A 115,343-nucleotide genomic window follows, 5' to 3' on the forward strand; every position below is an offset into this window, starting at 1 on the left:
GGGCAGCAGCGCACGGTGTTCACTTACAAGTTTATCACCCAGAACACGGTAGAAGAAAAGATTCTGGCCCTGCAGAACAAGAAAATCCAGCTGGTTACGGACCTGACTACCACCAACGAGGCCATCATCAAGAGCCTGACCAAGGAGGATATCAAGGAGCTGTTGGGGTAGGCAGCAGAAGAGCCGTGCATTATTACAGAATGAAACAACCGCTACTGTACGCCGCCACCGTTTTGCTGACCTGCTGCGCTTCCCCCGACTCCGATGAAGTAGTGGGCAAGTATCGGTGGTCCAGCAGTACGCTTCGAACCATGCAAAACGTGGGAGCCGAAGAAATTGAGCAACTGGGCCGCTTCGAGCTGACTCCCACCGAAGTGGTAGCTCCCGGGGTGCACGGCGACGTCAGGATAGCATACGAAATTCGGAACGGCTACATCATCACCAAGCCAAGCGAGAATGATCCGCTGGAGATGCGCCTGAAAATACTCAGCTCCGACTCCCTACTAAGCGTTGGGGAGTTAGGCCTGCCCGGCATATACGTGCGGGTTAAAAACTGACGCGTTTCTGCATTTCTTACAAGCCCGCTTATCTTTCTGCATTCCCCTCTGGTTGTTTCTTTACTCTAGCATATGGGTTTATCCGATGCGCCAAAGCCCGTGAGGGTAGAAATAAAAGGCCAGGAGCTGCACTGCGTCATCTGCCGGCACAACGGTTTCCACCGCCACCACGCCAAGCTGGAGCGCGCCGGGCTGTTTACCTCCGACTGGACCGACCCCTCGGTGGTCTGCTACGAGTGCGACAACTGCGGCTATCTGCACTGGTTTATGCCGAAATAGCCCGGGCCGCTCACGAGGACCTTGGTGAAGATAGGCCCCAAACAACTCACGCAAATAACCAGTGTTGTATGAGCCATAACGCCAGTTATTTTTGTGATAATTTTTACATTTTTTATAAACTATTTAATCCTTTAGTATCTTCCGTCAGCATACACGAACCAACTTCCTGCTATGATGACGACACTTACTCCCTGGCTACGCGCCGGTCTTTTAACGCTGGGCCTGGCTGCACCGGCCGCCTTACACGCCCAAACCTGGCAGTGGGCTTCGGCTCACGCGGCGGGCAGCACCGGCTCCTCGGTAATACACGCGGCGGCGGTAGATGCAGCCGGCAACACGGTGGTAGCGGGCCGCTTCTCGGGCACCTCCACTTTCGGCAGCACTACCCTCACCAGCGCCGGCGGCTTCGATGTGTTTGTGGGCCGGCTTAGTCCTGCCGGCGCGTGGCTGCAAGTCGCCCGGGCGGGGGGCAGCGCCGATGACGTGGCCCTGGGCGTGGGCGTAGATGCGACGGGCAATGTGGTAGCCGCCGGCTCCTTTGGGGGCGCTACGGCCGCCTTTGGCAGCACTACCCTCACCAACGCCGACAACACCGGCAACACCACCGACGCCTTCGTGGCCCGCCTGGGTAGTGCCGGCACCTGGAGCCAAGCCGTGCGCATGGGCGGCTCTGATAACGATGCGGTTATGGCCCTGGCCCTGGGCAGCGACGGCACGGCGGTAGTGGCCGGCAACTTCTCCAGCAATACGGCCGCTTTTGGAGGCACTACCCTCACCAACGGCAACACCGACCGTAGCAACGACGTGTTTGTGGCCCGCCTGGCCGCCGATGGCACCTGGAGCCAAGTGGTGCGGGGCGGCGGCTCCGGCGACGATTTTGTGCAGGCCGTGGCCGTGGATGGCAGCGGCAACGCCACCATTGCCGGCCATTTTGCCCGCGCTACGGTTACGTTTGGCACCATTGTGCTCAACAACGCTAACCCCGGCCAGTACAGCAGCGACGTGTACGTGGCGCGCCTGAGCAGCGCCGGCACCTGGACCCAGGCCCTGCAGGCCGGCGGCCCCGGCAACGACTACGCCAAGGGAGCGGGCATTGACGCCAGCGGCAACGCTTACGTGGCCGGCAACTTTGCCAGCCCCACGGTTAGCTTCGGTACCACAGCACTTACCAACGCCGATGCCAGTGGCAACACCTCCGATATTTTTGTGGCCCGCCTCAGCAGCGCCAATGCCTGGACGCTGGCGGCCCGGGCCGGCGGCCCCAGCAACGACTACGCCAATACCATGGCCGTGGATGGCAACGGCAGCGTGAGCGTGGGCGGCTTGTTTCAGGGCGTTACCTCCACGTTTGGCAACATCCCCCTGACGAATGCTGACCCGACAGGTGCTACCTCCGACATCCTGGTGGCGCGCCTGAGCAGCGCCGGCATCTGGAACCTGGCCCTGCGCGCCGGCGGCGTCGGCGACGACTATACCAACGCCCTGGCCCTGGATGCCAGCGGCAACGCGGCCGTGGGCGGCAACCTCAGCAGCTCGCCGGCCACGTTCGGCACCATCAGCCTCAGCAGCTCGGGCTCGGCTTTTATTGCCAAGCTCATGGGCCTGAACACCAAAACCAAAGCGGCGCGCCTGTCGGCGGCGCTGGGCGTGGCTCCGAACCCAGCCCGCGGCCAGGTAGAGCTTACCTGGGTGAAGCCGGAAGCCCGGGCCCTACCCGTGGTACTTCTTGATGGCCTGGGCCGCGAAGTGCGGCGGCACGTGCTGCCGGCCCAGGCCACCCGCACCAGCCTGAACCTGAGCGGCCTGACCTCTGGGCTGTACGTAGTCCGGGTTGGGGAAGCCGCCCAGCGCCTGGTAGTGGAGTAGCCACCCTATCCCGTACTCTACCCCGCCGTGGCCTGGCTACGGCGGGGTAGTTGCGTTAATAGAACAGCGCCCAGGGCCCTTGCTTACTTAGTAAGCGTGTTTCCGTCGCAGTTATAGGGGCATTTCTCGTAGCTCTCCATCAGCCGGTACGCCATTCCCTGCTGTTTGCCGGGAAGCAGGTCGTAGCCCTGTTCATTCACTCCTACCAGTACAATGCCGTGCCGGTCATCGTCGGGGTTCAGGCTGCGGTATATCCGGATGCCCACGCAGCCAGGCTGGTTGAGAAGCTGGCGGATGGGACCCTGGGCGCAGTAGTTCGAGCTGGTATTGTCCTTATACTTCTTCTTGTACTTTTTGGCGCACTCGGCGGCCTGCGCTTCCGATACGGGGTTGCCGGCTTGGGGGTCGAAGGGCTTTTTCAGGCCTTTGTTCCGATCAGCATCCCCTCGTCTGCGGGGTGGCAGGGCCAGAAAGGCAGCCCCCACCGCCAGGCATCCGAGGGCAACAGTTAGCGCGAGGTTTTTCATGGGGTAGGGCAGGTAGAGGTAAAGGCCGCGCCGAGGCGTCGGCCAGAAGCACACATTACATTAATATAATTAAATATTTGTTATTCAAAACATTAACGGAGCATCTAACGCCCAGGCTCTCACTCCTAGCACGGCCGTTTGGGTGGGCCCGGCGGCTGCTTTCGGGTAGGCTTCTGAACAAAAGCCCGGCGGCTCAGGTAGTGCCTGCATGCACCTCTACCTTCGTACCCACGTAGCGGCTGGCCCCGGGCAGGTGTGGGCTGGCTTTACGCGCGAGCTGTTTCTGGCCCTGGCACCTCCTTTCCCGCCTTTCAAGCTGCTACGCTTTGATGGCTGCCGCCGCGGCGACGAAGTGCACATTGAGCTGGGCGCCGGCCCCGTGCGCTTTCCCTGGACCGCCCTCATCACCGACCACGGCACCCTGCCCGACGGCACGTACTATTTCGTGGATGAGGGCCGCCGCCTGCCGCCGCCGTTGCGGTTCTGGCGCCACCGCCACCTGCTGCAGCCTGCGCCCGGGGGCGGCACCTGCATTGTGGAGGATCTGGAATACCGCACGGGCCTGCGCGCCCTGGATGCGCTGCTCTACCCGGCTATGTGGGCACAATTTGCCTGGCGCCGCCCTATTTACCGCCGCTGGTTTGGTGCCCCCGGCCGCGTGGCCGGGGCGCATTAGCCCGGTGCGGGCAGCGCCGAAGCGCCTCCTACCGTATAGGGCTGTAGCAAGCCGTGTATCTTGCCACTCTCTTCGTCGTCCTTGCCCATGCCAGCAGTCTTACCCTCCGGCCGCCTACCTCTTCGCCTGCCCTTACTTGCCGTTTGCCTGCTGCTGCTGGCCGCGGGCTGCCGCAGCAGCCAGAGTGCTTACCGTTTCCGGCCCGGCAGCCCGGTAGCAGCCCAGCCGGCAATACCAACCGGTGCTGACCCGGCAGATGATTCCGGTTTCAGGGCGGTGCTGCCTGCCCAACCGAGGTCTGCGGCGCCCCTACCTTCCCGCAACGCCAGGCCAGCTTCCCACCTTCGTCAGCGTCGGCAGGTGCGCCAGATGCGGCCGGTGCTGGCACAGGCTATGGCGCGCGTGCAGAAGGGGCCGGTGCAGACCCGGCCCGCTGCCCAGGCCGCCCGGAAAGCGGCCGGCCCCGGGCACCGCGCGGAGGTAGGGCTGGGTACTACGGTGCTGGGCGTACTGGGACTGGTGGTGCTGCCCGTCGCGCTGCTGGGTTTGCTGATCTGGGGCGGGCCGGTGTGGGCCATTCTGGGCGGACTGGCAGCCCTGGCCGTGCTCGTTGCCTACCTCGACCCGTTTGCCTAAGGCCGGCGGGGGTAGCAGGCAGAATTTCGGACCAGCCGGGTGGGCCGGTGTGCGGGGTATCCCCGGCAGTTAGGCTACCTTTGCGGTGCATTTCCTGATTTCGTTGCTTATGAACCCCGCTACCGTCACGCTCAAGCCTGGCAAAGACCAGTCCCTCCGCCGCCTGCATCCGTGGGTATTTTCCGGCGCCATCGGCCGCCTGCAGGGCGAAGTAGTGGAAGGGGAGGTAGTGGCAGTGCAGGCCGCCAGCGGCGAGCTGCTGGGGGTAGGCCACTACGCCCCGGGCTCCATTGCCGTGCGCATGCTGGCATTCGGGCCCGATGCCCAACTGCCCGATGCCGCTTTCTGGGAAGAGAAAATCCGGAATGCCTACCAGCTTCGGCAGGGCCTGGGCCTGACCGGCCAGGGCAACACCAACGTGTACCGCCTGGCCCATGCCGAGGGCGACGGGCTGCCGGGCCTGATCATTGATGTGTACGGGGATGTGGCCGTAGTGCAGGCCCACAGCGCCGGCATGTACAAGGCGCGGCCTCTCATTGCCCAGGCCCTGCAGACGGTGATTCCCGGCCTGCGTGCCATCTACGACAAGAGCTCTGAGACGGTGCCCGCCAAGGCTGCCCCGGATGCCCGCAATGGCTACCTGCTGGGCGAAAGCACCGGTGCTGAGCACATTGTGCAGGAAAACGGCCACCCCTTCGCCGTAGATTGGGAAACGGGTCAGAAAACCGGCTTCTTTATTGATCAGCGCGACAACCGCAGCCTACTGGCCCGCTACGCCCCCGGCCGCCGCGTGCTCAACACCTTCTGCTACACCGGCGGCTTCAGCTCCTATGCCCTCATGGCCGGGGCCGAGCTGGTGCACTCCGTCGATTCCAGCAAGAAAGCCATTGAGCTAACCAACCGCAACGCCGAGCTGACCGGCCACGCCGGCCGCCACGAGGCCTACGCCCAGGACGTGTTTACCTTCCTGAAAGACCGCCACAACCACTACGACCTGATTGTGCTGGACCCCCCGGCCTTCGCCAAGCACCTCTCGGCCCGCCACAACGCCCTGATGGGCTACAAGCGCCTGAACGCGGCCGGCATCCGGCAAATTGCCCCCGGCGGGCTGCTGTTCACCTTCAGCTGCTCGCAGGTGGTGAGCATGGAGCTGTTTGAGGGCGCCGTGCTGGCCGCCGCCATTGAGGCCGGCCGGCCGGCCCGCATCCTGCACCGCCTCACCCAGCCCGCCGACCACCCCGTGAGCCTGTTCCACCCCGAAGGCGAGTACCTGAAGGGCCTGGTGCTGGCGGTTGAGTAGCCTGCCCTACTACCCCCTGCTGGCATGCAAAAGCCCGAGGTTCCGGCAGGAGCCTCGGGCTTTTGCGTGGGCGTTATCCAGAAAACCGAAGGCCGGCCCGCACCCCTAACATGGCGGACCGGCCCCGGAAAGCCCCCTGCGGCCAACGAAACCGACGGAGGTAACCAATGGAAAGTACGGCGGGTACCTTCCGGTTTTTCGGGGGTGGCGACGCGCAGAAAACCACAACTGCGCATCGCCCCCACCCGGGCCAGCCAGGAACATTTCCCGGAAATTGCAGCCGCTGCTGGTTCGTTTCCCACCCCCAAAGGCGGGCTGCTGTACTGGCTTGTGCCTGATGCTTATTTGTACTGGTAGTAGCGCACGTAATCCACCTGCATCTGCTGGGGGAAGGTGGTGCTGCCATCGGGGTTGCCATCGAAGTTGCCGCCCACGGCCACGTTCAGAATCACGAAGAAGGGGTTGTTAAACGGGAAGGGGCTGGCGTCGGTAGCGGAGAAGGTGTAGTAAGGCGTGGCGCTGCCATCGAGGTAGAAGCGCGTCAGGTTTTTGCTGCGCACCACGCTGTAGGTATGGAAGTCGGCCGAGAGGTCTTCGCTTAGGTTCTGGGTGGTGCCCTTGTACTCGTGTACGCCCATGCTGTTGGCGTAGTGCATGGTCGAAATCAGCTCGGTGGGGCGGCTGCCGCGCAGCTCCATGATGTCAATTTCGCCGCACTTGGGCCAGTTGTTCTGGTCAATATCGGCGCCCAGCATCCAGATGGCCGGCCACACGCCTTTGCCTTTAGGAATTTTGGCGCGCACATCAATGCGGCCGTACTGGAAGCTCTGCTTGCCCTTGGTAATCAGGCGGGCCGAGGTGTAGGCGTTGCTACCGGTGGTCTGTTTCTGGGCCTGAATAACCAGCATCCCGTTGCGCAGGTAGGAGTTATCGGTGGAGTTGGTGTAGTTCTGCAGCTCGTTGTTGCCCCAGCCGCTGGCGCCCAGCTCGTGCGTCCACTTGGTCTGGTCAATGGTGCCGCCGTCAAACTCGTCCTTCCAGATTAGCTCCGTATACTGGGCGTAGTCGCGGGCCTCTTCGTTTACGACCGGGGTAGTGGGCTTGGGAGGGGTAGGCGCCGGAACGTTTTTGGTTTTGGTTTCGGTGCAGGACAGCAAACTCAGGCTAAGCAACAGAGCCGCGCCAAATTGGTGCTTTTGCTGGCCGGACAGGGGTAGGTTTTTCATGAACTAAGATACTGACTAGTAGCCAAGAGGCCCGCCTGAGCTGATGAGCTGACGGACACCTTGCGCGCCGGCGGTGCAGGGTTGGCGGGTACCGCGGGGGTAGCCCTTGCCCACAGGGTGCCGGCAATGAGAGATGGAGGGAAGGGCAGGAACGCTCAAACGACCAAGGTAAGGCTTACCCCTACAAGGGCAGTAGCGTAAAGCTCAGCGTCAGCAACTTGCCGGCGCTGAGCTTTCATACAATTCAGACGAAAGGAGTAGGGTGGCAGCGGCTATTTGGGCACCATCTTGATGGTGAACACCGTGCCGCCATTCTGGCCACTGCCGGCGCGCAGCACCATGTGCTTATCGTCGATTTCCAGAATCCGGTACACCCGTTCCGTGGGCGAGGCGTCGGTAGCCCCAATGAAGGCCCCGGAACGCGACAAGGTAAACTGCGCCAGTCCGGCACCGGCCGAGGGGCCAAACACCATGGGCGAAGTGCCCGACTCCGGCGCCTTGCAGGTGTAGCCGGCCGCGGCCGAGAAGGTCTCGCCCTTGGCATCGTAGGTGAAAACGTTGCTCATCGAGAACGTGTACTCATCGTCAGACTGGCAGGCAGGCAGCTCCCCGGCCTTCACGCCGGCAAAGTACTCCAGCGGGTTAGCCTCGGTGCCTACGGTAATGGGGGCATCGGCCTTGTTGTCAATCATCCAGGTTTTGGAGGTGCCGCCCGTGAGCAGGCGCTTGATGGGGGCCGTGGCATCGAAGGGCATCAGGGTCACGACGGTGCGCGTGCCATCGGGGTTGGTGCCCCGCAGGCGCAGCTTGGTATCGGTAGCCTCCAGAATGTCGTAGGTTTTGTTGGCTACTGAGTCGGGCAGGCCAATAAAGCCGCCTTTGCCCTTCAGCACAATCTGGCCCAGGCCATTGGCAGTAGGCCGGAACACGAAGTTGCCGCCGCGGTTTAGGGAAGCGCCGCAGGTAGTACCCGTGTAGGTCTGGCCGGCGCTTTCGTAGTTAACGGTGTAGCTGTTGCTGAACGAGAACTGGTCGTCGAGCTGGCAGTTGTTGAGCGTGGTGGAGCTGGAAAGCTGGGTGCCGGCAGCCGACTCCCGCACAATGGCGCCGGGCTCGGTGGAGAAGGACCACACCCGCGTGCCGCTGCCGGCACAGTCCACCAGCTTGCTGAAGGCCGCGTTCGTGCAGACATCCGGAATAACGACTGCCTGGGTGGAGGAAATGCCCGTGCCGCCGCGGCCGGCCGTAATCAGCTCTACCTGATAAGTGCCGGGGCGGGTGTAGGTGTGCGTGACGCTGTTGCCCGAGCCGCGGGAGTTGTCGCCGAAATTCCACTGGTAGAGGAACCCGTCCTGGCTGGTGCTGGTAAACGTTACGGTGGCGGGGTACTCGGTGGTGCTTACCTGGTAGGTAAAGGTAGAGGTGGGCACGGCGCCCTCCAGCTCGTAGTCTTTGGCGTCCTTGTCGCAGGAGGCCAGGAGGAGCGGGGCAGCCAACAGGCCAAGGACGGCCAGGCGCGTAAACATCGTATGCATGGGAATTGGCGGGGGAATAGGGTGGAGGCGGGCCGCCCCGGCCGAGCTACCCCGGCCCGTGGCCTGAAGGGTAGCCTTGCGCTGGGTGGCCGCTGCTACAGGTTAGTAACCAGGGTTCTGGCGCAGGCCGGGGTTTACATCCAGCTCCGACTGCGGAATGGGCAGTACCACGTTGAAGGGCTTGACGCCTTTGGCCCGCAGCTGGGGCGAGGTGAGCAGCTCCCCGGTACGCTTCATGTCGAACCACCGGTCCATTTCAAAGGCCAGCTCGTACTTCCGCTCCCGCCACACGGCCTGCTTGAAGGCGTCGGCGCCCAGGCCCGAGAGGTCTTTGGCACTGGTGGCGTTGATGGGCAGGCCGAAGGCCCGGCGGCGCACTTTGTTGATGGCCTCGTAGCCCTCAGAGGTAGTGCCCACGGCTTCGGCCAGAATCAGGTACACCTCGGCCAGGCGCAGCACCGGAATGTTCAGCTCCGAGTCCCAGATGTTGGTGTTGACTTTGCCCACAAACCACTTCTTCACCCCGTAGCCGTTCGGGGAGCCGGGCAGGCGGTCGGGCTGCTTACGGCCATCGGGATACGCGTCGCCGGGCATCCAGATGGTGGCCTCGCGGCGCTTGTCGCCGGCCTCGTAGCCCGCCACGAAATCAGCTTCGGGAATGTTGAAGCCGTAGCCGCCCTGGGGCACTATGCCCTGGCCGCGGGGACCAAAGAACTCGTTGCCGCTGAAGCCGGGGCCGTTCTGGTCCCAGGTGTTGCGGCCCGAGAGGAACTGGGCCTCGAACAACGACTCCTTGCCGTTCTCGTTGGCTACCTTGAAGTTATCGGCGTAGTTGTCCCACAAGGTTTTGCCGCTGCCGTTAATGACTTCGCGGGCCCGCGTGGCGGCTTCGGCCAGCTTGTTTTCGGTGAGGTACACCTTGGCCAGCAGGCCCGTGGCGGCCCACTTGGTGGCCCGGCCCAGGTCTTCGCCGCTGTAGGAGCTGGGCAGGTTGCCGATGGCATCAATCAGGTCCTTCTCAATCTGGGCGTACACCTGCGCCGCCGGGGTACGGGGCACGTTCACCTCGGCCAGGGTAGCGGGGGGCGTCGTGAGCAAGGGCACGTCGCCGTAGGCCCGCACCAGGTCAAAGTAGTACTTGGCGCGCAGGAACTGGGCCTCCCCGATGCTGCGCTTCTGAATGGCCGGGTCAATGCTCATGGCCGGCACCTTCTGCAGCACAATGTTGGCCCGCCCAATGCCCACGTAGCAGCTGCCCCATAGGCGGTTGGCCACCAGGTTGGTGCTCGGAATGTTGTAAAAGTCGAGCTGCTGGTACTCAATCCCGTCGCCGCCGCCCCCACCGCCGGTGGTAGAAATATCGGAGGCAATGTCGCCCAGGCCCCAGAGGGCGGCGTTATACTGGCCGGCCGTAATCAGCTCACCATACACGGCATTGGTGGCCTGAATGGCGTCGGTAGTGGTGCGGTAGAAGTTGGCGTCGGTTACCTGGTCGGTGGGAGTTTCTTCCAGAAACTTCTCGCCGCACCCGCTGAGCAGGCCCAGCGTCAGGAGCCAGGCGCCGTAGGTGGTTCTGTACTTATGTAGGGGTAGCATGCGCTGAAATGTTAGGGGTGGGAATTAGAAACCGATGTTGAGGCCGAGCAGGAACACGCGGGGCTGCGGGTACACGCCCAGGTCAATGCCGCGGGCGCCTACCTCGGGGTCGTAGCCGGAGTACTTGGTCAGCGTCAGCAGGTTCTGGGCGCTGGCGTACACGCGCACCTGCTTAGCGGCAATGCGCTCCATCACGCTCTGGGGCAGGGAGTAGCCCAGCGTAAGGGTTTTGATGCGCATGTAGGAGCCGTCTTCCACGAAGTAGGTTGACACGCGCAGGTTCTGGTTGGGGTCGGCGTTGTCGCCGGCGAAGGCCCGGGGCACGTCGTTGCTGGTGCCGGGGCCGGTCCAGCGGCCCAGTACGCGGGTGCTGCCGCTGCTGGTGCCGTAGAGGGGGCTTTCCAGAATGTAGCGGTTCTGGTTGTAGATGTCGTTGCCCTGGGAGCCCTGCAGGAATACGTTCAGATCGAAGCCGCCCCAAGTTACGGTGTTGTTCAGGCCGTAAGTGAAGTCGGGGTTGGGGTTGCCGATGAAGGTCCGGTCTTCGGCGTTAATCACGCCGTCGTTGTTCAGGTCCTTGAAGCGGATGTCGCCGGGGGCAGTGCCGCTCTGCTGGGTAGCGTGGTTCTGCACGTCTTCGGGCGTCTGGAACAAGCCATCGGCCACGAACCCGTAGAACGAGCCGAAGGGCTGGCCCTCATCGTAGCGCACAATCACGCCGCTCAGGGCACTCAGGCCGTTGTAGGGCTGCCCTACCCCCAGTGATTCCAGCTCCGACTTGTAAGCCGACACGTTCAGGGTCGTCGTCCAGTTCAGGCTGCGGCCCGTGCCCCGCACGTTGTGGGAGGTAAACGAAAAGTCGATACCGCGGTTGTAGGCCGAGGCCGCGTTGCGGTTCACCGTCTCGTAGGTGCCCGACACCAGCGACACCGGTACGGGGGCAATCAGGTTGGGCGAGCTGCGGTTGTAGAGGTCGATGGTGGCCTCGAAGCGGTTGTCCAGGAAGCCCAGGTCAACACCAACGTTGGTCTGGTTGTTGGTTTCCCAGCGCAGGTCGGGGTTAGCTTGGCGGGTAGGCGCTGCCCCCGTCTGCAGGGCGCCGCCCCCGGGCCCGAAGGGGTAGCGGATGCCCGAGTTGATGGCGTAGAGGTAGGCGAAGCGGCCGGCGTTGTTGGGGTTACCCACCTTGCCGTAGCCCACGCGCAGCTTCAGGTTGCTGATCACGCGGTTGCCCTTCAGGAAGTCCTCCTCCGAGATGCGCCAGCCGGCCGAAACCCCGGGGAAGAAGCCAAATTTGTCGCCGGGCGGGAAGCTGCCCGAGCCATCGTAGCGCGCAATGGCCTGGAACAGGTACTTGCCCGCAAACTCGTAGTTCACGCGGCCGAAGTAGCTCAGCAAACGCGAGGGCCGGTTGATAGTGCCCGCGTTGCCGATCTGGGTGTTGATGGGGCCGGAGTTGATTACCTGCAGGTCGTTGCGCAGGTAGCCGGTGCGGTAGGCCTCCACGTTGCTGTAGTTGAACTGCTGCGCCGACTGGCCCACCAGCACCGTTACCTGGTGCTTATCAGCAATGAGGCGGTCGAAGGTGGCCGTGTTCTCAATCAGGTAGCTGGGGGCGTAGGAGGCCGTAGCCGTAGCTCCGGCCGTAGCCTGGGTGTAGCGGCTGGTGTAGGTCTGGCCATCGGCCTGCAGCTCGGGCACCCCGGGCCGGAAGGCGTTGAAGTTGTCGAACACGAAGTCGGCCCCTACGTTGGTGCGGAAGCGCAGGCCCCGTACCGGCTCCAGCTCAGCAAAGAAGGTAGTCAGGGCACGGTTGCGGTAGAAGCGCTGGTTGGTGATGGTAGCCGAGGCCAGCGGGTTTTCCTCGATGAAGTTGTCCTGGGCGCCGCGGGGCTCGTAGTAGTAGCCATCGGGCCGGTACACCGGAATAATGGCCGGAATGCGCAGCGTTTGCTGCACGGTGCCATATTCGCCGCTGTTGGAGGTAATCTGCCGGTCGCTGAGGTGGGTCAGGGAAATGTTATTGCCCAGCTTCAGAATCTTGTTTACCTGCACGTCGCCGTTGGCCCGCAGCGTAAAGCGCTCAAAGTCCGAGCCTACAATGGTCCCATCCTGCTGGAAGTAGCTGGCCGACACGGCGTAGCGGGCCTTGTCGCTGCCGCCCGTAGCCGAAAGCGAGTAGTTCTGGATGGCAGCCCGGCGGAACACTTCGTCCTGCCAGTCAGTGCCCTCGCCCAGCCCCTGGGGGTTGCGCAGGCGGTCCACCACAATAGGCGCGCCCCCGGCCAGGCGGCCTTCGTTGTTGATAACGGCGTACTCCTCGGCGTTGAGCAGGTCCAGCTTGCGCCACACCTGCTGCACCCCGCGGTAGGCATCCAGGTTAATGGTGGAGGTACCGGTTTTGCCCCGCTTGGTGGTGATAATCACTACCCCGTTGGCCGCGCGCACCCCGTAGATAGCCGTGGCCGAGGCATCCTTCAGGATGTCAATGGTTTCGATGTCGTTGGGGCTGATGGCGTTCAGCTGGTTTTCGTTGCCATCGGGCAGCGGGAACCCATCCACTACGAACAGAGGGTTGTTGTTGCCCGCCGACGTAAGACCCCGGATGCGGATGGAGGTACCGGCGGCGCCGCCGGGCGCGCCCCCGTTTGAGGTAATCGTAACGCCCGCGGCCCGGCCTTGCAGAGCTTGGGTAGCATCGGCCACGGGCTGGGTGGCAATTTCCCGCGCCGACACCGACGACACGGCGCCCGTTACGCTACCCCGCTCCTGGGTACCGTAGCCCACTACCACTACCTCACTGAGGGCGCGGGTGTCTTCGGCCAGCGTGATGCTCAGGGAAGTGGAAGCCCCGGTAACCGGCACTTCGCGGCGGGTAAAGCCTACGTAGCTAACCACCAGGGTTGAGTTTTCGGGCGCGTTCAGGGAGAAGCGGCCGTCGGCATCAGTAGTGGTGCCCAGGGTGGTCCCTTTCACAATAATGGTTACCCCCGGCAGTGGCTCACCGTTGCTCTGGGTAACGCGGCCCGACACTGGCACATCGGCGAGCAGGCGGGGGGTAGCGGCTGGACCGGGAAGTCCGGCCGCCGTGGAGGGTACTGCTGCCAGGGAAGGAAGGGCAGGCAGGCCGCACGCCGCCAGCCACAAAGCCCGGCGCAGCAGCGCCTGAGGGTAGAGGTGTTGGTTCATTGATCTGTGGGAATTGAGGGAAGTATGGACCAGTAAGCGGTTAGGCTCACCACCGGGCTCTGGGATAGCCCGGCTATCTGAAAAACACTGGTGGAAATAAACCCCTGGGACGGCTACCCCTGCGCGAAGCAACGGGCCGGGGTTGTACTGTAGGACTTGGGAGAGCGGCGGCGCTGGCAACGCAGGTGGACTGGTACAGGCTCGGCAGGCGAGGGGGGCTGTCACCCCAGTTGCCAGCGCCGGCGCAAAACCGGTCAGAATTCAAGGAAGTAGTCGGCGGGGGTTCACTGCCGAAGAACCATCCAGGGCGGATCGGGCAATACGAAGTGTGCAGGAATGCCCAAATATATCCGTCCGTGTTTTGGAAAAGCAACACGAAAAACGCCTTAAAACGCCGTACGGGGCAGTTTTCGGCTTAACGCACAAGTGTATTATACACTTACTGCACACGACACAGAAAGTACTTTAGGCCTTTCTATGGCTGCTATCAACGTTTTGGAAGGCGGCCGTCTACACGTAAAAAACAATCAAAAAAATACCCACTCTGATCAACTTTTTTTCATAATCGTGGTGGGTAAGTGTTGACTTACGAACCCAAGGATTCCCCTCTAAAATTCCTGTTCTATATAGGAGAGGTGCCAGATTACTCTGCTACCCCCTCCAGCCCCGCAGGGCACGCTGGCTTCCTGCTCACCGGCGCGCCCCTGGGCTAGCCGGCAGGATTTCGCTTTCGTCGCCGCCAGCCTACCCCGCCGCAACAACAGAAGGCCCCCGGCTACCACGTGGTAGCCGGGGGCCTTCTGTTGTTGCCACAAGAGCGGGTGCCTACGCGCGGACCGTAGCTTCTTCGGCTGCGCCCGCTTCCTCGGGCTCCAGGCCGGAGGCATCCAGCAGGATGTGGGTCCAGCCTTCGTTTTCGTCGAAGTCGGGGGCCCGGCGGCGGCGGCGCATCGCCTCCAGCACCTTCTGGCTGAAGCTCCAGCACGTACCCTGGCGCAGATCAAGCACGCGGGAAAGCTCCTGGGAAGAGTAGTTGCCTTTATGCGTATAAATCAGAAATACCGCGTAGAAGGCCTTGATAATCGGGAATTTGCACTTCTGCAGCAGGGTGTAGGCCGTGGCTGACTCCACGTAACGGCACTTGGTGCAACGGCGCGAGTGCGGCTCCCGGCCGTCGCAGTACTTCTCGTGCCCGCATTTGCGGCACTGGTAGCCCTCGGCCCACTTCAGGTTGGCCAGGTACACCAGGCAGGCGTCCTTGTCGGGATAAATCTGGCTGAACTCGCCGAAGTTTACTTCCTTCGATAAAACGCGGGCGGTTTTCACCTCCTGCAGGTCGCGTTGCAGCTCCGCGTTCAGCTTCTCAATGGCCGCCGACTGCAGGGCCAGCAACCCGTTGGCCTGCAGCAGCTCGCGGTTCTGGGCCGCAATGGTGTCGCTCTGCAGGCGCAGCTCGTCGGTGCGCTGGGCCACCAGGCCCTCCAGCTCGGAGTTCAGCTGGTCTTTCAGTTCCTGGTTGCGCTGCAGCTGCTCCACCAGCTGCTCCTGCACCTGGTGCTTCTTGCGCAGCTGCTTTACCAGCTTACCCTGGGCCCGGATGGTGGCGTCCTTAATCCCCTTGATTTTCTCGCCCAGCGCATAAGACAGCACCACCACCTCTACCACGAAGGCCGCGTTCATGCTGTACACCGTGGCCGTATTGGTGAAGGTGTTAATGCCCAGCTTGCGCAAAATCATGAATACCACGCTGATGGCTACCATCACGTGGGCCAGCAGAAAGAAGCGGGCCGTACGCTGCCCCCGCTGCCACACCCGGTAGGCTGCGTAATAAATCATGCAGTAGGGCAGCAGGTAAAACCAGAAACCCCAGCCCGAGCTCAGCCAGACGGCATCAATCAACAGCCCGGCCACGCTCAGGAGCACCACTGCCCTGATCCAGGGGTCATAGGAAGGCAGGCGCTGCGCGGTATCCAGAAACTGCCGGGCGTAGTAGCTGAAGGTGAGCAGCAGCAGAATAGGCGACCCGGCCGTAATCAGCTGATTGAGCACGGGTTGCCCCGGCCACAGATACTGAAACCCCAGCCCGTCTTCCGACATGAATACCAGACTGCAGCTGAGCACGTACAGCACGTAGCGCAGGTAGGTTTGCTCCCCAATGAAGAGGTACAGGCACAGGTTGTACACCACCATAATCAGGAGCACTCCATAGAAGCCACCCAACAGCCCGTACTCCGTCTGGAAGTGCACGGCCAGGGTTTGCTCGGTGCGCAAACGGCTGAGAAAGGTGGTTTTGGAGTTGGAAGTCAGGCGCAGGTAGTACGTCTGGGCCTGCTCGGGGGAAAGGGGCAGGCGGAACAGGAAGTTTTTGTAGGGAAACTTCCGGGTAGCCAGCGGCAAATCGGACCCCGTAACAGTAGGCGCGGAGCCGTTGGCGGGGTAAAACTCCACGCTATTGAGGTGGGAGTCAAACATTTCCAGGTACCAGTGCTGGCTCAGGCTGCCCCGGGCCTGCACTACCAGCCGCAGCCAGTAGGCCGAGCCCGGGTGGTCCATGGTGGTAGGAAGGGTGTTGCCGGGCCGAAACCGGGCGGCGTGGGCCGGGGCCTGCACATCGGCCAGGGTAAGCCGGCCGGAGGGGTCTTCCAGCACGCTATAGCGGGCCGGATCCACGTACAGCTCCTCCAGGCCAGCGTGCACCCGCAGCGTATCGGCGGGACGCGCCTTGACCGGGGCACTGACCAACAGGAGGCACAGGAGCAGGGGGGTGCTCAGCGTCAGGAAGGAAAACCAGATAGCCCGACGCGGTGGGAGGTGGGAATTCACGAGCTTCATGGTGCGCTTAAGGTACAAAACGCGGCCGGGTTTGCCTACTGGCCGCCCGCGCCGCTACCCCCGGGGGCCGCATCGAAGCGCAGCCAACCCAGCTGATTGATAGGTTCTTCCACCAGTACACGCAGTACATGCTGACCGGCCGGGAGCGTAGGGGTAGTAAGGGTGATGGTAGCCCAACCGGCGCCGGGCGCTACGGTGGCAGTGCCCAGGGGTGCATTGTTGAGGCGCAGGGCCAGCCGGCCGGAGGTAGCGCCCGGCTGCAGGCGCAGGGCGGCAGTGTAGGAGCCCGGTGTCTTTACGATTACGGTATAAGCCAGCCACTCACCAGAGGTTAAATGACTCACGGCAAAGCCGTTGGGAGCATCCGGACAGGCCGCAATATCCACTCCATCGTTGCGGTAGGCGCCGCCGTGGTTGGTGGGCTTCAGCTCGCGGTAATCGGTGCGGGCGGCATACTCATCGTGGTAGGCCACGCCGTTGCGCCCCAGGTCGTAGTCGGTGGCCGCAATAGTGCCCGGAATGGTAAGCGCCGCGAAAGGAGCTTGCGTGGCCGGCTGGGTAAGGGCCGCCAGCACGTCGCGGTTTACCTGACAATTGGCAAACTGCACGTTGCGCAGTAGAGCAGCCCGGCCCTCAGGGGTCAGAATGCTGCCGTAGGGCTTCACGCGCAACAGTCCGGCGCCAGAGTCCACGCGCTTAATGTTCCAGTGGCACCACCCAATGTGGTGGGCATTCAGGCCTTGCACGGCGGCGGCAAACCACTCGTTGGAGTTTTCGCCGGTTTCGCCTACCCACACCGGCACCTGCCACTGGTCGCGGAAGGCAACCAGGTTCCGGATCAGGTTGATTTGGTTGGCGTTGGGGTCGGCGGCTTCGGGCGTGTTAGGGCACCAGTACCGGTGGGCGTTGTACACCAGGTTGCTTTTGTCCTTAACGGCCAGCTTATCGGGGGTCAGGTTGGTGTACTCGTTGCCGTACCCGTTGCCCTCCAGTACCAGCAGGTGCTGGTCGTGCTGGGCGCGCACCGCGTTGATCAGGCGGGCATACAGCGCGCTTAACTCCTGATTGTCAGCCGACAAACCGTTGCTTGCGTTAAGGTTATGAGGCTCGTTCAGGAGGTCATACATACCAATGCGGGCATCGTGCTTGTAGCGGGCGGCCAGTTTTTCCCAGAGGCGTACGGTTATGTCTTGGTAAATAAGGCGGCCTTTCGCATCGCGGCGCTTCCACAAGTCCAGGGGCCGGAAGTTGTCGTTGATGTTCCGGTCGGTGCCCTGGCCGCCGGGGGCCGCGTGCAGGTCCAGAATTACGTACATCTTGTTGGCGGCGCACCACTCCGCTACCTGGTCAATGAGCCGGAACCCCTCCAGGTTTTTAGCGTCCGCGAACAGGCGGCCTTGGTCGTACCAGCGGCTGAGCTGCTCCACGTAGGCCGTAAGTTGCTGGTCGTTGCGTGGGTCGCGGATTACCGCCGTGCGGGCCCGGCGCTGCTCCGGAGTCAGGAACAGGTCGTAGTGGAAAGGCAGGCGCACGGCATTAAACCCCTGCCGGCCCAGAAAGTCAATATCGGCTTTGGCAATGAAGTGCTGGCGGTACTGGCGGTAGAAGTCTTCCACCTGAGCCTCGGGCATGGTACGCAGCAGCCCCTGCCGGATGCGCCACTGGCAGTTAAGCGTATCGGTTTGCAGAATGTAGCTTTCCTGCAGCAGCCACCCGCCCACGTTGTAGCCCCGCAGCACTACCTCCTGGCCCTGGGCATTGATAATGCGAGAACCCGCCGCCCGGAGCGCGGTAAGTGCCTGCCCGAAGCCCGGCTGGGCCCCCAAACTCAGGAAAGCCAGCAGCAGCCCAAGGCCGCGCCGGGCGGCTGCCGCGCCCCAGCGTGGCCGCGTAAATTGGCAATTCATGTGCGGAAAGGGTTAGAGGGAAGAGGACGGGGTAGTGAAATGAGAAAAACAGGGCGGAGATACCCCGCCCCTTTTCCGATTTTCTCACTCATTGTAATCTGGCTGCTACCCCTGTGGAAAGCCCGAAGTCAAGCAGGTCCACGCCGGGAAGGCCCGTTTTCCTTATTGCTATTGAGGGGAGTGCCGCCGAAATCATGGGCTCTAGTTCTGGCGCTACCCGTTGCCGTAGCGCGAAGGCGCCCACAGTAGCCTGCCAAGGCGGCCCGACGGCCGGGACAGGGCCCAGCCACCTTTCTTTGTTTGGCTGGGCGTTACCCATACCGGTAGGAAGCCGGGCCGCGTGAAACAACGTCGTGCAGGGCCCGGGCCGGGAGGTATTTTCTGCTAGGCTGTCACCAAATATATCAGCGGCCGGCGAATAAAAACAAGCGTCAAAAATGCGTTTTCAGCCCGCAAACTCGTTTTTGGAGCACTCCGCACGCCTTCTTATACACCTACTGCACACGCAGAAAACCACGCCCTGGGCTTGCGGCGACAAGCTCCGGCAGATAAGCCGCAGTTAGGCAACAACCAAAAAACCGGCTGGCTCGGGAAATATTCTTTGGGCAGCCGGGTTGTTGCCTGTTCCAGTCCCGATAAACAATTCCGTGCTGTACCTTGTGTTGAAACGCGGGCCGGCTCGTGCGGGCGCGCGTGCTGTGCCAAGTCCGTTTTGTTGTTCTCCGCGCCTTGGCGCCTTCTTTTTTCTTTCCTACCCGTGCCGCTTTCCCAATCTGTTGCTCCCACCCACCCCGTAGCCATTATTGGGGCTGGTATCGGGGGTATTGCTACCGCCGTGCGGCTGGCCGTCCGTGGGCACCGCGTAACGGTGTTTGAAGCGCAGGAGTCGTTTGGGGGCAAAATGCACCAGCTAGAGCTGCCCGGCGGCTACCGCTTCGATGGCGGCCCCTCCCTGTTTACCCTGCCCCACTTGGTAGATGAGCTGTTTACCCTGGCCGGCCGCCGCCCCCAGGACTATTTCCGCTACCAGCGCCTCGACCCCATTACGCAGTACTTCTTTGCCGACGGCACCCGCCTGACGGCCTGGGCCGACGAACCCCGGTTTGCCCGGGAGATAGAAGAAAAGCTGGGCGTGCCGGCCCGGGAGGTACTGCGGTTTTTAGACAGCAGCCGCCGCGCCTACGAGGGCACGGCCGCTACCTTCCTGCACAAGTCCCTGCACAAGGCTGGCACCTACCTCAGCCCCGACGTGCTGCAGGCCCTGGCAGCCCTACCCCAGCTGGGCCTCACCAGCACCATGCACCAGCGCCACGCCGCCGCGTTCCGGGATGCGCGCCTGGTGCAGCTCTTCGACCGGTTTGCCACCTACAACGGCTCCGACCCTTATCAGGCCCCGGCTACCCTCTCGCTGATTCCACACCTGGAGCACGGCCTGGGCGCCTACTACCCCGAGGGCGGCATTTATGCCATAGCGCAAAGCCTGGTGCGGCTGGCCGAGGAGCTGGGCGTGGAGTTCCGCTACCAGGAGCCGGTGCTGGAAATTCTGACGGCGGCAGGGCGGGTAACCGGCGTGCGTACGTCCCGGGAGGTGTACGACTTTAGCCGGGTAGTAAGCAACATGGATGTGGTGCCCACTTACCGCCGCCTGCTACCCCGGCAGCCCGCCCCGGAGCGCACACTCCGGCAGCCCCGCTCGTCCTCGGCGCTTATCTTTTACTGGGGCATTGGGCGGCGCTTTCCCGAGCTGGGCGTGCACAACATTTTTTTCTCCCCGGACTACAAGTGCGAGTTCGACGCCATTTTCCGGGAGCAGACCATCTCCGACGACCCTACGGTGTACGTCAATATCACCTCGGGCCACACGCCCACCGACGCGCCCCCCGGCCACGAAAACTGGTTTGTGATGGTGAACGTACCCCACAACCAGGGCCAGGACTGGCCTGCCCTGGTGGAGCGCACCCGGCAAGCCGTGCTGCGGCGCGTAAGCCAGGCCCTGGGCACCGAGGTGGCCCCCCTGATCCGGGCCGAGCACATCTGGGACCCGCCCGGCATTGAGGCCCGTACGTCCTCGTTCGGGGGGGCCTTATATGGTAGCTCCAGCAACAACACGCTGGCCGCTTTCCTGCGCCACCCCAACTTCTCCCGGAAGCTGGAAGGCCTGTACTTTTGCGGCGGCTCGGTGCACCCGGGCGGCGGTATTCCGCTGTGCCTGCTCTCGGCCCGTATTGTTTCTGACCTGATTGATAACTAGCCGCTCCTGGTCGGGGTCCTTTTTTGCTCTCCGACCGGCTCGCGGCCTACCCCTTTTGCTCATGACCGATACCACGCAACAACTTCCTACGGCTCCCCTTGTCAGCGCCGAGGCGCACCGGCGCCGTTTGCGCTGGGCCCAGGGCGTGTTGCTGCTGTTTCACGTAACCGGCTTTCTGGGCCTGGGTTTTTCCGACGACCCCAGCTTCTACCTGCAGTTCGTGCCCCTGAATCTGCTCCTGACCCTGGGGCTGCTGCTGGCTTTCCAGCCCCGCCGCACCCCGGCCTTCTGGAGCTTCTGCATCGTGACCATGGTAGCAGGCTTTTTCGTGGAGGTGGTGGGCGTGCGCACGGGCCTGCTGTTCGGGCACTACACCTACGGCGAAACCCTGGGCATCAAATGGCTCAACACGCCCCTCATGATTGGCGTCAACTGGCTGATACTCACGTACTCGGCGGGCATCCTGACGCGCTACCTCCCCCTGCCCGGCTTTCTGCGGGCCGTGGTGGGGGCCGTACTGCTCGTGGGCCTGGATGTGGCCCTGGAGCCGGTGGCCGTACGCTACGACTTCTGGAGCTGGCAGTACGATGTCATTCCGCTGCTCAACTTCAAGGGCTGGTTTCTGGTCAGCCTGATCCTGCAGGTGTACTTCAATCGGGTAGAGTTCATCAAGCGCAACCCCCTGGTGCCGTTCGTGTACCTGCTGCAGCTGCTGTTCTTTTTCGGCCTCGGGATGAAGCTCTGAGCCCCGGCCCGCCTACCCCCTCCTACGCAGCAAGCCCCTAGCTTCCGACGGAAGGTAGGGGCTTGCGGTTTCTGCTCCGGGCGGCCCCGCCGGGGCCGGGCCAGCCGGGGCTTTAGCTGATGGACACGCGCACCTTGGCGGTGTACTCACGCAGGGCCGTCTTGAAATCGGTGCCGTGGTCCTGCATGTGGTTGAGGATAAAAATGGCGGCAAACACGTGGGTCAGCTGCTCGCCTTCATCCTCGCCTTCCACCTCGAAAGCCGGCGTTTGCTCTTCCAGCAAGGCCTCTTCGGCGGCTACCAGGCTTTCCAGCGTCTGGGTTTCCACCAGGCGCTTGATAACGGGCATTTTCATGGGGCGGCGCGCTTAGTTGAGGCGGGAAATCAGGCTGGCTACGGCTTCTTCCTTGCTGGCGGCCACGGTTTCTACCAGCTCCCCGTTGCGGAACACGGCAAAGAAGGGCAGGTTGGTTACGCTGGCCAGTTTGCGGGCCTCGGGGCTGGTTTCAGCGTTTACATCCAAAAAGGCAATGCCCTCGTGGGCCTCAGCGAGGCGCTTGAACTTGGGCGAAAACAGGCGGCAGTTACCGCACCAGTCGGCGTAGTATTTCACTACTACTTTCTCGTTGTCCTGCAGTAGTTGTTGGAAATCAGCGTCGGTGGCTTTCGTTACGGGCATTATCTGTTGAAGTTGGTTAATAAAACGCAGTCGGCAGATAAGAATCATTCTCATCTACCGACAAAGGTAAAGCCCGAAAACGACAAAAAAGTTTACCTGGCTTATAAGATTGATTTCCACTCCCGCCTCAGGTTGGCGGCCCGCCCGGAACCCTCCGCAGCGGGCCTCGTTACGTTAGTATCACTTATCCGAATTACTTCCTGCCTTTCTATGCAGCCTATTGTGTTTTTCGGCGACTCGCTGACGGCCGGCTACCAGCTGCGCGCCAGCGAATCGTTTCCGGCCCGTATTCAGGAGAAAATCGACACCCTGGCCCTGCCTTACAAAGCGTATAACTACGGTGTTAGCGGCGAAACCACGGCCGGGGGTCGTCAGCGCATTAGCTCGGTGCTGGGTCGTTTTGAGCGGATTGACGTGTTTGTACTGGAGCTGGGCGCCAACGACGGCCTGCGCGGCATTCCCGTGCGCGAAACCACCCAGAACCTGCAGTTCATTCTCGACGAGGTGCGCCGCGCCCACTCCGAGGCGCGCGTGGTGCTGGTGGGCCTGGAGTTTCCCTTTGATCTGGGGCCCCTGGCCACCTTGGGCGGGGGCCGCATGGGTCACTATGCCCAGGAGTTCAAGGCCTTGTTCCGTCTCTTAGCCGAAAAGAACGAGGTAGCCTTCGTGCCGTTCCTACTCCACGGCGTCATCGGCCAGCGCCACCTCAACCTCCCCGACGGTGTGCACCCCAACGCCGAGGGCCAGAAGATTCTGGCCAACAACGTGTGGACGGTGCTGGAGGGAGTGCTGAGGTAAATGAGGTGATGGGGTAAATGGTGACAAGTAAGAGATGTCATGGTCAGTATTAAGGCTACCTTTTCTCTCTTCCGTAACCAGCCTGATAAACCGACAAGCCCCTGACGTATGGTAGCGTCAAGGGCTTGTCACGTTTTAGGGGGTAGCACATTGGTCAGGAAGGATGGCGTCGTCGGGCCTCCTCGCCATGACACCTGTTACCTATCACCGTTTACCTCATCACCTTACTTCACCTTATACATCCGCTCGTAGTACTCGGTGGCCATGCGGTGCGACTCGAACTCGGGCTCTACCTCGCGCATGCCGGTTTTTACCAGTTCCAGGAATTTCTCGGGCTGGCCGTAGTAGAGCGGCACGATTTCGTTTTCGAGCACATCCAGCACGTTGGTAGCCTCGATGTCGTCCTTCTCTTCATCGGGCTTGGTAATGTCGGTGTGCTCGATAATGAAGCCGTTTTCGCCGTGGCGCACGAACTCCGGAATCCAGCCATCAGCAATGCTCAGGGAGGCCGAGGCGTTCATGGCGGCCGTCATGCCCGAGGTTCCGGACGCCTCGCGGGGGTAGCGCGGGGTGTTCAGCCAGATGTCGGAGCCTTTCTTCAGGGCCGCCGACAAAGCCAGCTCGTAGCCCGTCAGTACGGCGCAGTTTTTCAGGTTTTTGGTTTTCTCGATGATGCTGTTGAACAGCCCGATAGCGCCAAAATCTTTGGGGTAGGGCTTACCCGCCCAAATCACCTGCACGGGGCGCTCCTGGTTGTTTACGATTTCCAGGAACCGCTCGAAGTGGCGCAAAATCAGGTCGGCGCGCTTGTAGCCGGCAAAGCGGCGGGCCCACACCACGGTCAGCACCTCCGGGTCGAGGAGGGTACCGGTCTGGTCGGCCACGATCTCGAAGAGCTGCTTTTTCAACTCCCGCTTCCGGGCCTTCAGAGCCGTATCGTCGCCGGCTTCCAGGGCCGCGTGCAGCTGCTGGTCGCGCCAGTAGGTGCCGTTCTGCGAGTTGGTAATGGCAATAATGGGGCTGATGCCGGCGTAGTGCCCCCACATGTCGTTGGCTACCTCACCGTGCACCTTGGACACGCCGTTGCTGATGCGCGAAAAACGCAGGGCCGTGAGGGTGTAATTCAGGCTGTCGTTTTCCACCAGGCCCAGGCGGTGCACCTCCTCCAGCGGCACATTGCCGAAGAACGACATCTTGTGCAGCAGCTTGACGGGGTGCTCCTCGTTGCCGGCCAACTCCGGGGTGTGGGTCGTGAACACCAGGCGTTTCTTTACCTCCTCCAGGTTGCGGCCGTGCTTGTCGTAGAGGTAGAACGCCAGGGGCAGGCCGTGGCCTTCGTTGAGGTGATACACCTCGGTCTGGCGGCCCAATATATCCAGCAGCTTGCCGCCGCCTACCCCCAGCAGAATGCTCTGGGCCACGCGGGCAGCCGTATCGGCGTCGTAGAGATGGTGGGAGATGGTGCGCGAGAGGTAGTCGTTTTCCGGAATGTCGGTGGTCAGGAAAAACATGGGGGCCGTCCCGAACGTATCGGGGGCCAGGTACAGGGCCTTCACCAGCACTTGGGCGTTGTGGATTTCGATGGGGAACACCAGGCCCGTGTCCTGCAGGAAGCTGTAGTGCTTCAGGCGGAAGTCGGCGCGCATGCTCTGGTCTTCGTTACGGCCCTGGTCGTAATAGCCAAACGACCACAGAATGCTGATACCCACCAGATTCTGTTTCAGCTCATACACCGAGCGCATGTGCGAGCCGGCCAGGAAGCCCAGGCCGCCGGAGTAGGTTTTCAGCGCCTGGTCGAGCGCGAACTCCATGGAAAAATAAGCCGCCGGGGTGCTGAATTCCGGAGCGGGCGTGTACATCTGAAGGTCAAAAGCCATAAAAGGGGGTAAGACAAAATGAATGTGCGGACGGTATGCCCGCTAATTGAATTCACCTACGAATTCAGACTCAAAAAAAGCGGAAAAGTGCAGACTCTACCAGGCCGCTGGCTGCCGGGGGCCTAAAATGCAAACCTGCCACCAGCAAAAGACAAATCAGCATCATCATACGCTTCACCGAAGCCCGAATCTCGGCCTGACTAGTGCTGCCGTTGCCAGCGCGGCCTTACCCGATGGCTAACTCAGCGTAATAAGCAGCTGAGCGCCTAACTGCCTCAGAGCCCATAAGTAAGAAGCGGGCCGCAGCCGGACGGCGGCAAAGCGGGCCAGGGCCGCCGGCAAATAGGTTTTTTCCGGCATTTTTTGCTTTGTTTCCAGAAGAGCGTACTGTCTGGCGGCCAAGCTTGGCCAGAGCGCCCGAAACATAGTTACTGCAACCCTATTAGCCTGCTGAAACCGGGCGGATAAGTAAATCTATCAATACCGAATTATAAATCGGTCAATACATCATCATTGGGGCCGCATTCAACAGTAGCGTTTCAGGCGTGGGGGTGCGTACCTTGCCACTTCCGTTTTCTCATCCCACTCGCGTATGATTTCTGCCCGTTTTCTGCCCCTGTTGGCCGGCGCCGTATTAGCTACCGCTTCGCCCGCCGCTGCCGTTTCTGCTTCTGCTGTTACCGCTGCTACCCCGGCTCCGGCCGCTAAACCCGCCGGTATTCAGCGCATCGACCCTACCTTCTGGTGGGTAGGCATGAAGAACCCCAAGCTGCAGCTGCTGGTGCACGGCCCGGGCATTGCCAACAGCACGGCTACCCTGCGGGCCTATGAGGGCGTGACCCTGGACGGAGTGCAGAAGCTGGAAAGCCCCAACTACCTGCTGCTCAACCTCACCATCAGTGCCACGGCCAAGCCGGGCAAGCTGCAGCTGGAGTTTAAGGGCGACAAGAAAACGACCTACGCCTACGAGCTGCGCCAGCGCACTACCCCCGGCGACCAGCAGAAGGTGCAGGGCCTGACCCAGCAGGACTTTATTTACTTCCTGATGCCAGACCGCTTCTCGAACGGCGACCCGAAAAACGACTACATCAAAGGCATGCGCGCCCCCCAGGTGGCCCGCGACTCGATGTACTCCCGCCACGGCGGCGACCTGAAGGGCATCGAAAACCACTTCGACTACTTCAAGAGCCTGGGGGCCACGGCCCTGTGGATGACGCCCGTCACGGAAAACGACATGCCCAAGGCCAGCTACCACGGTTACGCCCTCACCGACTACTACAACACCGACCGCCGCTACGGCACTCTGGAAGAATACAAGCAATTTGTGGATAAGGCCCACCAGAACGGCCTGAAAGTAGTGCACGACGTGGTACTCAACCACATGGGCAGCAAGAACTACCTGTTCCTGGATCAGCCAGCTAAGGACTGGTTTAACCAGTGGCCCACGTTCACGCGCAGCAACTACAACTCCTCGGCCCTCAACGACCCCTACGGCTCGGAGCTGGACCGCAAGCTCTACAACAAGGGCTGGTTTGACACGACCATGCCCGACGTAAACCAGAGCAACCCGCTGGTAGCTACCTATCTGATTCAGAACTTCCTGTGGTGGGTGGAGTACACCGGCCTCGACGCTTACCGCATCGACACCTACCCCTACTCCGACCCCAAGTTCCTGATGCAGTGGGGCCAGGCCCTGCAGGAGGAGTTTCCGCGGCTGTTCCTGTTTGGCGAGGCCTGGGTGGGCAGCACGGCCCAGCAGGCTTTCTTCGCCCGTAACATCTTCCAGCCCGTCGATGGGTTCAAGTCCAACCTGGAGTCGGTGTTCGATTTCCAGTCGCAGGGCGCTATTCACGATGCGCTGCGCGGCGACCAGCCTAATATGAACCGCCTGTACGAAGCCTTGCAGGGCGACTGGATGTACGAGGACGCCTCCCGCAACGTGACCTTCCTCGATAACCACGACATGAGCCGCTTCTACTCCGTAATAGGGGAGGACTTTGCCAAGTACAAGCTGGGCGTGGCCTGGCTGCTGACGACGCGCGGCATTCCGCAGCTCTACTACGGCACCGAGGTGCTGATGAAGAACTTCTCGAACCCCGATGGCAAAGTGCGCGAGGACTTTCCCGGTGGCTTCGCGGGTGATAAGCAGAACTATTTCACGGCGGCCGGCCGCACGGGCCAGGCCGGCGAGGCGTTTAACTACCTCAGCAAGCTGGCTCTGTACCGCAAGGCAACCCCCGTGCTGGCGACTGGCAAGCTGATGCAGTTCATTCCGCAGGACGGCGTGTACACCTACTTCCGCTACAACGAGCAGGGCCAGGCCGTGATGATCATGCTGAACGGCAACAAGGAAGAGAAGACCGTGGACGGGGTCCGCTTTGCGGAGCGGTTTACCGGGTTTAGCTCCGGCACGGAGGTAGTAACCGGCGCCACGCTTTCTGATTTGAAGTCTTTTAAAATTCCGGGGCGTACGGCTTGGGTGGTGGAGCTAAAGAAGTAGGGGTTAGGGTTCCCGCAGAGGAGCGCAGTGGTTACGCAGAGGTTCGCAGATGCACGAAAACGATATTTCTTACCTGATTCGGAAGGCGTCTTTTGATGTGCATACCGTTTTGGGTCCGGGACTGCTGGAATCGGTATATGAGGCTGCCCTGATCTTTGAGCTCCAGCAAGCAGGATTAAGAGTGCGAAGCCAGGTTCCGCTGCCCATGCTGTATAAGACTCAGCGCATGGAGGTTGGCTTTCGACTCGACTTGTTAGTGGAAGAGAAAGTTATTGTGGAAATTAAGTCTGTAGATACTCTACTCGACGTTCATCACAAGCAACTGCTGACGTACTTAAAGCTTTCCGGCCTTAAGCTCGGCTTACTGATCAACTTCAATGTTTCCCACGTTAAGGAAGGCATAGTGCGCAAAGTCAATGGTCTTACTTGAACTCGGCGAACCTCTGCGCACCCTCCGCGCTCCTCTGCGGGAACCCTAAACCAGAACAACCATGACCGACCTAACCGATAAAGTAGCCATTGTAACCGGTGCCAGCCGCGGCATTGGGAAAGCCATTGCCTTGCTCCTGGCCATGCAAGGCGCCAAAGTGGTAGCCGTAGCCCGCACCGCCGAAGAGCTGGAAGAGCTTACCCTGAAAACCCAGGGCCTCGCCATTCCGGCCGACGTAGCCGATGAAGCCGACGCGGAGTTCATCGTGGCTGAAACGCTCAGCCGCTTTGGCCGCCTCGATATTCTGGTCTGCAATGCGGGGGTGGGCTCCTTCAACCTGCTCGAAAACTTCGAGGCCGCCGAATGGGACCGGATTTTCGACGTGAACGTGAAAGGCACCTTCCTGCTGTGCAAGGCCATGGTACCCCACCTCAAGGCCCAGGGCCACGGCCACATTGTGGGCATTGCCTCCGATGTGAGCAAGCGCACTTTTGAGCACGGTACTGTGTATGGTGCCAGCAAATACGCGCAGGATGCCCTGCTGGGCTCCTTGCGCAAGGAAGTACGGCCCTACGGCGTAAAGGTCAGCACCATTTACCCCGGCATGGTGGACACTTACTTCAACGAATCGAAGCCTGGCAGCACGGAGGCCGAGAAAACCCACCTCAAGCCCTCCGATGTAGCCCAGGCTGTGCGCTACGTGCTGGAAGCCCCCGCCCACGTGGTAGTGGACGAGCTCATGCTCCACCCGCTTACCCAGGAGTGGTAATCTTTCACATGCAGTTGCCAGTTGCGGGTTGTGAGTTACCAGTTCCTCCCTCGCAGGCAGTAGATTACGCTGTGTATTTCTTCCTCAGTTCCAAAATAGCTAACCTGATAACTGACAACCCGCAACTGGCAACTGAACGCACCTATGAAGCACCTGCTACTGCCCGCGGCGGCCCTTTCCCTGGGGCTGGCTTCGTTTTCCTCTTCTCTTCTCTCTTCGCAATCTTCCGCGCCCGTGGCCGAAACCGCTTTTTCCTCGGACCCCAACACCACCGACGAGCAGCCCCAGGACCATAAGCTGGTGATTTACCAGATGATGACCCGCCTGTTTGGCAACAAAACGGCCGTGAACAAGCCCTACGGTATGCTCCAGGAGAACGGGGTAGGCAAGTTCAACGACATCAGCAACACGGCCTTGCAAGCCATTAAAAAGATGGGCGCCTCGCACGTGTGGTACACCGGCGTGCTGGAGCACGCCACCATGACGGACTACACCAAGCACGGCATTGCCCTCGACGATGCCGATGTGGTGAAAGGCCGCGCCGGCTCGCCCTACGCCGTGAAGGACTACTACGACGTGGACCCCGACCTGGCCGTGAACGTGAAGAGCCGCATGCAGGAGTTTGAGGCCCTGGTAAAGCGCACCCACGACAACGACCTGAAAGTCATCATCGACTTCATTCCCAACCACGTAGCTCGCACTTACAAGTCGGATGCGCGGCCGGCGGGGGTGGTGGACCTGGGCGAGAAGGACGACAAGACCAAGGCCTTCGCGCCCAACAACAACTTCTACTACCTGCCCGGCAAGTCGTTTGTGGTGCCGGCCGGCTACAACCCGCTAGGGCCGCTGGCTGGTCCGCGCGAGGACAAGAAGTTTCAGGAGGTGCCCGCTAAGGCTACCGGCAACGACGTGTTTTCGGAGGCCCCCAAGGTGGACGATTGGTTTGAAACCATCAAGCTCAACTACGGCGTTGATTACCAGAACGGGCGCGCCCAGCACTTCACGCCTATTCCGGACACCTGGCTGAAAATGCGCGACATCCTGGTGTTCTGGACCAAGAAGAATGTGGACGGCTTCCGCTGCGACATGGCCGAGATGGTGCCGGTGGAGTTCTGGGCCTGGGTAATTCCGGAGCTGAAGAAAGTGAAGCCCGACCTCATCTTCATCGGCGAGGCCTACGACGCCAAAACCTACAAGATGTACATCGAGCAGGGCCACTTCGATTACCTCTATGATAAGGTAGGCCTCTACGACGGCCTGCGCCGCCTGATGCGCGGCGAGGGCACCACTGAGGATATTACCAAGGTGTGGAGCCAGGAAAGCCGGGGCTTTTCGGGCCACATGCTGCGCTTCCTGGAAAACCACGACGAGCAGCGCATCACTTCCAAAGACTTCGCCGGCAACCCCCGCGCCGCCATTCCGGCCATGACGGTTTCCGCCACCCTCGGTACCGGTCCCGTGATGCTCTACTTCGGGCAGGACGTAGGCGAGCCGGCCCACGGCTCCGAGGGCTTCTCGGGGGAGGACGGCCGCACCACCATTTTCGATTACTGGGGCGTGCCGGAACACCAGAAGTGGATGAACGGCGGCAAGTTCGACGGTGGCAAGCTCAGCGAGGAGCAGAAGCAGCTGCAGGCATTTTACTCTCGCCTGCTCAACCTCAGCAGCCAGAGCGAGGCTATTCGGCGCGGCCGTTTCTACGAGCTGCAGGATGCCAACAACCTGGGCGCCCAGTACAACCAGCGCCAGCTCTACACCTACCTGCGCTTCACCGACAAGCAGCGCCTACTCATCGTAGCCAACTTCAGCCCCGACAAAACCTATAAGCCTACTATCCGCATCCCGAAGGAAGTAATGCAGCTCATGGGCCTGAACCCCACGCAGTTCCATACTTTCACGGAGCTGCTTAGCCAGGCCCCGGCCGTAGAAACCCTCAACCTCACGCTGGCTCCCCAAAGCGCCTACATCTTCGAAATCAAGCCGAAAGAGTAATGAGGTGATGAGGTAAATGGTGACAAGTGACAAGTGACAGGGGATAGGTGAGTAGTTGGTAAGTGATAAAGTGGAAAATGGCAGTAAGGCCTAGTGCTCTACATTCTTCACCCTTTAACTGCTCACCTGTCACTTGTCACCATTTACCTCATCACTCCATCACCTCCTTACCTCATCACCTGTCACTTTCTCACCCGACTTCCCTACCCCCTAACTTCCCACCAACCCATGGCAATTAGTGCAGCGGCTGCGCCCACCAGCACCCGCGAAAAACCCCGCCTGAGCTTCTGGCAGATCTGGAATATGAGCTTCGGCTTCCTGGGCATCCAGTTTGGCTTTGAGCTGCAGAACTCCAACGTCAGCCGCATCTTTGAAACCCTGGGTGCCAACAAGGACGACATTCCGATTCTGTGGATTGCCGCCCCCGTGACGGGCCTGCTGGTGCAGCCCGTCATCGGCTACCTCTCCGACCGCACCTGGAGCCCGCGCTTCGGGCGGCGGCGGCCGTTCTTCCTCATTGGCGCCCTACTGGCCTCGCTGGCCCTGCTGGTGATGCCTAATTCCTCGGCCCTGTGGATGGCGGGCGGCATGCTCTGGATTATGGATGCCAGCATTAACATCTCCATGGAGCCCTTCCGCGCCTTCGTGGGCGACAAGCTGCCTTCGGAGCAGCGGACTTCGGGTTTTGCCATGCAGAGCTTCTTTATTGGGGTAGGCTCCGTTATTGCGGCCTTGCTGCCCTGGGTCTTCACTAACTGGCTGGGCATGAGCAATACGGCCCCGGCCGGCGAGATTCCGCCCTCCGTGAAGTGGGCTTTCTACGTGGGTGCGGCGGCCTTCCTGCTGTCGGTGCTTTATACTGTGTTTACCAGCACTGAAACGCCGCCCGAGGACATGGAAGCCTTCCGGGCCGAAAACGCCAAGGTGGGTATGTGGGACGGCCTGCGCGAATCGTTTGCTGGCATTTTCCACATGCCAGCCGCCATGCGTCAGTTGGCCGTAGTGCAGTTCTTCACCTGGTTTGCGCTGTTCTCGATGTGGATTTACGCCACCAACGCCGTAACCAGCAACATCTACAACATGCGCGTGGATGCGCCCTTGTATGAGAAGCTGAAGGCGCAAGTCGAAACCAATGAAGCTCAGGCAGCAGCCGTTGCCAAAGTGCCTGGAGAGGAAGATAGGTCAGTTATTGAGAAGGTAGGAGCCTTCTTCAGCGAGATGTTCGCCCCTACCTCGCCGGAAAAAAGGACTTGGAATGAGCTTAAGTCTCTTAAAAAGGACGTAGCCGAAATCGACAAGTTTCAGGCCGATAAAACCGACAAGGTGATTAGTCTGAATATGGCTAGCTACGCCGTGGACAAAGCCCAGCTAACGGAGCAGGACAAAGCCACCGCCAAGCGCGTGCAGCAGCAGTATAACGATGGCGCCGACTGGCTGAGCTTGTGCTCCTCGGTCCGCAACGGGGTAGCGGCTGTTTTCGCCTTTATCATTCCGCTGATTGCGGCCCGCACCAGTCGCCGCCGTACCCACATGCTCTGCCTGCTGCTCGGCGGTATAGGCCTGGTGTCGTTGAAGTTTATCACCAACCCCGACTTCATCATCGTGTCGATGAGTTTGGTGGGCATTGCCTGGGCCAGCATCCTCTCCATGCCCTACGCCATCTTGGCTGGCTCCTTGCCCGCCAACCGCATGGGCTATTACATGGGTGTGTTCAACTTCTTCATTGTGATTCCGCAGATTGTGGCGGCCACCATTCTGGGCTGGTTTACGGTGAACATCTTCCAGGGCAATACCCTGAATACGCTGGTACTGGGCGGGGTTAGCATGGTGCTGGCCGGCCTGCTTACCCTGCGCGTCCGCGACGACGACGATACCCACGCGGCAGCCGTGATGGAAAACCCCGGCTACGACACGCCGGTGCTCACCAACCCGCAGGCATAGCCAACCCTACCCCCCCGCTGAGTACGAAAGCCCTGGTCGCCTTTGCAGCCGGGGTTTTCACGTTTTCAGGGGGGTAGGCGGCGCTTATGCCGCGCCGGATGCCGGCACGGGCAGCACCAAAATCCGGGTCCGTATTTCTACGCAGTCAGTTGGCTGGAAAATCAGCATTTAACCGGCAACGGCCCCCCCCTGCTTTCTCGTATTTCTTACTCGCGCCACGCTCCTGCTTTCCCTTATCCTAAACACCGTGGCCTGCGTTGGCTTAGCTGCTTTCTATGGTGTTTACTACGATTTTCTTCGGGCTGTTCTTCGGTATTTTTCTGGTGGTGCTCGTGTTGCTGGTGGTGTCGCGGCGGCGCCTGCAGCCCAGTAGCGCCCGGCCCCGCGTGAGCATTCTCATTGCCGCGCGCAACGAAGAAGCCACCATCATCCGCTGCCTCACGGCCCTGACCCAACTCAACTACCCCGCCGAGCAGCTGGAAATCCTCATCGGCGACGATGCCTCCACCGACAACACGGCCGCCCTGGTTAAGGAATTTATCCAAGACAAACCCCAGTTCCGGCTCCTGAGCATCCGGCAGCGCCTGGGCACGGCCCGGGGCAAAAGCAACGCCCTGGCCCACCTCTGCCGCGCCGCCACCACCGACTACTTGCTGTTCACGGATGCCGACATGGCCCTCCACCCCGATTGGGTACAAACCATGCTAGCGGCCGCGCCCGAAGGGGTAGGCATCGTGACGGGCATCACCACGGCCGAAGGCAACCTGTTTGGCCGCCTCCAGGGCCTCGACTGGCTGTTTGGCCTCAGCCTGATCCGGATGCTGACCGACCTGGGCCTGCCCATCACGGCCGTGGGCAACAATATGCTGGTCACCCGCAAGGCTTACGATTCGATTGGGGGCTACGAGGCCCTGGCCTTCAGCATCACCGAGGACCTGCAGCTGTTTGAGAAGGTAGTGGCCCAGGGCTGGGGCTACCGCAACATCATCACGCCCAGCGCCCTGGGCATTTCGGTGGCCCAGCCCACGGTGCAGTGCCTGCTGCAGCAGCGCAAGCGCTGGATGAAGGGGGCCGTGCGGCTACCCTGGCAGCTGAGCCTGCTGTTCAGCTCCTACAGTATTTTCTACACCATTCTGGGCTGGCCCGGTCTGCTGCCGCTCGAAACCATCGGGCTGCTGTACGGGGCCAAAGTAGCCTGCCAAACTCTGTTTCTGCTGATTACCCTGCGTCAGGCCGGGCACCGCGAAAACCTGGCCGTGCTGCTGGTGTACGATGTGTATCTGCTGGTTATGTCGCTGGCGGTGCTGGCGTATACCTGGTGGCCGTCGGGCATTCAGTGGAAGGAGCGGCGTTACCGCTGGGCCGAGGGGTAGGAAACTACCGGCCGGTTCGCAGCCAGTCGTAGGCTGGCATTTCCTCGGTAAAGACCCGGATAGCCAGGCCACTGCCGCTGTTGTTGAACTGGGCCAGGCGCGGCTCCAGTACCTCGGCGTAGTAGGGGGTAGTAAAGTACGCCAGCCGCCGCTCGGGGCCGGGCAGCGCCTGCTGAAATGCGGCGGCAAACTCCTGCAGAATCCAGTGCAGATCGGCTACATCGGCCAGGCCGCGGCTGCGCAAATCTATCAGCCACTGCCGGGCCTGCTGCTCTTCGGCCAGCTGCAGAGCAGATAGGTAGCCGGCGCGGTGCTCAGCCGAGGTGGCCGGCCGCGTCCAGCGCATGAACAGCACGTGCAAATCGGGGCGGTAGGAAATACGCAGGTAGTCGGAGTCAAAAGCGGACATTCGCAGAACAAGGTAGCAGCAAGCCGGTAAGCTCCACCATAGTGTTTTTGTTTTACAAAACAGCTGATTTCCGGTGATATTCGCCGCAGGCGGCAGCCCGTGTGCGTGAGCCGGAGCGCGGTAAAACAGTGTGTGCACAGTACGGCCCCGGGGCGGGGCAGGTTGATGCAGCCGCCGAGCATTGTATTTGTCTTTCGGAGTGTAACTTCCCGCTGTATTCCACCACTCTAGTTTACTCCGAATGACTCGCAACCACTTGTTGCTGCTGGGCCTGGGAGCCTCGCTGGCATATCAGCCCGCTCAGGCTCAGCAAAAACCGGCTACCAAGCCCGCTACCGTTACCAAAGCGGCCACCGCTACCGCCGGCGGCGCCCGCCTGGTAGAAAAAGTAACCCGTAAGGGCTCGGAGCTGGTAATTCCGTACGAAAAGTACGTGCTACCTAACGGCCTGACCCTGATTATTACCGAAGACCACTCCGATCCGCTGGTGCACGTGGACGTAACCTACCACGTAGGCTCGGCCCGGGAGCAGATCGGCAAGTCGGGCTTTGCCCACTTCTTCGAGCACATGATGTTCCAGGGCTCCGACAACGTAGCCGACGAGCAGCACTTCAAGACCGTAACGGCCGCCGGCGGTACCCTCAACGGCACCACCAACCGCGATCGGACCAACTACTTCGAGACGGTGCCCAGCAACCAGCTGGAAACGGCTCTGTGGCTGGAGGCCGACCGCATGGGCTTCCTGCTGGATGCCGTAACCCAGCAGAAGTTTGAGGTGCAGCGCTCCACCGTGAAAAACGAGCGGGGCCAGAACTACGACAACCGCCCCTACGGGCTGGCCTCGGAAAACGTGGCCCGCACCCTGTACCCCTACGGCCACCCCTATAGCTGGCTGACCATTGGCTACCTCGAAGACCTGGACCGCTCCGACGTAAACGACCTCAAGAACTTCTTCCTGCGCTGGTACGGCCCCAACAACGCTACCCTCACCGTGGGCGGCGACGTGAAGCCCCAGGAAGTAGTACGCTTGGCCGAGAAGTACTTTGGCCCCATCAGCAAGGGCCCCGCCGTGGCTGCCCAGAAGCTGGCCGCTCCCCAGCTCAGCCAGGACCGCTACGTGAGCTACCAGGACAATGTGCGCCTGCCCATGCTGCAAATGGTGTTCCCGACGGTGCCCAACGGCCACCCCGATGAGTACGCCCTCGATGCGCTGGCCGAAATCATCGGGCAGGGCAAAAACTCGCTGCTCTACAAAAACCTGATTAAAACCCAGCAGGCCGCTCAGGCGCAGTCGTACAACAGCGCCTCGGAACTGGCCGGCGAGTTTGCCCTTATTGCCCTGCCTTTCCCCGGCAAAGGCCTCGACAGCCTGGAAACTCAGCTGCGCCGCAGCCTGCTGGAATTTGAGCGCACCGGCGCTACCCCCGAGCAGGTGGCCCGCTTCAAGGCCAGCACCGAAGCCCAGGTGGTAAACAGCCTGGCCAGCGTAAACGGCAAGGTTAGCCAGCTGGCCGCCAACCAAACCTTCTTCGGCAACCCCAACCGCCTGCCCGAGGAGCTGAAGCGCCTGCGCGCCGTAACGCCCGCCGAGGTGAACCGCGTGTACAACCAGTACCTCAAGGGCAAGAAGGCAGTTATTCTGAGCGTGGTGCCCAAAAACGGCAGCGTGAAGCCCGCCAAGGCCGATAACTACACCGTATCGAAGGAGGGCTACAAGGCGCCCAACTACGGCTACGAGGGCCTGACCTACGTGAAAGCCAAGGACAGCTTCGACCGGAGCCAGCAGCCCAAATCGGGCACCAACCCCGTGGTGCAGGTGCCCCAGGTGTGGCAGGCTTCCCTGGATAACGGCCTGCGCCTGATGGGCTCGCGCAACACCGAAGTACCAACGGTGACCATGCTGCTGACCATCCGCGGCGGCCACCGCCTGGAGCAGGCCATGCCCGGCAAGGCCGGTATTGCCTCCCTCACGGCCAGCCTCCTGAACGAGGGCACCCAGAAGTACACCGGGGAGCAGTTCAGCTCGGAGCTCGATAAGCTGGGCAGCACCATCCGCGTATCGGCCGGCGACGATAACACGACCATCTACGTGCAGAGCCTGACCAAGAACCTGCCCGCTACCATGAAGCTGCTGGAGGAGCGCCTGCTGCGCCCCCGCTTCGATGAGGCCGACTTCGCCCGCCTCAAGAAGCAGACCCTGGAGGCCATTGCCAACCAGAACACCCAGCCCGTGGTCATTGCCAACAAAACCTACGACCGGCTGGTGTATGGCCCGGCCAACATCATGAGCGTGCCCGCCAGCGGCACCACGGCCTCCGTTACCAGCCTGACCCTGGACGACGTAAAGCAATTCTACCAGCAGAACTACGCCCCCAACGTGAGCTATTTGGTAGCCGTGGGCGACGTGGATCAGCCCACGCTCACCAACCAGCTCGGCTTCCTGAAGGGCTGGACGAAGAAGGAGGTAAGCCTGCCGGCCGGCGAAACCGCCGCCCAGCCCGACAAAACCCGCATCTACTTCGTGAACAAGGACGGGGCCGCGCAGTCGGAAATCCGGGTGGGCTACCTCACCCCGCTCACCTACGACGCTACCGGCGACTATTACCGCGCCTACCTCTCGAACTACATCCTGGGTGGAGCCTTCAACTCGCGCATCAACCTGAACCTGCGTGAGGATAAAGGCTACACCTACGGGGCCCGCTCGGGCTTCCAGGCCACGCGCTACGTGGGCCCCTACACGGCCAGCGCCGGCGTGCGCGCCGATGCCACGGCGGCTTCGGTGAAGGAGTTCATGAAGGAAATCCAGAACTACCGCAACGGCATTACCGACGAGGAGCTGCAGTTCCTGCAGTCGTCGGTGGGCCAGAACGATGCCCTGCGCTACGAAACCGGCCAGCAGAAGGCCGCCTTCCTCTCGCGTTTGCTGGAGTACGACCTGGGCACCGACTATGTGAAGCAGCAGAACGACATCTTGAAATCTTTGAAGAAGGAAGACGTGCAGGCTATTTCGCAGAAATACCTGCCCGCCGACAAGATGTACATTGTAGTGGTTGGCGACCGGGCCAAAGCCTTCCCCGGCCTCGCGGAGCTGGGCTATGAGGTAGTGGAGCTGGATGCCGAAGGCAACCGCGTGGCGGCCGCTGCTCCGGCCCCTGCCCCGGCTGCTTCCGTTACGCCCCCGGCCGAGAATGAGAAGATGAAAATCAAGACCAAAGACGCCGACGGCAAAAAGGAGAAGCGCAAAGCCAAGAAAGACAAAGAGGAAGCCAAGTAACCGCTCGGTTTTCCTACCCCCCGCAAAAGCCTGAACCCACTGGGTTCAGGCTTTTTTATATCTATCATACGCCTCTATCCACCGTCACCAGGCGCTATTCTATGAAGGCAACCCTCACGTATATCAGAATCATACTTATCTGCATGGCATTGGCCGCTTGGGGCAGAATCTTTTGTGAATCTCAATCGATGATGAGTTGGAGAGAACTGGCCGGCAAACCCATTACGCTGTGGATGATGACGGCAGCGCAGAACTTTGCCGTTGAGTTCTTTTTCTTTGGCTTCTGGCATCTTCTGGCAAGCGCCACCTATGGCATATATCTTCTGATATCCCGCAAAGGCACTCCACTGGCGCGTAACATTATCGTTGGCTCTCTCAACGGGTTCTTGTGGGCATTGTTGGTGCTTTGGTTGAACAACAGGCTGAGAAGTTGGCGAATAGAAGAGTCTTATTTTCTTCTGTGCTTGTATGCTGTATTGGGAGGCTTATTCGCGCTGATGCACCATAAGGCACTTGCCCTTTCTAAAGTATAAACCGGCGGCGGGCAGGCGTCCTTGCTTCGGCTAGCACTCTACCCCCAGAATACTCGCGGAACCTCTTGCCCGGCTTCGCGTGTAGCCTACATGCAGCCGCCGGGGCGAAATACGTATCTTTCCCAAGCCCGTATTAGGCGGCAAACCTATGGTAGTGGAGAAAGACCCCGCAACGACCCGGGCCCTGGACGATGTACTGGCCCGCCTCGACGCATTTAAGCGCAAGTTTTACCTGAGTCTGCTGGTTCGCGGAGCCCTGGTGGCCGGCGGCCTGCTGCTCAGCTTATTCCTGGTGTTCAACCTGCTCGAATACTTCCTGTACCTGCCCACCTGGGTGCGGGCCGGGCTGCTGTTCGGGTTTGTGGCCGGCATGCTCTACGCCTTCGGGCGCTGGATCTGGCAGCCCCTGGCCGCCCTGACCAACCTGCGCCGGATGCTTTCCGATGAGCAAGCCGCCCGCCGGGTAGGGGAGCTGTTCCCGGATGTGCAGGACAAGCTGCTGAACGCGCTACAGCTGCGCGGACAAGCCCAGGAAAATGCCCTGTTGGCCGCCAGCCTGGAGCAGCGCGCCGGGCAGCTACGCGGTGTAGAGTTCAGCCAGGGAATCAATATTCAGGCCCAGACCAAGCCGCTGTGGAAGTACGTGGCTATTCCGGCAGCTGTAGTGGTGTTGCTGCTGCTGGTTTACCCCAGCCTGTTTGTGCAGGGCACCGAGCGGATTCTGAACTACAACCAGAAGTACAGCCCGCCCGCACCGTTCCGCTTCGTGGTCGAGAATAAGAACCTCACGGCGTTCAAAGGCGAAGACTTTACCTTGAACGTAACGGTGGAAGGCGAGGCCCTGCCCAACGAAATCAGCATTGTGTACGGCGGCCGGGAGCGGCACTTGGTGCGCGAAAACGGCAACCGCTTCCGCTACGATTTCCGTCAGCTGCGCGAAAACGTGGAGTTTCAGCTGGCCGCCGCGGGCTTCACCTCCCCGGAGTATGACCTGACAGTGAAGGCCCGGCCCAACCTGCGCGACTTTGCCGTGCGGGTTTCCTACCCCGCCTACCTCGGCAAACCCGCCGAAACCATCCGCAACTCCGGCAACCTCACCGTGCCCGAGGGCTCCGACCTGCGCTGGGAGTTCCAGACCGAAGCCACCGACCAGCTGCAGCTCAGGTTCCGCAACCCCGACGAGGTAGTAAGCGCCCAGCCCGATGATGAGCAGTTTCTGCTTTCCCGCCGGGCCATGCGCAGCCAGCCGTATTCGGTGCACCTGCGCAACGCCAACAGCCCCAACCGGGACCCCATCGAGTACCAAATTACGGTTATACCGGACCAGGTGCCCGACGTAACCTTGGAAGCGTTTCAGGATACTACCTCCCTGCGCTACCTCGCGCTAGGCGGCAACGTGCGCGACGACTACGGCCTTTCGCGCCTGCAGCTGCATTACCGCGTGCTGAGCAAGGGCCGCCCGAACCGTAAGGAAGGCGGAGCCAATGCTGCTTATCAAACCCGTGCCCTACCCCTTGGCAGCGGCCCAAGCCAGAGCTACGCCTACCAGTGGGATGTGCGCCCCCTGAACCTGCGCCCCGGCGACCGGCTGGAGTACTTCGTGCAGGTGTGGGACAATGATGGTGTGCACGGGCCCAAGTCGGCGCGCAGCCGCACCGCCGAGTTCCGCCTGCCTTCGCGCACCGAGCTGCGCCAGCAGCTAGCCTCACAAAGCCAGGCCGTGCAAAGCCAACTCAGCCAGGCGGCCCAGCAAAGCAAGAAGATGGAGCGGGAGCTGGCCAAGGCCGAGGACAAGCTGAAAGTAAAGCGCGACCTGAACTTCCAGGACCGCAAGCAGCTGCGCGACATGCTCGATCAGAAGCAGCAGATGGACCAGGCCCTCGACGAGCTAAAGCGCCAGTTTGAGCAGCTTCAGGAGCAGCAAAACCAGCTGGACCCGCAGAAAAACGAGGAGTTGGCTCAGAAGGCCGAGGAGCTTCAACAGCTCATGGAAACCCTGCTCGACCCCGAAACCAAGAAGCTATACGAGGAGCTGCAGAAGCTGCTGGAACAGCAGCAGGACCAAAACCAGCCCGAGATGCAGCGCCTCATGCAGCAGCTCGAGAACAAGGAAAACACCCTGCAGAAAGAGCTGGAACGCGCCCTCGAAATGTTCAAGCAGCTGCAGTTTGAGCAGAAGCAGGACCAAGCCCTGGAGAAGCTGCAACAGCTAGCCCAGGAGCAGCAGAAGCTGGCCGACGAAACCCGGAAAAACGACAAGAACAACCCCGACAATACCCTCAGCAAAGACCAGCAGCAGCAAAAGCAGCAGAACCTGAAGCAGCAGCAAGCCGAGCAGCAGCAGAAGTTTGAGGAGCTCAAGCAGGACCTCAAAGACATGAAGGAGCTGGACCAGCAGCTCGGCGGCGAAAACGGCGCCGACGAGATGAAGCAGGACCAGCAGCAGGTAGATGAGCAGCAGCAGGACAGCCAGGAGCAGCTGGGCAAAAACCAGAACCAGAAGGCCAGCCAGAGCCAGAAGCAGGCCGCCCAGAAACTGCAGCAGATGGCCCAGAAGATGCAGCAGCAGATGAGCGAGGAAGAGCAGGACCAGCAGCAGGAAAACATCGACGACCTGCGCGACATCCTCGAAAACCTGCTCAAGCTTTCCTTCGACCAGGAAAACCTGATGAAGCAGTTCCGTACCGTGGACCAGTCGGACCCGCGCTTTGTGCAGCTGGGCCAAACCCAGCGCAAGCTCAAGGACGACGCCCGCGTAGTACAGGACTCGCTGTATGCCCTGGCTAAGCGCGTGTTCCAGATCAAGTCGTTCGTGACGCGAGAAGTGGGCGAGATGAACGGCCGCATGGACGAAAGCCTCGACCAGATTCGGCAGCGCAATGTGGGTAGGGCTACCAGCTCTCAGCAGCTGGCCATGACCAGCATGAACAACCTGGCCCTCATGCTGAACGATGCCCTGCAGCAAATGCAGGAGCAACAGCGCCAAAGCCAGAGCCAGCAACAGCAGGGTGGAGGTAAGCCGGGCCGCAAAAAGAAGAAAGGCAGCTCAGCCGGTGAAGGGCAGCTGGGGCGCATGCAGCAGCAGCTCAACCAGCAGATTCAGCAGCTTCAGCAGAGCGGCAAGCAGGGCCGCGCCCTCTCCGAAGAGCTAGCCAAGCTGGCCGGGCAGCAGCAAATGCTCCGGCAGGCCATGCAGGAGCTGGAGCGCATGCAGCAGAAAGGCGGCGGCAAACCCGGAAACAACAAGGACGGCAAAGGCCAGGACGGCGCCGGGGGCCTCGGCGACGTGAAAAAAATGATGGAACAAACCGAAACCGACCTCGTAAACAAGCGGCTGACGGAGCAGACCATCATGCGCCAGCGCCAAATCCTGACCCGCCTACTGGAAGCCGAGAAATCGGCCCGGGAGCGGGACCAGGACGAAAAGCGCGAAGCGCAGACGGCCCAGAACCGTCCGCCCGTGTTTCCGCCGGCGTTTCAGCAGTACAAGCGCCAGCAAAACCGGCAGACGGAGCTGCTGCGCACCGTGCCGCCGGCCCTCACGCCCTACTATCAGCGGGAGGTAAGTGAATATTTTCAAAAAATGAAGTAGCGTTCCGCTACTTTTACCGCCCCAACGCCGCCTTCCCCTTTTCCTTTCTATGAAGCAGGTTAAAATTCAGATTCCTTCGCTGGTCGAGAACATCCGCGTGGTGGAAAGCTTTATCGACAACTCGAAGGATACGTTTCACATCGAAGACGATATCTACGGCAACATCATGGTGGCCGTCACGGAGGCGGTAAACAATGCCATCCGGCACGGCAACAAGTTCGATAAGGACAAGAACGTCTTCCTGTCCCTGTTCGTGGATCAGGACCGCGTGAAGTTTGAAATTGAGGATGAAGGCACCGGTTTCGACTACACCAACCTGATTGACCCCACGGCCCCCGAAAACCTGGAAAACCCCGGCGGCCGCGGCATTTTCCTGATCCGCCACCTGGCCGATGAGGTGGAGTTTACCAAGGATGGCCGCAACGTGCAGCTCACCTTCATGCTCCCCGCTCCTTCGGCCTCCGAAGCGGGTTCAGCCATAAACGGCGCTGAAACCGCTACCCATTAGTTTTTGCCTGCCCCAATGAGCGACCTGCCCACCGAGTACGACGATCAGGAGCACGATGACTTCGGCCGCGACGAAGGCCCGGGCATTGAGTTTCTGGTGGAAGATGTTGATTTCGAGCTGGCCGACGCCCAGGACCTGACCTCCTGGATTGAGCGCGTAGCGGAGGTGCACGAGCACGAAATCGTGCAGCTCACCTACATCTTCTGCTCCGATGAATACCTGCACAAGGTAAACCTCGAGTACCTGGAGCACGACACCTACACCGACGTCATTACCTTCGATAACGCCGACGACGCCGACATTATCGAGGGCGACATCTTTATTTCGGTGGAGCGCGTGCGCGAAAACGCCCAGATTCACGGCGTCACGTTCCGCGACGAGCTGCACCGCGTGATGATTCACGGCGTGCTGCACCTGCTCGGCTACGCCGATAAGGACCTGCTCAGCCAAACGGCCATGCGCAAGAAAGAAGACGACTGCCTGCTGCTGCGCACCTTCTAAGGGGTAGGACAACTGATACAATAAGAAACGCCCGCCTTTCAGGTGGGCGTTTTTGTGAGGTATCTGGTCGGTTGATGTTGCTAACGTTTGGGTAGATGTAGGGGGTAGGGATGATGCAATAAATGGCACGGTCGGCGCGGCTGTTATAGAAAAAACGTCATTCCGAGCTTGTCGAGGAATCTCGCGTGCTAATGTCTGAATAGCACCACAACATCAGCACGCGAGATTCCTCGACAAGCTCGGAATGATGTTCTTGTTAAACATGTAACGCTACCTATCCGCACTCACTCTAGTATCTTCCCGCAATGGCTGCTACCCCTCCTTATCTGCCTATCATCCGGGGCGACGCGTTGGATTTCTACCTGAGCCAGGGCTACTACCGGATGCACCAGGACCTGTTTACCTGCCGTTTCCTACCCCTCGACGACAACCTGTACACCGTGCACTGGCTGCGGCTGGTGCTGAGCGAGGTGCAGTATGGCCCGGAGCAGCGCCGCCTGCTGCGCTACAACGAGCGGTTTACTACCGTCATCCGGCCCTTCCGACTCACGGAGGAATACGAGGAGTTGTACGCCCTGTACCGCAGCTCCATCACCTTCGATGCGCCCGAAACCGTGGAAGCATTTATGCTGGCCGGCGCCACGCACAGCGTATTCACGACCGATGTAATTGAGGTGCGGGACGAGGGCCAGCTGATTGCGGCGGGCATCTTCGATAGTGGGGCCCGCAGCATTGCCGGCATCATGAATTTCTACCACCCGGCTTACCGCAAGCACAGCCTGGGCAAGTACCTGATGCTGCTCAAAATCAACCAGGCCCGGCACCTGCGCAAGATGTACTACTACCCCGGCTATCTGGTGCACCGCTACCCCAAGTTCGACTACAAACTGTTCCCGTGCCTGGCTGCTACGGAAGTGTTTGATGCCGCCGCGGGCCAATGGCTGCCGTTTTCGTGGGAGGCCGTGGCTGCGCACTCGGCTGAATTGCTGGCCGATTGGCCGACCGAAGAAGCCGGGCTCGACAACCAGGAGTAGCCTGCCCCGCTGGGCGCAACCAACGGAGTGCGTATCTTTGCGCACGCTTTGAGCGTGTTGCGTCCGGCCGAACCTGATTGACTGAACAAGCGCCCGCCCAAACGCGGGCGTTTTCTGTTCAGGCCCGGCGGCGAACTTTCCGGTTCGCGGCTTCTGTTTAGCCCAAACGCCCCAGCACCTGCGCGGCCTCCCCTCAGGCAACCTGCTTGCCTGAGCAGCCCGGCAGCCATCCGTGAAATCCGATAAATCCGTCTAAATCCGTGATTCAAGAAGAGTACGACGTTATTGTAGTAGGAGCCGGCCACGCGGGCTGCGAGGCCGCCGCAGCCGCGGCCAACATGGGCTCCAAGGTCCTGCTCGTGACGATGAACATGAACACCATCGCCCAGATGTCGTGCAACCCGGCCATGGGCGGGGTGGCCAAGGGCCAGATTGTGCGCGAGGTGGATGCCCTGGGCGGGCAGTCGGGCATCATCACCGACAAAACCATGATTCAGTTCCGGATGCTGAACCGCTCGAAAGGCCCCGCCATGTGGAGCCCCCGGGCCCAGAGTGACCGGATGCGCTTTGCCGAGGAGTGGCGCCTGACCCTGGAGCAAACCCTGAACGTAGATTTCTGGCAGGAAGCCGTAACGGGCATTCTGGTGGAAAACGACACGGTGGTGGGGGTAAAAACCCAGCTCGGCATTGAGTTTCGCGGCAAAGCGGTGGTGCTCACCAACGGTACCTTCCTCAACGGCCTTATCCACATCGGGGAGAAGCAGTTTGGGGGCGGGCGCGCCGCCGAAAGCCGCAGCACCGGCATCACGGAGCAGCTGAAGGTGCTGGGCTTTGAGGCCGGCCGCATGAAAACCGGTACTCCGCCCCGCGTGGATGGCCGCTCCCTGGACTACTCCAAGATGGAAGAGCAGCCCGGCGACGAGGTGCCCAGCAAATTCTCCTACCTCGATACGCCCGCGCTAACCAAGCAGCGCCCTTGCTACATCACCTACACCAACCCCGAGGTACACGAAATCCTGAAGGAGGGCTTCGAGAAGTCGCCGATGTTTCAGGGTCGCATCAAGGGATTGGGGCCGCGCTATTGCCCATCGGTAGAGGATAAAATCAACCGTTTCGCCGACAAGGACCGCCACCAGATTTTCGTGGAGCCTGAAGGCTGGAGCACCGTGGAGGTGTACGTGAACGGCTTCAGCAGCTCCCTGCCCGAAGACGTGCAGTACCGCGCCCTGCGCAAAATTGCCGGCTTCGAGAAGGCCAAGATGTTCCGCCCGGGCTACGCCATCGAGTACGATTTCTTCCCGCCCACCCAGCTGCAGCTCACGCTGGAAACCAAGCGCATCAGCAACCTCTATTTCGCGGGGCAGATCAACGGCACCACGGGCTACGAGGAAGCGGCTTGCCAGGGCCTGATGGCCGGCATCAACGCCCACAACAAGGTGCACGGCAAAGAACCCTTCATCCTGAAGCGGAGTGAGGCCTACATTGGCGTGCTCATTGACGACCTGGTGAACAAAGGCACCGACGAGCCCTACCGCATGTTCACGAGCCGGGCCGAGCACCGCCTGCTCCTGCGCCAGGACAACGCCGACCTGCGCCTCACCCCGCTAGGCTACGCCCTGGGCCTGGCCTCGGAAGAGCGGATGGAGCGGGTACGCGAGAAGGAAAATCAGACGGCTGAGGTGGTAGAGTTGCTGAAAACGCACGGCATCGAGCCCCCGGAAATCAACCCGTGGCTGGAGGAAATCGGCTCGGCTACCATTCACGAGAAAACGCGCGCCGTGAACCTGCTGCGCCGCCCCAACGTGGATTTGCCGGCCCTGGCCCGGGTGCTGCCCGGCCTCACGCTGGCCCTGGCACCCTACGGCCCCGAGGCCCTGGAGCAGGCCGAGATTCTGGTCAAATACGAGTCCTACCTCGTGAAGGAGCACCAGCAGGCCGCGCGGGTGCAGGAACTGGAAAACTTCCAGATCCGGGGCCGCCTCGACTACCACGCCATGCCGGCCCTCTCGCACGAGGCCCGTGAAAAGCTGCTCAAGATTCAGCCCGAAACCCTGGGCCAGGCCTCGCGCATCAGCGGCGTTTCGCCGGCCGATGTATCGGTGCTGATGGTGTACCTGGGCCGGTAGGGCGCTGGTGTACCGGTGGGTTTACAAGCCAACCGGGGGTAGCAGTTCGCCCCTGCTATTTTCTGATGCCACGGATTCTTACCGGAATCCGTGGCATCTTTGGTTTTGTACCTTCGTGGTGCAACGGGTAGCTACAGCAGATATCCGTCCGCCATCAGCGTAATCAAATTAATCAGCGCAAATCTGTGATTTACGAGCGTTTGGAGAAGTGCCCGGTCTGCGGGAAAACAGAGTTTCGCAATAAGCTGGTAGTAGAAGATAAGTCGGTGAGCAAGGAGAGCTTTGCCATTCAGCAGTGCGAGGCCTGCACGTTCCAGTTCACGAACCCCCGGCCCGATGCCGCCCACATCGGGCGGTATTATGAGTCCGACGAGTACGTGTCGCACAACAGCGGGGCAGGGGGGGTTATCAACCAGGCCTACAAGGTGGCGCGGTTCTTCACCATGCGCCGCAAGGTGGCCTTGGTAAACAAGCTGGCGCCGGGCAAGGGCCGCCTCTTTGATTATGGCTGCGGGACGGGCCATTTTCTGGCCGCGGCGAAGGGCAACGGCTGGCAGGTGGCGGGCTGGGAGCCTAACGAGCGGGCCCGGCAGGAGGCTGCCCAGCGCGTGGGCCACAACCTGGAGCTGCAGGCCGACCTGACCCGGTTTGCGGCCGAGTCGTTTGATGTCATTACCCTCTGGCACGTGCTGGAACACGTTCATGAGCTGAACGATACCCTGCAGCAGCTCATCCGGTTGTTGAAGTCCGACGGCACCCTGCTTATTGCCGTGCCCAACGCGGACAGCCTGGACGCCCAGCACTACCGCCAGGACTGGGCCGCTTATGATGTGCCGCGCCACCTCTACCATTTCACCCCTAAAACCATGATCCAGCTGCTGAAAAAGCACAAGATGCAGGTGAAGGAGGTGTTGCCCATGCCCCTGGATGCTTATTATGTGAGCATGCTCAGCGAAAAGCACCGCGCCGAGCGGGGCGGCGGCATGCTGACCGTGCTAAAGGCCGGCTACAAATCCAACCAATACGCGGCTACCCACGAGGGCCAGTATTCCAGCCTGATGTATGTGGCCCGCAAGCGGCCAGCGGTAGGGTAGGGGAGAGGCTACCGCTCTGTAGATAAGCCCGTTGTCGTTCCGGACTCCGTCCCACATCCGATCTACCCCGTGCAATTCCGGTGCGGGGCAGGGCCCGGAACAACAGTTTTCGGCCGCTTCGGCGTTATACGATTGTACCTTCGGTGTACCAACTCTGCGGCTGGCTTTACCCTGGTACTTCCTGCTTTGGAATAGGAGCATCAGGCAGCGGAAAGCCCTGCTCCGCGCACCCCTAAACATCCGCGATTCTCCTTTTTATGCCTCTACTTTCCCGGGCGCATGTGCTCTTTTTACTTCTGATTCCGGCCGGCCTTGGCGGCTGCGCGGCCATCAGCTCGCCCGAGGGCGGGGTGCGCGACACGATTCCGCCCAAGCTGCTGCGGACCGTGCCCGCTAACGGGGCCCGCAACGTAACCGGGCAATCGGTACGGCTGGAGTTTTCGGAGCAGGTACAGATCAAGGATCTGCAGAAAAACCTGATTGTGGCGCCCCTGCTGGACGAGAAGAACACCTATAAAGTGCGCGAAGACCGCACGGCCATCACGCTCACCTTTGATCAGCCTTTCGCCCCCAACACCACTTACTCCTTTAACTTCGGCAACTCTATTAGCGACATCACGGAGAGCAACCCGGCGCCGAAGGCCATGGTGAGCTTCAGCACGGGCGCTCAGCTTGACTCTGGCTCGGTGCGGGGGGTAGTAACGGATGTACTCTCGCAGGCGCCCTTCGAGAATGCGTCGGTAGTCTTGTATCCGGAAACCGACACTGCCAACGTGCGGCGCGGCAAGCCCTACTACCTGGCGCGCACCGATAAACAAGGTCGCTTTGAGCTGACTTATCTGAAGGAAGGCCGCTACCGGGCTTTTGCCCTGGTTGATAAAAACCAGAGCAACCGCTACGAGGAAGGGGAGCGGATTGGCTACCTCTCCAACCCGCTAACGGTAGGCCCCGCCACCGACAGCCTGAATTTTCGCCTGACCCGCCCCGATACGCGCCGGCCGCTCATCACCACCCAAAAGCCTAACCCCACGGACTTCCGGGTGTCGTATAACGAGGGGGTAGCCCGGGTGGAGCTGGCTCCTCTGGGCGCTGCCGCCCCCGCCCCGGCCCTCACCGAAGCCATACAAACGGCTGAGCAAGGCCGAACCGTGGTGCTCTACCGCACGCCCGCCCTGACGGAGGGCCGCTACCTGCTCACGGCCACCGACAGCGTGGGGAATACGGGCCGCGACACGGTGAGTGTGCGCTTTCAGGGCAACGCGCCGGCCCGCAAAGGCGCGGCGTACGTGGTGGAGGGTACCCCCCGCGAAGTGTACCGGCAGGGGCAGGTGAAATTCGTGTTCAAGGAGCCCGTACGACTGGTTTCAAACAAACCCATCGGGACGCTGGTGGAGGACTCGGTAAAGCGCCGTCCGCTCCGGCTACCTCAGGATGGCACCCTGTCCGCCGACCGCTCTACGCTGGCCCTGGCCCTTAATACCAATGCGCGGAAGAACATCACCCTTCTGCTCGACAGCACGGTTATCGGGAGCGTAACGGGGCAGAGCCTGGGCCTGAAGCCGCTCCGGCTGCGGGTCACGGAACAAAACACGACCGGCTCACTCAGTGGCCCGGTGCAAACCAAAGCTACCCGGTACTGGGTGCAGCTGCTGGATGCCAGCGGACAGGTGCAAACCACCCTCGACAGCCCCCGCGGTACCTACCGCTTCGATTACCTCTCGCCCGGCACTTACCGCCTGCGGGTGTTGATTGATGCCAATCAGGATGGCCGTTGGCAGGGCGGCGACCCGCAGCTACAACGGCAGCCGGAGCCCGTGTTTCTGTTTCCGAAAGCCATTGAGGTACGTTCCAACTTCGATAATGTAGAAACCCTAAGCTTTTAACTTAATCTGCCCGGCACCAGCGCCCGGCTCCAGCCTCTGGAGCCGGGCGCTGGTGTTTAAGGGGGTAGGGGCCAGGTCAGTCGCGCGCGTCAATGGCGGCAGTTGGCTTCGGTGCGGCCTGTTTTCCCACCGCTTCGCGGCGGCCAATGGTTATGCCCACCAGTGGGTGGGCTGGCTTGTTTCGGGTAGCCTGAGCCCGGGCTGCCCGCTAACGGCGGCCTGGCCGGTCGCCTGTTAAAAATCCTATTTAGCACTATATATAAAATAAGGCGCAAAGATATCCACATCTGAAATCAGGCTTTCCGGGGCCCCAGCTGCTTTTTCCACTTTGCAAGAAGACGAAATCCACAGAGTTTTCCACCATAATCCGCACAGCCTGCATAACCTGTGGATAACGATGGGGAAACCTGAGGATAACTCGTGGAGAACTTGCGGAAAAGTTTTTTTGGTGCTTTGGCTGGGCTGGCAGCTTCCCAGGCCAGTGCAAAGCTGGTGGATAAGGGTGGATAACTATCCCCCAAAAATGATACAATCCACACCCCAGTGTGGATGTGAATTGTGGATTTGTGTATAAGCTATGTGGATTGTTAAAAACCATTCTAACAATCAATAAATCAGCACTTTACTATCCACACCCCCTGTTGATAGAGCGTGCATAACTCCATTCTTGTGCACATGTTATCCCCGCTGTGCATAACTCTCTTTTTTTATCCACTTATACACAGCCCTAACGACGGGTGACAAAAGAGAATTTATTTAAAAAAGAATTTTAAAAGTTATTAACCTGTGGATAAGCGGGCCGACTTCCGTTTCCCCCTGAAGCCTCCGCCAGACGGGCGGCAGTTACCTGAGGGCGAACCGGCCAAGGGCCCGGCCGGGGGGTGGGGCAAACCAGTAAGCGTGAGCCAGCGCCCGACTAGCCTTCGGTGGAAAGCAGTAAAATCAAGCAGGATTGCCAAGGGAACGGCTCTGGCGGACCTTACTTGTTTATAACTAATGAGTTATCCACATAAAGGCGGCACTTTATCCACCGGTCGGCCTTCCGGACAGGAAAATGCACGGCCGCCGCGACGTGGGTAGCGTATAGGGGAGTCAACCCGCCTGCCCATGCCCTTCGACTATAGCCTCGATTTCCGCACCGTTGACTTCCGGCAGCAGCCTGAGCTGTATCGGGTGGGTAAGGGCGAGCAGGGGGTGCTGCTGGTACAGCCCTATAAAGGCGAGATTCTGCCCCACTGGCGCTTCCGGACCCCGGAGGTAGCCCGGGAGTCGGGGGAGAAGATTTACGGCCTGTTTGAGGCCTATTTAGAAGCTCAGGATTTTGTAGGAGCCGACATGGCCCGCAAGTTCCTGCAGATGGGCTTCACGCGGGCCCGGCGCTACGCCAACCACAAGGGCGGCAAAAAATACGACGGCCCCGTTCCCGACGACAAAAAAGGCCAGAGCGGCGCCCACGGCCGCCAGGAACTGCCCCGCACGCCCGAAGACCCCACCAAAGCGGCCGCGGCGGCCATTTTCAAGCAGCTGTGGGATAAGGCCAAGCAACACCCCGAGTATGTGCGCCAGCGCGCCGAGTTTGAGGCCCGCTACGGCAAATGACCCCGAGAAGCCTACCTTTACTTTCCCTGAACCTCTACCCTTTTAAAAACGGCTATGCAGACACCAGCCCAATCCTCCAGCACCGACGAAAACGAAATCACCCTCGGCATCGGCATGGGACCCCTCAAGTTTGGCGCCTCCATGGACGAAGTACGGGCCCTGATGGGCGAGCCCGAGGAAATTGAAGAGTCGGAAGATGATGATGAGTTCGAGCACCAGGCCTGGAACTACCTCGAAGAAGGCTACTCCCTGTACTTTGACCGCGAGGACGACTACCGCCTGAGCTGCATTGAAACGGACCACCCCGGCATCCGCCTCTACGGCGAAGCCATTCATGGCAAGAGCCCCGAAGAAATTCAGGACCTGATGAAGCGCCACGGCCACGAGCAGAGCGAGGTGGAGAAAATGGACACCGGCGAGATGCGTCTTTCCTACGAGAAAGAAATGATTGACATGTATTTCGATGAAAACGAGCTGCAGTTTGTCAACTTCGGCGTGTTTATCAACGACGATTTAGAAGTGCAGTGGCCCGCTTAACCTGAGTTATCCACAAAAAGCCTCGTTTTTGCTGTGGATAAGTTGATAAAGCACTCATAACCGGGAGTTTTCAACACCCCGTCCCAGATTGAGAGCTAAAATAGTTGGCAAGTAAATAGCCTTAGTTTTGCCCTCAAACAAAAAGGCCGCTCCGGATTCCGGAGCGGCCTTTTTGTTTTATTCCAAGAATAACTTAGGAAGGCATAATGGAGCGGAACAGCAGGAACAGGCCGCCCGCCAGTACCATCGTTACGGGCAGGGTGAGCACCCAGGCCAGCGCAATGTTGCGCACCATCTGAGGATTCAGGTTCTTGATGCCCCGGTTGGCTACCATGCTACCCGCAATAGCCGAGGAAAGTACGTGGGTAGTAGAGGAAGGGAGTCCGAAGCCCGTAGAGGCGCCAATCATGGCGGCGGCTACCAGCTCCGAGGAAGCGCCCTGGGCGTAGGTCAGGTGTTCCTTCCCGATCCGCTCCCCAATGGTTTTTACAATGCGCTGCCAGCCAATCATCGTCCCAATGCCCAGAGAAAGAGCTACCATCAGGGAAACCTGCCAGGGGGCATAGTCCGTAAAGGTGCGCATCTGGGCAATGCTGTCTTCGTACACCTTGCGGTCGGCGGAGCTGAGGGGGACTTTCTCGCTGGCCGTGAGTTTCTTGGCCCGGGTGTAAAGCAGCAGAATAGCCTTACGGATTTCAAAGCGGGCCTGCTCAGGAAGCTGCTTTACATCCGTTTTACCGGCAAAAATCTGGTCGAGGGTAGCGGTTTGGGTGCGCACTTCGGCCAGCAGCTTGCGGTCAGCCTCGCCCAGCTCCGCCGGGTTCAGCTTCTGCATTACCTGCTCCACGCGCGTAAGCGAGTCGCGCATATCCAGGGGGTTGAGCTTGGAGTTCAGGGCGAAGTGCACGGGCACGATGCCAATCAGAATCAGCATAATCAGGCCCACGCCCTTCTGCCCGTCGTTGGAGCCGTGGAAGTAGCTTACCAGCGTGCAGGTAGCAATCAGGACCAAGCGAATCCAGATGGGTGGGGGCTTGCGCTTGTGGGGCTCCTTAAAGATGGCCTTGTTACGCACGAAGCGCCGCAACAGAAACATCAGCATAATAGTCAGCGAAAAGCCGAATAGGGGGCTGATGAGCAGGGCGGCGCCGGTTTCGCCGGCTTTGCCCCAGTTTACGGCCGAGGAGTTGGAGCCCGGTAGCAGGGAGAAGGCAATGCCTACCCCCAGGATGGACCCGATAAGGGCGTGCGAGGAGGAAGAGGGTAGCCCGTAGTACCAGGTGCCCACGTTCCAGATAATGGCCGCCACAATCAGGGCCCCGACCATGGCAATGCCGTGGTACACGTTCTGGTCCACGAGGCTTTCCACGGGCAGCAGGTACACGATGCCCATGGCCACGCTGATACCGCCGGCAATAACGCCCACGAAATTCCAGAACGCCGACCATACCACGGCTACCCACGGCCGCAGCGAGTTGGTGTAAATCACCGTGGCCACGGCATTGGCCGTATCGTGGAAGCCGTTGACAAATTCAAACGCGCAGGCTGCCACCAAGCAGGCAATCAGCAGCAACAGCACATGAGGCTCTAAGCCAAACATAAGGGGGGGATTGGTGAAGATTCAGTTTCGGTAACCAAAGGTAGGACCGCCCAAAGGGGGCGCAAGATTATGAAATTGTTACCGGACCCACCGACAAGCCAGGCCATTGAGCGGCTAAACGCAAGAAGTAGCGCCGGGTTAGGGGGGCGCTTTTGATCTTCAGTAAATTATTGACGGGCAGCCGCTCTGGGCTATTTGTGCGCTCCGGGCTAGGGAGCAAGCTAAAGCTTTGGCTACTTTTGCCCTTACTTTATAGAGTTGAGCGCTTAGCGGTGAGAAGCAAGACCCGATTCAGTTGCGAAACCTGAACAGCCGGTACTGCTCTAAGCGCTCAGCTCTACTTTCTCACTTCTCCTATCCCATGAGCAACGAGCAGAAACCCGCCGCCACGGCCGAAAGCACCCTGGCCGATATCGTGTCGCACGCCAAGGAATACGGCTTCGTATTCCCTTCCTCGGAAATTTACGATGGCCTGGCCGCCGTGTACGACTACGGCCCCAACGGCGTGGAGCTCAAAAACAACCTCAAGCAGCTCTGGTGGCGGGCCATGACCCAGCTCAACCAGAACGTGGTGGGCATTGATGCGGCCATTTTCATGCACCCGCTCACCTGGAAAGCCTCCGGCCACGTCGATGGCTTCTCGGACCCCATGATTGACAACCTCGACAGCAAGAAGCGTTACCGCGCCGATGTGCTGCTGGAAGACAAAGCCGCCGAGTATGAGAAGAACGGCGAAATAGCCCGCGCCGAAACCCTGCTGGCCGAAATGGGCCGCCTGCTCACGGCCGAGGACCTGGCCGGCGTGAAGCAGCTCATCCTCGATGAGAAAATCATCTGCCCCGTTAGCAAAACCGGCAACTGGACCGACGTGCGCCAGTTTAACCTGATGTTCTCGACCCAGGTAGGGGCCGTGGCCGACGACTCCAGCAAGATTTACCTGCGCCCCGAAACGGCCCAGGGCATCTTCGTCAACTTCCTGAACGTGCAGAAGTCGGCGCGCCAGAAGGTGCCGTTTGGTATTGCCCAGATTGGTAAGGCTTTCCGCAACGAGATTGTAGCCCGTCAGTTCATCTTCCGCATGCGGGAGTTCGAGCAGATGGAAATGCAGTTCTTCGTGCGCCCTGGCACCGAGGGCGAGTGGTACCAGCAGTGGAAGGAAACCCGCCGCCGCTGGCACGAGGCCCTGGGCCTGCCCGCCGATAAGCTCCGCTTCCACGACCACGACAAGCTGGCCCACTACGCCAAAGCCGCCGTCGATATCGAGTATGAGTTTCCCTTCGGCTTCAAGGAAATTGAGGGCATCCACTCCCGCTCCGACTTCGACCTGATGCAGCACCAGACGCTCAGCCGCAAGAAGCAGCAGTACTTCGACAACGACGTAAATCCCGAAACCGGCAAGCCCTACGGCAACTACGTGCCCTACGTGGTAGAAACCTCGGTGGGCGCCGACCGCCTGTTCCTGGCTACGCTCTGCCAGGCCTACCAGGAGGAAACCATTACGGAGGGCGAAGGCGAGAAGCAGCAAACCAAAACCCGCAAGCTGCTGCGCCTGCACCCGGCCGTGGCCCCTATTAAAGCCGCCATCTTCCCGCTGGTGAAAAAAGACGGCCTACCCGAGAAAGCCAACGAAATCTACAACGCCCTGCGCCACGACTTCCGGTTGGTGGTAGAAGAAAAGGACTCCATCGGGACGCGCTACACCCGCCAAGACCTCATCGGCACGCCCTTCTGCATTGCCGTGGATCATCAGACCCTGGAGGATAATACCGTAACGGTCCGCCACCGCGACTCCCGCGAGCAAACCCGCATGCCCATTGCCGAACTGCGCGGCTACATCGGCGAGGCCGTGAGCCTGTCGCGCATTTTCGAAAAGCTGTAAGCGCACAACGTGTTGAAAACAGAAAGGCCGCCGGAGCAATCCGGCGGCCTTTCTGTTTATACGGCTGAAATTTGCTACCCCCTAGTTTTCGCTTAACCAAGTGGTAGCGTCGTGGTGGGAGGTGAAGTAGTTGAACTCGACTTGGGCCGGGGTTGGGGGGTAGGAGGCCAGGGCGCTGCCAATCTGGTAGCGGTATTGCCCCTCCGATACCACCGCCGCGATGAATAACGGGCGCGGCAACTGCTCCGGAAGCATAGCAGCGAGAGGGTGTAGCAGCTCGGCTTCCTCAGTCAGGGAAACATTATGCTTCAGGTCCAGGAGCAGCTTGCCCACGTTCTGGGCCAGCATGGCTTCCAGGGCCTGCTGGTAGGCCTGCCCGAACGAGACGCTGGAGCGAGTAGCCGTGAAGTTAAGATGCAGAATGTCAGAGGCCGGATGGTAGGTGATGGACACATCCGAGGAGTTAGGTAAGGTCATTGTTAAAGAAAAATAACAAGCAATGCCGGGTAAAGTACAAATAATGGATACCGCAACGCACTGATGTTACGTTGTTTACGCGGCAGGTATCATGAAATGTTTCCTATATTCAGAACAAAAAATGAAATAAGCAACTAATTGGCTCAGACTGAGCCGTAACCCGTGGCGCGGGTTAATACTGGAGTGGCACCGGATAGCTGCCGGGGGTTGCGTACCTTTGCTGCATTTTAGCAGCCTATGTGGAGAAACCTCGCCCTGTTCGTCATTAAGAACCGCCGCCTGCTGATCGGGCTGCTGGCCATTATCACGGTGTTTATGGCGTGGGAAGCTCGCAAGGTGCAGATGACCTACGATTTTGCCCAGGTAGTAGCCCCCGACGACCCCGACATGGTGTACTTCCAGCAGTTCAAGCGGCAGTTTGGCGAGGATGGCAACGTGCTGGTGCTGGGCATGCAGGACAGCTCGGTGTATGAGCTGAAAAACTTCAACGAGCTGCGCCGCCTGACCGATACGCTCAGCAAGGTGCAGGGCGTAAATGGGGTGCTGGGCGTCACGCGCCTACCTCGCCTGGTGAAGGATACCGCCACCCAGACCTTCCGGGCCGAGCCTATTTTCCGTAATTTCCCCGAAACGCAGCCCGAACTCGACTCGCTGATGCGGGTGGTCAACTCCCAGGAGTTCTATAAGGGCCAGTTGATTTCGCCCACCACCGGGGCCACGCTGCTGGCCCTCACCATGGACCCCAAGTACCTGAACTCCAGCCGGCGCGAGGCCGTGATGCAGGAAATTCTGGGCCACGCTGAGCGGTTCCAGGCGAAGACCGACATTAAGATGCACTACGCCGGCCTGCCCTACGTGCGGGCCACCATGACTACCAAAGTAGCCTCAGAAATGAAGCTGTTCGTGGCCCTGACCATTGTGATGATGGCCGCGACCCTGCTCATGTTCTTCCGGACGTGGTCGGCGGTGGTGTTTCCGCTCCTGATTGTGCTGATTGTGGTGACGTGGTGCATCGGGAGCATGGTGCTGCTCGGTTACAAGATCAACCTGCTGACGGGCCTGATTCCGAGCATCATCATCGTTATCGGCATCCCGAACTGCACCTACCTGCTCAGCCGCTACCACTACGACTACCGCAAATCGGGCAACCAGGTGCTGGCTATGGCGCGGGTGGTGCGTAAAATCGGGCTGGTAACGCTCATGAACAACACCACCACGGCCATTGGCTTCGTGGTGTTCTGCTTCACCAACATTGCCATTCTGTACCAGTTTGGGCTGGTGGCTACTCTCAATATTTTCGTGGCGTTTGCGGTGTCGTTTATCCTGATGCCCATCATCTTCACCATTCTGCCGCCGCCTACCCCCAAGCAGCTGGAGCACCTAGAGGCCAAGCCCCTGACCAAGCTGCTGGAGTTCTTCGATTACCTGGTGCTGGAGCGCCGGCGCACGGTGTACCTCACGGCCCTGGCTTTGCTGGTGCTGGCCTCGTTTGGGGTAACCAAGGTGAAATCGGTAAGCTACATGGTGGATGATCTGCCCAAGGATTCGTCGGTGAACTCCGATCTGAAGTTCTTCGAGCAGCACTTCAACGGCGTAATGCCTCTGGAAATGGTGGTGGATACCGGCCGCCCCAAGGGCCTGCTGAAGCTCAAAAACCTGGAGCGGATTGACCGGCTGGAGAACTTCCTGCGCACCCAGCCCGTGCTGACTACCCCCGTTAGCGTAGTGACTTTCCTGAAAGCCTCTACGCAGGCCTTCTACAACGGCAACCCCGAGTTTTACCGCCTGCCCGATAACTCCGAGAAGAACTACGTGTTTAGCTACCTGGCCCGCTCCCAAAGCACGGAGGGCTCGGAGGGCCAGCTGACCAGCAAGCTGCTGCGCTCCTTCACCGACAGCAGCATGCAACAGGCGCGCATCTCGCTGAAAATTGCCGACGTAGGCTCGCACAACCTCGATACGCTGATTAACAACCGTATCAGACCGGAAATCGACCGGATTTTTAAGGGTACAGACCTGAAGGTGAAGCTGACAGGTACCACCATTATCTTCACCAAAGGCAACGAATACCTGATCGGGACGCTTAAAACCAGCCTCTGGCACGCCTTTCTGCTGGTGGGCGTGGTCGTGCTCATCCTGTTCCGCAGTATCCGGGCGGTGTTCTTCACCCTGCTGCCCAACTTCTTCACCCTGCTGCTCACGGGCGGTATTATGGGCTACTTCGGTATCCCGCTCAAGCCCAGCACGGCCCTTATTTTCAGCATCGCGCTGGGTATTGACGGCGACAACTCCATTCACCTGCTGGCCAAGTTCCGGCAGGAAATGGCCGCCAACGGCCGCCGGGTGAAGGCCGCCATTACCACCACGCTGTCGGAGGCCGGCACCAGCATGATTTACACCAGCATTGTGCTGTTTCTGGGCTTTTCGGTGTTTGCCTTCTCGGAGTTTGGCGGCACCAAGGCCCTGGGCCTGCTCATGTCGGCCAGCCTGCTGATAACCAACTTCTCCAACCTGATTCTGCTGCCCTGCCTGCTCGTTACCTTTGAGCACGGCAAGGACGAAGACGTTATCGACCAATCGGGCATCAAGCACTACGACGACAACTACCACGAGGAAGACGACGACCTGGAGCTCAACCTCAGCCGGATGAAGGTACAGCCCAAACTGAACGGCTAAGACCAATCTAATCATCTGTCATCCTGAGCCCAAGCGAAGGACCTTATCACGAAAGAACAACCTTCGTCAGAATCGTTCTAGTCCAGGCGTTTCGGCGTGATAAGGTCCTTCGCTTGGGCTCAGGATGACAAACGAATTTGCCTAAGATCCCCACTGATCATATGAACTACCCCGAATACAAGCAGCCGCTCAACTACGGCCAGGTTGGTACCGATATCCTGGCGTGGTGGAAGCAGAACGGCATCTTTGAGAAAAGCGTGAGCACCCGCGAGGGGCAGCCCACCTTCGTATTTTATGAAGGCCCGCCCTCGGCCAACGGCGCCCCCGGCATTCACCACGTCATGGCCCGGACGGTGAAGGACATCTTCTGCCGCTACCAGACGCTGCTGGGCAAGCAGGTGTCGCGCAAAGGTGGCTGGGACACCCACGGCCTGCCCATTGAGCTGCAGGTAGAAAAGGAGCTGGGCATCACCAAGGAGGATATCGGCAAGAAAATCAGCATTGAGGAGTACAACCAGCGCTGCCGCGAAACCGTGATGCGCTTCAAGGCCCAGTGGGACGACCTCACCGAGAAAATGGGCTACTGGGTGGACCTCTCGGACCCCTACATCACCTTCGAGCCCGAGTACATTGAAAGCTGCTGGGCCCTGCTCAAGAAGCTCTACGACAAGGGCCTGCTCTACAAAGGCTACACCATTCAGCCCTACTCGCCGGCCGCCGGCACTGGCCTAAGCTCCCACGAGTTGAACCAGCCCGGTACCTACCGCGACGTGAAGGACACGACCATCGTGGCCCAATTCCAGGTGAAGCGGGACGAGAAGTCGGAGAAGCTGTTTGTAGGAACTGACGACGCGGCTGAGACCTTCATTCTAGCTTGGACGACGACGCCTTGGACGTTACCGGCCAATACAGGATTAGCAGTAGGCAAGAATATTCCCTACGCCGTAATCCGTACTTTCAACCCTTATACATATGAGCCAATTGCAATTGTCTTAGCTCGTGCTCTAGTTGATAAATACTTTATAAATCTGCCTTTCTCGAAACAGATTGAGCAGTACGACAGTGAGCCAGAGTTGAATATTGAACTCGTAAAAGATTGGATCTTCAACGGTAAATCTGGTATCACTGCTGAGCAGGCCAAGTCTTATATCCGTCCATCGGAGAGTTATAAGCGGCAAATGCCTTATGAAATAGTAAAAGAGTTTACCGGGGCTGACCTCGTGGGCATCCGCTACGAGCGGCTATTCGGGCAGGACAAAGGCTATCCGGCGTTTGAGGGCGAGGAAAACGCCTTCCGCGTTATCAATGGAGACTTTGTAACCACCGAAGACGGTACCGGCATCGTGCACATCTCGCCCACGTTTGGCGCCGATGACTTCCGGGCTGCTCAGCTGGCCGGCGTGCCTGCTTTGCTGGTAGCTGATGATGAAGGCAAGCTGGGCCCAGTAGTTGACCGCACCGGCCGCTACGTGGCCCAGATGGGTGAATTCGGTGGCCGCTGGGTGAAAAACTACGATGGCCACGACGATTCTGGTGCTGACTACAAGACCCTCGACGAAAGCATTGCCATCCGCATGAAAGGCGACGGCACGGCCTTCAAAGTGGAGAAGTACGAGCACACCTATCCCCACTGCTGGCGCACCGACAAGCCTGTACTTTACTACCCCCTGGATTCCTGGTTTATCAAGACCACGGCGGTGAAAGACCGGCTCATCGAGCTCAACAAAACCATCAATTGGCAGCCCGAAAGCACCGGCACCGGCCGCTTCGGCAACTGGCTGGAAAACCTGGTGGACTGGAACCTGAGCCGCTCGCGCTACTGGGGCACGCCCCTACCCATCTGGCGCACCCAGGATGGCTCGGAGGAAATCTGCATCGGCAGCATTGCCGAACTGAGCGCCGAAATCGACAAGGCCGTGGCGGCCGAGGTGATGACGCACAACCCCATTGCCACCGGCGAAATGACCGATTTGCACCGCCCGTACGTGGATGATGTGTTCCTCGTGTCGCCCAGCGGGCAGCCCATGTATCGCGAGACTGACCTCATTGACGTGTGGTTTGACAGCGGCGCCATGCCCTACGCCCAGTGGCACTACCCCCTCGAAAACCAGGAAATCTTCCGGAAGAATTTCCCGGCTGACTTCATTGCCGAAGGCGTGGACCAGACCCGCGGGTGGTTCTTCACCCTGCACGCCCTGGCCGTGATGCTGGAGGATTCGGTGGCCTACAAGAACGTGATGGCCAACGGCCTGGTGCTGGATAAGAACGGCAACAAGATGAGCAAGCGCCTCGGCAACGCCATCGACCCGTTTGCGACCATCAACCAGTTCGGGCCCGATGCTACGCGCTGGTACATGATTGCCAATGCCCAGCCCTGGGACAACCTGAAATTCGACCTGAACGGCATCACGGAGGTGCAGCGTCGCTTCTTCGGCACGCTGTTTAACACCTACTCGTTCTACGCCCTCTACGCCAACCTCGACGGCTTCCAGGCCCGCGAGTTTGACCGGGTGCCCTACGAAGACCTGACCGAGCTGGACCGCTGGATTCTGAGCAAGCTGCAGTCGTTGATTGTGGAGGTGCGCGGCCATTACGACAGCTACGACCCCACGAAGGCCGCCCGCGCCATCCAGGATTTCGTGACCGATCAGCTCTCCAACTGGCACGTGCGCCTCTCGCGCCGCCGTTTCTGGAAGGGTGAGCTGACCGCCGACAAGCGCGCCGCCTATGAAACCCTGCAGGAGTGCTTGGTGGTAGTGGCCCAGCTCATGGCTCCCATTGCGCCCTTCTTCGCCGAATGGCTCTACAAGAACATGACCGACGGCATGCGCGCGGAAGCGGTGGCGAAGAACACGCCGCTGGCTCCTGAATCGGTGCACCTCACGCTGCTGGTGCAAGCCGAGGAAAACCGCATCGATAAGGCTCTGGAGGAGCGTATGGACCTGGCCCAGCGGATTTCTTCGCTCACGCACTCCCTGCGGAAGAAGTCGGTGCTGAAGGTGCGCCAGCCCCTGCAGCGCATCCTGGTGCCGGTGTTCAACGAGACGACCCGCGAACAGGTAGGTAAGGTGGAAGACCTGATATGCGCCGAGGTAAACGTGAAGCACGTGGAGTTCCTCGACGATACCAGCGGGGTGCTGGTGAAGTCGGTGAAGCCCAACTTCAAGCGCCTGGGCCAGCAGTACGGGGCCAAGCTGAAAGCCGTGGGGGCCCGCATCCAGCAGATGACCCCCGAGGAAATCAGCACCCTCGAAAAGACCGGCCAGCTGGCCGTGGAAATCGACGGCGAAGCCTACACCCTGGCCCCCGACGACGTGGAAATCCGCACCCAGGACCTGCCCGGCTGGCTGGTTGCCACCGACGGCCCCCTTACTGTGGCCCTCGACGTGACCCTGACCGAGGAGCTGCGTCAGGAAGGCGTAGCCCGCGAGCTGGTGAACCGTCTCCAGAACCTGCGCAAAGACAGCGGCCTGGAAGTGCAGGACAAAGTACGTGTGACCCTGGGCCTGCAGCCGGAGCTGCAAGCCGCCGTGCAATCCTTCGGCGACTACATCCGGGAGGAAGTGCAGGCTCTGGCCCTGGATTTCTCCCCTGATCTGAACGGTGGTTCGGTACTGGAATTCGATGAGTACACCGTGCCCGTGCAGTTGGAAGTAGCAACTGTCTGATGCTGAGATGCCAACCGATCTTACGAAAAGGTCGGTTGGCACACTAGCGCACAAAGCATTCTGCGGCCTCCTTCCTGTGGTTCAAAAGGGCACAAAAAGCATTCAGAATACATACCAGCAGCGTAATAGCTGGCCTGCACGATTCGATAGCAAAGTCCAAAAATCTTCGTCACTTTGTGCTAAGAGAGGGGAGAGGTTCCGGGCCTGACATAGCGTCAGGGCGAAGTCTCACTTCTCACTTCTAACCTCTCACTTCTCTTCAATGAAGTACTGGAAATACTACCTCGTGGCCCTGCTGGTCATCGTCATTGATCAACTTTCGAAGTGGGCGGTGCACCGCTACATGCCCATGGGGATGCCGGGTGAAATTCCGGTTTTCGGCGACTGGTTTAAGCTGCACTACACGCTGAACCCGGGTATGGCCTTCGGGGTAGAGTTGCCCGCGCCCTACGGCAAGGTTATCCTGACCTTGTTCCGCCTGCTAGCCGTTACGGGCATCAGCTACTACATCTACCGCCTCTGGAAGCAACACGCGCCCAACGGCCTGATCATCTGCATTGCCATGATTCTGGGCGGGGCCATCGGCAACCTCGTTGACTCCATCTTCTACGGCATCATTTACGACAACGCTCCCTTTGGCGCGCCTACCCCCTGGTTGCACGGGCAAGTAATTGATATGCTCTACGTGGACATTTACGAGGGAATTCTGCCGGAATCATGGCCCCTGGTGGGTGGTTCGCACGTATCGCTCTGGCCCATTTTTAACATTGCTGATGCGGCCATTTTCGTGGGGGTAGCCCTGATTCTGATTTTCCAGAACCGCTTCTACGGGCAGCACCTGGAAGAAGCCCACCCCGTAGCCGCCGACGACGCCAGAGCCGCCCAGGCCCGCCGCGACGCGGAGGCTTCGGAAGTGGCGTAGAAACGAAGCTGCTTACACGCGAAAAAGCCCGTTGGAATTACTCCAGCGGGCTTTTTTTGTGTCATTCCGAACGCAGTGAGGAATCTGGGTCAACTCGTTAGATAATTAACCCAGATTCCTCACTGCGTTCGGAATGACAGTTTCAGGCCACCCCTCTACCACACCTGATGCACCAGCGGCTTGATGCGCTGCTCATAGATGCCGCGAACGGCCTCCATTTGCTCTTTTGACAGCGCCGGCAGCTCGGCGGCGCTGAGGTTCGATTCGAGTTGGCTGGGCTTGGAGGCGCCGGGAATCACGCAGCTTACCTCATCAAGCATGAGTACCCAGCGCAAAGCCACGGGAGCAAGATTGGGCTGGTCGGGGAACACCTTTTTCAACTCCTCCACAGCTGCCAGGCCGGTTTCATAATCCACGCCCGAGAAGGTTTCACCCTTATCAAAAGCCTCGCCATTGCGGTTAAACTGGCGGTGGTCGTCGGGAGAGAAGGTAGTTTCGCGTGAGAATTTGCCGGTGAGCAGGCCGCTGGCCAGAGGCACGCGCACAATCAGGCCTACGTCGTGGCGCTTGGCTTCACTGAACAACAGCTCCGTGGGACGCTGCCGGAACATGTTGAAGATGAGCTGAATGGTGGTGACGTTGGAAAACGTGAGAGCCTTCAGCCCTTCCTCTACCTTCTCCACGCTCACGCCCAGGTTCCGGATTTTGCCTTCGTCCTTCAGCCGATCAAACACCTCAAAGATTTCGGGGCGGTAGTACACCTCCGTGGGCGGACAGTGCAGCTGAATCAGGTCCAGGGTTTCGAGTTGCATGTTGCGCAGGCTGGCCTCCACGAACTTGCGGAGCGCCTCGGGCTGATAGGCTTCGTTGACGTGAGGCTGCAGCTGGCGGCCGCACTTGGTGGCCACGTACACCCGCTCGGAGCGGCTGCGCACCAGCCGGCCCACGGCTTTTTCACTTTCGCCGTCGCCGTACACGTCGGCCGTGTCGATAAAATTGATGCCGCTGTCCACGGCTTTGTTCAGGATGGCGTCGGCCGTTTCGTGGCTGAACGGGTCGCCCCATTTGCCGCCCACCTGCCAGGTGCCGAGGCTAATTTCAGAAACGTTGAAGCCGGTTTTGCCGAGTTTGCGGTACTGCATGGGGTAGGAAGGAAGTAATATGGATGATTTTGCGAGGAGAGTTGAACGGTTATTCCGGGCAGCGCAAGGAATCCGGGGTAGTGTTCAGAAAGTATCCCAGATTCTTCGCGCTGCTCAGAATGGCAACTTGCTTGTACGCCAAACAGCCGCCGCAAGCTACTGCCCGCCTGCCTATCTTTACTTTTTTCCGCCTCGCTTCCCGTCGCCGTGTCCCAGCCCATTCTGTCCGTCCGCAACCTGACCATCGACTTTGCCAGCCACCGCGGCAACACGCGGGCCGTGGCAGACATTTCCTTCGACCTGCGGCGGGGCGAAACGCTGGCCATTGTAGGCGAGTCGGGCTCGGGCAAGTCGGTAACTTCCCTGGCCTTGATGGGGCTGATTCCGCTGCCGCCCGGCCAGATTACCTCCGGCGAGGCCCGGTTTCAGTCGGAGGCATTAGGGGAGGTAGATCTGCTGCAGCTCAGCGACGAGCAGCTGCAGCGCGTTCGGGGCAACGACATCAGCATGATTTTCCAGGAGCCGATGACCTCCCTCAACCCCGTGTATACCTGTGGCAGCCAGGTAGTGGAGGCGCTACGCCTGCACACCACGCTCACGGAGAAAGAAGCCGCGGCCCGCACCGTGGAGCTGTTTACCATGGCCCAGCTCCCGCGCCCCGAGAAAATATTCACGAGCTACCCCCACGAAATCAGCGGCGGCCAGAAGCAGCGCGTGATGATTGCCATGGCCATGGCCTGCAACCCCGCCATCCTGATTGCCGACGAGCCCACCACCGCCCTCGACGTAACGGTGCAGGCCCGCATGCTCCGCCTCATCGACGACCTGCGCCGCCAGCACAATACGGCCGTCATCTTCATTACCCACGACCTGGGGGTAGTAGCCGAAATAGCCGACCGGATTCTGGTGATGTACCGGGGAAGGGTGGTAGAACAGGGCACTGTTCTGGACATTTTCACCAACCCTCAGCATCCGTACACCAAAGGGCTGCTGGCATGCCGACCAAAACTTTCAGTCGGCAAAAAAAAGTTGCCCGTGGTGGCCGATTTCATGCGTGAAACGGCCGAGGGAGGCTTTATAGCTACTAAAGCTGGCGCTACGCAAGTGATTGAGCCTGTTGAAGGTGAAAGGAATGCTTTAGCCTCTCAAAACAGCAACGAAACCGCCAAAACGTTCCCCGTGGAACATTCTGTTTCACGACCTGTGGAACCCCATTTCGGGCTGGAAACGGCTCCAAGCGTCGAATCGGGCCAGCCGCTGTTGCTCGGCACAAACCAGGGTAGCGCTGATATGCCCAGTGGGCAAATAGCAGAAGCCAATGCTGTGACAGGCTTTGTTGGCAAGGCAGGGGTAGGGCAGACTGCAGTTCCTGGTGATATGGCTCCGCTGTTGCAGGTAGAGAACCTCAACGTGCACTTTCCTATTCGCAAGGGCTTCTTTAACCGGACCAAGGAGTTTGTGCGGGCCGTAGATGGAGTGAGCTTCAATATCTACCCCGGCGAAACGGTGGGGTTGGTAGGGGAGTCGGGCTGCGGCAAGACCACGCTGGGCCGCACCCTGCTGCGACTAGTGGAGCCCACCTCGGGTAGTATTTTGTTCGAAGGAGTGGATCTGGCCACGTTGCCCGCCGACCAGCTGCGCCGCAAGCGCCGGGAGTTTCAGATGGTATTCCAGGACCCTTATGCTGCCCTCAACCCTATGATGACCGTGGGCGAGGCCATCCGGGAGCCCATGCGCGTGCACGGGGTAGGCGGCACTAGGCAGCAGCAGAAAGACCGCGTGCTGGAGCTGCTGCGCACCGTGGGCCTGCGCGATGAGCACTACCTGCGCTACCCCCACGAGTTCAGCGGAGGCCAGCGCCAACGCATCTGCATAGCCCGGGCCCTGGCCCTGCAGCCGAAGTGCATCATCTGCGACGAGTCCGTGTCGGCCCTCGATGTCTCGGTGCAGGCCCAGGTGCTCAACCTGCTCAACGACCTCAAGCGTGAGTTCGGCATCACCTACCTCTTCATCACCCACGACCTGTCGGTGGCCCGCTTCATGTCGGATCGGTTGCTGGTGATGCGTCAGGGGAAAATTGTGGAAAGCGGCCCGGCCGCTGAGCTCTACGCCAACCCCCGGCACGAGTACACCCGGCAGCTGCTGGCCGCCATTCCGAAAGACGAGCCCGCCGACATTCGGGCCGCCGTGGCAGGTAGGGCGTAGGAGGGAAGAAGGATGGTAATACTTCCGCCCGTCATTCCGAGCAGAGCGAGGAATCTCGCGTGCTGACGCTACGTGGCTATTGTTATGCAGAGGCGGAGCCGAAGCATCCCGCTCGGCTAACATCTGGTTACCGTTGCCACGTCAGCCGAGCGAGATGCTTCGGCTCCGCCTCTGCATGACGTTCTACAGGTTTCTTTTCTCTGCCAGATGACTTTCCTTGCTCACCGGTACTCTACCTATCCATATCCCTACCTCTACTATGTACGTCTATCTGCTAACCAATCCGGCCGGTACCGTTCTCTACACTGGCTTAACCAACGACCTTGAACGACGCCTGTATGAGCACAGCCAGGGGCTGGGTGAAGCTAGTTGCTTCACGGGCCGATACCAGTGCAACCTGCTGATGTACTTTGAAGCGCTGCCCAATGCCCGGCAGGCTATAGCCCGGGAGAAGGAAATCAAAGGCTGGAGCCGGGCGAAGAAGGAGCAGCTGATTGCTGCGCTGAATCCGACGTGGGCGCCTATTGATTTAGGTACTTGGGATGGAGGCAACTCAGCAGCCGGAAACTAATCTGTCTTGCCAAACGTCGTAGGGTAGCTAACGTCAGTTACCAACTGACATGCCGGGGCGGAACCGAAGCACCTCGCCCGAATCGTGAGGTAGTAGTGCCGCCGTCAGCACGCAAGATTCCTCGCTCTGCTCGGAATGACGAGCTGCGGTTTTGCTTGCACGTGCCAGTCAAGGCCATCGTTGCGGCCCTTTTTCAACTAGAAATAGTTATTCCCCGATATATTCCGTATCATCTCTCTGAAGCCCGGTTTCGGGCTGGATTACTTTACCCCGGGAAACCTCGTAGTACTACCGTTTCCCACTCATTCAACTCCGCCGCCTGCGAAAACGACAACCACTGGCGGCCCCTTTTCTACATGAAAGAAAAAGACGAATCTGCTGCCCCCCGCGCCCCTCGCGCGAAGGCAGCCCGCCGCACCGATGCCGCTGCGGTTTCCATTTCCAAGGACCTTGTGTTTCGCATTTTCCGCGACAACCCCGGCAAAGTATTCTCTTACCGCCAACTCTCCCGCCGGCTGGGCGTGACCACCAAAGAGCAGCGCGAAGACATTTTTGAACACCTGAAAAGCCTGAAGAAAAGCGGCCTGCTCACGCTGCTTCAGAACGACGACTACCGCCTGACGGATGCTGCGGCTGCCCAGGCTGCTACCGAGCCTGCCAGTGGCCGCAAAACGCGCCGCAACGAGCGGGAACCCTTCGCCGGCATGAGCCGGGGCGGGGGGCGCCCGGTGGAAACCGAGTTCGGCCAGGACCCCGTGGTGCACCGCCGCCGCGAGGCTGGCTTCGACTTCCCCGATGCCGACAAGCCTGCTACCCCGCGCCGCCCCCGGCATGAGGGTGGCGGCGAGGTCATCACCGGCACCGTAGCCTTGGCTACCGACAAGTACGCCTTCGTCATCTCGGAGGAAAGCGAGCAGGACGTGCGCGTGTTCACCGACCGCCTGAAGTTTGCCATGCACGGCGACACGGTGCGTCTGCGCCTGCGGGGCTCCCGCGACGGCCGCCCCGTCGGCGATGTGGTGGAGGTAGTAAACCGGGTGCGCCCGGAGCTGGTGGGCCGCCTGCACATGCAGGGTGGTATCGGCTTCGTGAAGCCCGACAACCGCAAGCTCTACTTCGATGTGTTCGTGCCCTACGAGAACCTGAACGGCGCCAACCACGGCGAGAAGGTACTGGTGCGCATTGCCGAGTTTCCGGAGAATGATGCCGGCCATTTGCCCGTGGGCGAAGTGGTGCGCAGCTTCGGGAGGGCCGGCGAAAACGAGGCCGAAATCAACGCCATCATGGCCGAGTTTGGGCTGCCGTTTGAGTTCCCCGCCGAGGTAGAGGAGGAGTCGGAAAGCATTCCGCTGGAGATTCCGCAGAGTGAGGTGGAGCGCCGCCGCGACTTCCGCAACGTTACTACTTTCACCATCGACCCCGCCGACGCCAAGGACTTCGACGATGCCCTCAGCATTCAGCAGCTCGAAAACGGGCACTGGGAAATTGGGGTGCACATCGCCGACGTGACCCACTACGTGCGGCCCGGCATGGCCCTGGAGAAAGAAGCCCGTTACCGGGCTACCTCCGTGTACCTCGTGGACCGCGTGATTCCCATGCTGCCCGAGCGCCTCAGCAACGGCCTCTGCTCCCTGCGTCCTCACGAGGATAAGCTGACCTTCTCGGCCGTGTTCGAGCTCGATGAGAAAGGCAGGCTCTACAACTCCTGGTTCGGCAAAACCATCATTCACTCCGACCGCCGCTTCTCCTACGAAGAGGCCCAGGAGCGCATCGAAGGGCTGGAGGCGGACTATACGCCGGAGATTCAGCTCATGAACGACATCGCCAAGAAGCTCTGCGCGGCCCGCTTCAAGCAGGGGGCCATCAGCTTCGAAACCCAGGAGGTGAAGTTCAAGCTCGATGAGCAGGGCAAGCCGCTGTACGTGTACGTGAAGGAGCGCAAGGACGCCCACAAGATGATTGAGGAGTTCATGCTGCTGGCCAACCGCAAGGTGGCTGAGTTCGTGTTCAAGCTCAAGAACCGGAAGCCGCGCTTTACCATGGTGTACCGCGTGCACGACGCCCCCGACGAGGAGCGCTTAGCCAACTTTGCCCTCTTCGCCCAGAAGTTTGGCCACCAGCTCGACCTCTCAAACCCGAAGAAGCTGAGCACCGAGCTGAACGATTTGAGCAGCGAGGTGGTGGGCCGGCCGGAGCAAAACGTCATCCAGACGCTGGCCATCCGGACCATGGCCAAGGCCACCTATACCACCGATCCGCGCGGGCACTTCGGCCTCGCCTTCGACCACTATTCCCACTTCACCTCGCCCATTCGTCGCTACCCCGATATGATGGCCCACCGCCTGCTGGAGCACTACCTGGAGGGCGGCAAGAATGTGGAGGTGGAGCCCATTGAGGAAGAGTGCAAGCACTCCTCGGAGCGCGAGAAGCTGGCCGCCAACGCTGAGCGTGCGAGCATCAAATACAAGCAGGTGGAGTTCCTGCAGGACCGCATCGGCGACACGTTTACGGGCGTGGTGTCGGGCCTGACCGAGTGGGGGCTCTACGTGGAAATTGAGGAGAACAAGTGCGAAGGCATGGTGCGCGTGGCCGACATTCCTGGCGACTTTTTCGAGCTGGATAAGGACAACTACCGCCTGGTAGGTCAGCGCAGCAAGCGCATCATTCAGTTCGGCGACGAAATGCAGGTAGTGGTGAAATCGGCCAACCTTCTGGACCGCACCATCGATTTCGAGCTGGTGGACAACCGCCCCGACTCGGTGAAGAACCGGGAGCGGGAGGAGCGCGACGCCCACCGCGAATCGCGCCGCGGCTACCGCCCCGAGCGGAGCAGCGGGAGCAGCAAAGGCGGCCGCCCCGGCGGAGGCAAGTCTGGGGGTGGCAGCAAGCGCCGCCGGTAAACAGGCCCCGCGTTGCCCTACCCCCCGAAATAACAGAAGCCCCTACTTCGATATGAGGTAGGGGCTTCTGTAATTTCAGGGGGTAGGAAACTCCCGGATACGTTGCCAGCCAAATCTCAAGGAAACAGAACGGGCAGCGTTATGGCCGTGTCGGCAGTTTTGCCGTTGCGCTTTCCGGGCTCAAACCGAGGTAGGCCACGGATGCACTCCACGGCGGCCGCAGCGTAGGCGGCGTTGAGGCCCTGGCCCGGTGCAACTTGCACGTCCGTCACCTCACCCGTGGTCCGTACAACCAGATTCACCAGTACGCGGCCGCTTTGCCGGGGGCCGGAAGGGCGCTTCAGGGTTTTCCGGATGGCCTTGGCCAGCGCCTCCTGCCCGCCCGGAAAAACGGGTACCTGCTCCACGGAGAGGTAGCCCCCAGTGGTGAGCGGGAGCGAGTCGGCGGCGGCTGGTGCGGGCGGGGCAACGGCGGGTTTGCGGGCCGGGCGCGGCGGGGCCGTAACGGGGGCCGGCGGGCGGGCGTCCCACCAGTTGTAGGAGTTCTGGGCAAGGGCCGCCGTTGGCAGAAGCAGCCAGCACAGAAGCGCGTAAGCTTCATAGCAGATAGGGGGTAGAGGCCCGACGAGCCCGCTGCGGAAGATAACGAAGTTGCCCCCGCCCTGTTGCCTACTATCCACACCGATACTACTATCACGCGCCACCTCATCCCTTCGTCACCCCACCACATAGTACAATTCACCTCATCACCTCATCACGGTTCACCCCATCACCCCACAACTCTTCCGTACCTTTCCCTTCTGAACTTTCACCTTATTCCGTGGATCTGTCCCAACTCACTGACCGCATCAATACCGGCCTCGCTCAGCTTCGCTACGGCGAAGAACCGGCGGCCCTCTACGAGCCCATTCGCTACATCATGGCCCTCGGCGGTAAACGCATCCGGCCGCTGCTGACGCTGCTGGGTGCTTACGTTTTCACCGATGAGCTGGAGCCCGCCCTGAAGCCGGCCCTGGCTACCGAAGTCTTCCACAACTTCACCCTGCTCCACGACGACCTGATGGACCAGGCGCCCCTGCGCCGCGGCCAGGCTACCGTGCACGAAAAGTGGAACCCCAACGTGGCTATCCTGAGCGGCGACGTGATGCTGGTGCGGGCCTACGAGCTCTTCCTGGATGTGCCCGCCGAGCTGCTGCCCCATGTGCTGCGCCGCTTTTCCCAAACCGCCGCCGAGGTGTGCGAGGGCCAGCAGTGGGACATGAACTTCGAGACGGAAACTGAGGTCAGTATCGAGCAATACTTGGATATGATTCGGCTAAAAACGGCCGTACTGCTGGGCTTTGCTCTGGAGCTCGGGGCCCTGCTCGGCGGCGCTTCGCGGCAGGATGCCGACCACCTGCGGCAGTTTGGCGTAGGCATTGGGGTAGCCTTTCAGCTGCGCGACGATTTGCTGGACGTGTACGGCGACGTGGCCACTTTCGGCAAGCGCGTGGGCGGCGACATCCTCAGCGACAAGAAAACCTACCTCCTGCTCACGGCCCAGGCCCAGGCCAATGAGGCGCAGCGCGCTGTACTGGCCCAGCACATCGGCCAGCCCGTGCCCGATGCCGATGCTAAGGTGCAGGCCGTGCGAGCTATCTACGATGAGCTCGAAATCCGCCCTCAGACGGAAGCTCTCATCAACGACTACTTCCTGGACGCTTTGCAGCATCTGGAGCGCGTGGCGGCCCCCGAAACGCGCAAAAAACCGCTCCACCAGCTTGCCCTCCAACTCATGGAGCGCGAGCAATAGCCTTTTCCTTTCTTTCGCCCTTTTTTCAGGCTCATGGAAATTTCTCCTACCCTTGTGCTGACCGTGCTGACGGTGGGCATCTCCCTCTACGCATGGTCCAACGAGGCCCTGCTCGACAGCTGGATTCTGGACCCCTACCGGGTGAAGCGCAACAACGATTACTACCGCTTCATCACCTCCGGTTTTCTGCACGCCGATTTTGGCCACTTGCTGTTCAACATGCTGGCGTTTTACTCGTTCAGTCAGGTAGTAGAAACCGTCTTCTTCGGGGTGTTTGGGCCTACTACCGGGCTGCTCTACTTCCTGCTCCTGTACCTGGGCGCTATCGTGCTATCGGATGTTCCTACTTATCTCCGCCACCGCGACGACCCTAACTACCGGAGCCTGGGCGCCTCGGGTGGGGTAGCGGCCATTGTGTTTTCCGCCATTCTGTTTAATCCTACGGCAGGCATCCGCATCTTTCCTATTCCGGTTGACATTCCCGGCTTCATCTTCGGCTTTCTCTACCTGGCGTACTCCTACTACATGGGGCGCCGCCGGGGCGACAACATCAACCACGACGCTCACTTTTACGGCGCGCTGTACGGTATCGTCCTGACGCTCATTCTGATACCCCGGGTTGGGCCGCTATTCTTCAGCAAAATCCAGGAATTTGTGAATTAACTATATGATTATCAGATGTTTGTGAGTGTAGCGCTTGCCGGATAATATCCATTTTAGGTGATGTGCGTACAGGATGGCATACTCTCTACCATTCTACACACTCCCTGCACTCATGAACAAGCTCGTTTCCTCCCTCACCAGCAACCGTTCCTTTACCCTGACCGGTATTCTGGCTCTCTTAATGTCGTTTGCGCTGAGCAGCTGCGGCCGTACCCGCAATGCCGATGGCTCACTGACGACGGCCGGTGTGATTCACCTTATTCTGGCCGTATATGCCTTGTTTAAGTTGTTCCAGCAGCCCTGGTCGTTGGGCAAGAAGCTTATCTGGGGTTTGATTATTTTCTTCTTCCCCTTCTTGGGCTCGTTGGCCTTCCTGCTCTTCGGTAAAGACAAATAGTAAATAGCCAGCCGCCATAACCAAACAGCCCCGATGCTCTTCGCGAGCATCGGGGCTGTTTGGTTATGGCGGGTAGTCAGTCAGGCTTACTGCCCGCCTAGCAAGTGCTGCTTTTCCATTCTGGTAACGTGCTGTAGAATAGCTGCTGTGTTCGTGATTTCCGTGGCCTGCCAGTAGTCGCCTTTGTTGAGCATCTTCACTTCCAGCACAAGGGTAGTATCGTAGCGGGGTTGGGTGAACTCCAGCCCAACCAGGGCCTGCTCGCCTTCTTCCTTGGTGTATTTAATGCCCTTGAACTGACTGTCTTTGCTAACCACTTTGCCGGCCAGCCCCAGCAGCGACACATTCCCGATGGGCTTGGGCACACTGGCTGCTGCCTCCACCGAGCCGGTTTCTACGTAGCGCTGTACCTCCTGCCGGGCTGCCTGGGCTAATTGAGGCTTCAGAAGCCGCAGAGCTCCTTTCAAAGCAAAACCTCCGGGGTTGAGCATGCCCAGCACGGAGCCTTGCTCGGTTATGTCGTCAACTAAGCTGCTGGTTACGCTGCTTACATCCACGTAGCGCTCAAACGCGGCTGGGTCCCGGTCGTGCACGGCTTTAGCTGCCTGCATCAATGAGTATTCGGGACCCGTTGAGATGTGCCGGTAATAGAGGTAGCCACCCACAGCTATGCCCAGCAGAAGCAGGGCTATAATCATTTTTTTCATGAGAAGGAATAGAGGACGAGAAACGTCGTAAGAAAGTAAAAGTAGCATGATTTTACCCGGTTGCCGGCGGCGTTTCGGCCTACCCCGGCTGTCGTAAGCCAAGGCACAACACCACCTGATTAGCGTTTACCCATGCCTGATATTGCAACCTTTCCCGAAGTGCACGGCCACCGTGGCTGCCGGGGCCTGCGTCCTGAAAACACATTGGCAGCCTTCCGCCACGCGGTGAGTTTAGGCGTTGATGTTTTGGAACTGGATGTTGTAGTGTCAGCCGATCATCAGGTAGTCGTGTCTCATGAACCCTGGATGTCGGCTACCATTTGCCGGACGCCGGCGGGCGAAGCCATTACCCGGGCGGAGCAGCTGCGACACAACCTGTACGCCATGCCATACGCCCTGATCCGGCAGTACGACTGCGGCCTGACCCAGCACCCGGCCTACCCCGAGCAGGTGCCCGGACCAGCCCACAAACCGCTCCTGCGTGAGGTAGTCGCGGCCGCCGATGCTGCGGCTCGGCAGCAGGGACGCGCCCCGGTTCGGTTCAGTGTGGAACTGAAAAGTACCCCCGAAGGCGACACCTTATTTCACCCCACCCCAGCGGTTTTTCTGGCCTTGGTTCTGGCCGAGCTGCAGGTCCTGGGTATTGCCTCGCGCACCACGCTGCTGTGCTTTGATAAGCGTATCCTTCAGCAGGTCCGGCAAGCAGCTCCGGGGCTGCCGCTCTGCCTGCTGGTAGAGGATACAAAACCACTTGGTGCGCACCTGGCCGAGCTAGGTTTCCTACCAGAAGTAGTCGGTCCTGACTTCCGTCTGCTGACACCCAGCCTCGTTGCCAATCTGCGGGAAGCAGGCCTCAGCTTTGTTCCCTGGACGGTTAACGAAATGGCTGATTTGCGCGCGGTGCTGGCCTACCGTCCTCAGGGCATTACCACCGATTTTCCTGACCGTTTACTGGCGCTGCGAACCTCATTTGTCTAGCGCCGCATAGGCTCAATACCTGGGAGATTAAGTGCTCCGGCAACAGGTAGGCAGGAGGGAACTCCGTCCAGCTGCAGCTCCAATAGTTAGCGATTTTTCAGACCCAGATACGGGCGTGCAACAAAAGATACACTAGGCTCCTTGTAACAATGTTGATCTTGTTACAACTGTAGTCAGCCGATACAGGTACGTGCTTTGTTACGTGTAACAGTAAGCCGTGTACACCGATGTTACAACAGGGTATTTTACACGTGTAACACAGTGGCTGTACCAGTGATGATACACTGTGTCTATTGGTTACATGTGACACAATGTTATATTTACGTACTCACCACCTGATACACTTTCTGATTATGTCACATCAAGGCGAAATCCTGCAGGAAGCCATCAAAAACAGCGGTATTTCAATTACGCGTATCGTGGACGAACTAGGTATTACACGTCCTACTATCTACCGTAAATTCAAGGAAGAAACGCTTGATTACGGATTTGTAAAGAGGGTAGGGGATGTAATATCACACGATTTTTCTCAGGAGTTTACAGTAGCGCAACAAACTGTTTTGCCACTTGTTACACCCAGTGTTGTATCATCTGTAACAAATACGCAGGTTGCTACAAATCCTCCGCGTTACAATGCTGCGCCTGTTACAGATACAGATCCTGTAAAACAGCTGCTGGCGCTGCAGCAGAAGTATATTGCCCTTCTCGAGGCTTATAATGAGCTTCTCTTGAAAGTGTATGGGCCTAAGTAACAGGTCTGTTCCACGTGAAACATTTCTGTTATAGTTACTTGAGTGCAGGTGTCCGCGGAGGTACTATAGACCCAGCTGGGGCGGATACGCTGTAATGCAGCCTGGCCTCGCAAAAAGCACAAACGGAGCACCGGCCAAAACAGGATAACACAGCCTGTTTCCGGGCTAGGTCAAGGAGAACAAACCCTTCGCCTCCCATTCAACACTTCACCTCTCTTTACGACAAACTCAAGTCTGCAAACCACGCCACCAGCGTACCGTCCGGTGTCTTACTCACGGGTAACTTTAACCGAGCTGATGCTACCTTCCTAAGCCAACTTCGGGGGTAAAATTCACGGAGGAATTTTACTGTCTCTTATGGACAAGGTAGCCTATGCCGCCGCCTCAAAGCACGCCGGTACTTACTGCGTCACGGTGAGCGTTGATGGGGTTAATTTTATGAAGCCTGTAGAAGTAGGCGAGCTGGTGTCGCTGTAGGCTTCCATCAATTATGTTGCCGTACCTTATTGCTCGTCGGTATTGAAGTAACGGCCGAAGATGTACGAACCGGAACGGTGAAACATACCAATACTTGTTACTTTCCTATGGTCGCCAAAGACGACGAGGGGCAGCCTGCAATAGTACCCGGCCTTCGCCTGGAAACCTCGGAGAATACCCGCCGGTTTCTGGAAGCCATTAAGCGACGCGAGGTCTAGGAGCAGTATAGTCGCGAGTTTGATAACGCCCGCACTCGGCTGGCTATTGAGCAGCAATTACACTTGATGGAAAAGGAGCGTTGCGAAATAGGCTACTAGCCGAAGGCGAAGCAAAACCAACACGGCTGAGCGCAGCCGCTTCGGTTTGCGGCCTTAGCAGGGGTAGGGGAGCAGCATGGCTGCGCTTAATAAGAAAGGTGCCGCGCAGGCTCGTCGCTACCCAAACTGGTTCAACCGGGTTTTATAACCTATGGCTGGCGTAGTCACAAACGTTCGAGCAAACATCTACGGTTGGGAGCCTACTCTGCTAATACTGGCTGCCAAGCTGGGGGACTAAGCGACCGGAACAAGTAGGGGAGGCTATTCTGGTGGAAGGCTGTAGCAGATTAAGCAACCCACGCACAACTTGAGAAGAGCAGATGCAGCTACAGCGCTTGGGAGAGCTGAGGTAGATGCATCATAGAAACACTACTTCTTTAATGACATCCGCGCCAACCTCAGCGTTAATAATTTCGAGCACTCGGGTCTTGGCCATGACGAGCTCATGCTTGAGGGGCGCCGAGGACAAGCGCACAAACAGCTTGTTGTTGCTCACGTACACCTGCTGGGTTTTCATCGCCACAGCTTTGCCCATCACCCGCTCCCAGCTGGCTACTACCGTTACCTCGTTCAGCTTGCCCTGGAGCCGGTAGGCGCGGAGCAGAGCCGTAATCCCATCCTTCAGCGGAACAATGTCAGACTGACGGGAATTGTCGGAGGAGAAAGGTTTTTTGAGAGCCATTGCATTACTTAACGCGCGAGCAACAGACGTGTTGCCCACCGCCCCAAAGATACCACCCAGGTATGCTAAAGCAGTGTCACCGTACCCGAATCAACCCGGAAGCGACGAATATCATCCGACAGAGCAGCCAGCACCCGGTCGGTGCGTTCCAGGTGGGTATCGGTCAGAAAAATCTGCCCGAAGGTATGGTTGGCAACCAGCTGCATGAGGCGGGTAATCCGCTTCTCGTCGAGACGGTCAAAGATGTCATCGAGTAGCAGCAACGGCTTCTGCTGCTTGTGCAGCGCCAGTATCTCAAACTGGGCCAGCTTGAGTGCAATAGCAAATGACTTCTGCTGGCCCTGCGACCCGTACCCCTTCACGCCAAGGCCGTCCATTAAAAAGGTAACGTCGTCGCGGTGGGGGCCCATGGTGGTACGCTGCAGGCTCAGATCCTTGCGCTCCTGCAGACGTAGCAGCTTCAGAAAATCAGCTCCCGGCAGCTCACTCTTGTAGGCCAGCGTCACCTGTTCCCGAGCGTCCGCCAACTGTTCGTAATGTCGTTGAAATACCGGCTCGAACTCTACCAGGAATTGCTGCCGCCGTTGCACTAACTGCTCGCCCAAGGGCGCGAGCTGCTCATCCAGCACCAGCAGGTAGTCCCGGTCGTAGCCCGCCTGCCGATCGGCCGCCAGCTTAAGCAAAGAGTTGCGCTGCTTCAGTAAATGGGAGTACCGAATCAGATGCTCCAGGTACGTATGGTCGAGCTGGGAGATTAAACTATCGAAATATTTGCGCCGCTCCTCGCTCCCCTGGCGGATAAGGTCCGTGTCGTAGGGCGAGATAAGCACTACCGGATACTTGCCGATGTGGTCCGAAACTCGTTCGTAGGGCTGCTTGTCGTGGCTGACCGTTTTCTTCTGCCCCACCCGCAAGCTGCACTGTATGGTTTCGGGTCGGTCGGCAGCGGCGCTTCGGAACTTGCCCTTCACAACAAAGAACTCGGCCCCTTGCTGAATGCTCTGCGCATCCGAGGTAGAAAAGGCACTCTTGGTCAGGGAGAGATAATGAATGGCATCGAGCAGGTTGGTTTTGCCACTGCCGTTGTCCCCGATAAAACAATTGATATGTGCCGACAAGCCTACATTGGCTTCCTCGTAGTTTTTAAAGAACAGTAAATGCAGGCTTTCGAGTATCATGCGACGGGTTCGGAATTGCAATCCTTTTACGTACTTTCGCATCCCAAACGCGAACAACCGAAAGCAAGATGGCGGAGACGAAAGTAAAGGGTGCCTCTAAGGCTTCCAATTCGACGAAGAAATCGTCGGCCCCGAAAGCTACCCCCCAAGGCGAGGCTGCTACCGATACGGTAAAACAGCCCGATCCGGTGCTGCCACCCGTCAACAGCGAGGCTGAGCAGGCTACGGGCGCTCCTAAAGCAACTACCCCCGATCAGCCGCAATTCCCGAAGGAAACCTACCTGCAGTGGTATGAGCAAATGCAGCTCATGCGCAAGTTCGAGGAAAAAGCCGGTCAGCTGTATGGCCAGCAAAAGATTAAAGGCTTCTGTCACCTGTACATAGGCCAGGAGGCGTGCGTGGCCGGAGCCGTGTCGGCCCTGACCAAAGACGACAAGTGGATTACCGCTTACCGTGACCACGCCCACCCCTTGGCCCTGGGCACCTCGCCCAATGCTATTATGGCGGAGCTGTACGCGAAGGCTACCGGCTGCTCTAAGGGCAAAGGCGGCTCCATGCACATCTTTGATAAAAACGTTAACTTCATCGGCGGCCACGGCATCGTGGGAGGGCAGGTGCCACTGGGTGCCGGTATTGCTTTCGCCGAGAAGTATAATAAGACCGGTAACCTGTGCATCTGCTACATGGGCGACGGGGCCGTACGTCAGGGCGCTCTGCACGAGGCCTTCAACATGGCTATGCTCTGGAAGCTGCCCGTCATCTTCGTGGTCGAAAACAATGGCTATGCCATGGGAACCTCGGTGCAGCGTACCTCCAACGTAACCGAGCTTTACACCCTGGGTGAGAGCTACGATATGCCCTCGGAGCCGGTAAATGCCATGAACGTAGAGGACGTGCACAATGCGGTAGCCCGCGCTGCCGAGCGCGCCCGCGCCGGCGAAGGTCCTACCTTTCTGGAGTTCAAAACCTACCGCTACAAAGGCCACTCCATGAGTGACCCCGCCAAGTACCGGACCAAGGAGGAGCTGGAAGACTACCGTTCCCGCGACTCCATCGAGTCCGTGCGCCACACCATCCTGACGCACAACATGGCCACGGAAGAGGAGCTCAGCGCCATTGATGAAAAGATTAAGGCGCAGGTGCTGGAGTCAGTTGAATTTGCCGAAACCTCGCCCTTCCCTACGGCCGATGAGCTGTACAAGGATGTGTACGTGCAGCAAGACTACCCCTACATCCGCGACTAGTACTGCGGGAGTTTACCAGGCCCCGGCCTCCTTTTTGCGTAATCCTCATGTCAAAAATTCCTTTCACAGGTAAAAGCCAACAGGCCCGCCAGCAACAGGCGCAGCGTGCCGTTCCTTCTGCGGACCCGCTGCAGCCGGCGGAAGCCTATAACCCCGAGCATCCGCTGCTGGAAGACCCTGACGCCTTGGCTATCCGCTTGGCTGAATCGGAAGACTTTGTGCGGCGCAATAAGAACGTGCTGCTGGGTCTGCTGGCGGTAGTGGTACTGGCCGTGGTAGGAGGCTTCGGCTACTACCTGTGGCGGGGCTCGCAGGACAGCAAAGGACAGGCCGCCTTGTTTCAGGCAGTGAACTACTGGGAAGCTGACTCCTTGCAGAAAGCCATGAAGGGCGACGGCCGCAACCTGGGGCTGGAGCGCGTGGCCTCAGAGTACAGCGGTACCGACGCCGGCAACTTAGCTAACTTCTACGCGGGCGTTGCCGCTCTTAAGCAGGGGCAGTATCAGCAGGCTATCGACTACCTCGAAGACTTTAGCTCCAACGACTACTTGGTACAGGCCCGGGCATATGCATTGCTGGGCGATGCGCACCTGGAACTCAACCAAGCCAAGGAAGCCGCCAACTTTTATAACAAAGCTGCCAACCACAATGCCAATGAGTACCTGTCGCCAGCTTATCTGCTGAAGGAGGCTACTGCTTGTGAGCTAGGCAAGGACAATGAAGGCGCTATTGCTGCCTACGATAAAATCCTGGCAGATTACCCCGCTTCGGCAGAGGCCACGGAAGCCAAGCAGTACAAGGCGCGCGCCGAGGCGCTGGCCGGCAAATAGCTTTACATTCTCTAGCAGGGTTAACGAAGAAGGACGGGCTTGCCCGTCCTTCTTCGTTAACCCTGCTAGAGTATATGGGGCAGACCCCGCGTAAGCTGAAGTGCCAGCCAGCAGTACCTTTGCCTAAGTACTTGCTTTGCACCTCAACCAGAATCACCATTCATGGCTACTTCCCTCAAGAACCTGAGCGACTATACCTCCGACAACTTCATCGATATTTCCGACAAGCGCTTTGGCCTGGTAGTAGCCGAGTGGAACCGGGAGATTACCGATACGCTGGCCCGTGGCGCCTACGACACGTTGATTAAGCACGGGGCTAAACCAGAAAATATATTCCGCAATACCGTGCCCGGCAGCTTCGAGCTGACACTGGGGGCCCAACTGCTGGCCCAGCACGAGGAAATTGATGCGGTTATTTGCCTGGGGGTAGTTATCAAGGGTGAAACCAAGCACGACGACTACATCTGCCACGCCGTAGCCAGTGGTATTACCAACGTGGGCCTAAAGTTCAACAAGCCCGTTATTTTTGGGCTGGTGACCACCAACACGCTGGAGCAGGCCTGGGACCGGGCCGGTGGTAAGCACGGCAACAAAGGGGTAGAGGGGGCCGTGGCCGCTATTCACATGCTCGGTTTCTGATAACGTACTGCGGAGCTTACCAAGAGCCCGGCGTCACTCCGGAAGCAATCCGTATGATCCTATGCTCATTAGCAGACAAAAGCGTAGCTTTGCGCCCTAAAATGCTTGGTCATCGGGAGCTTCCGGGAGCAGGCAGTACCGGTCCGGCAGCTCTGGGGGCATCAGTAAGGTAAACTTATTCGTGCAAGCCGCTGTTGGGCTCTAACTGCTAGTATCCTGCTCAGTTCGAGGCAGGCAGTCAGCTAATCATCATTCTTATAACCTCTCCCTGCACCAACATGAGTGAAGAACCCCTACGCTATTCCAGGGAAGAACTAGCGGAGTTTGAGCAGATCATTCAGGATAAGCTCACCGCTGCCCGCAAGGAAGTAGCGTTCATCAAAGAAACGCTGAGCCGTAAAAACGACTCGGGCACTGATAATACGGCTTCTTCTTCGAAGGTGCTGGAGGACGGTGCTGACACGGCCGAGAAAGAGAGCCTGAACCAGCTGGCGTCGCGCCAGATGAAGTTTATCCAGCAGCTCGAAAATGCCCTGATTCGCATTAAGAATGGCACCTATGGGGTGTGCATCGGTACTGGCAAGCTGATTCCCAAGGAACGTCTGCGTGCCGTACCGCATACGCAGCACTCCATTGAGGCCAAAATGGCCCGCCGCGACTAGGTTCGCAGCGGCCGCGCTTACTTGCCCGGACTCGTGACCGGCTCCCGCTACGGCAGGGCTGGGTTGCTGGTCCGGGCACTGTTTTCAGAAGCCCTTCGTTAGGGGTTTTCTGAGTTTTGAATCTGATTTTTCTACTACGGTACCGTAGCGATACGGCACGCACGCTTCTTCCACTATGGGCAAGAAACACTTCTCCGGCGATACGCCCGGCCGCCGTGGCCGCCCCACCGGCAACTCCAGCGGGGGCGAAGGCTTCCGCAAATTCTCTCAGCCCGGCCGCAACCGCGACGAGCGGGGAGCAGGCAGCGCCCCGCGTTTCGGCGGCCGCGATGATGCCCGCGGCAACGACCGGCCCGGCTTTGGCCGTCCGGCCAGCGGCAGCTTCACCGGCCCGAAGAAATTTGGAGGGGTAGGAGGCTTCGGCAGCACCAAGAAGTTTGGGGCAGCCGGTGGCAGTTTCTCCCGTAACAATGAAGGGCGGAGCGGCAGCTACGGGCAGCAGGGTGGCGCCCGCCGCTTTGAAGGAGGCGAGGACCGTCGCGACGAGCGGCCGATACGCTCCTTCGAGCCCAAGAAATCCTGGCAGGGCCAACCTTATAGCCAGGAGGGCAAGCCTACCGTACCCCGTGGCCTGCCCGGTGAGCGGAACCGTCGGTTTGTTAAACAAAACCCCAACAGTCAGGACGAGCCCCGCACGGAAGGATTCCAGCCGCGGGAGTTCCGCGACAACCAGAGCCGCCGCCCTGCCGCGGAAGGGGAGCGGGAAATTCGGCCGGCCCGGCCCTTCGACTACCGGGGCCGCCCCGATGACCTACCTACGGACCGCCGGGCTGAGCGTTCTGATGACCGGCGTTTTGACCGAAACGCCGGAGGCAATGACCGGCGCGAGTTCGGCAACCGCAAGCCGGGTGGCTTCGGGGCTGAGCGCCGCGAAGGCGGCTTCGGGGGCGGAAGCTTCGGGGAAAAGCGCACTGCCCGTCCCGGCGGCTTCAACAGCCCCAACCGGCGGGAAGGCCGCTCGTTCGGCGAGGAGCGAACCGGTGGTTTCCGGCAGCCGCGGGAAAGCCGCTCGTTTGAAGAGCGCCCGAAGCGGGCTCACGACGAGTTCAAGGGTAGGGGCAAGCAAACGCCCGAGTCGAACCAGGCCGGCAAGCGCAAGTTTGGGGAAGTAGCCGGGGAAGCCCCTGACTACAAAAACCTCAAGTTTTACGAGGAAGACAAAACGCGCGGCAATAAGCGCCGCCGCGAGGAAGACGACCTGGCCAGCGGCGAGGTGCGCCTGAACCGCTACATCGCCAACGCAGGCATTTGTTCCCGCCGTGAAGCCGATGCCCTGATTGCGGCCGGCGAAATCAAGGTGAACGGAGAGGTAGTAACGGAAATGGGCTACAAGGTGCAGCCCTCCGACACGGTGCAGTACGGCAAAACCAACCTCAACCGCGAGAAGCTGGTGTACGTGCTGCTCAACAAGCCCAAAGACTACATCACGACCACGGATGATCCGGAAGGCCGCCGTACAGTGATGGAGCTGGTGAAAAGTGCCTCGAAAGAGCGTGTGTTTCCCGTAGGCCGCCTGGACCGCAACACCACGGGCCTGCTGCTCTTCACCAACGACGGGGAGGTAGCCCAGAAGCTTTCCCACCCTTCGCACCGCAACAAGAAGATCTACCAGGTAGAACTTGACAAGCCCCTGACCGAGGAGCACCTGCGCCAGATTGCCGAGGGCCTGGAGCTGGAAGATGGCAAAGCCGAAGTGGACGACGTGGCCGTGGTAGCGGGCAACCCACACTTTGTGGGCGTAGAAATCCACATTGGCCGGAACCGCATTGTGCGCCGCATCTTCGAGCACTTAGGCTACGATGTGGTAACCCTGGACCGGGTGCAGTACGCTGGCCTGACCAAAAAAGACCTGCCCCGTGGTAAGTGGCGCTTCCTCACCGAGAAAGAAGTCATTCGCCTGAAGTATTTCATGTAGGCACGCAACCACCGCTTCGGCTGGTGGCTCTTACTGGTGAGATGATAAAAGGATAAGCCGGCGTTTGCTGAATGCAGCGCGGCTTGTCATTTCGTCATCTCACCATTTTACTACCCCTCACTGCTGGTTTAGTGCGCACCCTGGCCCTTGATATTGGTAACACAGCCGTGAAGTACGGCTGCTTTGAGGCCGATGTATTAGTGGAATCGGCTACCGGCCAGACGCCGGAGCAGGTGCGTGCTGCAGTGGCACGGTTGCGCCCCGAGCATGGGGTAGTGGCTTCCGTAGCGGAACCTGCCGCCGCTTGGGCAACCGAGCTGCGTCCGCAGATTCCTGGCCAGGTGCTGGAGTTTGCGCCGGCTACTACCCCGCTACCTATTGCCAACGCCTACGCTACCCCCCACACCCTGGGCGCCGACCGGCTGGCTGCGGCCGTAGGCGCCGCGTGGCTGCTGCCAGGCCGCAACGTAGTAATTGTGGATGCCGGCACCGCCATCAAATGCGACCTGGTGGAGGGAGGCCACACGTTTCGGGGAGGCAGCATTGCCCCGGGGCTAGCCATGCGGTTTCAGGCCCTGCACACGTTTACGGGCCGGCTGCCGTTGGTAAGTCACTTACCCAACGTGGAAGCTTCCGTGCCCCTCACCGGAACGGACACCGAGTCTGCCATCCGCAGTGGGGTAGTGAACGGGGCCGTGGCCGAAGTGCGTGGCCTGCTAGCCGACTATGAGGCCCAGTATCCTGGCCTGGCCGTGGTGCTGGCCGGCGGGGACGCGGCTTTTTTCCGTGCCCGGTTGAAAGGACCTATCTTTGTTATTCCAGAGCTCGTGCTGATTGGGCTCCACCGAATTTTAGTACACCATGTCTCAACCTAACTTCACCGGCCTGGCCGGTGGTCTTTCGCTGCTGGGCTTGCTGGTGGCTTCGCCGGCCGTACTGGGGCAGGGCCTCGGCAACTCGCCTTACTCGCGCCTGGGCCTGGGCGACGCCAGCCTGAATTCCGGCGGTGTGCGGCAAATGGCAATGGGCGGCATTGGGGTAGCGGCGCCCAACAGCGTAAACGTCAATGAAATCAACCCGGCGCTGCTGTACTATACCACCCGGACCACTTTCGAAGGTGGCTACAGCGGGCAGTTCAAAACGCTGCGCAACAATGTAAGCCGGCAGCGCACGGGCTCGGCCAACCTGGGCTACCTGGCCCTGGCAGTACCCATTAACCGGCGCTGGGCCGGCGCTATCGGCCTCAAGCCCTACAGCGCCGTTGACTACGAGTCCACGACCGTAGATAATAGTGTGGCCGGCGACCCGAACGCGCAGGTAGAAAAGCAGTACAAAGGAAGCGGCGGCTTGGCAGAGGCCTACATGAGCCACGCCGTGCGGGTGGCCAAGGGACTCACGGCCGGCGTATCCGTGGGGTACGTTTTTGGCAGCATCGATCAGGAAGCCGGAACCCGGGTGGGTACTTCTGCTACCTCGTTGGAGCTGACTAACCGCGACATCTACCAGCAGCATATCCATTACTCCGACTTCGCTTTCCGGGCCGGGGCACACTACCGGGGCAAGTTCAACGACAAGCTCAACTATAACGTAGGTGGTACCTACAGTTTCCGTTCCAACCTGAATGGGGAGCGGAGCCTGAGCCTGATCCGGCAAACCTACGAAGGCTTGCAAACCTCGCTTACGGCCCTGGAAGTAGATGCTACCGGCCGCGCCCAGGTGCCCGCTCTCACCCAGCTTGGCATCAGCCTCGATGATAACCGAAGCTGGAGCGTGAGTCTGGAAGGTACCCGCCAGCAGTGGTCGCAGTTCCGGGCATTCGGGGAGCAGGGCGGTTCATCCGGCATCCCGCTCAGCGACACCTACCGAGTGGCAGTTGGGGGTGAGCTGACGCCAGACGTGAGTTCCGTGGACAGCTACTTTAAGCGGGTAACGTACCGGGCGGGCCTGAGTGTGGCGCAGCTCCCGTACCGGCCCGGGGGCAACACCCTCTACGACCGGGCCGTGAGCTGGGGCTTTGCTTTTCCCCTGCCCACGGCTACCCCGCTCGATGCCACTACCATTAGCCTGGCGTTTATGTACGGGCAGCGAGGCAACACCAACACCCTGCAGCTTGCTGATGGCACCCTGGAGCGCAACGTGAAGGAAGACTACGTGCGGATGCAGCTGGGCGTAACCCTGAACAACCGCTGGTTTATCAAGCGCCGCATTCAATAAGGCCGTCATGACCTCAGGCTATTTCCGTTACCTGATACTGGTGCCAGGGTTGCTGCTGGCCAGTGCCGTAGCCGGCTGCCACAAGCGGGAGGAGGAAGTGGCCGCGAAGAAAATCAGGTACACGGGGCCCACCATGGAAACGCAGAATCTGCTCATGATTGTGAGCGACTCGGCCAAGCTCCGCATTCGCCTGACTTCCCCATTGCGCCAAGACTTTGAGAATGGCAACCAGATTTACCCGAAGGGGGTTGAAATTACCTTTCTGGGTGAAGACGGCACCACCGTGGTCAACACCATCAAGGGGAATTACGGGCTGTTTGATAAAAGCACGAGTCTGTACACGCTGCGCGGCAACGTGCGCGTAACTAACGTGCCCAAGCAGCAGAGCATGAATACGGAGGAAGCTTTCTTCGACCAAAACAAAGCCCTCATTTATACCAAGAAGGAAACCGAAATCCGGGTTACTACCCCCACCGAGGTGCTGACCGGCCGGGGCCTGACGGCCAATCAGGATTTCTCGCTCTACAGTATACTCAACCCTACTGGCGTCTTCACCCTTCAAAACGCGCCCGCGGCCAATCCTGCCCCGGCTGCTACCCGCTAACTACCGCATGAAACGTTTCTGGGACCCTGGCATCAGCCGTACTCTTCTGTTTGTTGCGGGCGTCGTGACCTTCGTCATTGCTTCTTACCAGACCCTGGTAACCGGTAATATGGAAGGCCTCTACCAAAATTACTGGCTGTTCATGCTGTCATTCGGGGCCATCATCTGGCTGCGCTACCTTCGTCAGCAGGATAAGATTGCCGCTGCCGAAGCCGAAGCGGCCCGCAAAGCCGCCGAAGCCGCCGCCCGAAAACAGCCCAAGAAGAAACGATAGGCCCCCGGCAGGGCAGAACCAACGGCCGGCCGTTGCCCCAGGATTCATTCTTCCTCGTAGCCGCCTACCCCACCATTACCAGAAAAGCCTTTCCTGTCCCGGAGGAAAGGCTTTTTTTATGGCTAACCCGGCGCCCGCTTACCAGAGCGGGTCATCTGACTGAGCCCTCGTCATTTCATTACCGAATGACCACGTTTTTTGGTTATTTTGCACCTCTTTCCACTTTTCTTACTGCGCTTCTTTTCAAGTAAATGGCATTAATCAACACGATTCGGGAAAAATCGGGCTGGGCAGTCGGGGCCATCATCATCGGCCTGCTGCTCTTTATGCTGGGGGGGGACTTCCTGTATGGCCGCAGCAGCATCTTCGGCAAGAATGATCTGACGGTCGGCGAAATTGCCGGTGAAAAGGTGGAATACGAGGCGTTCAATGCTACCCTGGAGCAGGCCAAGCAGGGCTTCATTGCCCAGCAGCAGCGCCAGCCCGATGAGCAGGCCATGGGCTACCTCCGCGACCAGGCCTGGAACCAGACCATCTACCGCATTGCCTTCCAGAAGGAATTCGACAAGCTGGGGCTGAAAGTATCGGATGAAGAACTAACCGATATGGTGCAGGGCAACAACATTCACCCCAGCATCCGGCAGGCCTTCACTGATCCGGCTACCGGCCAGTTCGACCGTACCAAAGTAATTGAGTACCTGCGCAACCTCGATAAACTGCCGCCCCAGGCTCAGGATGCCTTCCGCAACTTCGAAGCCAACCTTGGGCCGGAGCGCATGGCCAGCAAGTACAACAACCTGCTGAAGCTGAGTACCTACGTTACCTCGGCCGAAGCCAAGCGCTTCGACCAGGCCCAGAACACCCGCGCCACCCTGCGCTACCTGATGGTGCCTTACTTTGCCCTCTCCGATTCGAGCGTGCAGGTTACCGACAGCCAACTGCAGGCCTACCTCGATAAAAACAAAGGCCGCTACAAAGTGGAAGATGGCCGCAGCATCGAGTACGTATCCATCCCGGTAACGGCCTCGCCCGAGGACAGCGCCACGGTGCGTAAGACCGTAAATGAGCTGGCTACCCAGTTTGCTACGGCCCCCGTTGATTCGGCCTTCGTGAAGCTGAACTCCGACGCGCCCACCAGCCCCGCCTACCTCTCGCCGGCCGATATGCCGGAGAAGCTACGCGAGCAGCTGCCCCTGCAGGTAGGCAAAGTATATGGTCCGTACGCCGAAAACGGCACCTACTCGCTCTATAAAGTATCGGGCCAGAAGGCCGGTGCCCAGGCTGCAGCCCGGGCCAGCCACATCCTCATCAAGCCCGAGGGAACTACCCCCGAGGCCGATGCCGCCGCGAAAGCCAAGGCCACGGAGGTACTCAACAAAATCAAAGCTGGCGCTGATTTCGCGGCTATGGCCCGCCAGTACGGCACCGATGGCACTACCGCCACCGGCGGCGACCTGGGCTGGTTCCAGCAGGGCCGTATGGTGCCCGAGTTTGAGAAGGCCGTCTTCGGCGCTACCTCGGCCGGGCTGCTGCCGGCCCCAGTGAAAACCTCGTTCGGCTACCACATCATCAAGATTACCGCTCCCAAAACGGCGCAAACCTATCAGGTAGCCACGGTGCAGAAAAGCATTCAGCCCACCGACGCTACCCGCGACGTGGCCTACCAGAAAGCCCAGGCGCTGAAAGGCGAAGCCACCAGCCTGGAAACCTTCCGCGCCGCCGTAGCCAAGGACAAGAGCCTGCAGAAAGTAGAAGCCAAAGGCCTCGGCCGCGGCGACCAGGCCGTAAATAACCTGCAGGGTGCCCGCCAGCTGGTGCGCTGGGCCTACGGCGTAAACCCTGAGGGTGAGCCCACCGAGGTCGGCGACGTTTCGGAGGTATTTGAAATCGGTGACCAGTATGTAATTGCTGTTCTAACCGGCGAGCGGAGCAAAGGCACGGCCGACCTGACCAGCGTGAAGCCCGAAATTACCGCTGCTGTACGTAACGAATTGAAGGCCGAGCAGATCATGAAAAAGCTGAACGGCACCAAAGGCACGCTGGAGCAGATTGCGCAGGCTTACGGCAACGGCGCCCAGGTGAAAACGGCCGAGGGCGTAGTGCTGGGCCAGGGCCTGATTCCGGGCCTTGGCAATGAGCCGGTGGCTGTAGGCAAGGCCTTTGGCCTGAAGCCCGGCCAGAAGTCAGCGGCATTTGCCGGTGAGCAGGGCGTACTGATTGTAGAGCCCGTTAGTGTGCAGGCAGCCCCCGCTACTACCGATGTGAAAGCGGTACGCCAGCAGCTGACGGCTCAGCGCGCCGCCCGCGCCGACGGCCTCATCTACGAAGCCATTAAGCAGCACGCCAACATCAAGGACAACCGCACCAAGTTCTTCTAAGCCGGAGCCTGCTTACAACAAAAAAGGGCCGTACCTTAGGGTGCGGCCCTTTTTTAGTGTCGGGTTGGTGAGGTGGTGAATCAGTGAGATTGCTGTTTTGGCGGACCATATGCGCCACTTGCGCAAACGGAACAACAAACTCCCCATTTCACCAGCTCACGGACCACCGTCCGGCACTCCGGGCCCGGTCTTTTCGTTATGTGCCTATGAACCAGTCGTTGCGTTTGATTTTAGGACATGGGAGTCTGGCGGCCCTGCTGCTAACGGCGGGGCCGGTGGTGGCGCAGCAGTCGGAAGACAGTGCCGTGCAGCTCGCCCGGGAGTATGAGCGGACCGGGGAGCATGAAAAGGCGGCTTACCTCTTTGGCCGGCTCCGCCCCGACGAGCAGACGGCCCCCAACATCCTGCCCGATTACCTGGCAGCCTTGCAGGCGCTCAAGCGCGACAAGGAAGCCGAAAAGCTTGTGAAGCGGGCTCAGCGCCAGCGCCCCACCGACCTAGCCATGGGCGTGACCCTGGGCCAGGTGTATGCCAAAGCCGGCGACCAGGGCGCGGCTCAGAAACAGTGGGACCGGGTGCTGGCGCAGTTAACCAGCGCTCAGGTAGTGCCGGTGGCAACCGAGTTTCAGAAGGCGGGCCTACCGGAGCTGACGGCCCGCACTTACCTGCGGGGCCGGGAGTTGGCCAAAAACGAAACAGAGTTTGCCCCCCAACTCATTCAGCTATACACGCAAAGCGGCCAGACCGACAAGCTGATGAGCGAAACCCTGCGCCTGGTGCAGGACGACGAGCAGCAGCTGCCCTTCGTGCGCAACATGCTTCAGAATAGCCTGCAGGACGATAAGGACTTCGCGGCCCTGGAAAAAGAGCTGCTGACCCTGGTACAGAAAAACCCCGAGCGGGGGGTGTACAGCGAACTGCTGCTGTGGCTGCAGGTGCAGCGCCGCGACTTCACGGGGGCGCTGGTGCAGGCCAAAGCCCTCGACCGGCGGGGCCGCACTGAAGGGCAGCGGGTACTGGAAGTAGCCGAAATTGCCCGCCGCAACAAAGACTACGAAAGTGCCATCAGTGGGTACGAGTACTTGGTGCGCGAGTACCGCGGCCGGCCCTACTATGCCCTGGCCCGCCAGCGCCTCGTGCAAACCCGCGAGGATCAGGTCCGCACTACCTACCCCGTAAGCGTAACCCAATTGCGCAGCCTGCTGCAGGACTATCAACAAGTACTCACCGACCTGGGGCGTACCCCCGAAACGGCGCCGGTTCTGCGCAGCATGGCTGCCCTGATGGCCTTCCAGCTCGATGAAAAGGATGCGGCCATCAAGCTGCTCAATGAAGTGATTGAAATGCCCCGCGCCAGCCTTGATGTGGTGGACCAGGCCAAGATCGACCTGGCTGACATCTATTTGCTGCGCGCTGAGTCCTGGGAAGCTACCTTGCTGTATTCGCAGGTTGAAAAGTCGCACAAAGACACCCCATTGGGGTACGATGCCAAGCTGCGTAATGCCCGCCTTAGCTACTTCGCCGGCGACTTCAAGCTGGCCCAGAGCCACCTGGATATTCTGAAGCAGGCAACCAGCCGCGAAATTGCCAACGACGCCATGCAGCTTAGCCTGCTTATCACCGATAATACGGCCATGGACACCGCCGGCGTAGCCCTGCGCGACTACGCCACGGTAGAGCAGCTCGTGTTTCAGAACAAGATTCCGGACGCCCTGCGCGGCCTGGATGCCCTGCTGCAGAAGTACCCGGGCCACGCCCTACAGGATGAAGCTTGGTTTCTGAAAGCGCAGCTGCTGCGCCGCACCGGCGACTACCCTGCCGCTCTGGTTACGCTGGAAAGCATTACGGCTAACCCCAAGTACGATGTGCTCAGCGATGATGCGCTGTTCTTAGCGGCCAGTATTCAGGAAGAGAATCTGCAGGATTTCGGTAAGGCCCAGCAGCTCTACAACCAGGTACTGGTGAAGTACCCCGGCAGCATTTACGTGGCCGAAGCCCGTAAGCGTTTCCGTAAGCTCCGCGGCGACGTTGTGAATTAAACACAGTTAAATCGGCTGAAACCCCAAAGGCCCCCGGGCGCAATAGTTGCGGCCGGGGGCCTTTTGCTTGGTATTCGCTACCTTCCCCGAGAAGCGAAACCCCGGGTGTCCATTCCTGCCTAGGCGCATCAAAAGGCCGTTGCTTTACTTTATTAGAAATTTGCTTTTAAGAGAAGCAAGCTATTCAAACGAGTTATAAGTAGGGCTTGCTCTACGGATGTGCATAACATGAATATTGTAAAGCAAGCCGATGCAGCTACCTGCGCCTGGGTCCGGAACCGGGTGGGGGGTAGGTCCGGCGCTTTAGAAGATAACCAACTGATTTGCTACCGCCAGCCGGAAGCGCAGCTACTGGCCTACCCCTTAGTATATGTTCCGTTCGTGGCAAAGGGCCGCCGGAAGAGCCATTTTTCTTTGTACTTTTGAAGATACAGCCCACGGTGGCCCCCCTGCACGAGTATGGAAAAAAGATGGATTCGCAAGCCCACGCCCGACCCTGAAAAAGTTCGGCACCTGGCCGACGCACTGCGCGTCAACGAGGCTATCATTTCCCTCCTGTGCCAGCGCCAGGTGTGCACCTTCGAGGAGGCCCGGGCCTATTTCCGTCCATCCCTCGATTCCCTGCCCGACCCGCTGCTGATGCGCGATATGGACCGCGCCGTGGAGCGGCTGGTGCGGGCCCTGCATATGGGCGAGCGGGTATTGGTATTCGGCGACTACGACGTGGACGGCACCACTTCCGTGGCCTTGGTGTATAGTTACCTCTGCCAATTCTTCGGGCCCGAGCGGGTGGACTACTACATTCCGGACCGCTACAAGGAAGGCTACGGAGTATCGGAGGCGGGTATCGACTTCGCGGCCGATTTTGGCTACCAGCTCATCATTGCCCTGGACTGCGGGGTGAAAGCCGTTGAGAAGATTGCCTACGCCAACACGCGCGGAGTTGACTTTATCATCTGTGACCACCACTTGCCCGGGGCCGATTTACCGGCGGCCGTGGCCGTGCTTGACCCCAAGCGCGCCGACTGCCCGTATCCGTTCAAGGAATTGTCGGGCTGCGGAGTGGGCTTCAAGCTGATGCAGGCCTTTACCCAGCACCAGGGCTGGCCCGAGGAGCCCCTCCACGAGTTGCTGGATCTGGTAGCCGTCAGCATTGCCGCCGACATTGTGCCGATTACGGGCGAAAACCGGACCCTGGCCTATCACGGGCTGCGCCTGATCAACGACCGGGTGCGCCCCCAGCGGCCTGGCCTCGATGCCCTCCGCGAGCTGGCCGGGCTGCAAACGGCCGAGCTCAACATCAGCAGCCTGGTATTTGGTTTCGCACCCCGCATCAATGCGGCGGGCCGTATGGGCGACGCCAAACGCTCGGTGGCCATGCTGCTGGCCGAAAGCACCGACGAGGCCAAGGAAAAAGCCGGGGTAGTGGATAAAACCAACCAGGAGCGCCGGGGCTTTGACACCAGCATTACGAAGGAAGCTCTGGAAATGATTGAGCAGGATGCCCTGCTACGCTCGGCCCGTACCACCGTGCTGTTCAAGCAGGACTGGCACAAGGGGGTAGTCGGCATTGTGGCCTCCCGCTGCCTCGACAAGTACTACCGCCCTACCATCATCCTGACGGAGAGCAACGGCAAGGCCACGGGCTCGGCCCGCTCGGTAGTAGGCTTCGATGTGCACCAGGCCATTGAGGAGTGCGCCGAGTTGCTTGATCAATATGGGGGCCATATGTACGCGGCCGGCCTTACCCTGCCCGTGGAGAACGTGCCCGCCTTCCGCGAAAAATTTGAGCGGGTGGTAGCCGGCCGCATCCTGCCCGAGCAGCTAATTCCGCCCGTAGAAATCGACCACGTGCTGCAGCTCAGCGACATCACGCCTTCATTTTTCCGGCTGTTGAGCCAAATGGAGCCGTTCGGGCCGGGCAACCCCAATCCGGTATTTGCCTCCGAAATGGTGTACGCCACCCCCGACTCGGCGCGTATCGTCGGCAATTCCCACCTCAAGCTCACGCTCACTCAGGACGGCCGCCATACGGTAGATGCCATCGGCTTTGGGCTGGGCGAGTACCACGAGCAGATCCGGCAGGGGCAGCCATTCAGTGTGTGCTACACCATTGAGATGAACGAGTTCCGGGGCGTGAAAAACCTGCAGCTGCGGGTAAAAGACATTCGCTGGGAGTAGCGAACAGCCCACAGCTACAGCGCAGCATCAGCAGGCGGAAACCGGCAGCACGTACTGATTTTTATTCCAGCCCGAATAGCCTTCCCGCACCTAGGTGCCCATGGGTCCGCGCGCAGTGCTGCCAGCTACCGTTGGCGGAAGTGCTTGCAGCCGTACCTGCATCACAGTGCCCTTGAGGCAATGCTCTTGCCGAACTTGCCGGTCCACTTATAAGCCCCCGTAGCCGTGCAGTGCCGCAACAAGGTCGGGTTACCTGCCTTTGCCGGATAGCAGAAAACGGAACGTCTTGTGTAGGGCGTGCCGTTGCGCAGGCAGCCCGCGCTACCCCGTGCCTGCTTGCAGAGAGGCCGGGCCGCAATGCGTACCTTGGTGCGGGCGTTAACAACGTCTTTCCCTCTTATCTATTCCGTTTTAATGAAAGCAGTTTATCTGGCGCTCGGGCTCGGGCTGGCTACCACAGGCACTATCGCCGCTCAGCAACCGGGCGGCTATCAAATTAACCTCGATCTGCAAAATATTCAGAACGACCGGGTTAAAGTAGTCATCAACACGCCGGCCGTGAAAGAGGCCCAGGCTACCTACGTAATTCCCTCGGTAGTACCGGGCTCGTACTCCAAAAAAGACTACGGCCGCTTTGTCACCGATTTCAAGGCCTTCGACAAGCAGGGCAAGCGCCTGAAGGTGAAAAACAACGGGCCCAACCTGTTCGTTATTGATAACGCCAAAAATCTGGCCCGCCTGGAGTACCTCGTGGATGACACCTGGGACGCCAAGCAGGACGACTCGTTTATCTTCCAGCCCGGCGGCACCAACATCGACGCCGGCCGCAACTTCACCATCAACCACTACGGCTTCTACGGCTACCTCGAAGGCTACAAGATGCAGCCCTACCAGGTGAGCGTGCAAAAACCCGCGGCCCTCTACGGCGCCACCGCCCTGGACGTGCGCCGCGAGTCGGCCACCCAGGACGTATTCACGGCCCCCAACTACGTGACCCTGGCCGACGGCCCCATCCTGTACGCCAAACCCGATACGGCCAGCTTCAGCACGGGCGGCGCGCGCATTTCGGTGGCGGTGCTGTCGGAGAGTGGGGTTGTGAAAGCCACGGAAGTCAGCCAGATGCTGCGGCCCGTGTCAGAGGCCCTGACGAAGTTTTTCGGCAAGATGCCGGTGTCGAAGTACCAGTTCCTGTTCTACTTCCCCAGCCTGAACTCGCCGCTCAACAGCAAGAACGGCGGCTACGGAGCCATGGAGCACAGCTATTCCTCGCTCTACTTCCTGCCCGAAATGCCCGACCCCGACCGGCTGCGCAGCATGGTGCTGGAAGTGGCCTCGCACGAGTTTTTGCACATGCTGGCCCCGCTCAACATTCACTCGCGCGAAATCGGGGAGTTCGACTTCCGCGACCCGAAAATGTCGCAGCACCTGTGGCTCTACGAGGGCGTGACGGAGTACGTCTCGCAGCTGGTGCAGGTGCGCGGCGGCCTGATTTCCCCCGAGGAGTTCCGGGAGCGGATGAAAGGCAAAATCGACAATGCCGGCAAGTTCGAAAACGTGTCGTTTACGGAAATGAGCCGCCGGATTCTGGAGGCGCCCTACAAAGACATGTACCCCAACGTGTACGAGAAGGGTGCCCTGATTGGCCTGCTGCTCGATATCCGCATCCGGGAGCTGAGCCAGGGCCGCCAAACCCTGCGCGACGTGCTGCTGGCCCTGCGCGAGAAATACGGCCCTACCCGCTCCTTCGAGGACAGCCAGCTGATTCCGGAAATGGTGGCCCTGACCAGCCCCGAGCTGCAGTCCTTCTTCGACCGGTACGTGGTAGGGAAGGAGCCGCTGCCCCTGGCCGAGTACTTGGGCAAAATTGGGTGGGTGTACGCGCCCGTGGGCCAGACCCGGGTGAAAGCTTTCGGCAACCTGGGCTTCGGCTACGATCAGGCCAAAGACCAGTTCCGGGCCGTGAAAACCAAGGCCGAGGATAACGCTTTCGGCCTGAAGGAAGGCGACGTGATTGTGGCCGTAAACGGGCAAGCCGTAACCATGCAAACCGCCGAGAAGCTGCTGCGCCCCCTGGTAGAGCCCAAAACCACCGACCCCGTGCGGGTGAAATTCCGCAGCGGCTCCGGCCCCGAGCAGGAGCGCCAAGCCAGCCCCCGGGAGTTTGAAGTGGAAGTCAAAAACCTGGTGGAGCCCGTGCCTACCCCCACCCCCGACCAGCAAGCCCTGCAGGACGGGTTGCTGAAAGGGTGATAGAGTGATGGGGTGAATAGTAACAGGTAAAAGGCGATGAGGTGGAACGTGCAATGCCGAGTTCGCCTTCCGCCACTCCATACTGATTTTTTTCTGCCTAGTTCACCTGTCACTCATCACCTCTTCACCATTTACCTCATCACCTTTCACTTCATCACCGTTTACCTTTGCCCCATGATTCTGCGAGCTGAACATCTGGTCAAGAAATACAAGTCGCGCACGGTGGTGAACGATATGTCGCTGCATGTGGAACAGGGCGAAATTGTGGGCTTGCTAGGGCCCAACGGCGCCGGCAAAACCACCTCGTTTTACATGACGGTGGGCATGGTGAAGCCCAACGAGGGCAAAGTGTTTCTCGATGACAAGGACATCACGAAGTTGCCCATTTATCAGCGGGCCCGGCTCGGCATCGGGTACCTGGCCCAGGAGGCTTCCGTATTTCGCGACCTGACCGTGGAAGAGAATGTGCTGTCGGTGCTGGAAATGACGGATCTGCCCAAGCAGGCCCAGCGCGATAAAGTGGAGGAACTGCTCAACGAGTTTAGCTTAACCCATGTGCGCAAGAATTTGGGGCGGGTGCTGAGCGGCGGCGAGCGGCGGCGCACCGAAATTGCCCGCGCCCTGGCCGTGGACCCTAAGTTCGTGCTCCTCGACGAGCCTTTTGCCGGGGTTGACCCCATTGCCGTAGAGGAAATTCAGGGCATTGTGGCCAAGCTTAAGCATAAGAACATCGGCATCCTCATCACCGACCACAACGTGAACGAAACCCTCAGCATCGTGGACCGGGCCTACCTCTTATTCGAGGGCAAACTGCTGAAAGCCGGCACCGCCGAGGAACTGGCCGAAGACGAAATGGTACGCCGCGTGTACCTGGGCAAACATTTTGAGTTGAAGCGTAAAATATAATCGCAGATTGTGCAGATTACACCGATTTCACAGATTTGATCATAGATTATTACTGTCCTATTGACGTCAGTAAGCATATCTGGAAAATCAGTATTAGCTGCATATTCTGTAATTGATGGAGTATAAGTATAAGGAACTAACCCACCGGGTGATGGGGTGCGCGATGCAAGTGCACCGGGCGCTGGGGGTGGGGTTTCCGGAGGTGGTGTATCAGCGAAGCTTGGCCCTGGAATTAGAAGCGGCGGGTATTCGGTTTCAGCGAGAAATTCAGGTGCCGCTATTTTACCGCGGACAAGAGGTCGGCTTCCGACGCGCCGACTTCATGGTGGAGAGCTGTCTGCTAGTCGAGCTGAAAGCCGTCAGTGAAATTATACTACTCCACCAGCAGCAGATAATCAACTACTTAAAGGCCTATCAGCTGGAAATAGGCTTGCTGCTGAATTTTGGTGAAGCCAGCTTACAATTTCGTCGCTTTATTCGCACAAGCCAGTAAGCGTAAGGCTCTGATGCAACAGTTGAGATGTACCCCAAAAACAAACTAGTAACTCTGCCTCGTATCAGCCATTTTGTTACACGCAGACGGAGCCTGTTTTGCCTCCTACAGCTCTTCGCCCTCTCCAGAATCTGTGAAATTTATTCAATCTGCTCAATCTGCGATTCTTACCTGGGCCGTTCAACGGCGGCTAGCCAACGTAGAGCACATCCGCCGGTACCCGCACGAAGCCCAGCAGCAAGTGCTGCACGAACTGCTACAGACGGCCCGACCTACTGATTGGGGGCGGCGCTACGGTTTCAGTGACGTATTATCGGCCCGGGAATTTGCTCAGCGCGTGCCTATCAGCAGCTACGAGGAGCTCTACCCCGAGCTGGAGCGGGTGCTGCGCGGCGAGGCCAACGTGCTCTGGCCCGGGGTAGTGCACTGGTTTGCCAAAAGCAGCGGCACCACCAATGCCCGCAGCAAGTACATTCCGGTTACGCGCGAATCGTTGCGCGAGGGCCACTACCGCGCCGGCCGCGACATGACGGCCCTGGCCACCCTCTACTACCCCGATATCAACATCCTGGGTGGGAAAACCCTCTCGCTGGGCGGCACCCACGGCCCCAACCCGTTCCGTCCCGCGGCGGCAGGCTCCCGCGTCGGCGACGTGTCGGCGGTGATTATGCAGAACCTGCCGGCCTGGGCTGAGTTCGTGCGTACGCCCCCGCTGGAGCTGGCCTTGCTCGATGAGTGGGAAGAAAAGATTGAGCGCATTGCCCGCCACGTACTAACCGTGGATGTGCGCGTGCTGGCTGGTGTGCCCACCTGGATGATTGTGCTGCTGCGCCGGGTAACCCAGCTGGCCGGGGCCAGCTCTATTCTGGAAGTATGGCCTAAGCTGGGGCTGTTTCTGCACGGAGCGGTGGCATTTGGTCCCTACCGGGAGCTGTTTCGCCAACTGGTGCCCAGCCCCCACATGCATTACCTGGAAGTGTACAACGCCTCCGAAGGCTACCTGGCCCTGCAGGATGAGCCCAACTCCGAGGACCTTCTGCTGCTGCTCAACCACGGCATTTACTACGAGTTCCTCCCCCAAGACCAATGGGAAGTTCCCGAGCCCCGGGCCATTGGCCTCGATGAGGTGCAGCTTGGGCGCACCTACGCCCTCATTATCAGCACCAACGCCGGGCTATGGCGCTACAAAATCGGGGATACGGTGCGTTTCACCAGCTTGGCGCCCTACCGCATCCGCATCTCGGGCCGCACCAAGCACTTCCTGAATGCCTTTGGGGAAGAAGTAGTGGTAGAAAACGCCGACGCGGCCATTGCGGCCGCCTGCCAAGCCACCGGTACCACCGTGCGCGACTATACGGCCGCTCCCGTGTACTTCGCCACCCACGATGGGGCTTCGCGCGGCCGTCATCAGTGGCTGATTGAGTTCCATCAGGCTCCGGCTGAGCCCAACCAATTTGTGGAAGTGCTGGACCATACCCTGCGCCAACTCAACTCCGACTACGACGCCAAACGTCACCGCGACCTGGCCCTTACCCCGCCCCAGCTGACGGTGGCGCCGTCGGGTACCTTCGAGCAGTGGCTGGCGGCCCGGGGCAAACTCGGCGGGCAGCACAAAGTGCCCCGCCTAAGCAACTCCCGGGAGCTCATCGAGGAAATTCTACTTCAACTAAAAAAATAGTTTAACTTCGGAGGCTTCTTTTTTCGCCCTTCGATGCTGATTCGTTCCCGTCTTTCTAGCCCGCGGCACTACTTGTATACTTTGCGTAGGCTGCTGAGCTGGGCGGCCACAGCCGCTAGCTTGACCGCTTGCACAGGTCTGCAGCATGGACCCATCGGGTTCTGGTCGCGCAACCGCTACCACCGTGCCACTGAGGAGCGCCATGGACGCTGGCGCGAGTACTTCGACAAGGAAGAACGGCACCTGGCCAACCGGGGCTCCTACCGGCGCGGCCGGCCCGTGGGCCGGTGGCAAACCTACAGCCCCAGCGGTGCGCGGGAGCATACGGAGCAGTTTCACCGGAAACCCTACGGCCTGGTAACCATTGCTTACTATCATCCCAACGGGCGGGTGTCCAAGCGCGGTCAGGCCCGGTACCGGGCTGAGCCCACGGGCGCGCACTTCTTCTGGTTTGGGGAGTGGCAGCGCTTCGACGCGGCTGGCAAGGCCCTACCCTCGGAGTGGTACGAAAACGGACATCAGGTAGCGCCGCCTGGTAAGAGCGTGGGTCCGGAACTCAAAGAAAAAGCACACTAGTGCCGGAGCTAAGCGAATGGTATTATATAAAAATCCTATATTGGGAAAACAGGGTTATTGTGGGATTATAGATCCGGTACCCAATAGGTAACGTATCTGTACCAGCCTGTTGTTCTGAAGCAGACTGCGCAGTCTCAGTCTGTGCCTCCTGTATTTTTGCCAGGGTTGCGGGTACTTGTACGGATCGGATTTTCTTAAAATCTTACCAATGTCTGTCCCTATTTCCTCCTCTCACCACTCGGGGCACAGGCGCCGGTGGCGGCGTAGCTTGAAAACCGATGATAAAGCATCCGTCCGGACGACCCGTGCGGTCATTGGTTTTCTGGGATTATTGATTCTGGCGCTGCTGATCAGCCTGGCCATTATTGCCACTACGGTTAGTGAGTAGCTGAGCAGTAGCAGCAACAAAACGCAATGCCCTGGCCCGCCGGATACGTATCCGGTGGGCCAGGGCATTGCCTTAGCAGATGGGGTAGCCCTCAGCTGGCTACTTACTCATCCAGTATCCCGCCTACAAGGTTGCCCAGCATCCCACCGCTCTCCTTTTGCCCGTTGCCGCCGCCGGGCGCCAGGGCCTGAATCAGTTTTTTGATGGGCATGGACTGCAGCCACACCCGGCCCGTGCCGCGCAGAGTAGCCAGTAGCAGCCCTTCGCCCCCAAAAATCATCGATTTCAGACCGCCCGCGCGGGCAATGCTGAAGTCGATGCCCGGCTCGAAAGCTACCACACAGCCGGTATCAACACGCAGCAGCTCGTTGTTAAGGCGCTTTTCAATGATGGTGCCGCCCGCATGAATGAAGGCTTTGCCGTCGCCGGTCAGGCGCTGCAGAATAAAACCTTCACCTCCAAAAAAGCCCGCGCCTAGCTTTTGGTTGAAGTGCAGGTTGATTTTGGTGCCCCGGGCGGCGGCCAGAAAGCCATCCTTCTGCACGATAAGCCCCTGGGGCAACTCGCCCAGGTCGATAGGAATAATGGTGCCGGGGTAGGGCGCCGAGAAGGCCACATGCGCCTTACCATAGCCACCACGGTGCGTGAAGTGGGTCATGAACAACGACTCGCCGGTAATCAGGCGCGTACCCGCCGAGAACAGCTTACCCATAAAGCCCTGGTCGGGTTCCGAGCCGTCGCCCATTTTGGTTTCGAACGCTATGCTCTCGCTCATGTACACCATGGCACCGGCTTCAGCCACCACGGTTTCGTTGGGGTCCAGTTCCACTTCCAGCACCTGAATATCGGTGCCGATGATTTTGTAGTCGACGTCGTGGGAGCGCATAAAACGGAGCAAAGAAGCAGGTGAAAATGATTTCCCAAGTATAGCGAAACCCCACTTGATGGCCGCCATATAGCACGCCGGTACCTGCTTTTGCCAGAACTACCACCATAATGGCAGTTCTGGCAAAAGCAGGTACCGGCAACGCATACAGCATAGGCGTGGGCGCTCAGACCCTGGGCTTACTCCTCGTCAGGGTCTTTAGGCAGTTCTTCGTCTACGTCGGCCTCGGCTTTCGGTCCTTTTTTCTTGGCCTCTTTGCTGGTACGGCGCATAAAGTCCTCATCCGATTCTTCGGGTTCCTGTACGCCGTCCTCCAGCGGAAAATCTTCCTCTTCTTCCTTCTCGCCAAACTGCCCGTCGCGGTTCACCAGCTTTTTGTCGCGCACGTGGCGGTTCAGAAACTGGTTGATGTCCTCGATGGAATAGTTGGAGGTGATTTCACCCAACGGGTTTACTTTGATTTCAAAGCCCTCCAGCTCCTTATGAACGCGGGCTTTCTTCTCAGGGTCGTTCTTTTTCTTTTTCGGGCTAACGGGTTTCTTGGCCATGATCTGGGCAGCTAAAGTCGGTTCAAGTCTACAGCGGCCACGTAGCGCAGGGCAAGCCGCCTTGGAACTGGTAGTACGGCACTGCTCCCTAAGCGGTTGAAGCCGGCCCAGCCAAGCTGCCGTTTCCAGGCCGCAAGCAATAAGAAACGCCTGCCGAATTATAGTTCGGCAGGCGTTCTATCCGGTGTTATGGGTTGTCTGTTGGCAGCAGAGCTACGCCGCCGGAAGCTGTGCTACGGCCTGGTTTATCCGTTCGGCCGTTTCCTCAGCTCCCAGAATGCTCATGATGTGCATCAGGTCGGGGCCCGCGGCGGCGCCCGTAACCGCTACGCGCAGGGCCTGCAGCACCTGCCCAATTTTGAGACCCTGGGTTTCCAGCACCTGGGTCAGCAGGGCCTTAATGCCATCGGGAGAGGTGTCGGGGGTAGCGCGGAGCTGGCCAGCAAACTCCTTCAGCGCGCCGGCTACCTGGGCGTTCCACTTCTTGCTGATCACCTGCTCGTCGTAAGTGGCGGGGCGCTGGAAGAACAGCTGGGCCTCGCGGGCTAGGTCGGCCGGGAACGTGGCCCGCTCTTTTACCAGGGCAGCAATCTGCTCGGCTTTGCTGGTGGGCATCTCCACGCCCTGGCCTTGCAGGCTCTCGGTCAGGTATTGAGCCAGCTCGGCATCGGGTTTGGCGCGCAGGTACTGCTCGTTGTACCAGCGCACCTTGTTCTGATCGAAGCGAGCCGGCGACTTGCTCACGCGCTCAATGGAGAAAGCCTCAATCAGCTCGCTCATCGTGAATAGCTCCTGCTGGGAGCCCGGGTTCCAGCCCAGGAAAGCCAGGAAGTTGATAAAGGCCTCGGGCAGGTAGCCCGATTCGCGGTAGCCACTGCTGACGGTGGGGGCGCCGGTTTCGGCATCTTTGCCGTGCCACTCCAGCGGAAACACCGGGAAGCCCAGCCGGTCGCCGTCGCGCTTGCTCAGCTTGCCGGTACCGTCGGGCTTGAGCAGCAGGGGCAGGTGAGCAAACTGGGGCATGGTGTCTTCCCAACCCAGGTAGCGGTAGAGCAGTACGTGCAACGGAGCCGAGGGCAGCCACTCTTCGCCCCGGATAACGTGGGTGATTTCCATCAAGTGGTCATCCACGATGTTGGCCAGGTGATAGGTTGGCATGCCATCTGACTTCATCAGCACCTTATCGTCAATAGAAGACGAGTGCACCACCACCCAGCCGCGAATCAGGTCGTTGAAGCGTACTTCTTCCTTGCGGGGCACCTTCAGGCGAATTACGTACGGCGCGCCGCTTTCCAACAACTGCTTTACTTCCTCGGCCGGCAGAGTCAGGGAATTGCGCATCTGGGCGCGCGTGATGCTGTTGTACTGCGGGTTGGGTACCTTCGCAGCCGTCAGGCGGGCGCGCATGGCGTCCAGCTCCTCGGGCGTATCAAAGGCGTAGTAGGCGTGGCCGCTGTCAATAAGCTGCTGGGCGTACTGCAGGTACATGGGCTTCCGCTCGCTCTGACGGTAGGGCGCGTGCGGGCCACCGTTCCAGGGGCTTTCATCCAGCTCAATACCGCACCACTCCAGGCTTTGGCGGATATAATCCTCGGCGCCCGGCACAAAGCGGTTCTGGTCGGTATCCTCAATGCGGAGCAGCATCTTGCCGCCCAGCTTGCGGGCTAGCAGATAATTATAGAGCGCAGTGCGCACGCCGCCGATGTGCAGCGGGCCGGTGGGGCTGGGCGCAAAACGCACCCGTACTTCTCTTTCCATACAAACAACTGGTTCGCGCCCGGTTCAGGTCCGCAGCGCGCCGCAAAGGTAGGTAATTAGCCGGGGAGGTAGGATGATATAAAATAGGCCTCGGGAGCAGTTGGCCAGTAGCTCCATCAGCCTCGGGTGGGCGCCTTTACTCAACAAGTAAACTGTGCTTGGTCAGCAGCCCGGGCAAGCCGGACAGGGCAAAGTGAGCCTGCTTCAACTCGTTCAGTTCGGGGTCCAGTCCTACGTTCTGGGCCGTCCGGAAATCGGCGCCGTTTAGTTGAGTGTGTAGGAAAACGGCCCGGTCCAACTCGCACCGCTCAAATACGGCGCCCGTCAGGTCGGCCTGGGTGAAGTTGGCCTCGCGCAAAGAGCACTCTACAAAGCGCGTGTTCGGCATTACCCGGCCCGAAAAGGATGCATAATCCAGCTGGCACCGGCTGAAGTGGACGCTGAACAGCATGTCGCGGCAGGCTTCAAACGGTAGTCCCAGCAGCTTGCAGCCATCAAAAGCCACATTTTGCAAGGACGTGTTGGCCAGACTGGTACCGGCCAGATTGCAGTTTTCAAACCGGCACTCACTGAACAGGTAACCTGCTAAGCTGGTCTGGCTGAAGTCGAAGTTGAGAAAGTGGTACTGCTCGAACTCCCGTTCGCCTGCCAGCCCGGGCGGCAGGGCCCGGGCCAGCACCCGTTCCGGCGGGAAATGCTCAGGCTTGCGCTGGGGCTTCGGGGCTTTGCGAGGGGTAGGGCGGCGCATTATTCCTGATTTCTGAAGCGAAGCCACAGGAGAAGCCCCAGCAGCACAGCTCCACCCCGGATCAGCCAAGCCGTAGTCGGGCCCCAGTTATTAGTCCAGTCGAGCAGCGGAAACCGAAAGTTGGCGGGTAACAGCAGCGGGGCTATCATGGCAACCAACCCAGCCATAAACAGGAAAATGCCTACCTCTTTCATGTAATACAATCAGGGAGATGATGCAATAGGGACTTGGCCGCGCAACCTCCCGGCTACGGTAAGCGGAGCAGGCTGCTTGGGCGGTCGTTACTTCACGGCGATGCAGGATATTTCTACCTGCACGTCCTTGGGCAGGCGGCTGACTTCCACGGTTTCGCGGGCCGGTGCGTAGTCAGCGAAAAAATAGTTGCCGTAGATTTCATTGATGAGGCCGAAGTTGCCCAGGTCTTTCACGAAGATGGTGCACTTCACCACGTCGCGCAGGGTATAGCCTGCCGCTTCCAGCACGGCCTGCAAATTGCGCATCACTTGGTGGGTTTCCTGGGCTACGTCCCCGTCGCCCACTAACTGGCCCGTATCTGCATCCAGCGCAATCTGGCCCGAAACGTAGATGGTGTTGCCGGCCTGAATAGCTTGGCTATAAGGGCCAATAGGAGCAGGGGCTTGGGCCGAGTAAACGATGGTATTTGCCATAGGAGGGTGGTGATTGGAAAAGGAGATATTGCAGCACCAAAGTAAACCGAAAAACCGAACCCTGTTGCCTTGTACTGGCCCATGGTAAGCACGCAGCGCAAAAAGAAAAAGCCACTTCAGGAAGCTGAAGTGGCTTTTTCTTTTTTATAAAAAATTACTCTACCGTTACCGATTTGGCCAGGTTACGGGGCTGGTCAACGTTGCAGCCGCGGAGTACGGCAATGTGGTAGGAAAGCAGCTGTAGCGGCACCACCGATACCAACGGCACCAGCACCTCGCTGGTAGCGGGCACCTCAATAGTAAACTCGGCCATTTCCGGAATCACCGTATCGCCTTCCGTCACTACGGCAATGATGCGGCCCTTGCGGGCTTTCACTTCCTGAATGTTGCTCACTACCTTCTCGTAAGAGCTGTCTTTGGTAGCAATAACCACCACCGGCATGTTCTCGTCGATAAGAGCAATGGGGCCGTGCTTCATTTCAGCGGCGGGGTAGCCCTCTGCGTGGATGTAGCTGATTTCCTTCAGCTTAAGGGCGCCTTCCAGTGCCACCGGGAAGTTGTAGCCCCGGCCCAGGTACAGGAAGTTAGGCACATCCTTGAAGATCTTCGAAATCTGCTCAATTTCGTCGTTCAGCTGCAGGGCCTTTTCTACTTTGGCCGGAATGGTGTTCAGTTCCACCATCAGCTCGCGCAGCTTGGTGTCGGAGAGGGTACCGCGCTTGTGGCCCACAATCATGGCCAGCAGGGTCAGTACCGTTACTTGGGCGGTAAACGCCTTAGTTGAAGCTACTCCAATTTCGGGGCCGGCATGGGTATAGGCGCCGGCATCGGTGGCGCGGGCAATGCTGCTGCCTACCACATTGCAAATGCCAAATATGGTGGCGCCCCGGCTCTTAGCCAACTCAATAGCCGCCAGCGTATCGGCTGTTTCGCCCGATTGGGAAATGGCAATTACAATGTCGCGCTCCGTGATAACGGGGTTGCGGTAGCGGAATTCGGAGGCGTATTCCACTTCCACCGGGATGCGCGCCAGGTCCTCGATGAGGTATTCGGCCACCAAGCCCGCGTGCCAAGAAGTTCCGCAAGCCACAATAATGATGCGGTCAGCATTCACAAACTTACGCTCGTAGGCCCGCACGCCGCCCATATTCAGGTGGCCGGCCTCTAGTTCCAGGCGGCCGCGCATCGAGTCGAGGATGGAGCGGGGCTGCTCGAAAATCTCCTTTAGCATGAAGTGCTCGTAGCCGCCTTTCTCGATGCGGTCCAGCTCCAGCTCCAGCGTCTGAATGTAGGGGGTCTGCTTAACGTCTTCTTTGGTGCGAATTTCCAGCTGACCGTCCTTAATTACCGCCAGCTCGTAGTCATTCACGTACACTACCTCATTGGTGTATTCAATGATGGGCGTCGCGTCGGAGGCCAGGAAGAACTCATTTTCGCCTACCCCAATCACCAGCGGAGAGCCTTTGCGGGCCGCAATCAGTTGGCCCGGGTTGTCCTTGCTCAGCACCACAATGGCGTAGGCACCTACCACCTCGTGCAGGGCCAGACGCACGGCCTCCTCCAGAGAGCAACTGTTCTGCTTCTGAATTTCCTCAATCAGGTTCACGAACACCTCCGTGTCAGTATCGGAGTGGAACACGTGGCCCTGCTGCTGCAGGTGCTGCTTGAGAGCCGCGTAGTTTTCGATGATACCGTTGTGAATGATGGCAATCCGCTCCGAGGTAGAGTAGTGCGGGTGCGCATTCACATCATTGGGTTCCCCGTGGGTAGCCCAACGGGTGTGGCCCATGCCAATGTTGGCGTGTGTATCTTTTTCTGCAATAAAAGCCTCCAGGTCAGCTACCTTCCCCTTTTTCTTGTAAACACTAAGCTGGCCGTTGAGCAGCGCTACGCCAGCGGAGTCGTAGCCGCGGTACTCCAAGCGGCGCAAACCTTTGATGATGATGGGGCAAGCCTCACGGTGCCCAATGTAAGCGACAATTCCGCACATATTTTAGTTGGTTGTGACAGAGTAGAAACTTCTGAGAAACGAAGCAAAAACGGGCGGCATCGGCAAAAGCCGTGCCGCCCTTGTAGGCCAAACTAGCTTAGCACATAATGCTGTTAACGAAGCTTGGAATAATATACGCGCAGCTTGATTTTAGCGGCATCAGGTTGCGAGAGATTCACAAGCTGGGCCCGGTTCAGGGTCAGGTTGGGGTTGGTACGCAAAACCGGCGACAGCAGTAGGGCCGAGGGCCGCTCCCCGTTCAGACGGTCCTGCAAGTAGGCCTGCAGATACTCGGTCAGCGGCATGCTGTAGTATTGAAGTGCCTCGTAGCTGGGATACAAGGCGGCGGCAGCCGGGCTACCAACGCCAGTGGCCAACGACTGACTACCCTGTACGGGGCGCTCTATCTGGATGAGCCGCTCGTAGGTGGTGGCACCTACCGTGCGCTCCAGGGGTTGGTTGCTGGCATTGACCTCGTAGAGGTACACGCTGTTGCCACCAGGATAGGGAAACAGCCCATTAGTGTTCTGCTTGATAGGCAGCAGAAGCTCCGCCCGGTTCACGGCCAACTCCGAGTTGTTCATGAGGGCCTGCAGCCCTGACAGTTCAATGCGGGTGGCCAGGCCAACCCCGTCCTGGATGTAGGTCAAGTCTTCCGTGGCGGTTGCGCTGACTTGCTGTCCGGCAGTCGCCAGACTAGCCAGGGCAGTACCCGAAAAATCCGTGGAAAGCTGGGTGAAATACTTCGGGCCAGTGGTTGGGGCCTCGGTGGGCAGTGGTCCTGCTACCAGGCTGTAGGAGTGATACCGGCCTGATTTGCCTTTAATGCCCGCCGTGCCTTTCACATTGTTCCCACTGAAGTAGAATACAATCCGGGAGTTATAAGAACGGTTGAAGGCTACGATGTTATCAGCAAAACCAGCCGCCGGACTCAGCGCAATTCCTTTCCATGCTGCATTCAGCTTTTCCTGGCTCATCGGGCTGCTCTGCAGGGTCGCAAACGTAGTGTTAGCCAGCGCGGCCGTAGCCGGATATTTCAGCAGGCGAAGGCGCACCACTTTATCGAGCGTCGTTACCTGAACGCTGTCCTTCTTGTCTGCCGTGTTTGAGGCCAGCTGCTGCCACACTTTTAGCTCTCGGTTAAGCGGAGCAGCCAGGTTGCTGAGCAGGGGTGTAGTGGCCGGGGCTGCTGAGGCAGAGTTATAGACCGTCCGGTTGTCAAGGGGCTGCTGCAGGGCCGCTAGGTTAAACCGAAGCGGCTGGTTCGCAGTGCCGTACACCTGATCGAAGCCCAGACTAAACACTACGGAATCCAGCCGGGCTGTAGCAGCGGGCAACGAGTCAGCGGGGCTCAGCAGCGAGTTGTACTGCAGGTTCAGGTAGGCCTGAGCCGTAGTGGTGCCTACTTTAGCATCACGGAGGCGGCCTACCAGAACCTGGTTGCTGTTAACTGTCTCAATGGGCTGCTGGCGTACCGTAGCCGTTGAAACCGTTAAATCGAGGTATTGCGAAGTAATAGGAGAGGTGCCGGGCAACTCCAGGCCAACATCATTGGCTTTCTCGCAGCTTGTGGCCAAGCCCAGCAGCGAAACGGCAAAAAGGGAAACCGACGTAAGTCGGCTGGCGCTAGCTGGCCAATTCATTATAGAGAGCGTAGTAAGAGGTCAGCAGGTTATCGTCGGCGCCGACCTGCTCAATTTGTTTCTTGGCTGAATATTCCGTGAACAGGGTGTTCAGGTTTTCGCTGAACGATTCATCGGACTTCACTACCGTGTCAGAATACTCCATGCCTACCTTGATGAAACCACCGAAGTCAGCGGTTTTCAGCGCTGCCAGCATGTCGTCCTCAATGTCCAGCATCTTGGCCTTCTCAATCAGGTCGCCCTCAAATTTGTGGTCGAACTCATTGTTGTAGATGGTGAATACCGATTTGGCGTCCTTGAAAATCGGGTCCTTTTTGTAGGTCGTCTTCAGGTACATCGGAATCAGGCCCGTCATCCAGTCGTTGCAGTGCACAATGTCCGGGGCCCAGCCCAGCTTCTTCACGGTTTCCAGCACGCCTTTGCAGAAGAAGATAGCCCGCTCGTCGTTGTCGGCGTGGAACTTGTCGTTCTTGTCCACCAGCACCGATTTGCGGTGGAAGTAGTCTTCATTGTCAATGAAGTACACCTGCAGCTTGGCGTTCGGAATAGAAGCAACCTTGATAATCAACGGCTTTTCGTCCTCGCCTACGGCAATGTTGATGCCCGAGAGCCGCACCACTTCGTGCAGGCGGTTCTTGCGCTCATTGATGATGCCGAAACGGGGCACGAAAATGCGGATTTCCATCCCCATTTCCTGCATTCCCTGCGGCAGCCGCCGCAAAAACTCTGCTACCTTGGTGGTCTGCAAAAACGGGTTGATTTCCGTGGCAGCGTAGAGTATTCTCAACTTGGACATATAGAGTCAGTTGGGGTGATTAGGAATGGGCAACACTTTGGGATGCACAAAATTAAACATTTTTGAGGGAAATTTCAACCAAACCTACTTGGCCACTCGCTGGAGCGGTCATTCTACTCTATGGAGATACTGAACACCGCTGCGGAGTTGCAAGCCCATACCGAAAAGTGGCGGCAAGCCGGTAAGCGTATTGGCCTGGTGCCAACAATGGGTGCCTTGCACGAAGGACACCTGCAACTAGTGCGCGCCGCCGCCCGGGAGTGCGACGTTGTTGTGACCAGCATCTTCGTGAACCCTACCCAGTTCAACAATCCCGACGACTTCCGCCTTTATCCTCGGCTGCCCGAGGCCGATGCCGAGCTGCTCGGGCCGGCGGGCTGCACGGCCTTGTTTCTGCCCGCCGTAGCCGATATGTACCCCCAGCCCACAGTGCTGCACTTTGATTTCGGAGCTCTGGAGCGCGTGATGGAAGGCGCGCACCGCCCGGGGCACTTCAATGGGGTAGCCACGGTAGTAAGCAAGTTGTTTCACCTGAGCCGGCCCCACCGGGCGTACTTCGGCCAGAAAGACTTGCAGCAGGTAACCATTGTGCGGCAGCTGGTGGCTGATTTGTCGTTTGATTTGGAGGTAGTGGCCTTCCCGACCGTGCGCGAAGCCGATGGGCTGGCCATGTCGTCGCGGAACCGCCGGCTTGATGCCCCAGCCCGTGCTCTGGCTCCGCTCCTGTACCAGAGCCTGCAGCTGGCTGAGAAGATGGTGCGGGATGGAGAGGCTACCCCGCAAGCCGTCCGGCAGGCGGTGCGCGAGTTCCTAAGCTCGCAGCCCGCCATTGAGCTGGAATATATAGAAGTGGCCGATGCCCACACCCTGCAACCCCTGACGGACTGGCAGCCCGGGCGGCCAGTGGCTTTGTGCCTAGCTGCTCACCTGGGCGGGGTCCGCCTAATCGATAACCTAGTGGTTGGGCGATAAGCGTAGGGTAGGGGCAGAGCGCTTTCCGACGGCAGCCGGTGCCTGAACCACTACCTTCCGGCCGTTGCCCCATCACTCGGTCCCGGTTCGTATCTTTGCGGCCCAAAATTCACCCGCTTTTTTATCCATGCACATCGAGGTTCTCAAGTCAAAGATTCACCGCGTAAAGGTTACGCAGGCGGAGCTGCACTACGTGGGTAGCATCACTATTGATGAGGACCTGCTGGATGCAGCCAATATGGTGGAAAACGAAAAAGTGACCATTGTGAATATCAACAATGGGGAGCGGTTTGAAACCTATACCATTAAGGGGGAGCGGGGCTCGGGCATGATTTGCCTGAATGGCCCGGCTGCCCGGCGGGTGGCCGTCGGCGACATCATCATTATCATCTCCTACGCCCTCATCGACTTTGCAGAGGCCCGTGCCCATAAGCCTACCGTTATCTTTCCTGATCAACACAACCGTGTTGGGTAAGCCCGCTGCGCTCTGAGAGATGTGGCTGCTGAGCCAGAAATGAAATAGCCTACTTGCAGGCCGCTTCGTTCTGGTTTGGCAGCCACTTTTGCTGGGTAGGCTGCAAGCACTTAGTTATTATCATGAAACAATTTCTGAATATTCTGAAGTATGGCTTGCTGCTGGTAATATCAGGGCTGCTGATGTGGTACGCCCTGCGCGGACAGGAGCTGCGGCTGGTGGGCGAGTACGTGCGCACGGCCAACTACGGCTGGCTGGGCCTGACGGTCCTGCTGTCGGCCATGGGCTACTTCAGCCGGGCGCACCGCTGGCACATGCAGCTGGAAGCCAGCCGGCAGCGCGTCAGCTACTGGGATGTGTACCACGCCATGATGGTGGGCTACCTGGCCAACCTGGTACTACCGCGCATGGGCGAGGTTATTCGGTGCTCGGTGCTGCAGCGCACGGGCAAGGTGCCGGTGCAGGTGTCCTTGGGGGCTGTTATTGCCGAGCGGGTCATCGACCTGCTGATTCTGGCGGCTCTGCTGGGCCTGGTACTGCTGCTGGACTTTCAGAAGTTCTGGGCCTTTGTGGTGAGCTTGTTTTCGGACCGCTACAACTCCCTGGCCGCTCACCAGAACCTGCTGCTACTGGTCCTGGGGGTAGTAGGGCTGCTGGTGCTGGTGCTGGGCTACCTGCTGTTCCGGAATCTGGAGAAGCTACGCCAGCACGCGCTGTTTCTGAAACTGGAAAACTTTGTGCGCGGCCTGCTCGATGGGGTGTTCAGCATCCGGAAGCTCCGCAACCCCGGCCTGTTTCTGCTGCACACGGCCTTTACCTGGCTGGTGTACTACCTCATGGACTACCTGGCGTTTTTCGCCTTCCCGGCTACGGCCGGCCTTACCCCCGCCGCCGGCCTGGCCGTGCTGACCTTCGGGGCGCTGGGCATGGCCGCGCCGGTGCAGGGCGGCTTCGGGGCCTTTCACCTGATGGTGCAAAGCACTCTGCTGGTGTACGGCATCAGCAAGGAAGCCGGCATTGCCTACGCCTTGGTGGTACACGGCTCCCAAACCCTGCTGGTAGTGCTCATGGGCGGCATCAGCTTCGTTGCCAGCATGATGAAATCGGGCCGCCGGGTAAAACAAGTGGCGCTAACCTAAGCTTCAGCCCGTATGTGGACAAAAGATAAAATTATGCCCCTGGCGGCACTGCTACCCCAGGTAGCCGCCTGGAAAGCCCAGGGCGAACGGGTAGTGTTCACCAACGGCTGCTTTGACCTGCTGCACCTCGGCCACGTCGATTACCTCGAAAAGGCCCGCCACCTGGGGCAGCGGCTGGTAGTTGGGCTGAACACCGATGCTTCGGTCAGCTGCCTCAAGCCCGGCCGGCCCCTGCAGGACGAAGTGTCACGGGCGCGGGTGTTGGCCTCGCTTTTGTTTGTAGATGCCGTAGTGCTCTTCGATGAGCAGACGCCGCTGGCCCTGATTGAAGCCATCCGGCCCGACATTTTGGTGAAGGGCGACGACTATCAGATCAGTGGAATTGTGGGCCACGAAGTGGTGTTACAAAACGGTGGCCAGGTGCTGACCGTACCACTGGTAGCCGGCTACAGCACCACGCGCATCGTCGAGCGGATTTTGGGTAGCAAGCAAGCGGAGGGGTAGGGAAATGCTGCCGGCCGCTCTTGCTGCCGCGTCACCCATCACCCCTAACTTTCTGCCTCATGTACTACAACTCAAGCCCTGTTTTTCTGATCATCATTCTGGCGACGGTAGCCGGGTGGCTGATTCAGTGGCGGCTGCGAAGCAAATTCAACCAGTACTCTCAAATCGGGCTGCAGTCGGGCCTCTCAGGCAAGCAGATTGCCGAGTTGATGCTGGCTGACCACGGCATTACCGATGTGCGCGTTATCAGCACGGAAGGCCGCCTGACCGACCACTACAACCCCGCCGATAAAACCGTGAACCTGAGCGAGGCCGTGTACGCCGAGCGCAGTGCCGCCGCCGCGGCCGTAGCCGCCCACGAGTGCGGCCACGCCGTGCAGCACGCCACGGCCTACAGCGCCCTGCAATTCCGTTCGGCGATGGTGCCCGCCCTGAGCGCAGTATCTAAATTTATGCCCCTGGTTCTGATGGCCGGCGTGCTGCTGCTCCGGACCACGCCGTATCCGTTGGGGCTGGGCATCTTGCTTTTCTCGCTTACTACCTTGTTCTCCTTCGTGACCTTACCGGTGGAGTTTGATGCCTCCAAGCGGGCCCTGGCCTGGATTGACAAGCGCGGCATCGTAACCCCGCAGGAGCACAGCATGGCCAAAGACGCCCTTTGGTGGGCCGCCATGACCTACGTAGTAGCGGCCCTCAGCTCCTTGGCTACCCTGCTTTACTACGTCAGCCTGTTTATGGGAAGCCGCGACCGTCGTTAAGTCTCCTTCGTATATGAAAAAAGCCGCCCCAGTTTCCGGGGCGGCTTTTTTTTATGCGTTGTAGAGAAAGAACCAGCCATTGTATGAGCTGCGCTTACTGAGGGAGAAGAAGCGAAGTGCCTGCTCACGAACCTTGAAAAAGAAGTGCCAATCTCAGCCAGACAGGAAACAAAAACTGGGCAAGATGCATTATTCGGCTAGCCTACTAAAAAATTGAGGCATGGCTGCGTGATCTGCAAACTTGTCGGTTAATTTTGAGGGCTGCCAGCGAATTTACGCCGGCTTCCTACGGATTGCTTTTCCCACCCCACCCTTATTATCGCATGGATTTTCAGCTTACCGAAGAACAACTGGCCGTTCAGGCTGCCGCCCGCGAATTTGCCCAGACTGAACTGTGGGCCGGCGTTATTGAGCGGGATGAACACCAAAAATTTCCCGCCGAGCAAATCAAGAAGATGGGTGAGCTGGGCTTCCTGGGCATGATGGTAAGCCCCGAGTACGGCGGTGGTGGGATGGATACCGTGAGCTACGTGCTGGCCATGGAGGAAATCAGCAAAGTAGATGCTTCCTGCTCGGTTATCATGTCAGTGAATAATTCGCTGGTATGCTGGGGCCTGGAGAAATACGGCACCGAGGAGCAAAAGCGCAAATACCTGCCCGGCCTGACCTCCGGCGAAATCATCGGGGCTTTTGCCCTTTCGGAGCCCGAAGCTGGTTCCGACGCTACCAGCCAGCGCACTACCGCCGAAGACAAAGGCGACTACTACCTGCTCAACGGCACCAAAAACTGGATTACCAACGGCACCACTGCCTCGGTGTATCTGGTAGTGGCCCAAACCAACCCCGAACTCAAACACCGCGGCATCAATGTGCTCATCGTGGAGAAGGGTATGGAAGGCTTTGTGCAGGGACCCAAAGAAAATAAGCTGGGCATCCGCGGCTCCGATACCTGCTCGCTGATGTTCAACGACGTGAAGGTGCCCAAGGAAAACCGCATCGGTGAGGACGGCTTCGGCTTCAAGTTCGCCATGCAGGTATTGGCCGGCGGCCGCATTGGCATTGCCGCCCAGGCGCTGGGCATTGCCTCTGGCTCCTACGAGTTGGCTCTGAAGTACTCCAAGGAGCGCAAAGCCTTTGGGGTGCCGATTTCTCAGCACCAGGCTATTCAGTTCAAGCTAGCCGACATGGCAACCACCATCGACGCGGCCCGCTTGCTGTGCCTGCAGGCCGCCGCCGACAAGGACGCCCACCGCGACTATGCCAAGTCGGGCGCTATGGCCAAGCTCTTCGCCTCCAAAACCGCTATGGACAGCTCCGTGGAAGCCGTTCAGATTCACGGGGGCTACGGTTTCGTGAAGGAATACCATGTGGAGCGCCTGATGCGCGACGCCAAAATCACCCAGATTTACGAGGGAACTTCTGAGATTCAGAAAATTGTAATCTCTCGGGAAATCCTGAAGTAGGTTTTGAATTGCCTAAAAGTCAGAAGTATTGCACAAAACCCAGCCCTTTTTAGGCTGGGTTTTGTGTTTGTGTGAATTTTTATATGTTATTTTGCATTAGATAACTGCGGGGTACTATTTCTACCCCCACGCCTGAGATCTTAAATGCCCGTCAAAGATGGAAGATTATAATAAAGTGATTGAGTCGCTGGGTGTTCGGTACATCAAGGCGAAAAATCTGGTATTGCAGCAGCCCTTTACGGTGCGCAATTCCTATGATGTAGGCAACAATCTGATTCTGTTGCACAAGGGCCGTATCTCTTTCGGTGACGAAGATCAGCTGGTAGAGGAAGGCGAAATGCTCTTTATTCCGGGTGGCCGCGCTACCAAAGTAACCTACGGCGAAACCTCGAGTAAGAGCATCACCAACGACGACCTCATCACGAACAAGGATAAATTCTTCCACTCCAACTCCGATCTGGACCTGATTGGTGACGCCGAGGAAAGCCATTCCTTCGTCAGCTTCGAGGCTAAGGTGTTCGACTCCGTGAACTTCTTTGCCTCCCTGGACGTGCCGGCCTTCCTGATTACCGGTAACTCCAAGCTGGCAAACCTGGTTATTAAGGTGGTAGAAGAAAGCCTACAGGAACTGCCGGGCCGGGAGCGCCTTATCACCATCTACACCGAGAACATTGTGGTGGAGATTGTGCGCTACATCCTGAAGAATAAGATGTTTGTGGAGCAGCTGGCGACCAACAGCACCTACTTCAAAGATCCGCGCCTTATTGATCTGTTCAACTACATCAAGGAGAACATTGGCGGCGACCTCTCGAACAAGGTTCTCTCGGGCGTAGCCAACGTGAGCGAAGACTACGTAGGCCAGTACTTCAAGATGCTGACCGGCATCAACCCCCAGGACTACATCGAATATCAGCGCATGGAGCGCGCCGTGTTCCTGTTGCGCACCACCAAGAAGAGCATCCGCGACATTGGGAAGGAAGTGGGCTACAAAGACACCGCTTACTTCTGCCGGCGCTTCAAGATGATGTTTGGGATTCCGGCCGGCAAAATGCGCCGCCGTGAGTCGGCCATGAATATCTAATCACAGGCTCAGACGGATTTTATGGATTACACGGATGCTGCGAACAGGTCTGGTAATCTTCCAATCAACGAAAAAGCGCCCCGCGGTAACGGGGCGCTTTTTCGTTGATTGGAGGGTAGGGCAGTGGCTGGCAAAAACGGACGTGCCGGGTGCTGAGTGAAAAGTGAGCTGCTTACCACGCTTTCCGGGCCCGCGCTTATTCCGTCAGAATCCGGGACTGATTGAACTGGTGCACCGTGCGCGCCATATCGGCCAGGAAGGCCGGCTCCTTTTCAATCTGGTTGCCAATTACGATTACATCGGCGCCAGCTTGCAGAGCGGCCTGGGCTTTTTCGATGGTATTAATGCCGCCGCCTACAATCAGGGGCACCTCCACGGCCTGGCGTACTGCCCGGATCATGGCGGGCGCCACGGGGTAGAGGGCGCCGCTACCCCCATCGAGGTACATTAGGCGTAGCCCTAGCTGCTCGCCCGCCATGGCCGTGCAGGCCGCAATACCGGGCTTGTCGTAGGGTAGGGGGGTAGTGCCGCTGATGTAGCTAGCCGTCGTTTGGCGGCCGGTATCTACCAGCATGTAGCCGGTAGGCAGAATCTGGAGGCTGCTCTGGCGTAGCAGCGGGGCCGCAATAACGTGCTGCCCAATCAGGAAATCGGGGTTGCGGCCCGAAATCAGGGAGAGTAGCAGAATACCGTCGGCCTGATCATCGAGGTGCAGGCTGTGGCTGGGAAACAGCAGCACCGGCACGGCCGAGCGGCTTTTGATAAAACGAATGAGGGCAGCCTGGCGAGAGTTCATCACCAAGCTGCCGCCCACAAAAAAATAATCTACAGGATGCTGTTCACTCAGCTCCAGTATCTGCTGGCAGCTGACCTCATCTACATTGTCGGGGTCCAGCAGTACCGCCAGAGACTTCTGGCCATGAGTCCGGCGCTTGCTTAGGGCATCATACAGGCTGGTGAGGCGCATCCGCGTCGTCGTGGTGGTAGGTAAATTCAATATCCTTGGTTTCCGGCTCCGTCTGAACCGGGCCCGAAGATGCAAGGTCGGGATTTTTAAGGATAGGTAAATAGTCGCCGGCCTTCTTTGCAATATAGGCCATCAGCACGGCCGAGGCCTGGGCCATCAGCAGTTTGCCGGTTTCCGACTGCAGAAATGCCTTCACGGCCGAGGCCAGCACGGAAGATGCTCCGGCTTCTGACGACCCTGCCGACCGTGGAGCGGGAACCGCGCGGTAGGGCGCCGTTTCATCCAAGCCCAGCGGCCGGAACGGGTCGGCGTCGGTATGGTAAACCTCCGGGGCAAGGTGGGCCCGCTCGTGGGCGTGCGGGTGGGTTTGGCCCCGGTCATACTGATGATGCCCGGTGCCAAAGCCCAAATCGTCGGCAATGGCTGTATCTACCGTGGTGGAAATCTTCTGGCGCCGGGGCCGGTGGGAGGTGCCCAGCTGGTGTCGGGCATATTCCTCATCGTTTTCGAGCGCGTGGCGTTTTTTTTTTCCGCCGAAGGTCTTCGAAAGCAGCCAGACGCCTCCCAGTACACCGGCGCCGATGGCCACGTACTTGCTGACTACCTGGGTTTTCGCTTTGATGCCTTCCACTTCGCCCATCAGGGCGCGTTCGTACTCCAGCTTCTGGCGTTCCAGAAACTCTTTTTCATCTTCAAACAGCGGGTTATGCAGATCGGCCATACGAGGGGTTAGGCTTGGCGTTTATCGGATTTGTAAATGGTGTTGTTCAGAAGCTTATCAGCCAGGCTCTGGAACAGTTTCTTATCTACCCCAACCACCAGAATAATGAGTAGCAGCAGGTAAAAGCCGGCCACAATGCCAAAGCCCCAGTACGGACTATCCAGCACATCGTTGAGCAGCAGGCCCAGAAATACATTCAGAAACAGGAAAAACATCAGGCCCACGAGGCCCAGCGTTACGCCGTGGACGGTGCCTACGAAGGCAGTCTTGACTTTTTCCTGCGTTTCAAGGCGTACCAAGTCGATGCGCGTATCGAGGTAGCCCATCAAATTGCCCATCAG

Annotated in this window: 93 protein-coding genes and 1 pseudogene (1 of these 94 running past the window's edge); 64 read left to right on the plus strand and 30 right to left on the minus strand. The window is 59.4% G+C overall.

Annotation, left to right across the window (positions count from 1 at the left end; all coding sequences use genetic code 11):
• The first annotated feature begins 200 nt into the window (after positions 1-200).
• The 3 genes from GGU46_RS19465 (at position 201) to GGU46_RS19475 (ending at position 2,702) form a co-directional block, all read left to right on the plus strand.
• Complete coding sequence (locus tag GGU46_RS19465) at positions 201-557, plus strand: hypothetical protein (protein ID WP_183405237.1); 357 nt, start codon at positions 201-203, stop codon at positions 555-557.
• A gap of 72 nt (positions 558-629) precedes the next feature.
• Positions 630-836, plus strand: a complete 207-nt coding sequence (locus GGU46_RS19470) for a hypothetical protein (protein ID WP_183405238.1) — start codon at positions 630-632, stop codon at positions 834-836.
• Between the two features lie 171 nt (positions 837-1,007).
• Positions 1,008-2,702: a T9SS type A sorting domain-containing protein gene (locus GGU46_RS19475; protein ID WP_183405239.1), complete on the plus strand. Its 1,695-nt coding sequence runs from the start codon at positions 1,008-1,010 to the stop codon at positions 2,700-2,702.
• An 83-nt stretch (positions 2,703-2,785) separates the two neighbouring features.
• Here the strand turns inward: GGU46_RS19475 and GGU46_RS19480 are convergent, their stop codons facing one another.
• Positions 2,786-3,229 (minus strand): hypothetical protein, encoded by a 444-nt coding sequence (locus tag GGU46_RS19480; protein ID WP_183405240.1) that lies wholly within the window; start codon positions 3,227-3,229, stop codon positions 2,786-2,788.
• 208 nt (positions 3,230-3,437) lie between these two features.
• Between GGU46_RS19480 and GGU46_RS19485 the strand changes: the two genes are divergently transcribed.
• From GGU46_RS19485 to GGU46_RS19495, 3 genes are all read left to right on the plus strand, one after another.
• On the plus strand, positions 3,438-3,905 hold the full coding sequence (locus tag GGU46_RS19485; protein ID WP_183405241.1) for an SRPBCC family protein: 468 nt from the start codon (positions 3,438-3,440) through the stop codon (positions 3,903-3,905).
• Positions 3,906-3,992: 87 nt separating this feature from the next.
• The gene (locus GGU46_RS19490; RefSeq protein ID WP_183405242.1) at positions 3,993-4,541 is read left to right on the plus strand and encodes a hypothetical protein; all 549 of its coding nucleotides are present in this window, start codon (positions 3,993-3,995) and stop codon (positions 4,539-4,541) included.
• A gap of 109 nt (positions 4,542-4,650) precedes the next feature.
• Positions 4,651-5,841, plus strand: coding sequence for a class I SAM-dependent rRNA methyltransferase (locus GGU46_RS19495; protein WP_183405243.1), 1,191 nt, complete (start codon positions 4,651-4,653; stop codon positions 5,839-5,841).
• A 341-nt stretch (positions 5,842-6,182) separates the two neighbouring features.
• On the opposite strand, the gene GGU46_RS19500 is transcribed toward GGU46_RS19495, so the two are convergent.
• The 6 genes from GGU46_RS19500 to GGU46_RS19525 form a co-directional block, all read right to left on the minus strand.
• The gene (locus GGU46_RS19500; protein ID WP_183405244.1) at positions 6,183-7,067 is read right to left on the minus strand and encodes a glycoside hydrolase family 16 protein; all 885 of its coding nucleotides are present in this window, start codon (positions 7,065-7,067) and stop codon (positions 6,183-6,185) included.
• Between the two features lie 272 nt (positions 7,068-7,339).
• On the minus strand, positions 7,340-8,602 hold the full coding sequence (locus GGU46_RS19505; RefSeq protein ID WP_183405245.1) for a PKD domain-containing protein: 1,263 nt from the start codon (positions 8,600-8,602) through the stop codon (positions 7,340-7,342).
• A 102-nt stretch (positions 8,603-8,704) separates the two neighbouring features.
• Positions 8,705-10,198, minus strand: a complete 1,494-nt coding sequence (locus GGU46_RS19510; RefSeq protein ID WP_183405246.1) for a RagB/SusD family nutrient uptake outer membrane protein — start codon at positions 10,196-10,198, stop codon at positions 8,705-8,707.
• Between the two features lie 24 nt (positions 10,199-10,222).
• A complete protein-coding gene (locus GGU46_RS19515) occupies positions 10,223-13,387 on the minus strand; it encodes a SusC/RagA family TonB-linked outer membrane protein (protein ID WP_183405247.1) in 3,165 nt (1,054 codons plus the stop codon).
• A gap of 825 nt (positions 13,388-14,212) precedes the next feature.
• On the minus strand, positions 14,213-16,219 hold the full coding sequence (locus GGU46_RS19520) for a 7TM diverse intracellular signaling domain-containing protein (RefSeq protein WP_183405248.1): 2,007 nt from the start codon (positions 16,217-16,219) through the stop codon (positions 14,213-14,215).
• Positions 16,220-16,254: 35 nt separating this feature from the next.
• Positions 16,255-18,126, minus strand: coding sequence for a cellulase family glycosylhydrolase (locus GGU46_RS19525; RefSeq protein WP_183405249.1), 1,872 nt, complete (start codon positions 18,124-18,126; stop codon positions 16,255-16,257).
• 757 nt (positions 18,127-18,883) lie between these two features.
• On the opposite strand from GGU46_RS19525, the gene crtD reads away from it, so the two are divergent.
• Both crtD and GGU46_RS19535 read left to right on the plus strand, forming a co-directional pair.
• Positions 18,884-20,377 carry a 1-hydroxycarotenoid 3,4-desaturase CrtD gene (gene crtD, locus GGU46_RS19530; RefSeq protein WP_183405250.1) on the plus strand — a complete coding sequence of 498 codons (1,494 nt, stop codon included), beginning with the start codon at positions 18,884-18,886 and terminating at the stop codon, positions 20,375-20,377.
• A gap of 61 nt (positions 20,378-20,438) precedes the next feature.
• Positions 20,439-21,122 carry a carotenoid biosynthesis protein gene (locus GGU46_RS19535; protein ID WP_183405251.1) on the plus strand — a complete coding sequence of 228 codons (684 nt, stop codon included), beginning with the start codon at positions 20,439-20,441 and terminating at the stop codon, positions 21,120-21,122.
• A gap of 112 nt (positions 21,123-21,234) precedes the next feature.
• On the opposite strand, the gene GGU46_RS19540 is transcribed toward GGU46_RS19535, so the two are convergent.
• Both GGU46_RS19540 and GGU46_RS19545 read right to left on the minus strand, forming a co-directional pair.
• On the minus strand, positions 21,235-21,477 hold the full coding sequence (locus GGU46_RS19540; protein ID WP_183405252.1) for a DUF6952 family protein: 243 nt from the start codon (positions 21,475-21,477) through the stop codon (positions 21,235-21,237).
• A 12-nt stretch (positions 21,478-21,489) separates the two neighbouring features.
• Entirely contained in the window at positions 21,490-21,801 is a 312-nt protein-coding gene (locus GGU46_RS19545) for a thioredoxin family protein (RefSeq protein ID WP_139925097.1), read from the minus strand.
• 210 nt (positions 21,802-22,011) lie between these two features.
• Here GGU46_RS19545 and GGU46_RS19550 point away from each other — a divergent pair, with 210 nt between their 5' ends.
• Positions 22,012-22,599 (plus strand): arylesterase, encoded by a 588-nt coding sequence (locus GGU46_RS19550; protein WP_183405253.1) that lies wholly within the window; start codon positions 22,012-22,014, stop codon positions 22,597-22,599.
• Positions 22,600-22,823: 224 nt separating this feature from the next.
• Here the strand turns inward: GGU46_RS19550 and glgP are convergent, their stop codons facing one another.
• Positions 22,824-24,476 carry an alpha-glucan family phosphorylase gene (glgP, locus tag GGU46_RS19555; protein ID WP_183405254.1) on the minus strand — a complete coding sequence of 551 codons (1,653 nt, stop codon included), beginning with the start codon at positions 24,474-24,476 and terminating at the stop codon, positions 22,824-22,826.
• 592 nt (positions 24,477-25,068) lie between these two features.
• Between glgP and GGU46_RS19560 the strand changes: the two genes are divergently transcribed.
• From GGU46_RS19560 to GGU46_RS19585, 6 genes are all read left to right on the plus strand, one after another.
• On the plus strand, positions 25,069-26,976 hold the full coding sequence (locus GGU46_RS19560; RefSeq protein WP_183405255.1) for a glycoside hydrolase family 13 protein: 1,908 nt from the start codon (positions 25,069-25,071) through the stop codon (positions 26,974-26,976).
• 49 nt (positions 26,977-27,025) lie between these two features.
• Entirely contained in the window at positions 27,026-27,406 is a 381-nt protein-coding gene (locus GGU46_RS19565; protein WP_183405256.1) for a GxxExxY protein, read from the plus strand.
• 61 nt (positions 27,407-27,467) lie between these two features.
• Positions 27,468-28,175: an SDR family oxidoreductase gene (locus GGU46_RS19570; protein ID WP_183405257.1), complete on the plus strand. Its 708-nt coding sequence runs from the start codon at positions 27,468-27,470 to the stop codon at positions 28,173-28,175.
• A gap of 144 nt (positions 28,176-28,319) precedes the next feature.
• Positions 28,320-30,167 carry an alpha-amylase family glycosyl hydrolase gene (locus GGU46_RS19575; RefSeq protein WP_183405258.1) on the plus strand — a complete coding sequence of 616 codons (1,848 nt, stop codon included), beginning with the start codon at positions 28,320-28,322 and terminating at the stop codon, positions 30,165-30,167.
• A 228-nt stretch (positions 30,168-30,395) separates the two neighbouring features.
• The gene (locus tag GGU46_RS22515; RefSeq protein ID WP_317171941.1) at positions 30,396-32,108 is read left to right on the plus strand and encodes an MFS transporter; all 1,713 of its coding nucleotides are present in this window, start codon (positions 30,396-30,398) and stop codon (positions 32,106-32,108) included.
• 275 nt (positions 32,109-32,383) lie between these two features.
• A complete protein-coding gene (locus GGU46_RS19585) occupies positions 32,384-33,481 on the plus strand; it encodes a glycosyltransferase (protein ID WP_183405259.1) in 1,098 nt (365 codons plus the stop codon).
• A gap of 4 nt (positions 33,482-33,485) precedes the next feature.
• Here the strand turns inward: GGU46_RS19585 and GGU46_RS19590 are convergent, their stop codons facing one another.
• The gene (locus GGU46_RS19590; protein WP_183405260.1) at positions 33,486-33,890 is read right to left on the minus strand and encodes a hypothetical protein; all 405 of its coding nucleotides are present in this window, start codon (positions 33,888-33,890) and stop codon (positions 33,486-33,488) included.
• Between the two features lie 241 nt (positions 33,891-34,131).
• Here GGU46_RS19590 and GGU46_RS19595 point away from each other — a divergent pair, with 241 nt between their 5' ends.
• The 11 genes from GGU46_RS19595 (at position 34,132) to GGU46_RS19645 (ending at position 50,571) form a co-directional block, all read left to right on the plus strand.
• Entirely contained in the window at positions 34,132-37,164 is a 3,033-nt protein-coding gene (locus tag GGU46_RS19595) for a M16 family metallopeptidase (protein ID WP_183405261.1), read from the plus strand.
• 101 nt (positions 37,165-37,265) lie between these two features.
• Positions 37,266-37,697, plus strand: coding sequence for a hypothetical protein (locus tag GGU46_RS19600; protein WP_184094118.1), 432 nt, complete (start codon positions 37,266-37,268; stop codon positions 37,695-37,697).
• Between the two features lie 148 nt (positions 37,698-37,845).
• Complete coding sequence (locus tag GGU46_RS19605; RefSeq protein WP_183405263.1) at positions 37,846-41,289, plus strand: DUF4175 family protein; 3,444 nt, start codon at positions 37,846-37,848, stop codon at positions 41,287-41,289.
• Between the two features lie 49 nt (positions 41,290-41,338).
• Positions 41,339-41,797 carry an ATP-binding protein gene (locus tag GGU46_RS19610; protein WP_183405264.1) on the plus strand — a complete coding sequence of 153 codons (459 nt, stop codon included), beginning with the start codon at positions 41,339-41,341 and terminating at the stop codon, positions 41,795-41,797.
• Between the two features lie 15 nt (positions 41,798-41,812).
• Positions 41,813-42,298, plus strand: coding sequence for an rRNA maturation RNase YbeY (ybeY, locus tag GGU46_RS19615; protein ID WP_183405265.1), 486 nt, complete (start codon positions 41,813-41,815; stop codon positions 42,296-42,298).
• Between the two features lie 305 nt (positions 42,299-42,603).
• Positions 42,604-43,332 carry a GNAT family N-acetyltransferase gene (locus GGU46_RS19620; RefSeq protein WP_215906408.1) on the plus strand — a complete coding sequence of 243 codons (729 nt, stop codon included), beginning with the start codon at positions 42,604-42,606 and terminating at the stop codon, positions 43,330-43,332.
• A 263-nt stretch (positions 43,333-43,595) separates the two neighbouring features.
• Positions 43,596-45,458, plus strand: a complete 1,863-nt coding sequence (gene mnmG, locus GGU46_RS19625; protein WP_183405330.1) for a tRNA uridine-5-carboxymethylaminomethyl(34) synthesis enzyme MnmG — start codon at positions 43,596-43,598, stop codon at positions 45,456-45,458.
• 185 nt (positions 45,459-45,643) lie between these two features.
• A complete protein-coding gene (locus tag GGU46_RS19630) occupies positions 45,644-46,552 on the plus strand; it encodes a class I SAM-dependent methyltransferase (RefSeq protein WP_183405266.1) in 909 nt (302 codons plus the stop codon).
• Between the two features lie 281 nt (positions 46,553-46,833).
• Positions 46,834-48,435, plus strand: coding sequence for an Ig-like domain-containing protein (locus tag GGU46_RS19635; protein WP_183405267.1), 1,602 nt, complete (start codon positions 46,834-46,836; stop codon positions 48,433-48,435).
• 1,107 nt (positions 48,436-49,542) lie between these two features.
• A complete protein-coding gene (locus GGU46_RS19640; RefSeq protein WP_183405268.1) occupies positions 49,543-50,034 on the plus strand; it encodes a DUF4385 domain-containing protein in 492 nt (163 codons plus the stop codon).
• 54 nt (positions 50,035-50,088) lie between these two features.
• Positions 50,089-50,571 carry a hypothetical protein gene (locus GGU46_RS19645; protein WP_139925078.1) on the plus strand — a complete coding sequence of 161 codons (483 nt, stop codon included), beginning with the start codon at positions 50,089-50,091 and terminating at the stop codon, positions 50,569-50,571.
• Positions 50,572-50,764: 193 nt separating this feature from the next.
• Here GGU46_RS19645 and GGU46_RS19650 read toward each other — a convergent pair whose 3' ends face one another.
• Positions 50,765-52,171 carry an inorganic phosphate transporter gene (locus GGU46_RS19650; protein ID WP_183405269.1) on the minus strand — a complete coding sequence of 469 codons (1,407 nt, stop codon included), beginning with the start codon at positions 52,169-52,171 and terminating at the stop codon, positions 50,765-50,767.
• A gap of 361 nt (positions 52,172-52,532) precedes the next feature.
• Between GGU46_RS19650 and GGU46_RS19655 the strand changes: the two genes are divergently transcribed.
• A complete protein-coding gene (locus tag GGU46_RS19655) occupies positions 52,533-54,050 on the plus strand; it encodes a glycine--tRNA ligase (protein WP_183405270.1) in 1,518 nt (505 codons plus the stop codon).
• A gap of 81 nt (positions 54,051-54,131) precedes the next feature.
• On the opposite strand, the gene GGU46_RS19660 is transcribed toward GGU46_RS19655, so the two are convergent.
• Complete coding sequence (locus tag GGU46_RS19660; protein ID WP_183405271.1) at positions 54,132-54,527, minus strand: hypothetical protein; 396 nt, start codon at positions 54,525-54,527, stop codon at positions 54,132-54,134.
• Positions 54,528-54,764: 237 nt separating this feature from the next.
• Between GGU46_RS19660 and GGU46_RS19665 the strand changes: the two genes are divergently transcribed.
• The 3 genes from GGU46_RS19665 (at position 54,765) to GGU46_RS19675 (ending at position 61,793) form a co-directional block, all read left to right on the plus strand.
• On the plus strand, positions 54,765-57,203 hold the full coding sequence (locus tag GGU46_RS19665; RefSeq protein WP_183405272.1) for an efflux RND transporter permease subunit: 2,439 nt from the start codon (positions 54,765-54,767) through the stop codon (positions 57,201-57,203).
• A gap of 161 nt (positions 57,204-57,364) precedes the next feature.
• Positions 57,365-60,871 carry an isoleucine--tRNA ligase gene (ileS, locus tag GGU46_RS19670; protein ID WP_183405273.1) on the plus strand — a complete coding sequence of 1,169 codons (3,507 nt, stop codon included), beginning with the start codon at positions 57,365-57,367 and terminating at the stop codon, positions 60,869-60,871.
• 262 nt (positions 60,872-61,133) lie between these two features.
• Positions 61,134-61,793 (plus strand): lipoprotein signal peptidase, encoded by a 660-nt coding sequence (locus tag GGU46_RS19675; protein WP_183405274.1) that lies wholly within the window; start codon positions 61,134-61,136, stop codon positions 61,791-61,793.
• A gap of 155 nt (positions 61,794-61,948) precedes the next feature.
• On the opposite strand, the gene GGU46_RS19680 is transcribed toward GGU46_RS19675, so the two are convergent.
• Entirely contained in the window at positions 61,949-62,935 is a 987-nt protein-coding gene (locus tag GGU46_RS19680) for an aldo/keto reductase (protein WP_183405275.1), read from the minus strand.
• 207 nt (positions 62,936-63,142) lie between these two features.
• Here GGU46_RS19680 and GGU46_RS19685 point away from each other — a divergent pair, with 207 nt between their 5' ends.
• The 3 genes from GGU46_RS19685 to rnr all read left to right on the plus strand — a co-directional run bounded on the left by GGU46_RS19685 (position 63,143) and on the right by rnr (position 68,611).
• Complete coding sequence (locus GGU46_RS19685) at positions 63,143-65,140, plus strand: ABC transporter ATP-binding protein (protein ID WP_183405276.1); 1,998 nt, start codon at positions 63,143-63,145, stop codon at positions 65,138-65,140.
• 259 nt (positions 65,141-65,399) lie between these two features.
• Positions 65,400-65,711: a GIY-YIG nuclease family protein gene (locus GGU46_RS19690; protein WP_183405277.1), complete on the plus strand. Its 312-nt coding sequence runs from the start codon at positions 65,400-65,402 to the stop codon at positions 65,709-65,711.
• Positions 65,712-66,067: 356 nt separating this feature from the next.
• Positions 66,068-68,611: a ribonuclease R gene (gene rnr / locus GGU46_RS19695; RefSeq protein ID WP_183405278.1), complete on the plus strand. Its 2,544-nt coding sequence runs from the start codon at positions 66,068-66,070 to the stop codon at positions 68,609-68,611.
• A gap of 116 nt (positions 68,612-68,727) precedes the next feature.
• Here rnr and GGU46_RS22520 read toward each other — a convergent pair whose 3' ends face one another.
• Positions 68,728-69,291 (minus strand): TonB family protein, encoded by a 564-nt coding sequence (locus tag GGU46_RS22520; protein ID WP_183405279.1) that lies wholly within the window; start codon positions 69,289-69,291, stop codon positions 68,728-68,730.
• Between the two features lie 140 nt (positions 69,292-69,431).
• On the opposite strand from GGU46_RS22520, the gene GGU46_RS19705 reads away from it, so the two are divergent.
• The 3 genes from GGU46_RS19705 to GGU46_RS19715 all read left to right on the plus strand — a co-directional run bounded on the left by GGU46_RS19705 (position 69,432) and on the right by GGU46_RS19715 (position 71,463).
• Positions 69,432-70,403 carry a polyprenyl synthetase family protein gene (locus GGU46_RS19705; RefSeq protein ID WP_183405280.1) on the plus strand — a complete coding sequence of 324 codons (972 nt, stop codon included), beginning with the start codon at positions 69,432-69,434 and terminating at the stop codon, positions 70,401-70,403.
• Between the two features lie 33 nt (positions 70,404-70,436).
• On the plus strand, positions 70,437-71,066 hold the full coding sequence (locus GGU46_RS19710; protein WP_215906409.1) for a rhomboid family intramembrane serine protease: 630 nt from the start codon (positions 70,437-70,439) through the stop codon (positions 71,064-71,066).
• Between the two features lie 112 nt (positions 71,067-71,178).
• Positions 71,179-71,463 (plus strand): PLD nuclease N-terminal domain-containing protein, encoded by a 285-nt coding sequence (locus GGU46_RS19715; protein WP_183405281.1) that lies wholly within the window; start codon positions 71,179-71,181, stop codon positions 71,461-71,463.
• An 86-nt stretch (positions 71,464-71,549) separates the two neighbouring features.
• Here the strand turns inward: GGU46_RS19715 and GGU46_RS19720 are convergent, their stop codons facing one another.
• On the minus strand, positions 71,550-72,170 hold the full coding sequence (locus GGU46_RS19720) for a DUF2939 domain-containing protein (RefSeq protein WP_183405282.1): 621 nt from the start codon (positions 72,168-72,170) through the stop codon (positions 71,550-71,552).
• A 132-nt stretch (positions 72,171-72,302) separates the two neighbouring features.
• Between GGU46_RS19720 and GGU46_RS19725 the strand changes: the two genes are divergently transcribed.
• The 3 genes and pseudogenes from GGU46_RS19725 to GGU46_RS19735 all read left to right on the plus strand — a co-directional run bounded on the left by GGU46_RS19725 (position 72,303) and on the right by GGU46_RS19735 (position 74,694).
• The gene (locus GGU46_RS19725) at positions 72,303-73,148 is read left to right on the plus strand and encodes a glycerophosphodiester phosphodiesterase family protein (protein ID WP_183405283.1); all 846 of its coding nucleotides are present in this window, start codon (positions 72,303-72,305) and stop codon (positions 73,146-73,148) included.
• A 353-nt stretch (positions 73,149-73,501) separates the two neighbouring features.
• The gene (locus GGU46_RS19730; protein ID WP_183405284.1) at positions 73,502-73,900 is read left to right on the plus strand and encodes a helix-turn-helix domain-containing protein; all 399 of its coding nucleotides are present in this window, start codon (positions 73,502-73,504) and stop codon (positions 73,898-73,900) included.
• Positions 73,901-74,257: 357 nt separating this feature from the next.
• A pseudogene (locus GGU46_RS19735) lies at positions 74,258-74,694 on the plus strand (acyl-CoA thioesterase).
• Positions 74,695-75,052: 358 nt separating this feature from the next.
• Here GGU46_RS19735 and GGU46_RS19740 read toward each other — a convergent pair.
• Together GGU46_RS19740 and recF are read right to left on the minus strand one after the other, a co-directional pair.
• Positions 75,053-75,376: a DUF721 domain-containing protein gene (locus tag GGU46_RS19740; protein ID WP_183405285.1), complete on the minus strand. Its 324-nt coding sequence runs from the start codon at positions 75,374-75,376 to the stop codon at positions 75,053-75,055.
• Between the two features lie 65 nt (positions 75,377-75,441).
• Complete coding sequence (gene recF / locus GGU46_RS19745) at positions 75,442-76,554, minus strand: DNA replication/repair protein RecF (RefSeq protein ID WP_183405286.1); 1,113 nt, start codon at positions 76,552-76,554, stop codon at positions 75,442-75,444.
• 68 nt (positions 76,555-76,622) lie between these two features.
• On the opposite strand from recF, the gene pdhA reads away from it, so the two are divergent.
• From pdhA to GGU46_RS19835, 18 genes are all read left to right on the plus strand, one after another.
• The gene (gene pdhA / locus GGU46_RS19750) at positions 76,623-77,798 is read left to right on the plus strand and encodes a pyruvate dehydrogenase (acetyl-transferring) E1 component subunit alpha (RefSeq protein WP_183405287.1); all 1,176 of its coding nucleotides are present in this window, start codon (positions 76,623-76,625) and stop codon (positions 77,796-77,798) included.
• A 47-nt stretch (positions 77,799-77,845) separates the two neighbouring features.
• On the plus strand, positions 77,846-78,628 hold the full coding sequence (locus GGU46_RS19755; protein ID WP_183405288.1) for a tetratricopeptide repeat protein: 783 nt from the start codon (positions 77,846-77,848) through the stop codon (positions 78,626-78,628).
• Positions 78,629-78,790: 162 nt separating this feature from the next.
• Positions 78,791-79,267, plus strand: coding sequence for a 6,7-dimethyl-8-ribityllumazine synthase (gene ribH / locus GGU46_RS19760; RefSeq protein ID WP_110976063.1), 477 nt, complete (start codon positions 78,791-78,793; stop codon positions 79,265-79,267).
• Positions 79,268-79,545: 278 nt separating this feature from the next.
• Positions 79,546-79,929: a TraR/DksA family transcriptional regulator gene (locus GGU46_RS19765; RefSeq protein ID WP_139925056.1), complete on the plus strand. Its 384-nt coding sequence runs from the start codon at positions 79,546-79,548 to the stop codon at positions 79,927-79,929.
• 175 nt (positions 79,930-80,104) lie between these two features.
• On the plus strand, positions 80,105-81,904 hold the full coding sequence (locus tag GGU46_RS19770) for a pseudouridine synthase (protein WP_183405289.1): 1,800 nt from the start codon (positions 80,105-80,107) through the stop codon (positions 81,902-81,904).
• Between the two features lie 83 nt (positions 81,905-81,987).
• A complete protein-coding gene (locus tag GGU46_RS19775) occupies positions 81,988-82,779 on the plus strand; it encodes a type III pantothenate kinase (RefSeq protein ID WP_183405290.1) in 792 nt (263 codons plus the stop codon).
• On the plus strand, positions 82,766-84,118 hold the full coding sequence (locus GGU46_RS19780; protein ID WP_183405291.1) for an OmpP1/FadL family transporter: 1,353 nt from the start codon (positions 82,766-82,768) through the stop codon (positions 84,116-84,118). Before GGU46_RS19775 ends, GGU46_RS19780 begins: the two co-directional genes overlap by 14 nt.
• Before the next feature lie 7 nt (positions 84,119-84,125).
• Positions 84,126-84,722: an LPS export ABC transporter periplasmic protein LptC gene (gene lptC / locus GGU46_RS19785; RefSeq protein WP_183405292.1), complete on the plus strand. Its 597-nt coding sequence runs from the start codon at positions 84,126-84,128 to the stop codon at positions 84,720-84,722.
• Between the two features lie 7 nt (positions 84,723-84,729).
• The gene (locus tag GGU46_RS19790; protein WP_183405293.1) at positions 84,730-84,996 is read left to right on the plus strand and encodes a hypothetical protein; all 267 of its coding nucleotides are present in this window, start codon (positions 84,730-84,732) and stop codon (positions 84,994-84,996) included.
• A gap of 251 nt (positions 84,997-85,247) precedes the next feature.
• The gene (locus GGU46_RS19795; protein ID WP_183405294.1) at positions 85,248-87,374 is read left to right on the plus strand and encodes a peptidylprolyl isomerase; all 2,127 of its coding nucleotides are present in this window, start codon (positions 85,248-85,250) and stop codon (positions 87,372-87,374) included.
• A gap of 206 nt (positions 87,375-87,580) precedes the next feature.
• Positions 87,581-89,413: a tetratricopeptide repeat protein gene (locus GGU46_RS19800; protein ID WP_183405295.1), complete on the plus strand. Its 1,833-nt coding sequence runs from the start codon at positions 87,581-87,583 to the stop codon at positions 89,411-89,413.
• 459 nt (positions 89,414-89,872) lie between these two features.
• Positions 89,873-91,594 (plus strand): single-stranded-DNA-specific exonuclease RecJ, encoded by a 1,722-nt coding sequence (gene recJ / locus GGU46_RS19805; protein WP_183405296.1) that lies wholly within the window; start codon positions 89,873-89,875, stop codon positions 91,592-91,594.
• Positions 91,595-92,008: 414 nt separating this feature from the next.
• Entirely contained in the window at positions 92,009-93,844 is a 1,836-nt protein-coding gene (locus GGU46_RS19810) for a M61 family metallopeptidase (RefSeq protein WP_183405297.1), read from the plus strand.
• A 174-nt stretch (positions 93,845-94,018) separates the two neighbouring features.
• Positions 94,019-94,750, plus strand: a complete 732-nt coding sequence (gene lptB, locus GGU46_RS19815) for an LPS export ABC transporter ATP-binding protein (protein WP_110976052.1) — start codon at positions 94,019-94,021, stop codon at positions 94,748-94,750.
• Between the two features lie 115 nt (positions 94,751-94,865).
• Complete coding sequence (locus GGU46_RS19820; protein WP_183405298.1) at positions 94,866-95,243, plus strand: GxxExxY protein; 378 nt, start codon at positions 94,866-94,868, stop codon at positions 95,241-95,243.
• A 133-nt stretch (positions 95,244-95,376) separates the two neighbouring features.
• The gene (locus GGU46_RS19825; protein WP_317171943.1) at positions 95,377-96,921 is read left to right on the plus strand and encodes a GH3 auxin-responsive promoter family protein; all 1,545 of its coding nucleotides are present in this window, start codon (positions 95,377-95,379) and stop codon (positions 96,919-96,921) included.
• A gap of 120 nt (positions 96,922-97,041) precedes the next feature.
• Positions 97,042-97,497 (plus strand): toxin-antitoxin system YwqK family antitoxin, encoded by a 456-nt coding sequence (locus GGU46_RS19830; RefSeq protein WP_183405299.1) that lies wholly within the window; start codon positions 97,042-97,044, stop codon positions 97,495-97,497.
• 208 nt (positions 97,498-97,705) lie between these two features.
• Positions 97,706-97,885: a hypothetical protein gene (locus tag GGU46_RS19835; RefSeq protein ID WP_183405300.1), complete on the plus strand. Its 180-nt coding sequence runs from the start codon at positions 97,706-97,708 to the stop codon at positions 97,883-97,885.
• Between the two features lie 103 nt (positions 97,886-97,988).
• Here the strand turns inward: GGU46_RS19835 and GGU46_RS19840 are convergent, their stop codons facing one another.
• From GGU46_RS19840 to GGU46_RS19880, 9 genes are all read right to left on the minus strand, one after another.
• The gene (locus GGU46_RS19840) at positions 97,989-98,771 is read right to left on the minus strand and encodes a TIGR00266 family protein (RefSeq protein ID WP_183405301.1); all 783 of its coding nucleotides are present in this window, start codon (positions 98,769-98,771) and stop codon (positions 97,989-97,991) included.
• A 179-nt stretch (positions 98,772-98,950) separates the two neighbouring features.
• Positions 98,951-99,319: a hypothetical protein gene (locus GGU46_RS19845; protein ID WP_183405302.1), complete on the minus strand. Its 369-nt coding sequence runs from the start codon at positions 99,317-99,319 to the stop codon at positions 98,951-98,953.
• Between the two features lie 213 nt (positions 99,320-99,532).
• Positions 99,533-101,077, minus strand: a complete 1,545-nt coding sequence (gene gltX / locus GGU46_RS19850; RefSeq protein WP_183405303.1) for a glutamate--tRNA ligase — start codon at positions 101,075-101,077, stop codon at positions 99,533-99,535.
• 136 nt (positions 101,078-101,213) lie between these two features.
• Positions 101,214-101,825 (minus strand): pentapeptide repeat-containing protein, encoded by a 612-nt coding sequence (locus tag GGU46_RS19855; protein ID WP_183405304.1) that lies wholly within the window; start codon positions 101,823-101,825, stop codon positions 101,214-101,216.
• On the minus strand, positions 101,825-102,019 hold the full coding sequence (locus GGU46_RS19860) for a hypothetical protein (protein WP_183405305.1): 195 nt from the start codon (positions 102,017-102,019) through the stop codon (positions 101,825-101,827). Before GGU46_RS19860 ends, GGU46_RS19855 begins: the two co-directional genes overlap by 1 nt.
• A gap of 87 nt (positions 102,020-102,106) precedes the next feature.
• Positions 102,107-102,493: a RidA family protein gene (locus tag GGU46_RS19865; protein ID WP_183405306.1), complete on the minus strand. Its 387-nt coding sequence runs from the start codon at positions 102,491-102,493 to the stop codon at positions 102,107-102,109.
• 154 nt (positions 102,494-102,647) lie between these two features.
• Positions 102,648-104,483: a glutamine--fructose-6-phosphate transaminase (isomerizing) gene (gene glmS, locus GGU46_RS19870; protein WP_183405307.1), complete on the minus strand. Its 1,836-nt coding sequence runs from the start codon at positions 104,481-104,483 to the stop codon at positions 102,648-102,650.
• Between the two features lie 113 nt (positions 104,484-104,596).
• Entirely contained in the window at positions 104,597-106,126 is a 1,530-nt protein-coding gene (locus GGU46_RS19875; protein WP_183405308.1) for a DUF4270 family protein, read from the minus strand.
• On the minus strand, positions 106,110-106,922 hold the full coding sequence (locus GGU46_RS19880; RefSeq protein ID WP_183405309.1) for a glycogen/starch synthase: 813 nt from the start codon (positions 106,920-106,922) through the stop codon (positions 106,110-106,112). Before GGU46_RS19880 ends, GGU46_RS19875 begins: the two co-directional genes overlap by 17 nt.
• Before the next feature lie 120 nt (positions 106,923-107,042).
• Between GGU46_RS19880 and panC the strand changes: the two genes are divergently transcribed.
• The 7 genes from panC to GGU46_RS19915 all read left to right on the plus strand — a co-directional run bounded on the left by panC (position 107,043) and on the right by GGU46_RS19915 (position 113,314).
• The gene (gene panC, locus GGU46_RS19885) at positions 107,043-107,894 is read left to right on the plus strand and encodes a pantoate--beta-alanine ligase (RefSeq protein WP_183405310.1); all 852 of its coding nucleotides are present in this window, start codon (positions 107,043-107,045) and stop codon (positions 107,892-107,894) included.
• Positions 107,895-108,021: 127 nt separating this feature from the next.
• Positions 108,022-108,369: an aspartate 1-decarboxylase gene (gene panD / locus GGU46_RS19890; protein ID WP_139925036.1), complete on the plus strand. Its 348-nt coding sequence runs from the start codon at positions 108,022-108,024 to the stop codon at positions 108,367-108,369.
• 122 nt (positions 108,370-108,491) lie between these two features.
• On the plus strand, positions 108,492-109,508 hold the full coding sequence (locus GGU46_RS19895; RefSeq protein ID WP_183405311.1) for a lysylphosphatidylglycerol synthase transmembrane domain-containing protein: 1,017 nt from the start codon (positions 108,492-108,494) through the stop codon (positions 109,506-109,508).
• Positions 109,509-109,520: 12 nt separating this feature from the next.
• Positions 109,521-110,012 (plus strand): D-glycero-beta-D-manno-heptose 1-phosphate adenylyltransferase, encoded by a 492-nt coding sequence (gene rfaE2 / locus GGU46_RS19900; protein ID WP_183405312.1) that lies wholly within the window; start codon positions 109,521-109,523, stop codon positions 110,010-110,012.
• A 59-nt stretch (positions 110,013-110,071) separates the two neighbouring features.
• Positions 110,072-110,770: a zinc metallopeptidase gene (locus tag GGU46_RS19905; protein ID WP_183405313.1), complete on the plus strand. Its 699-nt coding sequence runs from the start codon at positions 110,072-110,074 to the stop codon at positions 110,768-110,770.
• A 323-nt stretch (positions 110,771-111,093) separates the two neighbouring features.
• Positions 111,094-112,233, plus strand: coding sequence for an acyl-CoA dehydrogenase family protein (locus tag GGU46_RS19910; protein WP_183405314.1), 1,140 nt, complete (start codon positions 111,094-111,096; stop codon positions 112,231-112,233).
• A 157-nt stretch (positions 112,234-112,390) separates the two neighbouring features.
• Positions 112,391-113,314, plus strand: coding sequence for a helix-turn-helix domain-containing protein (locus GGU46_RS19915; protein ID WP_139925031.1), 924 nt, complete (start codon positions 112,391-112,393; stop codon positions 113,312-113,314).
• 196 nt (positions 113,315-113,510) lie between these two features.
• Here GGU46_RS19915 and GGU46_RS19920 read toward each other — a convergent pair whose 3' ends face one another.
• The 3 genes in view from GGU46_RS19920 to GGU46_RS19930 are tightly spaced (at most 8 nt apart) and all read right to left on the minus strand, a layout consistent with a single transcriptional unit that may run on beyond the window.
• Entirely contained in the window at positions 113,511-114,281 is a 771-nt protein-coding gene (locus tag GGU46_RS19920) for a geranylgeranylglyceryl/heptaprenylglyceryl phosphate synthase (RefSeq protein ID WP_183405333.1), read from the minus strand.
• A complete protein-coding gene (locus GGU46_RS19925) occupies positions 114,259-115,002 on the minus strand; it encodes a hypothetical protein (protein ID WP_183405315.1) in 744 nt (247 codons plus the stop codon). Before GGU46_RS19925 ends, GGU46_RS19920 begins: the two co-directional genes overlap by 23 nt.
• A gap of 8 nt (positions 115,003-115,010) precedes the next feature.
• Positions 115,011-115,343: the 3' portion of a phage holin family protein gene (locus GGU46_RS19930; RefSeq protein WP_183405316.1), read on the minus strand. The gene runs 54 nt beyond the window's last position; only the last 333 of its 387 coding nucleotides appear in the window; its start codon lies beyond the right edge, outside the window — the gene reads right to left on this strand; it ends in the stop codon at positions 115,011-115,013.

Origin of the sequence: Hymenobacter latericoloratus, assembly GCF_014199535.1 — a bacterium.
Taxonomy (GTDB): Bacteria; Bacteroidota; Bacteroidia; order Cytophagales; family Hymenobacteraceae; genus Hymenobacter; species Hymenobacter latericoloratus.

What these genes read in the sequence shown, in the direction of transcription:
- recF (WP_183405286.1), bottom strand. Translation starts at nt 76,554, where the DNA reads ATGATACTCGAAAGCCTGCATTTACTGTTCTTTAAAAACTACGAGGAA.
- GGU46_RS19865 (WP_183405306.1), bottom strand. Translation starts at nt 102,493, where the DNA reads ATGGCAAATACCATCGTTTACTCGGCCCAAGCCCCTGCTCCTATTGGC.
- GGU46_RS19525 (WP_183405249.1), bottom strand. Translation starts at nt 18,126, where the DNA reads ATGAATTGCCAATTTACGCGGCCACGCTGGGGCGCGGCAGCCGCCCGG.
- GGU46_RS19620 (WP_215906408.1), top strand. Translation starts at nt 42,604, where the DNA reads ATGGCTGCTACCCCTCCTTATCTGCCTATCATCCGGGGCGACGCGTTG.
- GGU46_RS19575 (WP_183405258.1), top strand. Translation starts at nt 28,320, where the DNA reads ATGAAGCACCTGCTACTGCCCGCGGCGGCCCTTTCCCTGGGGCTGGCT.
- GGU46_RS19500 (WP_183405244.1), bottom strand. Translation starts at nt 7,067, where the DNA reads ATGAAAAACCTACCCCTGTCCGGCCAGCAAAAGCACCAATTTGGCGCG.
- GGU46_RS19540 (WP_183405252.1), bottom strand. Translation starts at nt 21,477, where the DNA reads ATGAAAATGCCCGTTATCAAGCGCCTGGTGGAAACCCAGACGCTGGAA.
- GGU46_RS22515 (WP_317171941.1), top strand. Translation starts at nt 30,396, where the DNA reads ATGGCAATTAGTGCAGCGGCTGCGCCCACCAGCACCCGCGAAAAACCC.
- GGU46_RS19520 (WP_183405248.1), bottom strand. Translation starts at nt 16,219, where the DNA reads ATGAAGCTCGTGAATTCCCACCTCCCACCGCGTCGGGCTATCTGGTTT.
- GGU46_RS19475 (WP_183405239.1), top strand. Translation starts at nt 1,008, where the DNA reads ATGATGACGACACTTACTCCCTGGCTACGCGCCGGTCTTTTAACGCTG.
- GGU46_RS19470 (WP_183405238.1), top strand. Translation starts at nt 630, where the DNA reads ATGGGTTTATCCGATGCGCCAAAGCCCGTGAGGGTAGAAATAAAAGGC.
- GGU46_RS19880 (WP_183405309.1), bottom strand. Translation starts at nt 106,922, where the DNA reads ATGTCCAAGTTGAGAATACTCTACGCTGCCACGGAAATCAACCCGTTT.
- GGU46_RS19600 (WP_184094118.1), top strand. Translation starts at nt 37,266, where the DNA reads ATGAAGGCAACCCTCACGTATATCAGAATCATACTTATCTGCATGGCA.
- panC (WP_183405310.1), top strand. Translation starts at nt 107,043, where the DNA reads ATGGAGATACTGAACACCGCTGCGGAGTTGCAAGCCCATACCGAAAAG.
- GGU46_RS19550 (WP_183405253.1), top strand. Translation starts at nt 22,012, where the DNA reads ATGCAGCCTATTGTGTTTTTCGGCGACTCGCTGACGGCCGGCTACCAG.
- GGU46_RS19510 (WP_183405246.1), bottom strand. Translation starts at nt 10,198, where the DNA reads ATGCTACCCCTACATAAGTACAGAACCACCTACGGCGCCTGGCTCCTG.
- GGU46_RS19515 (WP_183405247.1), bottom strand. Translation starts at nt 13,387, where the DNA reads ATGAACCAACACCTCTACCCTCAGGCGCTGCTGCGCCGGGCTTTGTGG.
- rnr (WP_183405278.1), top strand. Translation starts at nt 66,068, where the DNA reads ATGAAAGAAAAAGACGAATCTGCTGCCCCCCGCGCCCCTCGCGCGAAG.
- GGU46_RS19730 (WP_183405284.1), top strand. Translation starts at nt 73,502, where the DNA reads ATGTCACATCAAGGCGAAATCCTGCAGGAAGCCATCAAAAACAGCGGT.
- GGU46_RS19570 (WP_183405257.1), top strand. Translation starts at nt 27,468, where the DNA reads ATGACCGACCTAACCGATAAAGTAGCCATTGTAACCGGTGCCAGCCGC.
- GGU46_RS19650 (WP_183405269.1), bottom strand. Translation starts at nt 52,171, where the DNA reads ATGTTTGGCTTAGAGCCTCATGTGCTGTTGCTGCTGATTGCCTGCTTG.
- GGU46_RS19480 (WP_183405240.1), bottom strand. Translation starts at nt 3,229, where the DNA reads ATGAAAAACCTCGCGCTAACTGTTGCCCTCGGATGCCTGGCGGTGGGG.
- GGU46_RS19490 (WP_183405242.1), top strand. Translation starts at nt 3,993, where the DNA reads ATGCCAGCAGTCTTACCCTCCGGCCGCCTACCTCTTCGCCTGCCCTTA.
- GGU46_RS19585 (WP_183405259.1), top strand. Translation starts at nt 32,384, where the DNA reads ATGGTGTTTACTACGATTTTCTTCGGGCTGTTCTTCGGTATTTTTCTG.
- GGU46_RS19665 (WP_183405272.1), top strand. Translation starts at nt 54,765, where the DNA reads ATGTGGAGAAACCTCGCCCTGTTCGTCATTAAGAACCGCCGCCTGCTG.
- GGU46_RS19485 (WP_183405241.1), top strand. Translation starts at nt 3,438, where the DNA reads ATGCACCTCTACCTTCGTACCCACGTAGCGGCTGGCCCCGGGCAGGTG.
- GGU46_RS19675 (WP_183405274.1), top strand. Translation starts at nt 61,134, where the DNA reads ATGAAGTACTGGAAATACTACCTCGTGGCCCTGCTGGTCATCGTCATT.
- GGU46_RS19545 (WP_139925097.1), bottom strand. Translation starts at nt 21,801, where the DNA reads ATGCCCGTAACGAAAGCCACCGACGCTGATTTCCAACAACTACTGCAG.
- rfaE2 (WP_183405312.1), top strand. Translation starts at nt 109,521, where the DNA reads ATGTGGACAAAAGATAAAATTATGCCCCTGGCGGCACTGCTACCCCAG.
- ileS (WP_183405273.1), top strand. Translation starts at nt 57,365, where the DNA reads ATGAACTACCCCGAATACAAGCAGCCGCTCAACTACGGCCAGGTTGGT.
- GGU46_RS19795 (WP_183405294.1), top strand. Translation starts at nt 85,248, where the DNA reads ATGGCATTAATCAACACGATTCGGGAAAAATCGGGCTGGGCAGTCGGG.
- recJ (WP_183405296.1), top strand. Translation starts at nt 89,873, where the DNA reads ATGGAAAAAAGATGGATTCGCAAGCCCACGCCCGACCCTGAAAAAGTT.
- panD (WP_139925036.1), top strand. Translation starts at nt 108,022, where the DNA reads ATGCACATCGAGGTTCTCAAGTCAAAGATTCACCGCGTAAAGGTTACG.
- GGU46_RS19925 (WP_183405315.1), bottom strand. Translation starts at nt 115,002, where the DNA reads ATGGCCGATCTGCATAACCCGCTGTTTGAAGATGAAAAAGAGTTTCTG.
- GGU46_RS19710 (WP_215906409.1), top strand. Translation starts at nt 70,437, where the DNA reads ATGGAAATTTCTCCTACCCTTGTGCTGACCGTGCTGACGGTGGGCATC.
- GGU46_RS19770 (WP_183405289.1), top strand. Translation starts at nt 80,105, where the DNA reads ATGGGCAAGAAACACTTCTCCGGCGATACGCCCGGCCGCCGTGGCCGC.
- GGU46_RS19505 (WP_183405245.1), bottom strand. Translation starts at nt 8,602, where the DNA reads ATGCATACGATGTTTACGCGCCTGGCCGTCCTTGGCCTGTTGGCTGCC.
- GGU46_RS19535 (WP_183405251.1), top strand. Translation starts at nt 20,439, where the DNA reads ATGACCGATACCACGCAACAACTTCCTACGGCTCCCCTTGTCAGCGCC.
- GGU46_RS19765 (WP_139925056.1), top strand. Translation starts at nt 79,546, where the DNA reads ATGAGTGAAGAACCCCTACGCTATTCCAGGGAAGAACTAGCGGAGTTT.
- glmS (WP_183405307.1), bottom strand. Translation starts at nt 104,483, where the DNA reads ATGTGCGGAATTGTCGCTTACATTGGGCACCGTGAGGCTTGCCCCATC.
- ribH (WP_110976063.1), top strand. Translation starts at nt 78,791, where the DNA reads ATGGCTACTTCCCTCAAGAACCTGAGCGACTATACCTCCGACAACTTC.
- GGU46_RS19800 (WP_183405295.1), top strand. Translation starts at nt 87,581, where the DNA reads ATGAACCAGTCGTTGCGTTTGATTTTAGGACATGGGAGTCTGGCGGCC.
- lptB (WP_110976052.1), top strand. Translation starts at nt 94,019, where the DNA reads ATGATTCTGCGAGCTGAACATCTGGTCAAGAAATACAAGTCGCGCACG.
- GGU46_RS19680 (WP_183405275.1), bottom strand. Translation starts at nt 62,935, where the DNA reads ATGCAGTACCGCAAACTCGGCAAAACCGGCTTCAACGTTTCTGAAATT.
- GGU46_RS19855 (WP_183405304.1), bottom strand. Translation starts at nt 101,825, where the DNA reads ATGCGCCGCCCTACCCCTCGCAAAGCCCCGAAGCCCCAGCGCAAGCCT.
- GGU46_RS19860 (WP_183405305.1), bottom strand. Translation starts at nt 102,019, where the DNA reads ATGAAAGAGGTAGGCATTTTCCTGTTTATGGCTGGGTTGGTTGCCATG.
- GGU46_RS19740 (WP_183405285.1), bottom strand. Translation starts at nt 75,376, where the DNA reads ATGGCTCTCAAAAAACCTTTCTCCTCCGACAATTCCCGTCAGTCTGAC.
- GGU46_RS19790 (WP_183405293.1), top strand. Translation starts at nt 84,730, where the DNA reads ATGAAACGTTTCTGGGACCCTGGCATCAGCCGTACTCTTCTGTTTGTT.
- GGU46_RS19605 (WP_183405263.1), top strand. Translation starts at nt 37,846, where the DNA reads ATGGTAGTGGAGAAAGACCCCGCAACGACCCGGGCCCTGGACGATGTA.
- GGU46_RS19690 (WP_183405277.1), top strand. Translation starts at nt 65,400, where the DNA reads ATGTACGTCTATCTGCTAACCAATCCGGCCGGTACCGTTCTCTACACT.
- GGU46_RS19845 (WP_183405302.1), bottom strand. Translation starts at nt 99,319, where the DNA reads ATGGCCAAGAAACCCGTTAGCCCGAAAAAGAAAAAGAACGACCCTGAG.
- GGU46_RS19640 (WP_183405268.1), top strand. Translation starts at nt 49,543, where the DNA reads ATGCCCTTCGACTATAGCCTCGATTTCCGCACCGTTGACTTCCGGCAG.
- GGU46_RS19810 (WP_183405297.1), top strand. Translation starts at nt 92,009, where the DNA reads ATGAAAGCAGTTTATCTGGCGCTCGGGCTCGGGCTGGCTACCACAGGC.
- GGU46_RS19560 (WP_183405255.1), top strand. Translation starts at nt 25,069, where the DNA reads ATGATTTCTGCCCGTTTTCTGCCCCTGTTGGCCGGCGCCGTATTAGCT.
- GGU46_RS19905 (WP_183405313.1), top strand. Translation starts at nt 110,072, where the DNA reads ATGTACTACAACTCAAGCCCTGTTTTTCTGATCATCATTCTGGCGACG.
- gltX (WP_183405303.1), bottom strand. Translation starts at nt 101,077, where the DNA reads ATGGAAAGAGAAGTACGGGTGCGTTTTGCGCCCAGCCCCACCGGCCCG.
- GGU46_RS19590 (WP_183405260.1), bottom strand. Translation starts at nt 33,890, where the DNA reads ATGTCCGCTTTTGACTCCGACTACCTGCGTATTTCCTACCGCCCCGAT.
- GGU46_RS19835 (WP_183405300.1), top strand. Translation starts at nt 97,706, where the DNA reads ATGTCTGTCCCTATTTCCTCCTCTCACCACTCGGGGCACAGGCGCCGG.
- GGU46_RS19725 (WP_183405283.1), top strand. Translation starts at nt 72,303, where the DNA reads ATGCCTGATATTGCAACCTTTCCCGAAGTGCACGGCCACCGTGGCTGC.
- GGU46_RS19660 (WP_183405271.1), bottom strand. Translation starts at nt 54,527, where the DNA reads ATGACCTTACCTAACTCCTCGGATGTGTCCATCACCTACCATCCGGCC.
- GGU46_RS19565 (WP_183405256.1), top strand. Translation starts at nt 27,026, where the DNA reads ATGCACGAAAACGATATTTCTTACCTGATTCGGAAGGCGTCTTTTGAT.
- GGU46_RS19840 (WP_183405301.1), bottom strand. Translation starts at nt 98,771, where the DNA reads ATGCGCTCCCACGACGTCGACTACAAAATCATCGGCACCGATATTCAG.
- GGU46_RS19645 (WP_139925078.1), top strand. Translation starts at nt 50,089, where the DNA reads ATGCAGACACCAGCCCAATCCTCCAGCACCGACGAAAACGAAATCACC.
- GGU46_RS19755 (WP_183405288.1), top strand. Translation starts at nt 77,846, where the DNA reads ATGTCAAAAATTCCTTTCACAGGTAAAAGCCAACAGGCCCGCCAGCAA.
- pdhA (WP_183405287.1), top strand. Translation starts at nt 76,623, where the DNA reads ATGGCGGAGACGAAAGTAAAGGGTGCCTCTAAGGCTTCCAATTCGACG.
- GGU46_RS19610 (WP_183405264.1), top strand. Translation starts at nt 41,339, where the DNA reads ATGAAGCAGGTTAAAATTCAGATTCCTTCGCTGGTCGAGAACATCCGC.
- GGU46_RS19655 (WP_183405270.1), top strand. Translation starts at nt 52,533, where the DNA reads ATGAGCAACGAGCAGAAACCCGCCGCCACGGCCGAAAGCACCCTGGCC.
- GGU46_RS19895 (WP_183405311.1), top strand. Translation starts at nt 108,492, where the DNA reads ATGAAACAATTTCTGAATATTCTGAAGTATGGCTTGCTGCTGGTAATA.
- GGU46_RS19820 (WP_183405298.1), top strand. Translation starts at nt 94,866, where the DNA reads ATGGAGTATAAGTATAAGGAACTAACCCACCGGGTGATGGGGTGCGCG.
- GGU46_RS19920 (WP_183405333.1), bottom strand. Translation starts at nt 114,281, where the DNA reads ATGCGCCTCACCAGCCTGTATGATGCCCTAAGCAAGCGCCGGACTCAT.
- GGU46_RS19875 (WP_183405308.1), bottom strand. Translation starts at nt 106,126, where the DNA reads ATGAATTGGCCAGCTAGCGCCAGCCGACTTACGTCGGTTTCCCTTTTT.
- glgP (WP_183405254.1), bottom strand. Translation starts at nt 24,476, where the DNA reads ATGGCTTTTGACCTTCAGATGTACACGCCCGCTCCGGAATTCAGCACC.
- ybeY (WP_183405265.1), top strand. Translation starts at nt 41,813, where the DNA reads ATGAGCGACCTGCCCACCGAGTACGACGATCAGGAGCACGATGACTTC.
- GGU46_RS19595 (WP_183405261.1), top strand. Translation starts at nt 34,132, where the DNA reads ATGACTCGCAACCACTTGTTGCTGCTGGGCCTGGGAGCCTCGCTGGCA.
- GGU46_RS19780 (WP_183405291.1), top strand. Translation starts at nt 82,766, where the DNA reads ATGTCTCAACCTAACTTCACCGGCCTGGCCGGTGGTCTTTCGCTGCTG.
- GGU46_RS19465 (WP_183405237.1), top strand. Translation starts at nt 201, where the DNA reads ATGAAACAACCGCTACTGTACGCCGCCACCGTTTTGCTGACCTGCTGC.
- lptC (WP_183405292.1), top strand. Translation starts at nt 84,126, where the DNA reads ATGACCTCAGGCTATTTCCGTTACCTGATACTGGTGCCAGGGTTGCTG.
- GGU46_RS19495 (WP_183405243.1), top strand. Translation starts at nt 4,651, where the DNA reads ATGAACCCCGCTACCGTCACGCTCAAGCCTGGCAAAGACCAGTCCCTC.
- GGU46_RS19910 (WP_183405314.1), top strand. Translation starts at nt 111,094, where the DNA reads ATGGATTTTCAGCTTACCGAAGAACAACTGGCCGTTCAGGCTGCCGCC.
- GGU46_RS19915 (WP_139925031.1), top strand. Translation starts at nt 112,391, where the DNA reads ATGGAAGATTATAATAAAGTGATTGAGTCGCTGGGTGTTCGGTACATC.
- GGU46_RS19715 (WP_183405281.1), top strand. Translation starts at nt 71,179, where the DNA reads ATGAACAAGCTCGTTTCCTCCCTCACCAGCAACCGTTCCTTTACCCTG.
- GGU46_RS19720 (WP_183405282.1), bottom strand. Translation starts at nt 72,170, where the DNA reads ATGAAAAAAATGATTATAGCCCTGCTTCTGCTGGGCATAGCTGTGGGT.